Source organism: Pontibacter chitinilyticus (genome assembly GCF_039748935.1).
Classification (GTDB): domain Bacteria; phylum Bacteroidota; class Bacteroidia; order Cytophagales; family Hymenobacteraceae; genus Pontibacter; species Pontibacter chitinilyticus.
Map to the genome: position 1 here is coordinate 1 of NZ_JBDIZJ010000014.1, position 115,343 is coordinate 115,343.

Sequence of the window (115,343 nt, forward strand, 5' to 3'; positions counted from 1 at the left end):
GCTTACACTTTCTTGGAGCAGAACAGTAAATTCAAACCTGCCAGAATCAATGCCTAATTTCCGAGTTCACGTTAAAGCAAAACGCCAGTTAAGTAACGCCTGTCTTAGAAGTCACCCAACTGGCGCTGTGTTGCTTATTTTATACTTAGCAGTTGCCGTCGATGTCGCAGCTGTCGCCGCTTGCCTTTATTTCCTCTAAAGCCGGAGCCACTTGCGCAAACACCTGTCGGAAAGTTTCTGCGGGCTGTGCCCCGCTTACCAGGTACTGCTCGTTTATGATGAAGGCAGGAACGCCGGTGATGCCTGCTGCCTGCGCCCACTGCTCCAACGCACGCACCTCCTGTTTGCCCTCTTCTCCCTCGAAGAAGCCTTCCAGCCGCTCAGCCGGAATACCGTTGGCAATCCCTATCTCTTTCAGCACAGCGACATCGTTCATGTTTTTGCCTTCGGTAAAGTAGCTGTAGAATAGCGCGTGCGCCACCTCCTCCTGCACACCGCAGGTGCCGGCCAGCCAAATCAGCCGATGGCCGTTGAAGGTGTTGTTTACGGTTGTCAGTTTATCAAACTGAAAGTCGATGCCTTCGGGCGTTCCGGCGTCTGTCAGGCGTTGGTTCATGGTATCCAGCTGCGACAGGATGTTCGGCCCATAGCTACTTTTAAAGTAGTCCAGCCGGTCTACACCTGCTTGCGGAATGTTCGCGTTCAGTTCAAAAGGCTTAAAGGAGATATCAAACGCGTAGGCATCGTTTGCTTCTGCCATGGCTTTATGCAGGCGCTGTTCGCCAACATAGCACCAGGGGCAGTTTATATCCGACACAATGTCAATCTTTATCTTCTGTTTTGTCATTTTTCTTCTCTTTATACTTTCATTTATACGTCGCCTGTCCCCAGAGCTGTTGTAAGTAGCCGGAACATAAGCATGTAGGTACATGCAAAAACATTGCCGACTTGCGCTTTGTGACAATTTTTGTAAAGTATTGCAGTATCCTTTTTCTACCGGTCTGGTCCGGCACTTCTGCTCATGGCTACTTCTTTAGGCCGCCGCAATGGTCACCACGCTTACCTCTGCTGCTCCGGCTCTCAGCAGTTCCACAGCGCAGGCTTCCAGCGTCGCGCCGGTCGTCATCACATCATCTACCACAAGTATACGCTTGCCTTGCACCAACTCCGGCCGGGCTACCCGAAACACCTGTTCCACGTTTTGCCACCTGTCGAGGCGGTTCTTCTTAGTTTGGGTAGATGTAGCAACCAGTCGCTCCAGCACAGTGCTGCTCCAGGGCAGTTCCATAGCATCAGCCAACCCTTTAGCAAATAAATCTGACTGGTTGTAGCCGCGGCGACGCTGTTTAGAATGGTGCAGCGGCACGGGTACAACGACATCTAACTGCTGGTTATACTTGTAATCGGAGAGGAGGGAGCCGTAGCGTTGGCCCAGGTGCTCGCCCAACTCCTGCGCGCCTTTATACTTGAGTTTGTGTAATAGCCGCTGCACACGTCCTTTCGGGACAAAGTATAAGTAGGAAAACGCAAACTTCACGGGCACCTTGCCCCAGAACCGGCGCTGCAACGGGTTCAGTTCGGTAGCGCCATGCACATGAAAATCGGTGTAGGGCAGCTTCACGTTGCAGTTGGTGCAGATGTATTGCTCCCCTCGCGCCAAGGCGCTATCGCAGGCATAACAGCTTTGCGGAAACAACAAGGAGAGCAGATCGTGAAACATTGGCTGGCAGCTTCGGTTTAAGATATTCTGGTTAATTTCGCGTAACTTTATACTATAAATACATACAAATAAGCAATTAGCATACACAACAATGGCTTTAGTAGAAGAATTCAACGACTACCGCACGCGCATGAACGAGCGCATCATGTCATACGATAACAAGGTGATCAAGCGTTTCTTTAACCTCGACACGAACACCTACATGGAGGGGGCGCTGGACGTGAAAACAAAAGAGATGCTGGGCCTGGTGGCTTCGATGGTACTGCGCTGCGACGACTGCATTAAATACCATGTGGGCAAATGCTACGAAGAAGGCCTGACTGACGAGCAGATCATGGAGGTCTTTTCGATCGCCAACCTGGTGGGCGGCTCTATCGTGATCCCTCATTTCCGCCGCGCAGTGGAGTACTGGGAAGAACTGAAAGCACGCGGCAGCGCGGAGTAAATTATTGTTGATTGTTGATTGCTAATTGTTCATTTTAGTTCGGCAACCAACAATCAACACCTATTAATCAACAATCAAATGGATTTGGATTCAGAGAACTTAGAGCATAACTGGACGCAGTTGCGGGCAGCCTTGATGAAGCAGTTCGGTAAAAAACCGGACATGAACGCGATCCTGTTTCTTATCGGGATTCAGGAACTGGGGATAGGCATCCGCGAATTTACGAAAGAAGAAAAGCAGGACCTGATGCACATTGCCACCTGCAAAGTATTCAGCCTGTCGGGTTACTATGAGTTTACCGGCAAGGATGAGGAAGGCTGGCCGCACTATACAGCCGTCAAAGCGATTCCGTTTGCTAACCTGCGCGAACAGGAGAATATGCTGAAATGGCACGTCATTGAATATTTCAAAGAAGCAGAACTTTAACCTAGAACACATTCCCGTAGCACGTAGCACAATTTTTTAGAAGGCGCAGCCCATAGCTCCTCTTTTAAGAATTGGATCAGCTTTGTAGTGCTGCCTAGTATAAACCGCCTTCTCTTACTTTAATTTATAAGTATAGAGAAAGTCGTGCTACCTGATACAAGCAACAGATCTAACATGAAGATTATTACCTATAATGTCAACGGCATTCGTGCTGCGCTAACCAAAGGCTTTGGCCAGTGGCTGCAGGCCGCCAACCCCGATGTGCTCTGCCTGCAGGAAATCAAAGCCGACGAATCGAAATTTGACAAAGCTTTTTTTGAGGACATGGGCTACCATGTATACCTGCACCCGGCTCAGAAAAAAGGCTATAGCGGCGTGGCCATACTTAGCAAACAGCAACCGCAGCACGTACAGGTAGGCTGCGGCATAGACTGTTACGATGCGGAAGGCCGCGTACTGCGCGCCGATTATGGCGACGTGTCGGTGATGAGCGTGTACATGCCATCGGGCTCTAGTGGCGAAGAGCGGCAAGGCTTTAAGTTTAAGTGGATGGATGATTTCCACGGCTACATCGGCGACCTGAAACATACACTTCCCGGGTTGGTGATCAGCGGTGACTACAACATCTGCCACCAGCCCATCGACATTCACAACCCGAAGTCCAACGCGAACAGCTCAGGCTTTTTGCCGGAAGAGCGCAGCTGGATGAGCCAGTTTATTGGCAGCGGCTTTATCGACTCATTCCGTCACTTTAACACCGAGCCGCACAACTATACCTGGTGGAGCTACCGGGCCGGGGCACGCAACAAAAATCTGGGTTGGCGTATTGACTATAACATGGCAACCGAAAGCCTGCGCCACCGCCTGAAACGGGCCGCCATTTTAACAGAGGCAAAGCACTCCGACCATTGCCCTGTGCTGCTGGAACTGGAATAGGGACGATATACTAAAGTATGGTCAGAATTAGTTTATACTTTAGGGGCAACACGTTGATCTTTTCGTACTATATTACAAGTTGTTAACCGGATTTGGTTAACTTACCACTATAGCTGCCATGTCATAAAACAGAAAGAGCAAAGTCATGAAACATTCCGATGCACTCGATCAGTTGCTGCATCAGCTGCAGGAGTTCAAGCAGAAGTTCTACCTCAACATGTTGTTGCGGGGTAGCATTTTTGCAGTAGGGCTCCTGCTGTCTGTTTATATTATCTACAGCCTGCTGGAGTACATGTTTTACTTTCCGGAGTATGTAAGGGCTTTTCTGCTCTTCTCCTTTGTAGCAGTAGTGGTGTATGTGTTTTTCCGCTGGATCGTGTTGCCGGTATCGGCGCTGGCTAAACTCAAAAAAGTACTGACTGATGAGCAGGCAGCGCAGCGGGTAGGCTCTCATTACCCCGATATCCGCGACAAACTGCTCAATGCCATTCAGCTCCGGAACCTGGACCACACCAACGATCTTATCGCCGCAAGTATAGCCCAACGCACCGGGCAACTGGTAAACTTCCGTTTTACAGATGCGGTTACCTACCGCGACAATACCCCGCTGCTGAAGTATGTGGCCCTCCCGGCGCTCATTGCCATACTTATCGCGATCATCTATCCAACGATCTTTGTACAGGGCACAGAGCGCATCATTCATTATAAAACACATTATACCCCACAGGCGCCTTTTCAATTTGTGGTGCAGAGCAACCCTTTACAGGCATATCGCGGCGAGGACTTTGAGCTGAAAGTAGATGTGCAGGGGCAGACAGTACCCAGCGAAGTATACCTGAGCTACAACGGCCGCCGCCAGAAGCTCTCCCATACCAATGATGGTACCTATACTTATACTTTCAAGCAACTGCAGAACCCAGTAGATTTTCAATTGGAGGGCTCAGGCTTTCTGTCGGATACTTATACCTTGGCTTTGCTGTCGCGGCCTAACTTGAAAGACTTCAGGATGCTGGTGCAATACCCGGCATACCTGAAGCGCAAGCCGGACGAAGTACAGAACACCGGCAATGCAACTGTGCCCGAGGGCAGCACTATTACCTGGAATTTCTTCACCACTGCAACCGACAGCGCGAAGCTGGCCTTCGAAGCACCTGCTCAAACCATAGCCGCCGAAAAAGAGGACGACAGCTTTAATGCCAGCAAGCAATTTAGCCAGAGCCAGAACTACAGCATCAAGCTTCGCAACAAGTATAGCACTAACAAGGAGGAAATCACTTACCAGATCACCACAATACCTGACCGCAACCCGCAGATAAGTATAGAGCAGTACCAGGACACGGCACTGTATACGTACATGGTGCTCGGTGGCGATGTGTCGGATGATTATGGCCTGACCCGACTGGCGCTGTACTACCGCATCAGCAATGATAAAAACCCACAGGCAAACTATAAAAGCCAACCTCTTGCATTAAACCCGCAACAGCTCAGCCAAACATATTACTACCAATGGAACACCGCTGCCCTGAACATGCAACCTGGTGATAAGCTGGAGTACTTTGTGCAGGTATGGGACAACGACGGCATTCATGGTCCGAAGAGTGCCCGCACCCGCACTTTTGAGCTGAAAGTACCTGACAAGCGCGAACTGCAGAAGGAACTGGACAGCAATGCTGAGTCGGTGGCCAGCCAGATGAGCAACACCCTGAACCAGGCGACACAGCTGCAAAAAGAACTGGCGAAGTCTGAGGACAAGATGAAGACCAAGCGCGACCTGAACTGGCAGGACAAAAAGCAGCTGGAAAGCCTGGTAGAGAAAAAGAAGCAGTTGGAGCAGGACATGGCCTCTATGAAAGAGCTATATGATCAGCTCAATAAAAAGCAGAACATGCTCAGCGAACCTAACCAGCAGCTAGCCGAAAAGGCCCAGCAGTTGCAGAAGATGATGAACGACCTGCTGGACCCGGAAACCAAAAAGTTATACGAAGAACTGGAAAAGCTCCTGCAACAGCAGCAGCAACCTAATGATGCTGAACTGCAGAAGCTCCTGAGCAAACTCGATAACCGCGAAAAGAACATGGAGCGGGAGATAGAGCGGGCGCTGGAGCTGTTCAAGCAACTCCAGTTTGAGCAAAAGCTGGACAACATCACCAACAAGCTCGACGAGATGGCCAAAGACGAAAAGCAGCTCGCCGATAAAACAGCGCAAAAAGAAGAGAAGAACCCACAGCTGCAGCAGGAGCAAAAAGAACTGCAGCAGGACTTTGAAGATGTAAAAAAGCAGATGGACGAGCTGAAGGAGCTGAACCAGAAGATGGAGAACCCGAACAGCATGGACGAGCAACAGCAAAAGCAGGACCAGCAAAACGTGGAACAGCAAATGCAGCAGAGCCAGGAACAGCTGCAGAAAGAGCAGAATCAGAAAGCCAGCGAATCGCAGCAAAAAGCAGGGGAGAAGATGCAGCAGATGGCCCAGAAGATGCAGGAAATGAAGAGCAGCATGAGTATGGCCGGCATGCAGCAGAACCTCGACAACCTGCGTGATATTCTTGAAAACCTGATCACCCTTTCATTTGACCAGGAGGCGCTGATGAAACAGTTCCGGACAGTGAACCAGAGCGACCCGCGCTTTATCACGCTCTCGCAGCAGCAGCTCGCCCTTAAAGATAATGCCCAGGTAATTGAAGACAGCTTGTTCGCCCTTTCCAAAAAAGTGTTTCAGATCCAGTCGTTCGTAACGCGCGAAGTGGCCGGCATGAACCAAAGTATGGACAACAGCATGAAAGAACTCAGCGATCGCAACATACCCAGAGCTACTGCCCAACAGCAACTCGCCATGACCAGTATGAACAACCTCGCCCTGATGCTGAATGATGCCCTGAAGCAAATGCAACAGGCGATGCAACAAATGCAGGGAAGTATGGCCGGCAAACAAAAGGGTGGCAAGCCTAAGCCAGGTAGTTTAGGAGAAATGCAGCAACAATTGAACAATAAAATCGAAGAATTGAAAAAAGGTGGCAAGTCGGGTAAGGCACTTTCTGAAGAATTAGCTAAATTGGCTGCAGAGCAGGAAGCCTTGCGCAATGCCATGCAGGAAATGCAGAAGCAGGGGCAAAAACCCGGCGAGAACGGCCAGAATGGCAATGCTGGAAATATCAGTAAGATGATGGAACAAAGCGAGACTGATCTCGTTAATAAACGTTTGACTGAGCAAACCATCATGCGTCAGCGTGAAATACTGACCCGTTTGTTAGAAGCAGAGAAAGCCGCGAAGGAGCGGGAATTGGACAATAAACGAGAAGCTAAGACAGCCCAGGAGATTGCCCGTAAGACGCCGCCTTCCTTTGAAAAGTATTTAAAGGCAAAAGAAAAGCAAACTGAGTTACTTAAAACGATACCTCCTGCCTTGTCGCCGTACTATAAGCAGAAGGTAAATGAATACTTTCAGAATATTAGTAAATAAACGCACCTATTTTTACACTTAACGATTAATATGAATCAGGTTAAAATTCAGATTCCTTCCCTAATCGAAAACATCAGAGTAATTGAAAGCTTTATCGACAACTCAAAGGAAGAATTCGAGTTTGAGGACGACATTTATGGCAACATTATGGTTGCTGTTACGGAATCTGTAAATAACGCGATCCGCCACGGAAACAAGTTCGACAAAGACAAGAACGTATATCTTACCTTGCAGGTAGAGGATAACAAACTGCTGTTTGAAGTAGAGGATGAAGGCCCCGGCTTTGATTACGAACACCTGCCTGATCCTACTGCTCCTGAAAACCTCGAGAACCCAGGCGGCCGAGGCATTTTCCTGATGCGCAACCTTTGCGATGAAGTCAACTTTGCAGAGCACGGTAAAAAGGTACAGTTGGTATTTAACATTTCGGCCTTACAGAATGGATCATCCAATTGAGTTCTTTAGCGAAGACATAAACTTTTCACTAACTAACCAGGAGCAAGTTTCAGATTGGATAGCCACCGTAATTGAGCAGCATAAACAGAAACTAGGAAGCCTTACCTACGTTTTCTGTTCTGACAATTACCTGCATGAGATAAACCTGGAGTATCTCGATCACGATACCCTCACTGACATCATCACCTTCAATACTGCCGACGAGGAAGGCATTATTGAAGGTGATATTTTTATAAGCATAGACCGCGTGCAGGATAATGCTGCCGATCTCGGTACTGCTTTTGATGACGAACTGCACCGCGTCATCATCCATGGCGTCCTTCACCTCCTTGGTTTTAGAGATAAGTCGGAACAGGAAGAAAGACTTATGCGCAAAGAAGAGGATTCTTCGTTATCTTTGCGAAAGTTTTAACTGCTAAAGGAATTCCCAACCTTCCGCAGATGTTTCACGTGAAACATCTCTAAATCCAGAATACATGTTTCCAGAATACGATATTATAGTTGTAGGAGCTGGGCACGCAGGCTGTGAGGCCGCTGCGGCTGCTGCGAAAATGGGTTCAAAGGTGCTGCTGGCAACCATGAACATGAATACGATTGCTCAAATGTCGTGTAACCCGGCTATGGGCGGCGTTGCGAAAGGGCAGATCGTGCGCGAGATAGATGCCTTAGGTGGCATGAGCGGTATCATTACTGATCAAACCATGATCCAGTTCCGGATGCTGAACAAATCCAAAGGTCCTGCCATGTGGAGCCCGCGCGCTCAAAGCGATCGGATGCGTTTTGCTGAAGCCTGGCGCTTAAGCTTGGAGCAAACAGCTAGTGTCGACTTCTGGCAGGAGATGGTAACAAGTATACTTGTAGAAGATGGTAAAGCTGTTGGCGTACGCACCAGCCTGGGGATAAATATACATGGAAAGGCTGTTGTTTTAACAAATGGCACCTTTTTGAATGGTATTATCCACATTGGTGAGAAGCAGCTAGGAGGTGGCCGCGCCGCTGAAAAAGCAGCCAAAGGTATAACGGAGCAGTTAATAGAATTGGGCTTTGAAGCCGGCCGAATGAAGACCGGAACCCCACCACGGGTAGATGGCCGCAGCCTGGACTATAGCCGCATGGAAGAGCAGTTCGGCGACGAGCACCCTTCCAAATTTTCTTACACAGACACAGAGCCGCTGAAGCAACAGCGTAGTTGTTATATTACTTATACTAATCCAGAAGTACACGAGATCCTGAAAACTGGCTTTGAAAAATCGCCCATGTTTCAGGGCCGCATTCAGGGATTAGGCCCACGCTATTGCCCAAGTATAGAAGATAAGATCAACCGCTTCGCTGACCGTGACCGTCACCAGATCTTTGTGGAACCGGAAGGATGGAACACCGTGGAAGTATACGTGAATGGTTTCTCAAGCTCCCTACCAGAAGATGTGCAGCTAAAAGCACTTCGAAAAATAGAAGGCTTTGAAAACGCAAAAATGTTCCGCCCAGGGTACGCCATTGAGTACGACTTCTTCCCGCCTACACAACTGGACCTGACATTGGAAACAAAGCTGGTACAGAACCTATACTTCGCCGGCCAGATCAATGGCACGACCGGTTACGAAGAGGCCGCTTGCCAGGGTCTGATGGCAGGTATAAACGCGCACAACAAGATCAACGACAAGGCACCCTTTGTGCTGAAGCGCTCCGAAGCATACATTGGTGTATTGATAGACGATTTGGTAAACAAAGGGACGAACGAGCCTTACCGCATGTTTACTTCACGCGCAGAGCATCGCATTCTGCTGCGCCAGGATAATGCCGATATACGCCTGACGAAGCTTGGCTATCAACTTGGATTAGCGGATGAAGCCCGCCTGAAAGCTGTGGATAAGAAGATAGAAGAAACAGCCGAAATCATTGCCTATTTAAATAATAAGCCGATTGAGCCGGGAGATATCAACAGCATGCTGGAGGAATTGGGTTCTGCGCCAATAGTAGAAAAGCAACGGGCGGGTCAGCTCATCAAACGACCGAATATCGAAATAGAAAACATTGCGGCGGCAGTACCAAGTATAGGAGAGTACCTAAGCAAGTTTAAACTTGCCAGTGTAGAGCAAGCTGGTATCTCCGTAAAGTATGAGAGCTATATTGAGAAAGAATATCTCATGGCAAATAAGATGAGTGAGTTGGAGAACTACATCATCAAAGAGAAGATAGATTACCGGAACATTCCGGCTTTATCAGCGGAAGCTAAAGAAAAGTTGTTGAAGATAAACCCTGAAACAATCGGACAGGCTTCCAGGATCAGTGGTGTTACACCAGCTGACATTTCGGTACTAATGGTATATCTTGGAAAATAAATGAGCTACGAAAGATTAGAACAGTGCCCGGTCTGCGGTAAAAGCGAGTTCAAAAACTTTTTAGTAGTAACGGATAACGCTGTATCAAAAGAGAGTTTTGTAATAGTCGAATGTGAGAATTGCGGGTTTAAATTCACCAATCCGCGGCCAGATGCAGCCAGCATCGGCACCTATTATGAATCAGAAGAATACATCTCACACAGCAATACAAAAAGTGGAATTATCAACAGAGCCTACCATGTGGTACGCTCCATTACCACCAAGCAGAAAGTAGACCTTATCAACAGGTATGCAGCAAGCAAAGGCACTATACTAGATTATGGTTGCGGCACAGGCGTATTTCTGGCAGCCTGTAAAAAAGATGGCTGGGAAGTACGGGGAGTGGAGCCAAACGAAAAGGCACGGCAGATCGCCTCTACGGAAACAGGCGAGATCATTGCAACAAGCCTGCAGGATATCCAGGGCGAGAAGTATGATGTGATTACCCTCTGGCATGTACTGGAGCATGTGCACCAGCTGAATGAAACAATAGATGATCTGATCGATTGCCTGCAGGAAGATGGGACGCTTATTATAGCTGTTCCTAATGCGGACTCGCATGATGCACAACAGTACAAAGAAAATTGGGCAGCCTACGATGTGCCGCGCCACCTCTACCACTTTACACAGCAAACCATGAAACGCTTCCTGAAGAAGCACCGCATGAAGCTGGAGGAGGTACTGCCTATGAAGTTTGACGCCTATTATGTAAGCCTGCTGAGCGAAAAGCAAAAGGAAGGAAAGGCAAGTATGCTAACTAGCGTTGTTAACGGCTATAAATCAAACAGCCACGCCGAGAAGAATGGCAATGATTATTCAAGCCTTATTTTTGTGGCGAAGAAGAAATAAGCGTGCATAAAAACCAAGAGGAAAGAAGGCAAGCGCAAGTTTGCCTCTTTGCTTTTAAACACCTGATGAAATGAAGTTATATACCCTGATCTTAACCGTTGCCACAGCTATAAGCCTGAGTTCCTGCGCCAGCATTAGTGCGCCGGAAGGAGGGAGGAAAGACACAACTCCGCCTATCCTATTAAACAGTATTCCAGCAAACCAGCAATTAAATGTGACAGGCAAGAGTGTAAGTCTCACCTTTGATGAATGGGTACAGGTGAAAAATCTAAATCGCGAATTACTGATTACCCCTAATACTAAAAACCCTTACAAGGTAAAATCAGATAAGGAAACTATTACGCTGGAATTTGAAAAACCACTGCAGGAAAACACGACCTACACGTTGAACTTCAGAGAAGGCTTGATGGACATTACGGAGAGTAATAAGCCAAAGAATCTGAAGCTTTCATTCAGTACAGGTTCCTTTATAGATTCAAGTAAAGTAGCCGGCACAGTTGTGGACATGATGACACAGCAACCCGAGAAAGATGCTGTGGTTGCTTTATATCCTGCGGGCGACACACTCAATATCAGAGAAGATCCACCTTATTACCAGGCGCAAACTGATTCTGCTGGGAGGTATACATTCGAAAATATAAAGGAAGGGGAGTATAGAATGTATGCGTTGATAGACAAGAACAAAAATGCCTTTTATGATAATGAGAATGAGAAAATAGGCTACTTGTCCACAACAGTACATATCACACCAACTACAGAACCAGTGACCTTGCAAACAGTGCGAGTAGACACCAAAAGTCCGATATTGATGCAACGGCAGAGCTATACCGACAGGTTTGTAGCCAGCTATAGTGAGGGCATACAACGTTTTAGCGCACGCCCATTACAGCAGCAAACAGATAGCCTGTACTATAAACAAAGCAAAGATGGCAAGCTAATGCAGCTGTTTAAAACACCACAGTTTGCAGGTGGAAAAACAATATTAGCCGCTGTGGATTCCTCTGGCAATATGAAGGTAGATACGGTTCAAATCGACTTTCAGGGGAAACGAGCGCAGCTGATTAAGGGGGCACAGTTAAAAGTTACAAACACCGGAAATACGACCTACCGCGAAGGCCAAACAGTAACACTTGAATTGGAAACTCCGGTGAACATCAGCGGGAATACTCCGGTAAGCCTTATGGCAGATTCTGTACTATTACAAACGTTGACTCCAGATCAACTGCAACTGGATCCGTCCAGAACAGAATTAAGCTTCAAACTTCCTGCACTGAAAACACAGCAAAAGCAGATAAGTATCGCACTGGATTCTGCTGCTATAGTACCGATAGAGGGAGCAAAGCTGCGCTTCGGTGAGTTGCCGCTAACACTGGCAGAAACAAGTGGAACCGGAACAGTGAAAGGAAAAGTTGAAACAAATGCAAGCGCGTATACTATACAATTGTTGACGCCACAGTATGTTCCGATTGCAGAAGTAAAAGATAAGAAGGCATTCACTTTCGCTAAAATAGAACCTGGGAAGTACCTGATCCGGGTGCTAGTAGATACCAATAATAACGGCATTTTTGATAAGCCAGATCCGAAGCTGGAGAAGCCTTTAGATAAAGTGTATATCTATCCACAGCCAATTACAGTAAGAGCAAATTGGGATTTAGAAGATATCAAGCTGGAGTTCTAGCATAAGTAGAAAATCAAAGAAAAAGGAAGCTCAGATGGGCTTCCTTTTTTATTTCAGGACCACTGCTTCAACAGATTCTCTTCAAGCATAGCTATAGACATAGTAAATTCAAAAGGCAGCAGCTTGCATGAGCTTTCTCAATTATAGACGCATATACTTTATTGAGAATCCCTGATCAGCACTATGAACAACCTATCTGGCCAAGCCACAAGATAAAACATAATAGCTTGATGAACTTCGCTACTATACCTGCAGCAGTTGTGTTTAAGACGAAGGATGAAAGTTCACCAAGGCTTAGGGCTACAATTAACTACTTACAAGTATAACGGACTACCTGAGGCTGGCAGCTATACATTCAGATCAAACTGCAAACTACCTCTAAGCCAGACAACCCAGGTTATACTTCCACAAAGGACATGTTTATACCTCTGTCACTATTTCGTACTTCGTCTATTGTTTCTACCTGCTCATATTTGAAGCTAACAAGAAAAGTGTAACAGCTTGGGCGTAGTACACAAGTTGCAGGCAATGTCTCTTTTGGGTAGTGTCACCTTTTTCATCCCTCCTGTAACTGTCACCTTAGCTTTCTTTCACATTCCGAGACAAGTATAAAGTAAAAGTATTTTTACGCAGTACGTGTTCCTGGAAAAGAAATTCTGATTCTCACGTAAGATGAAAAATTACCTGCTACAGTTCCCAAAAGGAGGCAGGAAATTACCGTTTGAGATTCTCCCTGGTAATCCACAGCAAGGTGGGTAAAACTGTGGATAAGCGTGGGTAACTGTTGGTATAAATTACACACTAGCAAAAGTGCCCTCCCTACAAGAGCCGTGGAACATCTAAAAAGTGGAAAGCGGTGAACAAGTACTCATCAGAAAAAGCCTTTTCCACGCAGATGTGAACTGTGTAAAAAGAAATACACACGTAAAGCTAAAAAGTGGATAACAACCTTAAATAATTGACTAGCAAATAAAAGCAAAAAATAAACTTGTGGAAGAGCTGGTGAAAAAAGCGAGTAATGTAAACAAGTTGTGCGCTTTACACATAATTGTAAATAGTTATACACTTATGAACAGCCTTAACAGTGAAAGAAAGATTCTTTTAAAAAATTAAGTAAATAAATTTATTAGGAAGGTAAATGTGTGGAAAGTTGGGAAAAAAGGAAAAAGTGTGAAAGGAAAAGGTCCAGATTACACAAAGCAGATAAAAAAGAAAGAAGTATATTTATAGGGAAAGAATAGAGAAGAAAGCATGGAAGAAATAAAAAAGCTCACGTTGCCCTTCGAAGAGCCGGTGCTGATCTTCACCCTGGTTTTGCTAATCATACTCACGGCGCCAATCATTCTGAGCAGGATGAGGATACCGGGAATAGTAGGAATGATCATAGCGGGAGTGGTGGTAGGACCACATGGAGTGAACCTGCTGGAGCGAGATGCCAGTATCATTCTGTTCGGAACGGTAGGCCTGCTGTATATCATGTTTCTGGCAGGGCTGGAGATCGATATGGTGGATTTCAAGAAGTACCGAACACGAAGTCTTGTATTTGGTGCCATTACATTTCTGATACCCATAGTGGTCGGAACACTGGTATTTAACAATATCCTGAGCTACGACATGAAGCCAGCCATATTACTGGCCAGTATGTTTGCACCACATACTTTGCTGGCTTACCCGATAGTGAGCAGAATGGGATTGAGCAAGAACGAAGCAGTAACGATTACCATAGGAGGTACACTCATTACAGATACTGCGGTACTGCTCGTGCTGGCAGTAATAACAGGCACCACCAGAGGGAATATGAGTGTGGGCTTTTGGCTGGAGATGCTTATCCAAATGACGGTGTTTGTAGTGATCGTGATGTGGTTATTTCCGAAGTTGGCGCGCTGGATGTTTAAGCAGCTGGAAAGTGAAAAAGGAGCACAGTATATTTTTGTCCTGGCTATTGTATTTGCCTCAGCTTTTCTGGCAGAGCTGGCAGGTATGGAAGCCATTATAGGTGCGTTCTTGGCCGGACTTGCCTTGAACCCGCTGATTCCACATACATCGCCACTGATGAACCGGATAGAATTTGTAGGAAATAACATCTTTATCCCTTTTTTCCTGATAAATGTGGGGATGATGGTAGACCTAACAAAGCTGTTTACGAGCTCTTCAGCCCTGCTTATAGCCGCTACCATTGTTATACTTGCGCCGGTATGCAAGTATGCCGCAGCCTTTATAACGCAGAAGCTTTTTGGATATAGCAAGATCCAGCGGAACCTAATCTTTGGGCTAAGTAGTGCTCATGCGGCAGCAACACTGGCCGTGGTGCTGGCTGGGCATGAGTTGGGACTGCTGGGCGAAAGCGCCCTAAACGGAGCAGTAGCGCTAATACTGGTGTCGAGCCTCGTGAGCTCCTTTACAACAGAAAAAGTAGCCAAGATCCTGGCCATCATTGAACGTCGTAAAAAGCCGGATATAAGTGAAAAGCCAGACCGCATCCTGGTGCCGATCGCCAATCCGAATACCATAGAAAATCTGGTAGATCTGTCTGTAATGCTGAAAGACCCTGCCAATAAGGAACCCATTTATCCTTTGGCTGTGGTTATCGACAACGACAATGCGGAAGAGGAGATCTATAAAAAGAACAAAATGCTGGAAGAAGCCATTATGCATGCCTCGGCTACCGACAGCGATGTACAGCTGGTATCTAAAATAGATATTAACATAGCCAGTGGCATACTTCGGGCTATCAAAGAGCTCATGATAACGGAGGTGGTATTAGGCTGGAATGGTAAGATCACGACCCGGGACAGAATTTTTGGAACCGTACTCGATAATCTGCTTAGCAACACAGAGCAGATGATTTTGGTATGTAAGATCATACAGCCACTGAACACGACAGGTAAAATTGTTGTGATCGTGCCGACAAATGCTGAGCTGGAGCGGGGCTTTATGCGCTGGATTAAAACTGTACGGCTCCTGTCGCAGCAATTGGGAGCGCCTGTCGTGTTTCGGGCCCGAAAAAGAACACTTAATCAACTGCGGAGTGTCGTAAGTAAAGCAAAGCCGACTATTGAAGCAAAATACAAGTCATATGCCAGTCTAAACGAATTCTCAAATATGAAATCGGAATTGCTACCCGACGATATGGTGATCGTGATCTCGGCACGCAAACGCACTATTTCCTATAACAACAACCTGGACTATGTGCCGCGCCTTTTATCCAGAAACTATGAAAACAACAGCTTTATCGTGATCTATCCGGAGCAGTACCCCGTGTACCAAAGCGTACCAGTAAAGCCAGCAGCCCGAAATATGGCAACCGATGAAAGCGAGGCAGAGCAGGAAGCAGAAGACAATCGGATGCTATAAACGTATAAAGCAGGCACCAGGAAGTGGCTACAGTGCTACATCTCAGGTCTGACAACCTGAGCCTGCTTTCGAAGCACAAAGCTTACCAGCAGCTTCTATTACAGCTATAGCCATACTTAAGTAAGAGGGCGTAGGGAGAAGAACAGAAAGGAGCAGCAGGAAAAGTAAATCTGCTGCTGTTCCTTACCGGTAACTGCAGCAGATTTACATGGGCAAAGTAGAAGGACCAGGTAGCAGCAAGGTGGGTAAACAGCTGTGCAAACAGAGCGAAAGTATAGAAAAGTATAAATCAGTAAATTTAGAAATCACGTATCTTAGCAAAAATAAAAACCAACGTTTTAACATGATTAACAAGGACATCAGGTTAGGCAAGGGGCTTGGCAAGATCAAGTTTGGCCTGACAATGAAAGAAGTAGAAGAGCTAATAGGCGAGCCTGAAGAAATAGAGGAATCCGAAGAGGACGACGAGTTTGAGCACCAGGCCTGGAACTATTGGGAGGAGGGATACTCACTCTACTTCGACAAAGAGGATGATTACAGGTTGAGCTGCATTGAAACGGCAAACCGGGAAGTGCAGTTATGGGGAGAGCGTATTTTTGAAATGAGTCCGGACCAGATTCTGCAGCTCTTTGCCGATAATAACATGCATAATCCGGAAGAGGAAGAGATGGAAGGCGGCGAAACACGCATCTCGTTTGAGAAAGAAATGATTGACCTCTACTTTGATGAGGACCAGCTGATCGCAATTAATTTTGGGGTGTTCATCAATGATGACCTGGAAGTAGCCTGGCCTGAGAAGTAGAAATCAAAACATATAAAAAGTGAAAGCCGGTGCATCAAGTCTTACCGGCTTTCACTTTTTAAGCGTAATCGTTGTGGAAACCTGCCTGTGTAAAAGAGTATGGGGGCAGGTGAAATCTTTAGGAAAATCAGCGTATACTTACCAGAACAAAGTATAAGCCGGAACATATCCACCATAAAAAAGGCCTGGACATTGCCAGGCCTTTTGCATTAAATTGTTGCTGTGCTGCTTACTTAAACATAAAGTCCATAATAGATTGCTGGAACACTGGGTTGATTGATACCGCAAGTATAATGGAGATGATCAGGCCAATGGAGATAGAAACCACGTCTTTGCCAATTAGGCTGAATGTTTTGGCAAACTTAGTAGAGTTATCGTGCGCACGTAGGCGCATACCAAGTTCGCGGCCAGCCAGTAAACCTACAAATACCCAGGTAGTACTCATCGGAATATTGTTAACCTCTTTGAAGTAGTAAAGAATAAGGGCGTAAACCAGGTCGATAATCGTGGCACTGCGCACGTCGCGTACATCCGATTTCTCGTTGATAATGTTCTGAATCCGGTCACCCTTCATGTAGAACAGCACACCTAAACCGAGGAAGATAAAGCCAATGAAGGCCAGGAGTTGGTATACATTAAGCTGCCGTGGCAAGTATACCGCTACGTTGGCCAGGTCTTGCGCTAACCAGATGTGCCACAGAAAACCGCTAATACACCATTGTGCTGCTGTCCACAAAAAGTGTGCTTCTCCTTTTACAAAGCGCTTGATCACCTTGGTGAGCAGCAGGTAAATAAACAAAGCAATAACAAAAGCAGCTATATAGCCGGTAACGCTCTTGCTGATCATGCTGCCGATTGCTTCGGAATTAATCGTAAATACACTTAGCAGCATGAACGTAGTAGATACCGGGATGCGGAAGCGCGTAAGCAACAGCAGAATGATAGGCGCGGCGAGCTGCAGGTATACAAAGCTGGTAGGCGTGTGCTCAAAGCCTTTGGAGGCAAGGCGCTGATAAGTTACATCACCATCGTAGATATACCAGCTATAAGTAATGGTGGCCACAAAAATAAGGCCCATGAAGAGCCACTGCCAGTACCACTTCTTATCTTCGTTAGAGCCGATAAACGTACCAATGGTCTGAATACTGTCGTTGGCAATGGCTGAGTAGCCGGCAAAAGCAAAGCCTACCCACATGGCAATGCCGTGGAAGGGATACACGACCCCCGCCAGCAGGAGCGAAAAAGCGATAAAATACAGGAACCGCTTTTCCTTATGTATAAAAATGTCAACAAGGCTGTAGCGCCTCCTGAACTTGTAAGGCTGCGGAGATACAACGGCTTTTCTATTTTTCTTAACTTTAGCCATTTTAAATGTATAGGTGAGAAACAAAAACGATGCAAGTTACGGCAAAAAGAAAAGCGCCTTTTTATGCCAATGTTAAGAAATTGTTAACACAAGCAACATATGCCTTTAAATGCCGTTCCAGAGTGATTTAAAGCATTTCATCACGCCTAAAAAGTCCGAAACAAAAACAGTTGTAGCAGCAGCAGCATATTAAAGTACGAAAAACCTATCTTTGCCCCATGGCGACACAAGAAAAAACGACCTTAGAAAATACAGATCTAAAAGATATTATTTCGCATGCCAAGGAATACGGCTTCGTATTTCCGTCCAGCGAAGTATACGACGGCTTGCAAGCGGTATACGACTATGGCCAGATGGGCGTGGAATTGAAAAACAACATCAAGCAGCTCTGGTGGAAGTGCATGACGCAGCTGAACCAGAATGTAGTGGGGTTAGATGCGGCTATTTTCATGCATCCGCAGGTGTGGAAAGCTTCCGGCCACGTGGACAGCTTTAACGATCCGATGATCGACAACAAAGATTCCAAGAAGCGTTACCGGGCCGACGTGCTGCTGGAAGACAGGGCAGCCCAGTATGAGCATGAAGGTGATCCGGAAAGAGGAAAAGCTTTGACAGCTGAAATGGGCAAGCTGCTGGAAGCCGAAGATCTGGAAGGCGTACGCCAGCTGATCATCCGTGAAAACATTACCTGCCCTATCTCCGGCACGGCCAACTGGACCGAAGTGCGCCAGTTTAACCTGATGTTCTCTACACAGGTGGGTTCTGTTTCAGAGGAGTCGAGCACCATTTACCTGCGTCCCGAAACGGCACAGGGCATCTTTGTGAACTTCCTGAACGTGCAGAAGACGGGCCGCATGAAGGTGCCGTTCGGTATTGCACAGATTGGTAAAGCTTTCCGTAACGAGATTGTAGCGCGCCAGTTCATCTTCCGAATGCGCGAGTTTGAGCAGATGGAAATGCAGTTCTTTGTGCGCCCTGGTACCGAAATGGAATGGTATGCGCAATGGAAAGAAACGCGTAAAAAGTGGCACGAGGCCATTGGCATCCCTGCTGAAAATCTGCGTTATCACGACCACGACAAGCTGGCCCACTACGCCAACGCTGCCGTAGACATCGAGTATAAGTTTCCGTTTGGCTTCAAAGAAATAGAGGGTATTCACTCCCGCACCGACTTTGACCTGACGCAGCACCAGGAGTTGAGCCGTAAAAAGCTGCAGTATTTCGATAACGACCTGAACGAGGAAGGCAAGCCGTACGGCAACTATGTACCTTTCGTAATCGAAACATCGGCCGGTGCCGACCGCCTGTTCCTAATGACGCTGTGCAACGCCTATACCGAAGAAGAGATAACCGAAGGCGACGCCACTAAAACGCGTACCTTCCTGAAGCTACATCCGGCATTGGCTCCCGTTAAAGCGGCTATACTTCCGCTCACCAAAAAAGATGGATTGCCCGAGAAAGCAACCCAGATTTTTGATGAGCTGAAGTATGATTTCAACCTGATCTACGAAGAACGCGACAGCATTGGCAAGCGCTACACCCGACAGGACCTGATCGGCACGCCCTTTTGTATTGCTGTGGATCACCAGACGCTGGAAGACGACACGGTTACCGTACGTGACCGCGATAGCCGTGAGCAGATCCGTATCCCGAGCAGCGAATTGAGAAACTACATCGACAAAGCCGTTAACTTTAAAAGTATTTTTGAGAAGCTAGCGTAAAAGCAAGTATAAAGCAATAGTGAAAGGGTAGTTTGCACAGGCAGGCTACCCTTTTTTGTTTCTGCCACTGCTGTTGATAAACCGGTGTGATTTATTCTAAAATCAAGGGAACAGGTAAGTATAGGCGCTTTCCTCCTTTTTATACATTATGGACATGTAAGTTTGCGAAGTTTAGAAGTTTGCTTTCATGCGCAAGTATAACTGTGCTGCAAACGTGCTAAAAGCAGTGATTCAAGAACTGAGATCAAGCCTTAGAAATGTTGGGTTGTTCCGCAATCCCCTAGCGACGAGCTCTGTTATCTCATACAAGTACTTCCGGAGCTGTTATCTAATCAGTCCACTTAGTATAATAGTTTAGTAATTATGTTAAGTATAAAATCATATAAATGCGGGCTTCAAACAGTTTTAAGTGGGAGAAGCAGCGGAGTAGGGTGTGAAGAAAAGGGGCAAAAAGGATACATGTGTAGCCAGCAACCTGATTTATACGTAGTTTATCCACAACAATAATTGTGTAAATTTTCAGCTTGCAAAAATGTTCAAAAGTAAAGCATAAGCCAAAGCAAGCGTGTGCAAAATCGGGTTATATCCCAAGCCCCAGAAAAGTATAGGTTGTGAGTTGCTAATCCTGTTCGAAACATAAAGTAGATGAAAGGGTTATAATCAGGTATAACCAGTTAACAGAAGCTATGAGCAAATCTAAATCAGAAGACAAAAACAGCTTGACGGAAAACAACCCCTGCTGGAATGGCTACGAGCCTATTGGCATGAAGGAGAAGGACGGAAAAGAGGTGCCGAACTGCGTGCCGAAAGACAAAGAATCAACGTCCAAGTCTTCCAATTCAAAAAAATAAAATTTCTAAAACAAGTATAGCCCTGGTCTAAAGCTAGGGCTTTTTTGTGTTCAAGGCTAAGATCCTTTGCAAAAGTGTAGGAGATGCTATTACAGCACGTGCTTTAAGTACATAAAAAGGAGTAAATTTGCTACCTTTGCCGAATTATAGTATAAACAAGCGCTGCGGCTCAAAAGCACCGGTTAAGGTACCGATAATAAAGCAAGTATAAAGTATAAGCTGCCGAACAGGTCCTGTTAAAAACGGGAACTAAGGCGGGTACTTTATACCTTATAATAGATCATTTAAACCTGAAAATGGTAAAGTATAACGAGTATAAAAACCTGAACTACGCCCAGGTGGGCGAGGACATACTGGCGTTCTGGAAGAAGAACCACATCTTCGAAAAATCAATAGCTACCCGCGAGGGCAACGATAATTTCGTTTTTTACGAAGGGCCGCCCTCTGCTAATGGTACACCCGGTATTCACCACGTGATGGCCCGCGCCGTGAAAGACATCTTCTGCCGTTATAAAACACTGAAGGGCTTCCAGGTGCCGCGTAAAGGAGGCTGGGACACACATGGTTTGCCCGTAGAGCTGCAGGTAGAGAAGGAACTGGGCATCACCAAAGAAGATATCGGCAAAACGATATCGGTAGAGGAGTATAACCAGCGCTGCCGCGAAACAGTGATGCGTTTTAAGAACCAGTGGGATTCGCTTACTGAGCAGATGGGCTACTGGGTAGATCTGGACAACCCTTACATCACTTTCGAGAACGAATACATCGAATCTTGCTGGGCGCTGCTGAAGCGACTCTACGACAAAGGCTACCTGTACAAAGGCTATACCATCCAGCCTTATTCGCCAGGTGCGGGTACCGGCTTGAGCTCGCATGAGCTTAACCAGCCGGGCTGCTACAAAATGGTGAAGGATACCACCATCGTAGCGCAGTTTGAGGTGAAGAAGATCACGCGGAACATGTTCCTGTTTGAGAACGAGGAGGAGAACGTGTCCTTCATCGCCTGGACAACTACGCCCTGGACGTTACCTGCCAACACCGCCTTGGCTGTGGGCAAGGGCATCCGGTATGTGAAGGTGAAAACCTTTAACCCGTATACATACGATCCGATTTCAGTTATACTAGCGAAGGACCTGGTGAGCCGCTACTTCAATCCGAAAGCAGCCGGACTGGCGCTGGAGGAGTTTAAACCAGGCGACAAGCTAATCCCGTTCGAAATAAAGGAAGAGTTTGTAGGCAGCGACCTGGCAGGCGTAGAATACCACCAGCTGATGCCCTATGTGCAGCCTGAGAAGCCGGCTTTCCGCGTCATCGTTGGTGATTTTGTAACGACGGAGGACGGCACGGGTATCGTGCATATTTCCCCGACATTCGGAGCAGACGACTTTAGGGTAGCAGCACAAAATAACATCCCGGCGCTTCTGGTGACGGATGAGAATGGCAAGCCGATGCCGCTGGTAGATAAGCAGGGACGCTTTGTGCCGGAGGTTACCGACTTTGCCGGCATGTACGTGAAGAACTACACCGGCGAAGACGAGACCAGTGCTGACTACAAGCCAACCGATGTTAAGATCGCCATTAAACTGAAAGAAGAGGGCAAAGCCTTTAAAGTTGAGAAATACGAGCACACCTATCCGCACTGCTGGCGCACCGATAAACCGGTTTTATACTATCCGCTGGATAGTTGGTTTATCAAAACCACGGCTGTAAAGGATCGGCTGATCGAGCTGAATAAAACCATCAACTGGAAACCGGAGTCTACCGGCACCGGCCGCTTTGGTAACTGGCTGGAGAACCTGGTGGACTGGAACCTGTCGCGCTCCCGCTACTGGGGCACGCCGCTGCCGATCTGGCGCACCGAAGATGGCAAAGAAGAGCTTTGCATCGGCTCCATCGCGCAGCTGAAGGAAGAGATGGTGAAAGCAGTAGCCGCAGGGGTGATGAACACGGTTCCGGAGGTTAACGACCTGCACCGGCCGTATGTGGACAACATCGTACTGTTAAGCAAGTCTGGAGAGGCAATGTACAGAGAGACAGACCTGATCGATGTTTGGTTTGATTCCGGCGCTATGCCTTATGCACAGTGGCATTACCCGCTGGAGAACAAGGAGCAGTTTGAACGAAACTTCCCGGCCGACTATATCGCCGAAGGTGTAGACCAGACGCGTGGCTGGTTCTTTACATTGCATGCATTGGCGGTGATGCTGGAGGATAGCGTGGCGTATAAAAACGTGATCGCCAACGGCTTGGTGCTCGATAAGAACGGTAACAAGATGAGCAAGCGCCTCGGCAATGCCATCGATCCGTTTGACATGATCAACACCTATGGCCCTGATGCGGTGCGCTGGTATATGATCGCGAATGCGCCGCCGTGGGATAACCTGAAGTTTAACACCGAAGGTGTGGTTGAAACGCAGCGGCGCTTCTTTGGCACGCTGCAGAACACGTACTCTTTCTTTGCGCTTTACGCCAACCTCGATAACTTCACCTACCAGGAGGCGGATGTGCCGCTGGCGCAACGCACCGAGTCTGATCGCTGGATCATCTCCAAGCTGAACACGCTGGTGCAGGAGGTAGATGGCTACCTGGCCGATTACGACCCGACCCGTGCTGCCCGCGCCATCCAGGACTTTGTGGTGGATGACCTGAGCAACTGGTACGTGCGCCTCAACCGCAAGCGCTTCTGGAAAGGCGAGTACAACATGGATAAAGTGGCCGCTTACCAGACACTTTATACTTGCCTGGAGACGGTTGCCAAATTAGCTTCGCCGATCGCGCCGTTCTATACCGAGCAGCTGTATCGCGATCTGAACGGCGTAAGCGGTAAAAACACCGAAGAGTCGGTGCACCTGACCTTCTTCCCGGCGGTGGCTGAAAACGCCATCGACAAAGACCTGGAAGAGCGCATGCAACTGGCACAGACCATCTCGTCGCTAGTGCACTCGCTGCGCAAAAAGCACATGATCAAAGTACGTCAGCCTTTGCAGCGTATCCTGATACCGGTGCTGAACGAGCATACCAAGGAGCAGATTGAAGCGGTGGCCGACCTGATCATGAGCGAGGTGAACGTGAAGCACATCGAGTACATCGATGATACGTCCGGCATCCTGGTGAAGAAGATCAAGCCGAACTTTAAAAAGTTGGGCCAGGTGTTCGGGCCGAAGATGAAACTGGTTGCCGCTGCCGTGCAGCAGATGAATCAGCAGGACATCGCGCAGCTGGAGCGGGAGGGAGGCTTTACCGTTCCGCTCAACGACGAGGAAACCGCGGTGCTGACGCCGGAGGACGTGGAGATCTCTTCAGAGGATATCCCGGGCTGGCTGGTAGCCAGCGAAGGCAAACTAACCGTAGCGCTGGACGTGACGCTGACAGAGGAGCTGAAGCAGGAAGGCATTGCCCGTGATTTAGTAAATCGCATCCAGAACCTGCGCAAAGACAGTGACCTGGAGGTGCAGGACAAGATTCATATTATAATGCAGCTGGCGGCACCAGAAGTAAATGACGCTGTGCTGAACTATAAAGCTTACATCTGTGCCGAAACACAGGCCTTGACGCTAGACTTGGTAGAGGAAGAACTCTCAAGCCCCACTCAGCTGGAAATTGATGAATATCAGATTCTCATCAACATACAGGTAGAGGAGAGCACCACAGTATAACCCTTAGAGCACCGGAAAAGCTTTTGCTTTCCGGTGCTTTTATGCTTTAAAGAAGTATACTTGCAGCGCGTTTAAAAGAAAGTATAAAAAAGCACACAAGGCAGCTTGTAGTGCTGCCGTTTATACTACTAAGCGGAGAAGCGCTAAACAGAAAAACATGAAATACTGGAAATATTACCTGGCTGCAATCGGCATCATCCTGCTGGACCAGACCGTGAAGTTTATTGTGCACAACAACATGGAAATGGGCCTGCCAGGTGAGATACACCTGATCGGTGACTGGCTGAAGCTGCATTATACGCTCAATCCGGGCATGGCTTTTGGCGTGGAGCTGGGGTCCAGCTACGGCAAGCTCATCCTGACGCTATTCCGGCTGGTAGCCATGTTCGGCATCGGCTATTACCTATACTACCTGGCCGAGCACCGTGCTCCCAAAGGGCTGCTCTGGTGCATTGCCCTCATACTTGGGGGGGCTATCGGCAACCTGGTAGATAGTACCTTTTATGGTGTTTGGTTTGATAATGCCCCATATGGTGCTGCTACGCCCTGGTTTCATGGGCAGGTAATTGACATGTTTTACGTAGACCTGTGGGAAGGCATTGTACCGCAATGGGTGCCTATTTTAGGCGGGCAGCCTATGTCGTTGTGGCCGATCTTCAACGTAGCTGATTCGTCTATTTTTATAGGCGTAGTGCTGATCCTGCTGAACCAGCGGCGCTTTTTTGGGACGCCACAAACCACCCCCGTAGATAGCCCTGCAGCAGAGCAACAACAGCAACAACAAGGTATCTAAGCAAAGTATAAGATTATAAAAAGAGGCTGCTCCGTAAAGAGCAGCCTCTTTTCATAACAGCTGCATTCTAGCACATTCATGCAGCTGTAACTCAGTATAGCGGGAAGGTATTTGTGCGATCTTTTAAAGTATGTTTCTTTCCTGTAGATCCTCCTGCAACTGTTCCGGCGAAGTAAAATGAATGGACGGAATACCTAGTTTCTCAGCCGCCTGTATGTTTCGCAGGTTATCATCTATAAACAGCGCCTCTTCCGGATTTACCGAATAGCGCTCCAGCAGCACCTGATAAAACGAGTCAAAAGGCTTCCGGTTCTTTTCCTCTCCTGATACTACAATGCCATCAAACCAGTTCAGGAATTCATACCGCTCCTGCGCAACCGGAAAAGTCTCGGCTGACCAGTTTGTCAGGGCATAGATTTTATACTTGCCACTTTCCCGGAGCTGCCTGAAAATCTCTACGGTTCCTTCTATTGCGCCGCCCAGCATTTCTTCCCATCGGCCGTAGTAAGCTCTGATATTTTCCTCCTGCTCAGGGTATTCTTTTATAAGCAGTTCTGTTGCCTCCTGCAGCGGTCGTCCGCCGTCCTGCTCCTCATTCCAAGCAGACGTGCAGATGTTCTGAAGGAAATGGTGCATCTCGGCTTCGTCATCAAAAATTTTACGGTATAAGTAATGCGGATTCCAGTCAACGAGTACCGCGCCGAGGTCGAAGATGATCGTATTAGTCATAGTTTATAGGTCGTTTCGCTTCTAAAGGTAGCGGCTATACGTATGGCTGTCAAATTTAAATAGCATGTGCCATGCTGAAGACTGATAAAACTATACAGCATTGCCAAGCAATTTAGAGCCAAAAATCCTTATTTTTACCAAAGCACTAATCTGATTCCTCTTGGCCACACCTACGCCCATTCTAAAAGTAACAGACTTGGAAACTGTTTTCTCCACCCACCGCGGCATTACAAAAGCAGTGGATCAGGTTTCGTTTGAGATCTTCCGGGGCGAGACAGTGGCGATAGTGGGAGAGTCGGGTTCTGGCAAGTCGGTGACGGCACTCTCGGTGATGCGGCTGATCAATACGCCGCCCGGCCGCATAGCAGCAGGAAAGGCAATTTTTCAATCAGAGAAGTTTGGGGAAGTAGACCTGTTTCAATTACCCGAAAAGCAGATGCAGCAGTTACGCGGCAACGAAATCAGTATGATTTTCCAGGAGCCCATGTCATCGCTGAACCCCGTGTATACGTGTGGAAAACAGGTGGCGGAAGTGTTGCTGCTGCATACCAGTTTGTCAAAAAAAGAGGCTAGAATACGCACGATTCAGCTTTTTGAAATGGCAAGGCTGCCGCGGGCAGAGAAAATTTTTGATGCCTATCCACATGAGATCTCGGGGGGGCAGAAGCAGCGCGTGATGATTGCCATGGCCATGGCCTGCGAGCCCAGCATCCTGATTGCCGATGAGCCTACCACAGCCTTGGACGTAACGGTGCAAGCCCGTATGCTGCAGCTTATCGACGAATTGCGGGTAAAGGAAAACACCGCCGTGCTGTTCATCACCCATGATTTAGGTGTGGTAGCCGAAATTGCCGACCGTATTCTGGTCATGTATAAAGGCAAACTGGTGGAGCAGGGCAAGGTGCTGGATATCTTTACCAACCCGCAGCACCCTTATACCAAAGGTTTGCTGGCCTGCCACCCTAAACTGTCGGCCAGGCCGCAATCTATACTTCCAACTGTGTCTGATTTTATGGAGGAGGATGTGCAAGGGCACATTATCGAGAAGCAGAAGCAAGTACAGGAGGCAGTAGTTGGGGCGTTTACAAGTATAAAAGCGCAATACAGAGAGGCGCAGCAACCGTTGCTGCGAGTTGAAGCTCTCAAAGTACACTTCCCCATCAAAAAAGGCCTTTTTGCCCGCACCACTGATTTTGTAAAAGCCGTAGATGGCGTAAGCTTTGACGTGATGCCTGGCGAAACAATTGGGCTGGTGGGCGAGTCGGGCTGCGGCAAAACAACGCTTGGCCGTGCACTGCTGCGCCTGGTAGAGCCAACGGCAGGGAGCATCATTTTCAACGGCCGCGACATTGCCCGGCTCAGCGCAGAAGAGTTGCGTAAAGGCCGCCGCGATTTCCAGATGATCTTCCAGGACCCTTACGCTTCGCTGAACCCGATGCACACCGTGGGCGAAGCAATCATGGAACCGATGCGTGTGCATAAACTTTGTTCCAACGACAAAGAACGCAAAGGTAAAACGATGGAATTGCTTGATAAAGTTGGACTTATGTCGGAGCATTTCCAGCGTTATCCACATGAGTTTTCGGGTGGCCAGCGGCAACGTATCTGCATCGCCAGGGCTTTAGCGCTGCAGCCCAAGTGCATCATCTGCGACGAATCCGTATCAGCGCTGGACGTGTCGGTGCAGGCGCAGGTGCTGAATTTGCTTAACCAGCTGAAGCAGGAGTTTCAGATGACCTACATCTTCATTACCCACGACCTCTCCGTCGCCAAGTACATGTCAGACCGCATTCTGGTGATGAGCAAAGGACAGATCGTAGAAAGCGGCACCCCGGAGCAGCTCTACCGCAACCCGCAGCAGGCGTACACCCGCACCCTCATCAGCGCCATCCCCAAAGGCGAGCCCGAAGACATCATCAAAGCGCAGGAAAAGCGTGAGGCGATGAAAGCGGGGATTATTTAGATAAAGTATGCCAGAGGTATTCTTCAATTGCTTTAAAAGAGTATAAACTATTGTTGAACTTACCCGTCGTCCGTTCAAGGAGAATAATCTTGCTGCTGCTTTAGCTGAAGTATAAGCATTGTAGTTCCGGATTCAACCACCCCTGCCCCTCTGAACTATGCTCGCAAGCTTCGAACTCGCGTTCTCGCTTGTCTAAGGAGGGGAGCCTGTAACTGCTTTGGAGAAGTATAGGTTGTATAGCAGGAGCTTCGCTTTGTAGAACTGACTTGTCTCATCGGGCCAGTAAAGTCAGCGACTTCCTTTTCATCTCAAGTCACTGATCTGGATATTTGTGCCAGCATTCTTATCAGTACACTTATTTATACTTTAGCTCAAGTATAAGCAGCAGCTATGAGAAAGATTCCAGTCCTTGGGTTGAGCGCCTTGGTGGGTTGCGGTGCCCGTAAGGGCAGCCCGCAGCGGAGCGAGGAGCAGCTTCACGCCACCGCGCGATGCCCGAGGACGAGCCCCCGCGGGCTTAGAGCGCACCAAAGCCAGAGATGCAACAGGACAAGTATAAAACTGCGCATTAAACTACAGCTACTAAGTATAGCCTGCCTGATAAAGTATAAACAACAGCTACCAAGTATAAATGAGAGCCAGCAGCTAGCGTGATCAGCAGAAAAATTAAAGATTAGATAACAGCTATGAAGAACAGCAGGAAAGTATAGCCTCATCTACGGAAACAACTAATTCCTCAAACCCCGGTAATCTTGCCGTTCCGTTCTTCCCTATCCAATAGCAGTACCATAGCCGATATATAATAAATAATATATAAATTCACCTGAAAATAAACCCATACTTCGGCCAAAGCGCTGCATCCGGCGTATAGCAAATAAACTATTTAAGCGGAAGTTTGTAGAGTAATTGGCAGCCTATCGGACTGCCGCACGTTAACAAGATACATGAGAAGCAAAAAAAATAAAGGCGGCGACGAGAGCCGCGACAAGCGCAGCAGCTCCAGAGGACGGGGCGAATCAGCATCAAAAGATAAAAGCTCATCCAGAGGTAAGTCTTCCGCTCGGGGAGAATCCTCCTCCCGGCGCGGCGGCAGTTCCGACCGCAAAGGCTCCCCAAAATCATTTAAAGCGCTCGTGCTGGAGGTATTTTCCAACAGCCCCGATGCCGTTTTTACCGAACGCTCTTTGTGCCGTCGCATGGGAGTGGTAGATAAAAAAGGACGGGAGCAGGTAACAAGTAGCCTGCAGGCACTTAAAAGCGAGAACAAGCTACTGCAGGTAGACGACGACAAGTACATGATGAACCTGAAAGTGGACATCATTACCGGTCGGGTGGACCTGGCCAATAGCAAGTATGCCTACATTGTGTCAGAAGGGCGAGAGGAGGACGTGCGTGTGTTCCGCGAGCACCTGAAGTATGCCATGGATGGCGATATCGTAAAAGTAGAAGTGTCGCCTACTGTACGCGGCGGCCGCCAGGAGGGCGTGGTGATCGAGGTGCTGGAGCGCAGCCGCACCGAACTGGTAGGTATCATGCAGCTTTCTAAGAATTTTGGTTTTGTAGTGCCCGATTTCAAGAAGCTCTACTTTGATGTGTTTGTGGGTGAACAGGGCCTAAATGGCGCAAATGCCGGCGACAAAGTGTTGGTGAAGATCGTAGAGTGGCCTACAAAGCCCGACAAAAACCCGGCAGGCGAGGTGATCCGTGTGTTTGGCCCTGCCGGCGAGAACGAAGCCGAGATCCACTCCATTATGGCCGAGTTTGGCTTGCCGTTTGAGTTTCCGGAGACAGTGGAGGAGGAGGCTGAAACCATTTCCGAAAAGATTCCGAAAGGCGAAATTGCCAAGCGCCGCGACTTCCGCGAGGTGACGACCTTTACCATTGACCCCGCCGATGCCAAAGACTTTGACGATGCCCTCTCTATCCAAAAGCTGGAGAACGGCCATTATGAAATAGGGGTGCATATTGCCGACGTAACGCATTATGTAACGCCGCGCACGCTGCTGGAGAAAGAAGCCTATCACCGCGCTACATCAGTATACCTGGTAGATAGAACTATTCCGATGTTGCCCGAGCGCCTCTCCAATGGCCTTTGCTCCCTTCGACCGAACGAAGAGAAGCTGACCTTCTCGGTTGTATTTGAGCTGGACGAAACAGGCAAACTCTACGATACCTGGTATGGCCGCACCATCATATACTCCGATCGTCGCTTTGCATACGAAGAGGCGCAGGAGCGCATCGAAACTGGTGAGGGCGACTTTGCCGAAGAGATCAACATTCTGAATGGTATTGCCAAAAAGCTGCAGGCAAAGCGCTTTAAGAACGGCGCTATCAGCTTCGAAACGACCGAGGTGAAGTTCCGGCTCGATGAAAACGGCAAACCGCTGTCGGTGTATGTGAAGGAACGGAAAGATGCCCACAAACTGATTGAAGAGTTTATGTTGCTGGCCAACCGCAAGGTAGCGGAGTATGTCTACAACCTCGGCAAAGGCAAAAAGCATCCGACCATGGTATACCGCGTGCACGGCTCGCCAGACCCGGAAAAGCTGAGTACCTTCTCGCTGTTTGCCCGTAAGTTTGGCTACAAAGTAGACCCTGATGGCGATATCTCGAAAGAGCTGAATACACTGACCGCTGAAATTGAAGGCAAGCCGGAGCAAAGCGTCCTGCAAAACCTGGCGATCCGGACAATGGCCAAGGCCAAGTATAGCACCGACGAAGAAGGCCACTTCGGTCTGGCTTTTCAGCACTACTCGCACTTTACCTCGCCTATCCGTCGTTACCCGGATATGATGGCGCATCGCCTGCTGCAGCATTACCTCGATGGCGGCAAGTCGGTAGATGAGGCAGAGTACGAAGAACGTTGCCAGCACTCTTCTGCCATGGAAAAACGTGCCGCTGACGCCGAGCGCGCCTCCATCAAGTATAAGCAGGTCGAGTTTATGAAAGATACCATCGGCAACCAGTATAAAGGCATTGTGTCCGGTGTTACAGAATGGGGTATCTTTGTGGAGATCGAAGAAAACAAGTGTGAAGGCATGGTGCGCCTCTCGGACCTGAACGACGATTATTACGAGCTCGATTCAGCCAATTACCGCATCATCGGCCGCCAGACCAAACGCATCATTTCGTTTGGCGATGAGGTGCTGGTAGAGGTGAAGAGTGCCAACCTGAATGACCGGACAATTGATCTGGAACTAATAGAAACCCTGAAAAGACATTAAGAAGACCTGTGGATATCTCACATCTCTCTAAAAAGATCAATCAAACTTTATCCACGTTGCGCTACGGTGAAAACCCGCCGGAACTGTACGAGCCTATCCGCTATATTATGGCACTTGGCGGCAAGCGCATCAGGCCGCTGTTAGTGCTGTTGGCGGCTGAAATGTACGATGAGGACGTTGAAAAGGCGCTTTTTCCGGCGGCGGCAGTAGAGGTTTTCCACAACTTCACGCTCATGCACGATGACATAATGGACCGTGCGCCACTGCGCCGCGGCGAGCAAACTGTGCATGAAAAGTGGAACGCCAATATTGCTATACTTAGTGGTGATGTAATGCTGGTGCGGGCCTACCAGTTGCTGTTAGGCGTGGAGCCAGCCAAACTGCCGCAGGTGCTGGATCTGTTCAGTGAAACAGCGGCCCAGGTATGCGAGGGCCAGCAACTGGACATGAACTTTGAGCAGCGCGAGCAGGTCAGCATACAGGAGTATATCCGGATGATCACGCTGAAGACGGCCGTGCTGCTGGGCTTCAGCTTAGAGTTAGGAGCTATTCTGCAGCATGCGCCCTTAGCAGATGCGGAGCACCTGAAAGCCTTTGGCGACAACATCGGCATTGCCTTTCAGCTGCGCGACGATTTGCTGGACGTGTATGGCGACAAAGAAAAGTTTGGCAAGCAGGTTGGCGGCGATATCCTCTCCGATAAAAAAACCTTTCTGATGCTCACGGCACTGGAGCAGGCCAACGAGCAGCAGCTACACACCATTAAAAGCTGGCGCAACCGCACCGACGAAAGTATAGCCGAAGAGAAAGTAAGTGCCGTAACGGCCGTATACGATGTGCTGAATATTCGGCACCAGACCGAGCAGCAGATAGAACACTATTTTCAGAAGGCCCTGCAGCACTTGAATGCTGTGCAACTGCCGGAAATACGCAAAGCTACTATTCGGGGGCTGGCACTGCAACTCATGGAGCGGGATAGTTGATTTGTTGAATGGCTGTATTGTTTGATTATCGGTTCTCAGGTATAGCCTGTTAAGGCTTTTGTTTAACTAAATAGTAAGCGAAAACCTTTGAGTTGCCTGGTTGCAGAAGTATAACAATAGCTCCCGCAGGCCAGATGGCTTAAAAGGTAGGGTATCGTCTTCATTTCTTATCCTGTGGTCATCCAAGCTATAACAGCAGCACCGTAAACTAGTACCACATTAACTAATTAGCATTATTAATTAACGCATGGAGTTAAACCTCACTTTTATACTTATTGGTATTACCGTTTTAGTATCGTGGGCTGCCTGGCAAAAGCCGGAGATGATGCACCAGTTGATCTTTCAACCTTATGCGGTGCAGCGCGACAACTCCTGGTACCGTTTCCTGACATCAGGCTTCCTGCATGCCGATTTCAGCCACCTGTTCTTCAATATGTTCACGCTATACTTCTTCGGTACCAATGTAGAATATACCTTCACCGGTATATTTGGCCTGATTCCGGGGGAGCTCTGCTACCTGCTGGTATACCTGGGCGGCATTATTGTGTCTGATATCCCCACTTTTCTGAAGCACCGCAACGACCCGCCTTACCGCGCTTTAGGAGCCTCGGGCGGCGTAGCCTCGGTGCTGTTTGCTAGCATCCTGTTTTACCCCATTACGCCCGTATGTCTGTTTGCGGCCTTATGTGTGCCAGGCTTTATCTTTGGCGTGCTCTACATGATGTATTCCTACTTTTCGGGCAGGCGAATGGCCGGCAACATTAACCACGATGCACACTTTTATGGTGCCCTGTATGGTTTTGTACTAAGCCTGGCATTGGTGCCCCAAACACTGCCAAACTTTTTTGAGCAGATTAGTCAGTGGCGTTTATTTTAAGAAAGATTAGCTGTATGGTACTTGTTTAATAGCCTCCGCCAGATCAGTTTTTAACTGTTAAAAGTATAGCTGCGTATAAAAAGCTATAGATTAGCTTACTAAACAACTTATATTTTGGACAGGAACCAATTAGCAGGATGGATAGGAATGGTACTGTTGCTGGCTATAGCGCTGCAACTGCAGACGCAGCAGTATGCGCTGGCTGTGCCCCAGCAAACGAACCTGATGACCTATGTGCTGCAACAGCGCCCTGTTCTGGCAGAATTGATCACCAAAGCCGGTTTAACACCTACCTTGTCCGGCCATGAAGCGTATACGTTGTTGGCTCCTCCGGAAGCAGCGCTCCAACGTTGGAAAGAGAAGTCTACTCCGGAACTGCGGAAGCTGTTAATGTCCCACCTGCTTAAAGGTAATTACCAGGAAAAAGACCTGAAAGATGGGGCGACTCTCCGCACCTTGGCCGGCACCAAAATTACCATCTGCCGTAAAGAAGGCAGCACCATGGTAGACGGGGTACGCATTGTAGCCGCTGACCAGGCAGTGCAAAATGGTATGCTGCACGGTTTAGCCGCTCCTTTAAGTATGTAAGAAAGCTTAAGAAGCCCTGTCCTTTACTCTTGACGGATACCGAAAGTAGTACTATTTCGCAGAGATTGTAGGGCATTAATCTCAAAACACGAATTACTTTCCTTAATTATTATACTTTAACTTGACTTTGTATAAGTCTGGTTAAGGAGGTCTGCGTATTAGTTTAGTATTACCCATGCAACTAGTACGTACAAATACCGCCCAAAAGAGTTCTGTTACAGCCATAGCTGTTAACCGTTGCTACGACCTGACTTATAATTCAATTGAAAACAGGTTATATTTTACAGTGAAAGGGTATTGGAAGAACTGTGAGTCGGTAGCGCATTACCTGCAGGACTGGCAAGCGGCTTTGCAGGCGGTGAAACCAAATTTTACCTTGCTAGCCGATTTAAGTTGTATGATAACGCACCCCCAGGAGGTAAGTAACCTGCACGTAGCTGCGCAACAGTTACTGAAAAAATCCGGTCTTCTGGAGGCTGCCTGTGTTTCCCCATCCGATAAAATAGCATCGCTGCAAATTACCTCTATTCAAAACCGCAGTAACTTAGCCATGCGTACTTTTGCCACTTGGCAAGAGGCACATACATACCTGGACGGCGTTTCTGCCAGCTTCCAGCAAGTATAATTAACTCTTAGTAATTGTGCCTGGTTGCCCTATTATCGCTGATGCAACCATGTCCTGGTAAACTAAGTTACAGGAATAATTCTTATATTTTTCCTGTTAGTGCTTGTTTTATTGTAAGTTACAGTATGCCGGGCGACAAAGCTACGGCAGCATCTAAGTCCTGTATTCTTGATGACGACCGAAATAAGCGTTGTATTGGGCATCATTGCACTGGCCGTCGTGTTGTTTGTAAGCGAGCGCCTGCCCATCGATACGGTTGCTATTCTGATCATGTCGCTGTTCATGCTGACGGGTATCCTCACGCCCATGGAAGGGCTCAGCGGCTTCAGCAACCCGGCTACCATCACGGTCGCCTGCATGTTCATCATCAGTTCGGCTATTTTTAAGTCAGGTGTCCTTAATAATGTGGGGCAGCTGCTAACCCGTATTGGTCGCCAGAATTACCTGCTCTGCCTGCTCTCATTGATGCTGATTTCCGGCACCTTGTCAGCTTTTATCAACGATACAGCCGTTGTAGCCCTGCTCATGCCGGTTGTGATCCAGGTATGTCAGGACATAAAAGTGAGCCCCTCCAAGCTGCTGATACCGCTGTCGTTTGGGGCGCTGATGGGTGGTGTCTGCACGCTGCTCGGCACTTCTACGAACATTTTAGTGAGTGGCATAGCGCAGGCACAGGGCGAACCGGCCCTGCGCATGTTTGAGTTTACGCCGGCCGGCATCTGGTTTGTGCTAGCCGGCATCTTGTATATGTTCTTTATCGGCAGGTACCTGCTCCCTAACCGCAAGTATACCACCGATCTGACCGATGAGTTTAACATGGGCGATTACCTTACAGAGGTAGTGCTGTTGCCCAGTTCTCCATCTGTGGGGAAGTCTATCAGCCGCACAAGCCTGGCCCAGCACCTGGATGTGGAAGTGCTGCAGGTAACCCGCGGCAAGCAGCAAAAAATTAAAGCTTATCCGGCGCTGGTGCTGCATGCCAACGACATATTGAAAGTACGCTGCAACGTAGAAAAGCTTAAGAAACTAAAAGATGTAGAAGGGTTGGAATTAAAGTCGGAGCGCAAGGGCTTTCAGCTCGCTAATTCTAAATTCTACGAAGCCATTGTAACGCCAAACTCTTACCTGGAGGGTAAATCATTAAAAGAGCTTAACTTCCGCTCCTACAATTATGGGGCATCAGTATTGGCCATCCGCCACCGCGACGAAATATTGCATGAGAAGATCACGCACGTAAAGCTTTCTGCCGGCGATGTGCTACTGATAACCGCCGACCAGCAGCAGGCCGAAAAGCTGCGGCAAAACGAAGACCTGTTGGTCATCTCACAATCAGAGCGAAGCCCTTATAACTATAGTAAGATCATTCCGGTGATGCTGATAAGCGTAGGTGTGGTTTTGGCTGCTACCCTGAACCTGGTGCCTATTGTGCTGAGTGCATTGGTCGGATCGGTGGCACTTGTAATTTTCCGGTGCCTCCGGGTCGATGAAGTATACAAAGCCATTGACTGGAAAGTGATCTTTATGCTGGCGGGGGTGCTGTCGATGGGAGTGGCCCTGGAGAAAACGGGCGCAGCCAAGCTTCTGGCCGACCACCTCATCGACTTAGTGGGAGTTTATGGGCCACACGTACTCCTATCGGTGTTCTTCTTTATCACTTTTGTCACTACCAATTTTATGTCGAACAATGCGACGGCGGCGCTGCTGGCGCCCATTGCCATTGTTACTGCCCGGGAACTGAATGTGAGTGTAAGACCTTTTTTGATGGCCGTAACATACGCCGCGTCCCTCAGCTTTATGACGCCCATGGGCTACCAGACCAACACCATGATCTATGGCCCCGGCAACTACCGCTTTAAAGATTACTTGAAAGTAGGGACCCCGCTCAACCTGCTGCTGTGGCTTATCGCCTCGCTCATACTACCCTATTTCTTCCCGTTTTAAGTATAAAGTATACCTGGGCTGATGTTCCACGTGGAGGCTACGGCTGCCAATGATTAGCTTTAACTTCATAAGAAAAGCCCCTTAAGTATTTCTCAAGGGGCTCATTTAAAAGAGGTATGGTCGTGTTAGTGAGTAATCCGAACCAACTCTTCCCGTTCATTAGCGCCTTTTACGCTCTTAGCTAGCACAAAGCCTAAGCCAGCCACATAGTATTTGTTTTCCACCACTTCCGGCTCCAGCGCTGAGTACTCTTTGATTCGTAAGGTGTTGGAAAAGTTTCCGTAAGGCACTTCCACCCTGTTGCCAGCGTCGAGCACCACAGCTTGGTCCACAGCTACGTCAGGGTAGTACTCCTGGTAATAAGGCCTGCCTTTGTGAGCTAACGGGTCAGCATACATGACAATGCCGGGCGCTGCGCCGTCTACACCTGCTTCCCATGATCCTTCGGTGCTGACAGAGCCATTGTCATAAGCTTTGGTGTTCTCTCCGAAGTACCACACATTGCCATCTTTGTCCTGAGCGTACCAATCATACGTGTCTTCCTGCACGTTACCTTCTTCATCGGTTGCCACGTCATGTACCACGCGGCAGGTAACGCCCATGATTTCCTTTGTATCCTGGGTTACAGCAACCTCTACGTTTTCGATTGTCGTGTCGCCTTCTTCCACGCTTGTGTTCACATAGTATAAAGTGGTGCCGGGAGTTAACGGATAATAAGGGTTTGTGATATTGGTCGCATAGTCCTTCGGGTCAATGTCAGTGCCAGGAATAGTTGGAGTGAACGAATCATCTTCGTTACAGGCTGTGATTGTGGCAAGGGCACAGCAAATTAGCAGCAAGAATTTGGTTGTTTTCATGTTATACAAAGTTTAAATGAACGACAGAAATAGTATAAGTATAACATCGTCTCCAACTGTAGAGGTGTTGGCAACGCAATCAGGGCAGGAATCCGTGGGAGACAGTTTACCTTTAAACGGCCGTATTTTTGGCAGGTTTTAGATATAAAGACTTATTTAAATTTGAAGCTGTTTTATTATGGTTTTGCCAGCATCGTTCCATTCTTCTGTGATATACAGAGCTACAGATACCCCTTCGCCTGCAGCAAAAACAGCTCCGCATACTTGCCGTTCTGCGCGAGCAGCTCCTCGTGCGAGCCCAGTTCCTTTAGCTGGCCCTGCTCCAGGAACAGAATGCGGTCGGCCATGCGGACGGTGGAGAAGCGGTGGGAGATGAGCACAGCTGTTTTGCCTTCGATGAGCTCGGAGAAGCGCAGGAACACCTCGTTCTCGGCGCGGGCATCCAGGGCGGAGGTCGGTTCGTCGAGGATCAGCAGCTGGGCCTCGCGCATGTAGGCCCGCGCCAGCGCCACCTTCTGCCACTCGCCCCCTGACAACTCTACACCATTGTTGAAGCGCTTGCCCAACACCTGCTCATACTTGTCGGGTAGCCGCTGAATCACTTGGTCTGCTAAACTTTTGTGGGCGGAGGTCTGGATGCGATCTTTGTCGGTGATATTGCTGATCTGGCCAATGGCGATGTTGTCAGAAGCGCTCATCTGGAACTTCACGTAATCCTGGAAAATGATGCCCACCTGGTGGCGCAGGTCGTTAAGGTCATAGTCGCGCAGGTCCACACCATCTAAAAGTATACGGCCTTCCGTAGGTTCGTAGAGGCGGGCCAGCAGCTTGACCAGCGTGGTTTTGCCCGCGCCGTTCTCACCTACCAGCGCCAGCTTCTCGCCTGCCCGCAAATGAAACGAGAGGTGCCGCACGGCCCAGCGCTCGCTGTTGTGGTACTTAAAGCCAACGTTCTCGAAGGTAAAGCCCTGCCGGATGGGGCGGGGTACTGGCAATGGTTTCTCCGGCGGCGTGATCTGCGGCCTTAGCTCCAGGAAGTCAAATAGGTCCTGCAAGTATAAAGCGCTCTCGGCAATCTGCGAGAAGCGCGTCATAATGCCTTGCAGCAGGCCCCGCATACTGTTAAACGAGCCCGCCAGGAAGGTGAGCGTACCCACCGTGATCAGACCCGCTACCGTCTGGAACAGGATGAACACGTAGGCGCCATAGTAGGCCAGCGTGCCCAACGAGGAAAGAATACTGCCCCACACAGCACGTCGCACGATCAGGCTTTTGTTGAGCAGGTAATAGCGGTCGGAGAGCAGTTTGAAGCGGCCCGATAGAAAGCCGGAAAGGTTAAAGGTCTTGATTTCCTTGGCCGTTTCGTCGGAGGCGCCAATGTAGCGGAGGTAGTCCAGCTCGCGGCGCTCGGGCGTCCAGGAGCGGGAGAGGGAGTAGGTGCGCTCGTTGAAGTGCGTCTCGCCCAGAAAGGACGGGATCACCGCGATCAAAAGGATCAGGATAAGCCAGGGGTTGAAGGCAATCAGGCCCACCGCCAGAAAAGCGATCGAGACGATATCCTGCCCCTGCGCCAGCACCTGCGACATGAGCACTACCCGCGTCACCGTCTGCCGCCGCGCCCGCTCCAGCTTGTCGTAAAAGGTGGCATCCTCGAACTGGGCCAGGTCCAGCGTAGCGGCGTGCTCGATCAGGGCAATGGAAGTGCGGTTGGAGAACAAATCGCCCAGCAGGCTGTCGAGCAGCGTGATGGCGCGGTTGATGAGGTCAGAGAGCACAGCCAGGCCCAGCTCCGCGGCCACTAGCAACCACAGGTAAGAGAGATCGCGCTCACCCGTTATGGCGATCAGCCGGATCACCTCGTCAATGATCAGCTTGCCCACATACAGCAGCAGCAGCGGAATAGCCGCTTTCACCAGGCGCAGCAGCAGGTTGCCAATGGTCATGCTCTTGCTCGTGCTCCAGATCAGCCGGAAGAATTTGGGCAGGTTCCGCAGCGCGCCCATCTGCTCGCGCAGGCTCTTTTTCTCCTTGTCCTGCGTGGCATTACCTCTTGCTCCCTTTATATTTTGTTTACTCATACTATATTTAAACGTGCGGCTGGCAATAGCTATACCGCTTGCGGCGGATTATGTTTTGAAACAGCCGGAAGGTATAAGTTATGAAGTATAAGCGGGCATCAAAGTGAAGGAGCTAGTAATAAATGCTTTTTATACTATATTTAGCATTAAATTCAGGGAAATGAAACAACTACATATAGTCATACTTTGGAGCGTTGCTTTGTTATGCGGTTTTAAAACCGTGGCGCAGAAGCAAGACGTGCAGTACATCAATAAGAGCGGCTATAAACAAGCGGCACCAGCCGATGCTTACTTTTTTGAAATAGTGGATGAAAATGAGAAAGGTGGCGGCACGCGGACGCGCTTCCTGGCCGCAGACAGTTCTAAGGTAAGCCTGTACACCTACAGCGACCTTGATGGGGGCAAGTATAAAACAGGTATTCGTAACGGCGATAACTTCCGATGGCATCCCAACGGCCAGTTAGCCGACAAAGGGTACTACAGCGATAATAAACTGGAGGGAATGTATCAAAACTGGCATCAGAACGGGCAACTCCAATATGTGATGCAGTATAAAGGTGGCCTGTTGCAGGATACCCTGAAAGGCTATGATGAGCAGGGGCGGCTACGGCGCCTAGAAGTATACCAGGACGATAAAATGCTGGCAGGGGAGGTATACGGAGAAGATGGCGCCGCACAGGACTTTTTCCCGATGAGAGAGTTGCCAATCTTTCCGGGAGGCGAGGCCAACATGCTCCGGTTCCTTTCCCAAACCATCAAGTATCCTAAAAAAGCTATTAAAGCAAAGATAGCCGGCTTGGTGGTACTGTCGTTCATGGTGCAGGAGAACGGGCAGATCACGGACTTGGACGTGATCAAGACATTAAGCCCTGAGACGGACCAGGAGGCGGTGCGCGTCGTGCAAGCAATGCCTGCCTGGGAACCCGGAAAGGAAGAGGGAAAACCCGTGGCTATGCGCTTTGTTTTACCGGTACGGTATTCCATTAACTAACCAACTTATGAAAAAACACCTCCTCTCCCTGCTGCTTATACTTGGAATAAGCGCCGGGGCCTTTGCCCAGCAAGCCCAGGTTTCTCCTGCTGATGTTGCCTCTCCGGAAGCCATCACCGCGGCGGGGCTGCGCCTTATCTCCGGACCCAAAGGGCAGGAGCGGGACATGGAAGCCTTCAAAGCGCTGTTTCTGCCCAACGCGCAGCTGGGCGGCGTGTTCTATAAAGGCGACAGCAGCTTTGTGCGCATCACTACGGTAGAGAAATTTGCCGAGCGAAATGGGCCGGCTTACAAGGAACTGGGTTTTTACGAAAAACAGTTATCAATTCGCATCAATAAGAATGACCACATTGCCACGGCTTTCCAGACCTACGAGACCCGCATGGGCAGCCCGAACGGCAAAGTAGAGGACTGGGGCGTGAACACCTACCAATTGGTGTATGACCAGGGGCGCTGGTGGATTGCCAGCCTTCTCTTTACCCCTAGAACTGAAAAAGGCCCTCCCCCAATGGAGTATCCGAAATAACCAAAATACAGTATGAGAGGGCTATGACGCGCTACCTGCTGTACTTCCTGACGGGCGTGGCCATTGCCACCGTTATCCTTTTCTTCAGAGGCTATGCGGCCGCACCGCATAATGCATACTCCGATGTGGCGCTGGTGGCAGGAATGACGTTGTTCGGGCTGGCCTCCTGGGTCACGCTTTTCCGCATCAAGGTCGGCTCGATCGTGGCCCTGCTTTGCGTGCTGGCAGTAGTGCCCTGGCTGGCGCGGATCGGGCTGCGGGTGTGGTCGCCGGAGGTGGATATAGCCTTTACAACTGTTCTGCGCCTCATTCACCTGGCACTGGCGCTGCTGGTGCTCTCGTCGGGCATCGTGAGCGCGCGTTATACCTTTAGCCACGGCTCCTGGCGCTCCGGCACAGCCGCCCCGGGCTTTATCCTCAAGCTTATACTTGCCTTTATCCCGCTAGCGTTGGTGGCGGGGTGGCTGCTGGTAATGGGGCAGGTATAAAGAAAAACCCGGCTAAGCTAGCCGGGCCTTGTCTCACCTTAAACAAACATATCTTTTCGGCACAAACAGTGCCTTTTCTTCTCTAAAACTCGCACCAGCTAGTGGGCTTTTCGTCCCTCCGGGCAATTCCCCTCCTCGGAGGGCCAGGGGTGGGTTCATCCTTTGCACGATAAAACCTACCAGCAAACGATCTCTCTTTGATCTATCAGTTTGAGGCCTCCAGCCTCAGTGGAGTCAGAGACTCCACCTTCACCCCGCGTCACGAATCTGGAGATTCGCGCCAGGGAGATAAAGAAGGCGCTTATCCCGGAGCAACCCTCTACTTCGCCACACCTTCTACCACCGATACCGCTGAGGCGCCGAAAAAGCCGATGCCGCCGTTGCTGATGTTGGTGGGCGCGTTGGCCGGCGGCGTCTCGAAGGGGCTGCCCGCTTCGTTCTGCTGGTTGAGCAGGGCCAGCCAGAATTCATAGGCGGGTTTATCGATGGAGTACATTTCTACCCGCAGCTTGTCGTTTTCTTTCAGCGCAAACTCCATGTCGGCGTGGCCATAGTTGCCGTCGTAGATGTCGTCTTTCAGCACGGCCAACTCATCCGGCTCCGCCACACCGTTAATGATGACATTCCAGCGGTAATAGTTGCCTCGCCCTGCCGGATCTGCAAAATGAATGATCGGATGGATGCCCTCGTCGCTGGTTTCGCCCTTTTTCTTGTAAACAAACGTGAGCGAGTCGATGAGGGAGACGGTAAGCATGTAGCTTTGGGCGGTATACGCCTGCCCGTTCACCACCGCCCGGAAGTAGTAGGTGTTGCCCGGCTTTCCCTGCAGCTTGGTGGTCTGGTAAATACCTTCCGCCACCTGCTTTAGCGTATCTACCGTGCCCTGGTTATCCGACACCACCACCAGCACGCCGTTCACGCCGGGCGTGCGGCCTTCGTCCAGGTAGCCTTTGGTATGGGAGAGGCGCACGGTGTAGGGGCCGGGCTGGTTGGTGATGAGGCCCTCCACCACCAGCCTGGTGTCGGCGGTGCGGAGCTCATAATCAATCACTTCTTCGCAGCTGCTGAAGGCAAAGGCCAGCAGGCTCAGGCTGAATAAAATATACTTTTTCATAGTTGGAAAGACTGTCGCTTAGAAATTGAAGTTATAGGTAACAGAAGGAATGATGCCGAACAGGTAAGTTTTCACCGCCTCGGTTTTGGTGGCATCGTTCTCGCTCTCGCGGAAGTATACCGAGAAGGCGTTTTTGCGGGCGTAGGCGTTGTAGATGCTCAACGTCCAGGAGCTGCTATACTTCCGGAACTCGTTTTTCGGCTTCTCATACGTGGCCGACAAATCGAGGCGGTGGTAGTCGGGCAGGCGGTAGCCGTTGCGCTCGGAGTAGAGCGGGTAGGTTTTGCCGTTATACTCGTAGCGGCCCACAGGCATGGTCACTGCGCCGCCGGTAGCGTAGGTCCAGTTGGCGCCGAAGTTGATGCTGGGGCTAAACTGGTAGGTGAGCACCACGTTGCCGGCGTGGCGGCGGTCGTAGCGCAGCGGGTAGGCCTTGCCGTTGTTGATGCCCGGCACCGTGCGCTCCGTCTTCGACAAAGTATAGCTGACCCAGCCGGTGAGCAGGCCCTTCTGCTTGCGCAGGTAAAACTCCGCCCCATAGGCCTCGCCGTTGCCGCGGAGCAGCTCTGTCTCCAGCCGGTCGTTCAGGAAGATCTCGGCGTAGTCCTTGTAGTCGATCTGGTTGTCCATCCACTTGTAGTATACTTCCACCGAGCCCTCAAACATGTTGTCGTGGAAATTGCGGAAGTAGCCGGCGGCCACCTGGTCGGCCAGCTGGGGCTGCACGTAGGTGCTGCTCGGGATCCAGATATCAAAAGGCATCGCCGAGGTGGAGTTCGATACCAGATGCAAATACTGGCGCATGCGGTTGTAGGAGGCTTTGATCGAGCTGGCCCCGTTCAGCTCATACTTGGCCGAGAGGCGCGGCTCCAGCCCGCTGTAGGTCTTGATCTTCTCGAAGCGGCCGTACGTCACCGTGTCCACCGGCATGTCGAAGTCGGGGCCATACTGGTATACTTTGCCGGGGCCCATGTTGGTGAAGCTGGAGAAGCGCAAGCCGTAGTCCAGGGTCAGCCGGTCGGTGAGCTGCTGCTCATTGCTCAGGTACAGGGCGCCCTCAAAGGCGCTGGTGGCATTCAGCTTGATGTTGCTTACGTACGATTCCGGCCCCGGCACCACCTCAGCGGGCATAAAATGGTGGTAGGTGCCCTGCAGGCCAAAGCGCAGCTGGTTCTTCGGGTTCAGGAAATAGGTATAATCGTTTTTGAGGCTATAGTCTTTGATGCGCGACTTCCACGTAAACTCCGACTCCGTCACCCGGGAGCCCAGCGCGTAGTCGAAGTCTGAGAAGATGAGGGTGGTGTTGGAGAACAGGCGGTCGTTGAAGAGGTGGTTCCAGCGCAGGGTAGCCGTGGCGTTGCCCCAGTCCATCATAAACTGCTTGTTGCCCGCCACGTCGCGCCCGAAGTAACCCGACACGAACAGCCGGTTCTTCTCATTTAAAGTATAATTCAGCTTGGTGTTGAGGTCGTAGAAGTAGAGTTGGTTGTTCTTCACCTCCGGGTCGGAGCTGGCTTTGAAGAACATGTCGGCATAGGTGCGGCGGCCGGAAATGATAAAAGAGCTCTTGTCCTTCACGATCGGCGCCTCCACCGTCAGGCGGCTGGAGACGGTGCCGATGCCGCCCGACACGGCCAGTTTCTTGCTGTTGCCCTCTTTCATCCGGATGTCCAGCAGCGAGGACAAGCGGCCGCCGTGTTGCGCCGGAATGCCGCCTTTGTAGAGCTGCACGTCTTTGATGGCATCGGCGTTGAAGACCGAGAAAAAGCCCATCAGGTGCGAGGCGTTGTACACCGGGGCCTCGTCAAGCAAGATCAGGTTCTGGTCCACGCCGCCGCCGCGCACGTAAAAGCCCGAGGTACCCTCGCCCGCCGTCTGCACGCCCGGCATCAGCTGCACCGCCTTCACCACGTCCACCTCGCCCAGCAGCGCCGGCATGTTCTTGATCTCCGCCACCTGCATTTTCAGCGTGCTCATCTCCATCGAGCGCACGTTGTGGTCTTCCTTGCGCGTGGTGATCTCCACCTCTTTCAAGGCCGTGGCGTTCTGGCGCAGCTCCACGTCAAGCTTCTGATTGGCATTCAGCTGCACGGGCTTGGAGGTGGTCACGTAGCCAAGGTAGTTGTACAGCAGCGTGTAGGTGCCCTTGGGCAGCGTGAGCGAGTAAAAACCGTACGCGTTGGTGCCCACGCCCACGCCAGGCAGTTCCTGCACGCCCACCGAGGCGCCGATCAGCCCCTCGCCGGAGGCATGGTCTTTCACGTAACCGCTGAGGGTCACTTTCTCCTGCGCCAGCGCCGGGAAGGCCAGCAGCCACAGGAGCGTCAAGATGAATAATTGCTTTTTCATGGTTTTATTTTGTAGCTAATGGATAAATGCACGGTTGGTGATCAACGCTGCAAAAGTATAGCAGGCGCGAGGGTGGTGCTTTATAGAATTTCTGCTAGAGTTTATATAATTTACTATTTCCTTCTCCGGCTGCGACCATCGAGAGGCATGTTGGTGCCATAGCACAGGCAGCTTTCGGCAAAAGCCAAAGCATACAAGAGCAAGAGAGGAGTGAAACTCAAGGCAACGGGTAGTGCCGCAATCCAGGGGTGGGACAACAGTGCTGGTGTAGCAGCAACAACGCTAAGTGGGTGTGAAAGAATAATCTCATAGTTTTATAGGTTGGGTTGGTCGTAAGTGCATGGTATGGCAAGAGGAAGATTGCCTAGTGCGGCAGCATTGTCTCTATCCTGCTTTCGGCTGCAAAAGTAGAAGGAAGACCTTAGCAGGAAAAGCCTCTTTCTCTACTCCTGCGCTTCTTTTGGATGAAGACGGACATTCTGGAGATGAACCGCGAAAAACACTGGATAAAGCTTTGCTTTTCTGCCGCCTAGGTAAAAATTCAAGCTTTTTACCAGCAAAGACTGCCCGGCTTGATCACACGTTGATAGCTGCTGCATCGGAAGGTCTTCCTCTCACTAAATGAGAAAAGCCCCACCAAAATGGCTGGGGCTTTCTCTCACCTTAAAACAAACTAAACTAATCTAAACTTTAACTAACCTTATCTTTACCTGTCGATTTCTCTTTTTACTTGCCAGCTCCTGGCCGGCTTCGGAATCAGGAAGCCACGAAATTTTTTTCAAAAAGTCGCGAAGCCATTTGGATACCTTAAAACTAGTTTTTATATTAGCCTTCCCAAAATACGGCTCTCCTTAATTCGGGTGCAAAAGTATGCGATTGGTTTTGATTTAGAAAAGAAAACCAGCAAAATATTTTTGCATTATTTCTATTTCCCCTCTATTGATAATTAATTTCCTGGTTATCAAATATTTATAAATTAAAATATTTTGCATGCGTCTGGCATTCCTTTCATTGAAGGCGTGCTACAAGCAGGCAAATTTCGCTTTCGGTGTAAATCAGATCGTTGGCTAGTGGCTGCTTGCTCAGGGCGAGCGGACGTGTGCCAGGGCCTCCAGCACGGGTGGTACCGTGTGCGCAATGGCTTTCTGCAACTCCTGCACTTGGTCATTGAGCGGCTCGCCCGTCCATTCATCCATAAAAAACTTTTTCACGGAGATGCTGATCACGCAGGCGCTATCGCCAAACGTCTCGTGCACCCAGTGCATGAAATGGCCTCCCGTGTCCTGCACGTTCTGACGCACATCCAGGTGGCGGCCTTGGTAGTTGTAGGCATGCAGGCTGTGTTGAAAAGCTTCTACCACCGGTGCCCACCGCTCATGGTTCATGTTGCCGGTGGTAATGTTTACCTCCGGGTTCTCTTCCGGGTCGGCCACAGGGCCCGTGGGGCCTTGCAGCTTGTGGTTGTAAGTGTGCAGGTCGTAAATCACAAAGCAGCCGTGCAGCTGCTTTAGCTTTAGCAGCATCTGCCGCACATCGTGGTAAAAGCTGGTATAGCGCACCAGCGACTCCTTCTCCTGCGCTTCAGGTAAACCGTTCTTCCACACCTGCAGGCCGTTCACCGCCTCACCGCTTTTGTATACCGCTTCCTCCGGCGGGCGGTCCAGGTCCATTTCAAAACGGGAGTTGTGGCCAATGATCCGGCTGTCCGTCACGGTGGCCCAGTCGGCCGTAAAAGGTGCCTCCTCGCGCAGGCGCTCCTCGGGCGTCAGGCTAAAAAGATCTTTTAAGCTGTGGCGCACCTTATGCCCGTTGTGAAGGCAGGCAGCCACCAGTGGGCTCTCGCCGCGGGTGATGGTGTAGTACCGGGTATCTACTTTTATTTGTGGCATAGCGCTATGGTCAGGCCATAGTTCTACCCTTTGTAGCAGCCGAAGGTTTTAGCATAAAATGGGTTTTGAGGTTGAGGCGGGCTTGGGTACTTTTACAAAGTATAGAGCAGGACGATGGAAAATAAATATGCGGCTGTCGTGGCCGAGCGCACAAGTGAGGAACTGCTGCAGCTTTTGCAGGAGCGGGAGCAGTATGAGCCGGAAGTGGTGCTGGCGGTAGTAGATGAACTGGAGCGCCGGGGAGTGGCGGGGCCGGAACTAATGGAGATGCGCCAGGAAGCTGAACGCCTGCAGCAGGCCCAACGGGAGCTGGCCCAGCAGCCCGGAACAACAGCCGAGAAGCTGCAGGACTTTGGAAAGCTGTTCGTGCCGCAGCCCGGCTACTTCATCACGCCCATCCTGCTGGACCTCAACCTGCTGGCATTTGGCCTGATGCTCCTGCTGGGCATCAACTTTATGGACCCGGATGCGGCCTCGCTGATCGCCATCGGCGGCAACTTTGGCCCTTATACCTTGTCGGGGGAGTGGTGGCGGCTGCTGACCTGCGTGTTCCTTCATGCCGGCATCATCCACCTTGCCTTTAACATGCTGGCACTGGTAAGCGTGGGGCGGGTGTTGGAGCCACTAGTGGGCAAGTGGCCCTTCCTGATCGCTTACCTGCTGTGCGGGTTGGCGGGCAGCATTACCAGCTTGTGGTGGGATAGTATGCGGGCGGGCGTAGGCGCCTCGGGGGCTATCTTTGGTATGTTCGGCATGTTGCTGGTGATTATGCTGCTGGAGCAAAAGCTGCACTGGCAGCAGAAGAAAGGCATGCTCTTAAACCTTGGTTTTGTGCTGGTGCTGAACCTGGCCTTCGGCATGAAAAGCGGCATCGACAATGCGGCCCACTCCGGTGGCCTGGTTTGTGGATTACTGTTTGGTACGGTGTTGCTGCTGCGCTCTAACCGGCAGATCACCCAGCAGTATAGTGCTAAGGGCAATGCCGTGATGGCGGGAGTGGGGCTGTTGCTCCTGCTGGTATTTTATCAGTCGGTGCCGTTTACAGGGCAGGCCCGGCTGGCCTACACGCTGGACCAAGTGGGCAACAAGGAGGCGCAGGCCATGCATGTGCTGCAGGCTCTTGTTGAGGAAGGCGAGAAAGCCAAGGCAGCTGATTTTGTGCCCCTGCTGGAGCAAGGTGTTTCTCAGTTAAATGAAAGCATTATTTTGCTGCAAGGCATAGATGATGCTACCGGTGCCGATAAAGATAGAATAACAGTAATGCTTCAATACCTACTGCTGCGCAAACAATCTTTCGAATTGCTGCGTGACAACCTGCAGCAGCACCGGCCCTGGCAGAACCCGCGGCAAGAGCAGCTGCTCAGGACCATCAATCAGTATGTTAGCAACTTACAGAAAGGAGAGCCGCAAGAGAAGTAGGTACCATTTGAGGCTGGTAGCAACACAGAAGGCCTTGGTATGTAGTGGAGTTAAAGATTCAGTCTTCAGCAGCAGCGGTATAAAACACCGGCTGAGGTAAAACAGACAGAAGTGCTGTAAATCAGATGCTGCGTACATCCATCCATGGAGGAGCAGGGAAGCGTGTCGTGGTGCAGATCACCGCCTACCCAAAAGAGGGTTGCACCAACGCTTCTGCCCTAACCAGTCATTGAGCCTAATGCCGGTCCTTACGCCCGAATAGCGAATACAGTAGAAATAAATTTTCCGGTCTACTAAAATACAATATGATGAATAATAGTTATATTGAGCTATTCGTGCTCTAATTCGCTGCTACTGCTTACACCCTTAGTGCCCTTGTAACCAAACTTTTTAAAATTAAGTATAGCTATTTTATTATAGTGAGATTTTCTAAAGTAACGGAATGGCAAAACGCTACAAATCTATTATGCTGGCAACAACTGTGTTACTGCTGGCGTTATTAATGCAGTATTTCAGGACAGGCACGTGGCAATTTAACAACATGCTCATTGTGGTGCTACTCCATGCGGCAGGTATTTCGTTGGCCTTGCTGGCACCGGCAAGCCAAGAGCAGAAGCTGTAAAACTGCATCCTCCATTTACTCTCAACTAAAAGCTACAAGTATCGCTGATACTTATAGCAACTCTCTGCTGCGGCTTTTCAAAGCCTGATCTCCTTCATTCCTGCTTTTTGCAGCACTTGCTACAAGTATAGTATTCTGGCTTGGCACAACCTCTTTCTGCAAAATCAGTCCCGGTATGATCTTACTCCATCATCTGCTAAATAACGAGCTACTTCATATCTTCTTTGTTCTTTTATACTAGCGATGTTTTTAGTATAGGTGCTGTGTTGATTTTTTTCCTACTGCAGGCAACCTTCTGCAAATTTCCGCATCTATTGATCGAAGTTGCTTCTGGCGTAAGTCAGGAAGCGCTGCTAAATGGGAATACATCAACTAAAAACTAAAACTATGAAGATCATCAAATTTTACGTCACCAACGTTGCAGTTTTTATCCTGGCGCTGCTGCTGGCCCATGTGCCGGCAATGGCGCAGCAGTTGCGCGGCAACGGAGAAATGAAAACAGAGGATAGAAATGTATCCGGGTTTACAGGCATAGAAGTGAGCGGCGGCTTTGCCGTGGAGGTGACGCAGGGCAGCGACGAAGGCGTGCGGCTAGAGGCAGAAGGAAACCTGCTTCCTAACATTAAAACAGAAGTAAAGAACGGTGTGCTGCACATCTACAACGACAAAAGCCTGTCTACCAACAAAGGCATGAGGGCATATGTAACCGTGAAAGAGCTGCGAAAAATAGCTATCAGCGGAGGAGTAAAAGTAACTGGCAAGTCTACTTTTAAGGCTGATAAGTTTGACTTGGACATGAGCGGAGGCTCTGTAGTAATCCTGGCGCTGAATACGCAGCAATTAACTGCTGATATGAGTGGCGCCAGCAAGGTAGAACTGACAGGTACTGCCGATGTGATGCACATGGAAATGTCCGGTGCCTCGAAGGTAGAAGCTGCTGACCTGGTAGCTAAACGTGTAAAAGTAGGGGCTAGTGGCGCCAGCAAAGTGAAAGTATATGCCAAAGAAGCATTAGATATAAATGCTTCAGGCGCCTCTGTAGTATACTACAAAGGAAGCCCGACGGTGAGCAGCGACGTATCGGCAGCTGCCAGGGTCTCTAAAATTTAAAAGATACTACTTGATTATCTTAGAAAAGAGCAATCGCTATAGGTTGCTCTTTTTTTGTGCCTTGACCCAAGGCCTATCCTTTCGCCAAAGCAGCGCGTATAGGTAAAGCAATAGAATCAGAACTGTAAATTTTAAAACTATGAGTGAAGCGAAGAAAACAACCAATCATAAGGAAATACAAAAATGGGCGGAAGAACAGGGCGGTGTACCGGCCATTATCAAAGGCACTGAAGACGATGGCAAAGGCGAAGGCCTGCTGCGCATCCACTTCCCTAAGAAGAGCCCGGATAACGATAATTTTGAGGAGATCAGCTGGGATGAGTTCTTCCAAACATTTGATGAAAAGAAACTGGCGCTGCTCCACGAGCCGGACGGTGTATTCAATAAACTCATAAACAGAGATTAACAAAGGAGAGGTTTACGGCAGGTGGAGCAGATGCTATATCTCTTTGCCTGTAGTATAAAACAGAAAGCCGGTGCTATTGCAGCACCGGCTTTCTGTTTTATAAAAGGGTAGTTCTGATTGCTACTGTTGCTTACCTGCTAAAAGGCAGAAGAAAAGTAGATTATTCATCACTCAGTTAGCGTAATCTAACGTACCGGCACTGGTAATACCGGCAGGCTGGCATGGCCTTCTGCATCTACCGATTGTACGGCAAAAAAGTAATTGTCTTTGGAGTAAGGCAGTGTGGCTTTGGTGTCAGTTACGTAGAATTTCTTCTCCCAGGTGGGGCTGCTGGTGGCGCGCATCAGCACGTTATAACCGGCTGGTTTTGCTCCTTTTGCAGGTACTTCCCACTTCAGGTCTGTTTTGTTGGTGAGGTCAGAGGTGATGACGCCCACATTTTGAGGAGCGGCAGGAGCCAGTGCCAGGCTGGCCATGGTAGCCAGGTTTACGCCTGCATTTTTGCGCAGGTAGTCAAAGTCCATAAACTCGATCAGGTCGCCGTATTGGGTGCCGTTCTCGGTGCGCAGGTCCTGATGCTGGTGATCGAAATCTTCGTTCATCTCGCTCATGCGCACCGCTGTGTAACCCAACTTGTTAAAAGGCGTGTGGTCGCCACCCCGCAGAAAGCGGTCGGCGCGGTGTTCGAGCACCACATCAATCTGGTCGACATACTTTTCGCCGGCTACCTCCATGTAGCGGGCCAGGTTGCGGCTGGGGCTATCGTTCTCTGAGCCTAAGGTGCGGCGCATACGGGCCTGCTGCTCTGTTTCGTTACTAGGTGTACCTTCGCTGAACACGCGCACATGGGTGTTGTCGTGGAGGCCCATTTCGGAGGAGTAGGAGTTACCTACAATGTCGTTGTTAAGCATGGCCACCACATTCCAGTTTTCTTTCTTGGCACGCTCGGCCAGATGCGTGGAGCCATACAGCCCTTGCTCTTCGCCTTGCACTGCTACAAAAATGAGGGTAGCCGGAAACTTATGGGAAGCCATCACACGGGCCATCTCCATCACCAGTGCCACACCGGAAGCATCGTCGTTGGCCCCCGGAGCTTTGCTTTTGGCATCCATCACATCTGTTACGCGGGAGTCGAGGTGGCCGCTCACGATAAACACACGGTCATCATTCGGGTCTGTGCCCTTCAGCGTAGCCATCACATTGGCCATTTCCACGTCCTGCGGAATGCGCTGGCCGTCCGCTTTTACAGGGTAGCGGTCCATCTCCACACTCATACGGCCGCCAGAAGACTGGGCATACTTCTCAAATTCTGATTTTACCCACTCACGGGCAGCCCCGATGCCTTCTTTTTTGCTGGTGGTGGTGCTCAGCGAATGGCGGGTGCCGAAGCTGACCATTTTTTGCACATCGTTTTTCAAGTTCTGTGCCGAAATCTCGTTCACCATTTTCCTGATCTCATCATCCATTTTCACTGGCTCTTGTGCAAAGGTCTGGGTTGTGGCAGTAAAGTATAAACCTGCCAGCAGGGGAAGCGCCAGCAGTTTAGACAGGTTAGTTTTGTAGTGCATGTTTGTTAAGGTATGGGTAAGATGCTTAAAGATAAGCAGCAGTTTTCAGAAATCATTGTTTTGGGAAGATGGTAAGCAGGCATGAAGGTTTGCTGTTTTTGCATTTATACTTGGTGCAGGAAGTGTTGCTTTCGTGATACAACTTAACTGCTACGGCTTAGGTTGTCTTCCTGCTATACTTGTTTACTGCTGTTTGAAGTATAGTGCTATACTTGCTAGCTGCCGTTTGATGCGCAGTTTTATACTTGCCTTGTTTCATCTCATACTTTGGTGCGCTCCAGCCCGCGAGGGCTAGTCTTCCCGTATCGCGCTGTGTATCTTTCCTGCCCTCGTGCCTCGGGCTGCCTCGCTGGCGCTCGCCACCGGAAACCTACAAGGCGCTCAACGGAAAGACTAGGATCTGTTCGATAGCTGGAGCTTTTACTACGGAGCAAGTATGATTCCCCTCTCAGGAGGGGCTAGGGGATGTTCATCCTTGTAGGGACAGGTCGCGACCTGTCCGCGCAACAGCCCTAACTACAAAACTTACACCCCGGCCAAAGCAGCTACAGAATTCCCCTCCTTAGCCAAGGAGGGGCAGGGGTGGTTGTACCCGGTACAAAGATCAACTACAAACTCTAATCCTTGAAAGCAACCTGGCAGCGCTCTTGCTGCAGCAGATGCAGCTCTTCGTCTACCTGCAGAATGGTTTTGCTGTTGGCCAGTTCGGTTTGATAGCGGCCGGAGAGTTCGCGGCGCTTAATGGCTTCCAGAAAGCGGCGGCCGTCTTCGCGGGTTTCCAGCACCAGGCCCGGCACCTGCACGGGCTTGTCGTCCTCGCCTTTGGCCACCATGGTAAAGTAGGAGGTGTTGGTATGCTTTACCACGCCGGTTTTCACGTTCTCAGCAATCACTCGGATGCCCACCATCAGCGAGGTGTTGCCTACATAGTTCACGGAGGCCTTCAGCGACACCAGTTCGCCCACCTCCACTGGCTGCAGAAAGTTAACACCCTCTATAGACACCGTCACGCAGTAGTTCCCGGCGTGCTTGGCGGCGCAGGCGTAAGCCACTTTGTCCATGAGCGAGAGCAGGATGCCGCCGTGAATTTTGCCGCCGAAGTTGGCGTAGCTCGGGATCATCAGTTCGGTAAGGGTGGTGCGGGAGTAGGAGACAGGGCGGAAGGCGGGTGTAGTCATGGGCAAGGGTATAATGTATAAGTATAAACCTATACTTGGTTCCGGCGGCGGCAGTTACGGCTACAGGAAGACCACGTCCTTCACCACCTCCTCGCCGGCCTCGCGGTTGAGCAGCTCCAGCACCTTGCTCTTCGACATGTTGAGTTCGTGCTTGAGGGGTGCCGAGGTGAGGCGCACGAACAGCTTGTGGTCCTTAAAGTACAGCTCCTGCGTTTTCAGGGCGATGGGCTTGCCCATGATGCGCTCCCAGCTCTGCACGATGTTCACCTCGCTCAGCTTGCCCTGCAGCCGGTAGGCCTTCATCAGCGCCTTCAAACTCTCGCCAATCGGCTGTATGTCGGCCTTGCGGCGGTCAATCTCCTCTTTCTTCTTGTAGTAGCGCACGGGGATAATTTTGAATGAGTGGGTGATGAATGTGATATAACTTTATACTCAAGAACTAAACAAAAATCAGGGTAACTTATTTGATATATAATTCAATTATCTCTGGCTTGAGATTTTCAGGTTCTCCTAATTTGAAAGATAGACCTAAATGCTTCTCTATGTACCTTAGTCTGGCTTCCTCGCACTTGATTTCACCTTCAAACCAATTATCCCATCCCAAAATAATATCTTCATTATCTTTTCTAAGTAAAATTAGGTCAAAATCAATACCTGCATCTATTTCGTCATATTTATAGACTTTTTTCCATCCACTCTTTGTGAGTAGTTTAATCACTTTTATCCAAGAACTTGTCTTTAAGCCGACTGCTGTAACTATCATTTCAACAATCAACAATTAAGCAATCACCTTCACCGTCCCGTCCTTCACCTCAAATCTACGGATACTCTCCGATAGTCCCTCCAGAATTTTGTCGGTGCGCTCCAGGTGGGTGTCTGTCAGGAAAATTTGGCCGAAGGTATGGGCGGCCACCATCTGCATGAGCTGCGTGATGCGTTTCTCGTCTAAGCGGTCAAAGATGTCGTCGAGCAGGAGCAGGGGCTTGTGGCCGTGCTTGGCGGCCATTACCTCGAAGTGCGCCAGCTTCAGGGCGATGACGTAGCTCTTCTGCTGTCCCTGCGAGCCGAAGGTCTTCACGGGGTTGCCGTCCATCAGGAACACGAAGTCGTCTTTGTGCGGCCCTACGGTGGTGCGTTGCAGCGCCAGGTCTTTGCGCTCGGCCTGGTGCAGCAGTTGCGCAAAGTCGGCGCCGGGCAGCTGGCTTTTATAGGTCAGCGTCACCTCCTCATGGCTATCGGAGAGGTGGCGGTAATGCTTTTGGAAGATCGGCACGAACTCCGCCAGAAACTTTTCGCGGGCCTCTGCCAATTGCTCGCCGAACGGAATGAGCTGCTCGTTGAGGATGTGCAGGTAGTCGCGGTCGAAGTAGTGGCGCTCGGCAAACTGCTTGAGCAGGGAGTTACGCTGCTTCAGGATGTAGTTGTACTGGATGAGCTGCTCCAGGTACACGTGGTCGAGCTGCGAGATGAGGCTGTCGAAGTACTTGCGGCGCTCCTCGCTGCCCTCGCGGATCAGGTCGGTGTCGTAAGGCGAGATGAGCACCACCGGAAAGCGGCCGATGTGGTCGCTCATTTTTTCATACAGCGCCTTGTTGTGCGTCACAGTCTTTTTCTGCCCTTGCTTGAGGCTCACCTGCACCGTGTGCTTTTCGCCGGCCACCACAAAGCGGCCTTTCACCATAAAAAAGTCGGCGTCCTGCTTTATGCTTTGCGCATCGGTACCGGGGAAGGCGCTGCGCGTCATGGAGAGGTAGTGAATGGCGTCCAGCAGGTTGGTTTTGCCGCTGCCGTTGTCGCCGATAAAGCAGTTGATGTGCTCCGAAAAGCTAAGGGCAGCTTCTTCGTAGTTCTTGAAAAACAGCAAACTGAGATTTTCGAGGAGCATTCGTTTCTACTTTGATATCTTTTTCCTTAATTTCGCATGCTAAACTGCTGAGGCTGGGCCAACCACACGTATACATGTGTATACTTGCCCAGAGCGCCCGCAGGTAAACCTAACGAATAAGACATTTGACCATGGCTGATACGAAAGAAAAGACGAAAGCGAAGTCGGCGAAAGCAAAGGTACAGGCTGAACCAACGTTTTCAAAGGAAACATACATGCATTGGTATGAGATGATGAAGCTCATGCGCCGCTTTGAGGAGAAAGCCGGTCAGTTATACGGCCAGCAGAAGATTAAAGGCTTCTGCCACCTCTACATTGGTCAGGAGGCCTGCGTAGCGGGTGCTGCCACTGCGCTTACCAAAGGCGACAAATGGATCACTGCTTACCGTGACCATGCACACCCAATTGCTTTGGGCACAGACCCGGGAGCAATTATGGCGGAGCTGTTTGCCAAATCTACCGGTTGCTCTAAGGGCAAAGGTGGTTCTATGCACATCTTCGATAAGAATGTAAACTTTATGGGCGGCCACGGCATTGTGGGCGGCCAGATTCCGCTGGGAGCAGGCATTGCCTTTGCCGAGAAGTATAACAAAACCGGTAACCTGTGCATCTGCTATATGGGCGACGGAGCTGTGCGCCAGGGTGCATTTCACGAAACGCTGAACATGGCCATGACCTGGAAGCTGCCCGTGATCTTTGTGATCGAGAACAACGGCTACGCCATGGGTACTTCCGTGCAGCGTACCTCCAATGTGCAGCAGCTGTACACGCTGGGTGAGGGGTATGATATCCCTTCGTTCCAGGTAGATGCCATGGTGGTGGAGAACGTGCATGAAGCCGTAGCGCAAGCCGCAGAGCGCGCCCGTGCCGGCGAAGGCCCTACTTTGCTGGAGTTCAAGACGTACCGCTACAAAGGACACTCCATGTCGGACCCGGCCAAGTATAGAACCAAAGAAGAGCTGGAAGACTATAAGAATCGCGACACCATCGAAATGGTTGCCGCCAAGATTCTGGAGAACAAGTGGGCGACGGAAGAGGAGCTGGATCAGATAGATGAAAAGGTGAAGCAGCAGGTAGCTGAGGCGGTGGATTTCGCTGAGAATTCGCCTTACCCGGATCCGTCTGAGTTGTATACAGACGTGTATGCCGAGAGCGACTATCCATTTATCATGGACTAATTTGAGGTTTAATAAAAATTCAGGAATTAAAAATTATAAATTTGATGTTCAGGAGTAAAACATTGCTTCCAATCATTTTTAATTTCTAATTTTGAAATTCTATTTTATTCATCACTAATGGCTAAAGAAAAAGTTAAGAAACACAGCGAGTTTGAGGAGCTGGTAGAAAATCCGGATGCGCTGGCTGACCGTTTTGCAAACTCTGAAGATTTTGTGAAGCGGAACAAATCTGTGCTGCTCGGTGTGTTTGTCGCTATTGCCGCTGTTATCGTTGGGGGGTTCCTGTATTACAACTACCGCCGCACCCAAAACGAAGAGGCGCAACGGGCTATGTTCCAGGCAGTATATTATTTCGAAGCAGATTCGCTGAACAAAGCACTGAACGGCGACGGACAGTACGACGGCCTGCTGCGGATTGCGGACGAGTATAGCGGAACAGATGCCGGCAACTTAGCTGATTTCTATGCCGGAGTGGCCCTACTGAAAACCGGCAAGTATGCTGACGCCGTAGAGCACCTGCAGGACTTTAGTGCTGATGATTACCTGATGCAGGCGCGGGCTTACAGCCTGACAGGAGATGCGCTGCTGGAACAGGGAAAGAACAAGGAAGCAGCTGATATGTATATCAAAGCGGCGAATCAGAACGCTAACAAGTACTTCTCGCCGCAATACCTGATGAAAGCGGGCATTGCTTATGAGGCCGGTAACGATTACAAAGCCGCCGCAGAAACATACGATAAGATCATTCAGAACTACGAAGCTTCGGCCGAGGTGAACGATGCTAAGAAGTATAAAGCCCGTGCCGAAATGCTGGCCGGTGGCAACCAATAAAGTATAAAACGGCGTAAGCCTGAAGTATAAAACGCTTTTGCCCGAACAGGCAAAAGCGTTTTTTTATTAATGTCATTTCAATGTACAGAAGCAGCAATGCAAAGCTGCCAGCTGCGAAAATGATTAACAGATAACAAAAGACGAACCTACCATGGCAACATCCCTAAAAAACCTGAACGACTATAAAAAAGAGGCTTTGGCTGATATGGCTGACAAGACCTTCGGCATAGTGGTAGCCGAATGGCACAGCGAGATAACCGATGTGCTGTGTGCCGGTGCTGTTGAGACGCTGCTGCAGCATGGTGCTAAAAAGGAGAACATCTTCCGCAACACTGTGCCCGGCAGCTTTGAGCTAACATTGGGTGCCCAGTTCCTGGCGCAGCAGGAGGAGGTAGATGCCGTGATCTGCCTTGGTGTGGTGATCAAGGGCGATACCAAGCACGACGATTACATCAACCACGCTGTAGCCAACGGCCTCACTACAGTATCGCTCAAGTATAACAAGCCGGTGTCCTTCGGCCTTGTCACGACCAATAACCTGGAGCAGGCGTTAGACAGAGCAGGAGGCAAGCACGGCAACAAAGGTGTGGAAGCTGCCGCGGCCGCCATTCATATGCTGAGCTTTTAAAGTATAGTATGGATTTAAACAGAAAGAGGCAGCCCTGTATTGGGCTGCCTCTTTCTGTTTGTATAAGTATAAGTTCTGCTACTAAGCATGGAAGAACGCTAGAAGCTATAGCCAATGGCTAAACCGGGCCGAAGCCGCACGCCGCTGCCAAACAAGTTCAGAAAGCCTGTATCAAAATCATCCTCCGTGCCGGTATTTACTTTCAGGCTGCCCACGTTGTAGTTAGCTCCTATGAAAATATCGATTGCTAAGCCATTCCCAAAAATCCACTGGTTACCAGCCGCTACGCCTGCGCCTATAGGAGCGTAGGTGGCCTTATACTGCTTTTCCTTCACCTTATCATCTACGGTAAGTTTATAGCTGAGAATACGACCATAGCCGGCTACATAAAAGCCGTTAGGCGCCTGCGAGCTTTCAGAAAGATAGTAACGCACTTCGGGCGTAATGCCATAGCCGCTGAACTTTACGCCTTTTAGCGAAGCTCCCGTAATGTAGCCGCCTAACTGGCCGCTGATGCGCGGACTGAAAGCATGCTCAATAAAGCCGGAGCCTGTCAATGCAAAAATGCTGGGCACATTCACTTTCAGAACAGTTGTGCGGGAATCCTGCACTTGAGTATAGGGCCTGGGGCGCGACACCTGCCGTTGTGCCAGCAATGTAGAAAAGGGCATAGCAGCCAGCATAAGTATAATAATCGAAAATAGGATAATTCTTTTCATAAGGTCAGGTTCAGGTTTAAAAGTACAGGCAGGTGCCGCAGCACACTGCCAGATTGCATAGCAACTTCTGTTCCACATTTACAGGGGCTTACCAAATGGCAGCCGGGATAACAGCAGGAGATTACGCGCCGAAGAAAAAATTGTTAATTTAACGCCAGGCATAGCAAAGTATAGATTTAACTGTTATTTTTGCACGAAATTTAGCCGGAATGCTACTTTCAAAGTAATAAACCGGCGGTAGATACATCCAAACTAAACTAAAAAGCGTCTGCTGCTGTTATGCCGCAAAAGAACGAAGCGCCCGAAGTTGTTTTTGGCTGAACCGGAAAAGTATAGGTCAAAGCTTTAAAATAGTTCTTAAGAGAGTAGAATGAACACAAACGAAGAAAAACAGCGTTATTCCAGAGAGGAGCTAGCAGAGTTTGAGAACATCATCCTTGAAAAGCTGACAAATGCCCGCAAGGAAGTGACCTTTATCAAAGAAACGCTGAGCCGCCGGAATGATTCAGGGACAGACAACACGGCCTCTCCTACTAAAGTGCTGGAAGATGGGGCAGATACGGCTGAGAAGGAGAGTCTGAACCAGTTAGCTTCCCGGCAGATGAAGTTTATCCAGCAGTTGGAGAACGCCTTGATCCGTATTAAAAACGGTACTTATGGCGTGTGCATTGTTACGGGTAAGCTTATACCAAAAGAGCGGCTGCGCGCCGTGCCGCACACGCAGCACAGCATCGAAGCCAAACTTCAGCGTAACGACTAGTACATTTATACCTTGAATATTCTGCAGAACCATATCCAGGCACTTGTTTTTTGTGCCCAGTCGCCTATCAGCATCGAGGAAATTCAGCGCTGCCTGCAAGAGGCCCTGGGCCTGGAGGAGGTGCTGGTAAGTGATGTACTGGAGGCGATAGAAGGAATAAACGAGCAGTTACAGGAAGCAGGTTTTGCTTTTCAGATCTATGCGATTGGTGGGGGCTACCAGTTCCTCACCAAGCCGGAGTACCAGGACACGGTAAGCACTTATCTGAAGCAGAAATCAAAGAAGAAGTTATCAGCGTCTTCACTGGAGACGCTGGCCATTATTGCCTACAAGCAGCCGGTCACCAGAAGCCAGATCGAGCAGATCCGGGGCGTGGGCTGCGACTATGCCGTGCATAAATTACTGGAAAAGGAGCTCATCGAGCTGAGAGGAAAAGCCGATACGATCGGCAGGCCTGTGCTGTACGGTACTTCCCAGAAGTTTATGGATTACTTCGGCATCAACCACATCAAAGACCTCCCGCAACTAAAAGACTTTGCCACCGAAGAGAACATGATCGGTGAAGCAGCTGATTAAGCAGCTGCGCGCAAACACGCATATCATACATAGAACGCATTACAGTTTACATACTGCACATACAGGTACAGTAGCGATACTGCATCAATAATTACAACAACATGGCAAGAGATAACGAAAGACCTGAACGCGGTAACGCAGGCGAAGGCAGAAGAGGTGCTGAAAGAAATTCTTTCGGCAGACCGAACAACGACCGTGACGGTAAAAAAGTCTTTAACAGGAGAGATAAGCCGCAAAGAGGAGAAGGCGGGGAACGCCGCACGTTTAACCCGGAAAGAAGAGATGCTGACCGAAGAGAAGGCGGAGAACGTCGTTCTTTTGGTGGTGACCGGCGTGAAGGAGGCGAAAGAAGAACTTTTGGCGCAGACAGGCGCGACGACCGCCGCAGCAACGACCGGCGCGAAGGCGGTGAAAGACGCCCTTACGGTGATAGAAACGAGCGTTCTTCGGATAGACGTCCGGCTGGCAGCGATCGGCCAAGGCACGAAGAAGGCGATAGAAAACCATTTGGAGCAGGCAGAAGAGAAGATGGGGAACGCCGCAGCTACGGCAACCGGAACGAAGGTGGCGAACGCCGTTCATTCAGCACAGGCCGCGAGGCAGGAGGCGAGCGCCGCTCATTTGGAGACCGCCGCGAAGGAGGCGAAAAGCGCCCTTATACGAATAGAAACGACAGGAGAGAAGAAGGCGGACAACGCCGTACGTATAACAACAGGAGAGAAGATGACGAAAGCCGGACCTTTGGCGGTGAGCGTCGTTTTGCCGGCTCCGACAGGAGAGACGATAACCGCAGCAGCGACAGACGTGAAGACGGTGAAAGACGTTCTTTTGGCGGCGACCGTGATCGTAAGCCTTCTTTTGGAGAAAAGCGAAGCTTTGGCGATAAGAAGCCCTTTAAGGGAGATAACCGTGACAAACTTAGCCGCTCCGGTGAAGGTGACCGCAGCAGGAGCCGCACAGATGAGAACGGCAGTGCGCCGGAAACACCTACCTATAACCTGAGCCACTACAAGGATAATCCCCGCATTAAGAAAACGAACATCAAGGAAGAGACTGATGGCTCTATTCGCCTGAACCGCTTTATTGCGAACGCCGGCATTTGCTCGCGCCGTGAGGCTGATTTGCTGATTGAGTCCGGAGAAATAAAGGTGAACGGCGAAGTGGTGAAAGAAATGGGCTTTAAAGTGCAGCCAACCGACAACGTGCAGTATGGCAAAAAAATACTGAACCGCGAGAAGCTGGTATATGTGCTGCTGAATAAGCCAAAAGACTTTTTAACTACAACGGACGATCCCGAGGGCCGCAAAACGGTGATGGACCTGGTGGCGAATGCTTCCACGGAGCGCATCTTCCCAGTAGGTCGCCTGGACCGCAATACCACCGGTCTGCTGTTGTTTACCAACGATGGCGAGTTGGCGCAGAAACTGACGCACCCATCTAACGGGGTGAAGAAGATATACCAGGTAGAACTGGATAAGCCGATCACCAAAGCCGATTTTCAGAAAGTAGCCGAAGGAGTAGAACTGGAAGACGGCAAAGCCGAAGTAGACGATGTGGCCTTACTGGGAGAATCCAGCCAATTTCTGGGCCTGGAGATACACATTGGCCGCAACCGCATTGTACGCCGTATTTTTGAGCACCTGGGCTACGATGTGGTTAGCCTGGACCGCGTACAATATGCCGGCCTGACCAAAAAAGATTTGCCACGCAGCAACTGGCGCTACCTGACAGAGAAAGAGGTCATCCGCCTGAAATACTTTATGTAATATGCGCAGCGTCGTTATCGACATCGGGAACACGGGCACCAAGTATGGTCTTTTTGAAGAAGATAGCCTCCTAAAGCAAGGCTACTTTCAGCAAAAAGACCAGCTGCCGGAGGAGCTATACCAGCATTCCTTCGACCATGCCATTGTTGCCTCGGTGGCCGAAAACCCGCAAGCTATACTGCAAAGGCTGTCTGTAACCGGCAAGTTCCTGGAGCTAACGGGGCAGACAGCCTTGCCAATTGGTAACTTCTACAAAACGCCGCAAACACTGGGGGCCGACCGCAAAGCAGCTGCCGTAGGAGCCAATTCCCTGTTCCCGGGCCGTAACTGCCTGGCCATAGATGCAGGTACCTGCATCACCCACGACTTTGTAGATAGCGAAGGCAATTACCACGGCGGCGGCATTGCGCCCGGGCTAAACATGAAATTTAAAGCCCTGCATACTTTTACAGGTCGCCTGCCGTTAGTACAGCGTACCGATAACAGCTTTCCGCTTACCGGGCAAACTACGGAGGCGTCTATCCTGAGCGGCGTATTGGGCGGCACTGTGGCTGAACTTAATGGCCTGATAGCAGCTTACATGCAAATATTCCCCGACCTGGTGGTTATACTTTGCGGGGGCGATGCAGGATTTTTTGAAAGTACGCTAAAAGGACGCATCTTTGTAATTCCCGAACTGGTCTTAATCGGGCTTCACAGAATTTTAGTTTATAATGTATAAAACACTCCGAGTACTGATAGGGTTTGCCGTGCTGTGTATGGCGCATGCCGCACAGGCGCAATACATTGGCAACACTCCGTACTCCCGCTATGGTTTAGGGGAGATAAACAACAACATGGGTAATACCCGCAATGCCGGTATGGCCGGGGCAGGTATTAGTGCTGCAAACAGTTACCAGGCCAATCTCTCCAACCCCGCTTTGCTTTACTATAACAGCATTACCGTATTTGATATGGGTATTCGCGGGCAGGTGAAAACGGTGCAGGACAGCAATAACTCGCAACGCGACGGGAATGCGAACCTGGCGAACCTGGCACTGGTGGTGCCCATCTCCAAGCACTGGACCTCGGCAGTATCCTTGCGCCCTTACAGCGAAGTGTCCTATGAAGTGAACTCAACCAAGCAAACTTTAGAAGGAAATCCCCGGGCCTACTCCATACAAGGGTATAGCGGCCAGGGAGGCTTGTCTGAGCTGAGCTTTTCGAATGGCGTTAAAATAGCGAAAGGATTGACCATCGGAGCAAGCGCCTCATACCTGTTCGGCACTATCACCAAAGAAGCTTCCTCACTCATTCAGGACGACTCACTCTCTGATCTGTCATCGGAGCAGGTGGTTTACAGCGAGCGTACCCGCTACAACGATTTCCTGTTTAAGGCAGGCGTTAACTATAGAAAGCAACTGCAGGATAAACTTTTCCTGAGCATGGGCGGAACATACAGCTTTGAAAGCAACCTGAATGCGGACCTGAACAATGCTTATGAGCGAAGAACCATCTATGGCGGCACGCTTGACGAGGACATACTGGCAGACAGCTCAAAAAGCAAAGTACTGCTGCCGCAGGGCTGGCAGGCTGGCATCTCCCTGGACAATGGCTCTAACATGACGCTGGTCGCTGACTTTGCTACGCAGCAGTGGTCTAAGTTCCGTAACCTGGAAGGGCAGCAGGAACTGGCCGACAGCTACCGGGCTGCTATTGGCGGAGAGTATACGCCTGATGCCGGCTCCGTAGCCAGCTATTTTAAGCGCATAACCTACCGTGGCGGTTTATACTATGGCAAAACGCCATATAAGGTAAACAACACTCAGATCACGGACAAAGGAGTAACAGTAGGCTTTAGCATGCCAATCGGCAGGTCTACCATTTACGACCTGTACCAGCTAAATACGTCTCTTGGCTACGGGCAGCGTGGCAAAACATCCAATGGCCTGATTGCCGAGAAGTACTTCCAGTTTAGTGCCGGCATCACCATCAACAGCCGCTGGTTTATCAAACGCCGAATCGAATAACAAGTATAGCAAGTCAATAAACTCTAAAAGGCCGTTCTTGGAGCGGCCTTTTTTATCATATCTATCGCATGTATGGAACAGCGCAGGTGGGGTAATACGTTTAATTTTTGCTAATTTCACAACAGGAGCAATCATACCCTATGCGCAACGCGTGGATTTATACGATACTATTACTGCTGAGCTGCCTGGTTGCCTGTAAGGACGACCTGAAAGATCCGGACAAGGAGATTGTATACAAAGGGCCGCTGATCGAGAACCACGATGTGGTAACGCTGTACAGCGACTCGGCGCGGCTACAGATAAAATTGCAGGCGCCCGTACAGCAGGAGTTTGATAACGGCGACGGCATATTTCCCAAGGGCTTGTATGTGGAGTTCTATGGCGAACCCGGCCAGATCACCTCCACTTTAAAATCGAACTATGGCAAGCAGGACAAAAGAAAGGACCTGTACATTGCCCGCGGAAATGTGGTAGTGAAAAACCTGCAGAAGAAGGAGCAGCTGGAGACAGAGGAGCTTTTCTGGGATAAGAACAAAGGCACGATCTACACCGATAAGTTTGTACGGATTACGACCGCAGAAGAGATACTGACCGGCAACGGGCTGCGCGCCAACCAGGGTTTTTCGAACTGGCGTATTCTGAAGCCAACCGGCAGCTTTAGTCTGAAACAGGAATGAACCAAAAACTCCTAAATACCATTTTACTTTCGCTGGCTTTTGTAGCCGCAGTTATTGGCGCCCACCGCAGCATACAGGATGGCGACATAGTAGGAAACTACTGGATCTATATGATCTCGCTGGCCCTGTTTATCTTGTGGTGGTACCGCCGGAAGAGGTATGATACCTAGTTTGATGTAGTACATGATAGATCCCGATCAGATCATATTGTTGCTGGTAGCGCTGCTGTTCTCGGCCTTCTTTTCAGGCATTGAGCTAGCCTTTGTGGCTGCTAACCGAATACAGATCGAGCTGAGCGAGAAAAACGGCATGCTGGCCGGCCGTATTCTGGGCCACCTGCTGCAGCGCCCGTCGCGCTTGATGGGCACCACCCTGATCGGCAATACGCTGGCGCTGGTGCTGTATGGCTTCGCGATAGCCAGTGTGCTGCACAAACTGCTCTTTATGTACCTGCCCGGGCTGCTGCAGCACAATGCGCTGGTGCTGGTGCTGCAGGTGATCATCGCCTCCGTAGTAGTTCTGCTCACGGCCGAGTTTTTGCCACGCAGCCTCTTCGCCATCAACCCCAACCGGCTGCTGCAGGTGCTTGCCATCCCGATCCTTGTTTGCTATTACCTGCTGTACCCGGTGGTATACCTCATTGTAGGCCTGAGCAAATGGGTCGCTGAGAAGGTTTTCCAGATCGAATTTTCAGAGGAGAAGCCAGTCTTTGGCTTTACGGATTTGAATGCTTTTATCAAAAACCGCCTGTACCACCCCGAGCATGAAGATGCACCGGAAGTAGACCCTACCATTTTTCATAATGCGCTTGAATTTAAAACAGTGCGGGTACGGGAGTGTATGGTGCCCCGCACCGAAATAGAAGCGGTAGAAGTAAACGACTCTGTAGAGGTGCTGCGCAAGACCTTTGTGGAAACCGGCCACTCCAAGGTGCTGGTATACCAAGACACCATTGATAACATCACCGGCTATTGCCACCAGTTGGATATGTTTAAGCAACCGGTAAGTATAAGCGATATCTTGTCGCCAGTGAGCCTGGTGCCGGAAAGTATGCTGGCCAGCGAACTGTTTGTACGGTTTGTATCGGAGCACCGCAGCGTAGCCGTGGTGGTCGATGAGTTTGGGGGCACTTCCGGCATTGTGACGGTAGAAGATGTCATCGAGGAGATCTTTGGCGAGATAGAAGACGAGTATGATATAGACGAGGCGCTGCTGGAGCAAGTATGGCCTGAAAAAGGCATTTACCTGTTCTCTGCCCGCATCGAGATAGACTACCTGAACGAGAAGTATGACCTGGAACTGCCAGAGGGCGATTACGAGACCTTGGGCGGCCTGATTCTCTCTGTTTATGGCGAAATACCGCTGGCAGGCGATGAAATTACGGTGCCGCCTTATACCATTACAATTCTTTCGATGGACGAGAACCGCATCAACGCTGTCAAGCTAGTTAAAAATACAGATTCTCAGGCAGATGAGGAGGCATAAACCTGCGGATAAAAATTTTGAATTTTAGCACGATTAACCTTATTTTGCACAATCCTTTTATAAGTAAACATACGAATGGCATTAATTAACAAGATTAGAGAGAAGTCTGGCTGGGCTATCGGCGCCATTGCCCTGGGGCTTGGTATATTTGTGGTTGGTGGCGACCTGTTAGGGCCCAACTCCAGAATCCTGGGCAACAACGCGAATGAGATCGGCGAAATTGCCGGAGAAAAGATAGACTACAAAGAGTTTGATGATGTCTTTCAGCAGGCAAAATCAAACTATGAGAACCAGATAGGCCGTGCAGCCAACGAGGGAGAGTTAGCCATGATCCGGGAGCAGGCATGGAACCAGCTAATCTTTAAAATAGCCTTAAAGAAGGAGTATGATCGCCTTGGCCTGGAGGTAACAGATGATGAACTGGCCGACATGGTGCAGGGTAACAACATTCACCCGGCTGTAAAGCAGGCATTCACCAATCCACAGACAGGAGAGTTTGACCGCACCAAAGTGGTAGAATACCTCAAGAACCTGGACCAGATGGGCCCCAATGCCCGTCCGCAGTGGGCAAACTTCGAGCAAGGTATTCTGGCGGACCGTTACCAGTCCAAGTATGCCAACCTGCTGACTAAAACGGTGTATGTAACCACAGCAGAAGCCAAGAACTACTACTACGCACAAAATTCTACAGCCAACATAAAGGCCTTGTTTGTGCCTTTTTATACCATCGCCGACTCTACGGTAAAAGTAACGGACGCGCAGCTGCAGGACTACTACGACAAGCATAAAGAGCTATACAAAGTAGAAGAAGGCCGCTCGCTGGAGTTTGTGACCATTCCGGTGAGTGCGTCTAAAGAAGACAGCACCTACTATAACCAGGAGATTGCACAGCTGACGCAGCAGTTCGCTGCTGCCACCAATGACTCGGCTTTTGTGAACACCAACTCTGACCAGCCGTACGAAGGCGCTTACCAGACGCCGGCTGAGCTGCCGGAGCAGCTGCGCAAGCAACTGCCACTGCAGGAAGGCAAAGTATACGGCCCTTATTCAGATAAAGGCACGATGGCCCTTTATAAGGTAATAGATGCCAAAACAGGAACAGCCAACACTGTAAGAGCAAGCCACATCCTTATCAAGCCGGAGAACGATACGCCTGAAGCCAAAGCCGCTGCCAAAGCCAAGGCGCAGGATGTGTTGAACCAGATCAAGAATGGGGCTGATTTTGCGCAGATGGCGACACAGTATGGCACAGACGGAACAGCCTCTGTAGGCGGTGATCTGGGTTATTTTACCGAAGGCCGCATGGTGCCTGGTTTCGAGAAGCCGGTATTTGCTTTTTCCGGAACAGGCTTGCTGCCTGAGCTGGTAGAGACTGAATATGGTTACCACATCGTAAAAGTAACGGCTCCGAAAACAAACGAGACCTATAAAATTGCAACTGTGCAGCGCGCCATTGAGCCAAGCGAAAGTACCCGTGATGCAGCCTATGCGATCGCCGACAAGCTTTCCGGCACCAGCGGAAGCACAGAGGAGTTCAGAAGCAACGTGGCAGCCAACAAGTCGCTGACAAAAGAAGAGGCGCAGAACATTGGCAAAAACAACGTGCTGGTAAATAACCTGAGCAATGCACGCGAACTGGTACGCTGGGCGTACAGCAAAGATACCGAAGTAGGAGATGTGTCGCCGGTATTTGAGATCAACGACCAGTTTGTGGTAGCTACCCTCACCGGCAGCCGCGATAAAGGATATGCCGACATGAAAGATGTGAAAGATGAAGTAACTGCTGCTGTGCGCAACGACTTAAAAGCAACGCAGATCATCGATAAGCTGAACGGCAGCAAAGGAACATTGGACCAGATTGCTAGCAGCTACGGCGCTGATGCGACCGTAAAAACGGCCGATAACGTGACGTTTGCCTCTGGCGCGATACCAGGTATCGGCATGGAGCCCGTGGCGGTAGGCAAAGCTTTTGGGCTGAAGCCTGGCGCGCATACAGCTCCTTTCCAGGGACAGGGTGGCGTGCTGATGGTAGAATTAGCAAATCTGAACAAAGCACCGGAACCTACGGATCTGGCCAGCGTGAAAGAGCAACTGGTAAGCCAGCAGGCACAGAAAGCCTCTAATGATGCGTTTGAAGCCATCAAAGAAAAGTCCAACATCAAAGATAATCGCGTAAAGTTCTTTTAAGGGCCCGCAAAGTATACATTAAGCAAAGAGCCACTCTACCTAGAGTGGCTCTTTGCTTTTAGGGATGTCTCCACTGGTGTTCTCGGGCGCATTCTGTATCTTTAGCTAAATGCAGCTGCTTCAGGCGCAGCAGGGGAGTTGCCCAACTGGTTATCTGGGGAGTACGATCATCTAAATTAACAGCGCTGGTTTGTTTTGGCAGATATGCATTAATTTGAGCAGAAGCGTACATCGTCTTTCGTCTTTCAGTCGTTTTAAGAATACTATGCTGAAACCATACTATACGTTATTATTGGCCCTGCTGCTGCTGGTAGCACCGGTGGTGGTGCGGGCACAGACACAGGACCTGCAGCTGGCCCGGGAGTACTTCAGCCAAGGTGATTATGGCAAGGCGGAAGCGATCTATAGCAAGCTGCTGGATGATCCCCGCTACTTTAATGTGGTGTACCCGGATTACCTGCATACCCTGCTGGCCCAGCGCAACTATAAAGACGCGGAGAAGCTGGTGAAGAAAACCATAAAGCGCTACCCCGGCATGCCCAACTATTCCGTAGACCTCGGGCTGGTTTACCGCGCATCCGGCGACAAAGCTGGTGCCACCAAATACTTCGATAAGTTACTGGAGCAGATGAAGCCGGAAGAAGTAATAGCGGTGGCAGGGGCTTTTATGCAGAATGAGCTCTATGACTATGCCGAAAAAGCTTACCTGCAGGGGCGCCAGCTCAGCAGAGATCCGCAGCAGTACACCCATCCGCTGGTGGCCCTGTATACTTACCAGCACGAGAACGACCGGCTGATACCGGAAGTGCTCAACATGGTGGAGCAGGACGAGCAGGAGCTTACCTATGTGCAGCACATGCTGCAGAATACGCTCTCCGAAGACAAAGATTATGATGCGCTGGAAAAAGAACTGCTGATGCGGGTGCAGCAGAACCCCGATAAGCTGGCTTTGAATGAGCTGCTCGTATGGCTATACATCCAGCGGCGCGATTTCTATGGGGCCATGCTGCAGGCCAGGGCCGTAGATAAACGCACGCATAGCGGCGGTTCGCGGGTGATGGAACTGGGCGCCATCAGTGCCAAGAATGAAGATTACCCGGGCGCCATTGAAGCGTATGACTACATTATCAAAGAATACCCTGATGGGCCATACTACCTGATTGCCCGGCAGCGCCTGATCAATGCACGCGAAGAACAGGTACAGCATACGTTTCCGGTAGATATAGAGAAGGTGCGCAACCTGATCGCTGATTATGAAGCACTGCTGACCGAAGCAGGCCGGAGCGAACAGACCGTAGAAGTGTTGCAGCACATGGCCAATCTCTATGCCTTTTACCTCGACGACAAAGACAAAGCCATTGCGCTGCTGCAGGAGGCCATCAACATGCCCCGCGCCAATCCGGCGCTGGTAGCAGACAGCAAGCTTACCTTGGGTGATATTTACCTGCTGAAGGGAGAGCCGTGGGAAAGTACACTGCTCTACTCGCAGGTGGAGAAAGCGAACAAAGACACGCCTGTTGGCCATGAAGCCAAGCTGCGCAACGCCCGCCTAAATTATTACAAAGGCGATTTTGAACTGGCGCAGGCACACCTCGATATCCTAAAGCTGGCAACCAGTCGCGAGATTGCAAACGATGCCATGGACCTGAGCCTGCTGATCACCGATAACACCGGCCTGGACTCTTCCACGGCTGCCATGCAGGACTATGCGGCTATCGACCTGCTCATCTTTCAGAACAAGCTGCCGGAGGCACTCACCGCCCTGGATAAAATGCTGCAGCAGTATCCCGGCCACAGCCTTACCGACGAGATATACTTTCAGAAAGCGAAAATCTATGAACGGGAAGGGAACTTTGAACAGGCTATAGCTAACCTGCAGAAGATCGTAAGCATGCCTCAAAGTGACATTCTGAGTGATGATGCCCTGTACCGAATGGCCTACATCTACGAGAACAACCTGAAGGATCTGGAAAAGGCCAAGGAGCTTTACAACGAGTTTCTTGTAAAGTATAGAGGCAGCGTGTATGCCGCCGAAGCCCGTAAGCGTTTCCGTAAGCTGCGGGGCGATAAAGTGGAGTAGCTAGAATGGTGCCCGGCTCTTCGTCTGAATTAGGAGCCGCAGGAGGAGTGGATTAATAGAATTACATTAGTCTTTTCTGATGCAGGAGTTCTGCAAAGCATCACTCGCGGCTTTATATGAAAAGCAGTCTTCAGGCCTGCTAAGGGATAAGTATAAGTATGGCTTCCGCAAGTTTAAAAGCGGGCTACAGAGAAAAGCATGGCTAAAGTAGAAACCTGTAAGTTCTGATGCGGGCAGCTTATTTAGCTGAAGAAGATGAAAAGGATAAGTATAAAAAGCAGGAAGAACCCATACATGATGAGGTCCAGGGAATAGTTTTTATACTTATTAAAAAATTCTCTGAATCGTTTCACTGTCACGCCTGTTGTACTGCTGCAAAGGTATGAAATTCGGGCGATGGTACACAGCAGCGGCAGCAGGCTTGTCTCAAATTCCTGTGAATTTGACTACCTTTGCACCAACGTTAAGCATGTAGCAGAAGAGCATATGGACAAAAGGTGGGTATATCAGCAGGAGGCGCCGCAGGAGGCCGTAGAACAGCTAGCACAAAGCCTTAAGATAAGTCCCACGCTTGCTGGTATCATGTGCCAGCGCGGCATCTGCACCTTTGAGGAAGCCCGCCACTTTTTCCGCCCAACCTTAACCGATCTGCACGACCCTTTCCTGATGAAAGACATGGACCGGGCGGTAAACCGCCTGAACGAGGCCCTGCACGCGAACGAGAAAATACTGGTATACGGCGATTATGATGTAGACGGCACCACCTCGGTGGCCCTCATGTATAGCTTTCTGCAACAGCATACCGACCAGGTAGAGCTATACATTCCGGACAGGTATAAAGAAGGCTATGGCGTGTCGCAGCAGGGTGTGGATTGGGCAGCCGAGCAGGGGTATACGCTGATCGTTAGCCTCGACTGCGGCATCAAATCAGCGGATAAGGTGGCATATGCCGCAACCAAAGGCATCGACTTTATCATCTGTGACCACCACCTGCCGGATGACGATGTGCCCCAGGCAGTAGCAGTGCTCGACCCTAAGCGGATTGATTGCCCTTATCCTTATAAAGAGCTTTCCGGTTGTGGTGTGGGCTTTAAGCTGATACAGGCGTTTTGCCAGCAGAATGGTCTTGCGCTTGATAGTGTCTACCGTTTGCTGGACCTGCTGGTAGTAAGTATAGCCGCCGATATTGTGCCGATTACCGGAGAGAACCGTGTGCTGGCATACTACGGGCTGCAACTGCTGAATGGCCCCGGGCCGCTGCGGCCCGGCTTGGATGCGCTGAAAGAGCTGGCCGGCATCAGTAGCGAAATGGACATTACCAGCATTGTGTTCGGCTTTGCCCCCCGCATCAACGCGGCCGGGCGTATGGGCGATGCCAAAAATTCGGTGCGGATGCTGCTGGCCCAGACGAAGGAAGAAGCGATTCGCACGGCTGATATTATCAACGAATCAAACAAAGCGCGCCGCGATAAAGATACCAACATCACCAAAGAGGCGCTGCAGATGATTGAAGACGACGAGTTCCTGCGCTCGGCCAACTCGACGGTGCTGTATAAAGAAACATGGCATAAAGGTGTGATTGGCATTGTGGCCTCCCGCTGCATCGAAAAGTATTACCGTCCTACCATCATCCTGACGCATTCCAATGGCAAGGCATCCGGCTCGGCCCGTTCCGTGCACGGCTTTAACGTTCACAGCGCTATTGAGAGCTGCTCGGACCTGCTGGAGCAGTTTGGCGGCCACATGTATGCTGCCGGCCTGACGCTGCCTATCGAGAACGTTCCTGCCTTTCGGGAGCGCTTTGAGCAGGTAGTTGCCGGCACAATAACCGAAGAACAGAAGATTCCGCAGATAGAGGTGGATGCCGTCATTGAACTGAACCAGGTGACCCGCAACTTCTATAACATTATCCGGCAAATGGAGCCGTTTGGTCCTGGCAATATGCGGCCTGTTTTCGTGTCGGAGTGCGTGTATGATACCGGCAGCGTGCGCGTAGTTGGCGATTCGCACCTGAAGTTGCGCCTGACGCAGGACGGTTTTTATAGTATCGATGCGATTGGTTTTGGCTTAAGTGATTACTACCCGCTCATCTCCAAAGGCATTCCGTTTGATGTTTGCTATACCGTAGAGGAGAATGTGTACAGAGGGGTAAGCTCGCTGCAATTGCGCATCAAAGATATCCGGGTAAAGTAAGTATAGCACGAGCTATATGCCATAGAAAAGCCTCCGCTGTACCTGTAAAGTATGGCGGAGGCTTTTCTGATCATGCCCTACATGAAGTAATTAGAACAAAGTATACTTGTACTGCTGATCAGGTATACTGCTGTAAGTATAACGTTGGTCGCTTTGAGCTTTAGTTCTCTCTTCTAAGCTTCTTAACCGCTTCTGCAGTATTTGGGCTCGCCAGTTTACAGTAGTTTTACCTACGGCTGCGGTTGGATATACTTCATCTGCTTCAGCGGGCTTTCCTGCGCTATAACCAGTTCCGGCATGCACAGCTGAGAGAGCGTTTCAAGGTCGCCGGCAAAAAAGTTAATATCTACGGCTGAGTTGATGCCTGAAATAGAGCCGCTGTCAGTATACTGCCAGAACATCCACGAATCAGTGTGGTGAATCTCCGGCTTCACCTCGCTGTAGCGGGCAATCCAGAAATGATACTCCGGGAAATAGCCTTGCAGGTAGCGGCGGTAATAATTCTGGCTGGTATAAATGATCGGTTTTACGCCGTAGTATTGCGTTATGGCCTCCAGCCAGGTGCGGATGTTCTGCCGTAGTTGGGTCGAGGTCATTTTAGGCTCTGATACTTCCACATCCAGCACCGGCGGCAGATCGCCTGGCTCCAGCGTAACAGTGCTTTTAAAAAGCTCGATCTGGCCTTCTACGGGTGCTTCGGGTTTAAAGAAATGGTAAGCGCCACGCTTGATGCCCATACGTTTGGTTTCTTCCCAGTTGCGGGTAAAGTATGGGTCCAGCCGGAAGTCACCCTGGGTGGCTTTCACAAAAGCAAACGTCACATCAGCGCCCTTAACCTGCTCCCAGTCTATTTCCTTCTGCCAACGCGATACATCTACGCCTTTTATACTTACCGCACTGCTTTTGGCCGCTGTACTCTTGGCAGTGGCATCGTCATCACCCTCGCCTTTGCCTGCCGGGTTGCCAGCCAGTGTGGCATACAGCAGCAGGCCCATAGATAAAAATTTTTGGGAAGCTGAGAAAAGTACAGTTAATGTCATGTGCGCAGTGTAAAAGCATTGGAATTACAAACTATGCATTTATCCTTTTTGATGCAAGTGCATAACGTTACATTCATATAGATTATCAGTTAAGTTAAAAATTGCAGGAGGAGGGCCTAAATAACTGTGCTTGAGCGACTGATAGCATGTTTGGCGGGCGTTGCAAGCGGGAGCTTTAATGTGTAATTTAGCAGCGATGATACTACGAGCAGACAACTTGATCAAGAAGTATAAATCGCGTACGGTGGTAAACGACGTGAGTGTGGAGGTAAACCAGGGAGAGATCGTGGGCTTGCTGGGTCCTAACGGGGCAGGCAAAACAACGTCCTTCTACATGATTGTGGGTCTGGTGAAGCCAAACAGCGGGTCCATTTACCTGGATTCGGAAGATATTACCAGCTTGCCCATGTATAAGCGGGCAAAGCGTGGGGTAGGATACCTGGCACAAGAGGCTTCGGTGTTCAGACAGCTGACAGTAGAGGAAAATATTCTGTCGGTGCTGGAGATGACGAACATGCCCAAAAAAGAGCAACATGAAAAGGTAGAAAGCCTGTTAGAGGAATTCTCGCTGACACATGTGCGCAAGAACAAAGGCATTGTGCTGTCTGGTGGTGAACGGCGGCGCACGGAAATTGCCCGAGCGCTGGCAGTAGACCCAAAGTTCGTACTGCTGGATGAGCCGTTCGCGGGCGTAGACCCTATCGCGGTGGAAGAGATCCAGAGCATCGTAGCCAAACTTAAGAGCAAAAACATTGGCATACTTATTACCGACCACAACGTAAACGAAACGCTATCTATTACCGACCGCGCTTACCTGTTGTTTGAAGGCCGCATTCTGAAGGCAGGCACAGCCGAAGAACTGGCTTCTGATGAGCAGGTACGGCGGGTATACCTGGGTAAGCACTTCGAGCTGAAGCGGAAGATATAGATGTATAGCTATATGGCTAAATTGCCTCGGCTGTTCACCCATAAGCAATAGTAATCCGTATTTGAGTAGCTAAAAGTGCCTGAAGCTGGCAACAGCTTCGTAAAGTATTCAACAAACAAGCAGCAATCACCCCTTGGAGCTATTCAATTCAATCGTAACGTGGGTAATGAAGAAGCGGATTCACCAGATAGATCTGTTTCGGAAGTACCCGAATGAAGTACAGGAAGAGCTATTCCAGAATCTGATCACCACGGCCAAAGGCACGGAATGGGGCAAGCAGTATGGCTACAGCGACGACCTGAGCGTGCGGGAGTTCAAGGAAAGAGTCCCTGTGAGCACCTACGAAGACATGTACCCGCTTATTGAACGTGTGATCTTGGGAGAGCAAAACCTGCTGTGGCCAAGCAAGGTGGAGTGGTTTGCCAAGTCATCGGGCACCACCAATGCCCGCAGCAAGTATATCCCCGTCAGCCCTGAGTCGCTGGAAGACTGCCACTACAAAGGCGGCAAAGACATGCTCTCTATCTATGTTAATCTATATCCTGAAACAAAGCTTTTCTCGGGCAAAGGGCTTTCCATTGGGGGCAGTCATCATCCCAGCGAACTGAATGCAAAAATGTCCTGCGGCGATGTGTCGGCGGTGATTATGCAGAACCTGCCTATCTGGGCAGAGGCTATGCGTACGCCGCCGCTAAAAGTAGCGCTGATGGACAAATGGGAGGAGAAGATAGAGAAAATGGTAGAGGTTACAGTACCGGAAAATGTGACTAGCCTGAGCGGAGTACCCACCTGGACCTACGTGCTGCTGAAGCGCATCCTGGAGGTAACCGGCAAAAGCAACATCCTGGAAGTATGGCCGAACCTGGAGCTGTTTACGCACGGAGCCGTGGCATTTGGGCCATATCGGGCGCTGTTCCAGGACCTTATTCCTTCCGACAAGATGAAATACCTGGAAGTATACAATGCCTCGGAAGGCTTCTTTGGCATACAAGACCAAGTTGGTACCGAAGACGAGATGCTGCTGATGCTGGACTATGGCGTATACTATGAGTTTATCCCCATAGACCAATTTGATGAAGAGGAGCCTACCACGCTAACGCTGGACGAGGTGGAGCTGGGTAAAAACTATGCGCTTGTTATCTCAACCAATGCCGGGCTATGGCGCTATAAAATTGGGGATACGGTACGCTTTACCAGCCTTAGCCCGTACCGCATTAAAATATCCGGCCGCACCAAACATTTTATTAATGCTTTTGGCGAGGAAGTAATCGTGGAGAATGCCGAAGAGGCCGTTACGCAGGCATGCCGGGCCACGAATGCAGTCATTTCTAACTTTACGGCCGCACCGATTTACATAGAAAGCGGCCGGCGCGGCGGCCATGAGTGGCTAATCGAGTTTGAAAAGAAGCCGGACAGTCTGCAGCGCTTCACACAGGTGCTCGACAATTCGCTGCGTGAGATCAACTCCGATTATGATGCCAAGCGCCAGAACGATATTGCCCTGCAGGAGCCCAAAGTGCATGCGGCGCCCAAAGGCACGTTTATGAACTGGCTGCGGCACAAAGGCAAGCTCGGTGGCCAGCACAAAGTGCCGCGCCTCAGCAACTCGCGCGAGTACCTGGAGGAGATCATGGAAGTAAACAGGCTGTAGCATTGCAGTGAAGGAGCATATCAGAATCTACTTCAAATCATACTTCCGCTAAACAGGAGTTGCTGTTCCTACTCCAGAAAGCTGCTCATAAAGCCGCCTTCTTTGTTTGCATTCTCGCCGCGCGGTACCAGTGCCTCAATCAGTTTCTTTACCGGCATCGACTGCAGCCATACGCGGCCAGTGCCACGCAGTGTTGCCAGGAAAATGCCCTCACCACCGAAAATCATCGACTTCAGACCACCCGCCTGCTGAATACTGAAATCGATGCCTTCTTCAAAAGCCACGACGCAGCCGGTGTCTACACGCAGGGTCTGGTTTTGAAGCTGCTTCTCTACAATGGTGCCGCCGGCATGCACAAACGCCATTCCATCGCCTTGCATGCGTTGTAGTATAAAACCCTCACCGCCAAAGAAGCCGGCGCCCAGCCGCTGGTTAAAATGAATGCTGAGCTTGGTGCCTAAAGCGGCAGCCAGAAATGCGTCTTTCTGTGCAATCAGGCTGTTGTTGCGGGTGGTACTCAGGTCGATGGGCAGAATGGTGCCGGGATAGGGTGCAGAGAATGCTACCCTGCTTTTGCCGTGCCCGCGGTGCGTAAAGTGCGTCATAAACAACGACTCGCCCGTAATCATGCGTGATCCTGCAGCGACCAGCTTTCCGAAAAAGCCCTGACTGGGATTGGAGCCATCGCCCATTTTGGCCTGAAACTCGATGCCCTCTTCCATGTAGACCATGGCGCCTGCTTCGGCAATCACTGTTTCGTTCGGGTCCAGTTCTATCTCCAGTACCTGAATGTCGTTGCCGAAGATCTTGTAATCTATCTCGTGGGAGTTTCTCATAGTAAAAAGGAGTGGTTTGTACGTGCAGAAAGATCGTTAATCAGGCAGGGAAATGCAAAAGCAGGAGAAATTAACTGTTACTTTGTGCTTCCGGTGCTCCTGCTGGCTGCTAAGTATAATGTTGTGCCGGGCTATTCTTCCTCGTCTGTCTCTCCTTTTTTGCCGCGCCGGGCCTTAGGCAGCTCTGCTTCGCTTTCCTCGTCTGATGCTCCTTTGGTATTGCGCACGAAGTCTTCGTCTGTTTCTTCCTCTTCCTCGCCCTCCTCAATGTGGTATTCCTCCTCTTCGCGCTTTGCTTTTTCGGCAGCATCGCGTTTCATCAGCTTTTTATCATCCACATTCTGGTTCAGAAAGTCGTTGATCTTGTCGATGCTATAGTTGGAAATGATCTCGCCGTGCTCGTTCACTTTAATTTCGAAGCCTTCCAGATCCTTATGCACCCGTGATTTCTTCTTACTGTTCTTGTTTTCATTCTTGTTCTTAGCCATGGTTTCCGTCGTTATACTTCTGATGTATAAGTTAAGCGGCCGTAATTTGTTGCAGTGCCGGTGCAAAGTAGGGCACAAAAAAAGGCCAGCCGCAGTGGCTGACCTTTCGTTTGAAAGTGGTTTTATACTTAAGCAGCTGTATAAGCGCTTAATTTTTGAATGGCTGTTTCGATGCGTTGCGCGGTTTCTTCACGGCCGATCACCTCAATGATGTGCATCAGGTCGGGGCCTGCTTCGGCACCTGTTACAGCCAGGCGCAAGGCCTGCATCACCTGGCCCAGCTTCATGCCATGGCGCTCCAGTATACTTGTGAGCAGCTCTTTTATACTATCGGCATGAAAGTCCTGCAGCGATGGCAGCTCATTTTTAAAGTCCTCGAAAGCAGCGACCGACTGGCTGTTCCATTTCTTGGAGGCTACCTTCTCGCTATACTCGGTTGGCGCCACAAAGAAATACTTGGCCTCCTGCCAGAAATCCTGCGGGAAGCTCACACGCTCTTTCATCAGGCCGGCAATTTTTTCAGCTTTCTCCTGCGAGGTGGTAATGTTGTGCTCGGCCAGGGCTTGAAGCAGGTAGCCGGCCAGTTCGTTATCGGGTTTGGCGCGCAGGTATTGCTCGTTAAACCAGCGGGCCTTCTGTATATCGAAGCGCGTACCAGATTTGCCGATGCGCTCTACCGTAAACTCGTCGATCAGCTCCGGCATGGAAAATATCTCCTGCTGCGTACCAGGGTTCCAGCCCAGGAAAGCCAGGAAGTTTACAAAAGCTTCCGGCAGGTAACCGCTCTCGCGGTAGCCTGATGATACTTCGCCCGTATTTGGATCTTCCCAGCGCAGCGGGAATACCGGGAAACCCAGCTTGTCGCCATCGCGCTTGCTCAGCTTGCCATTGCCATCAGGCTTCAGCAGCAGGGGCAGGTGTGCAAACTCCGGCATGGTATCTTCCCAACCCAGGTAGCGGTACAGCAGCACGTGCAGCGGGGCACTTGGCAGCCACTCTTCGCCGCGAATTACATGAGTGATCTTCATCAGGTGGTCGTCCACGATGTTGGCCAGGTGGTAGGTCGGCATGCCATCCGACTTCATCAAAACTTTATCATCGATGGAAGAAGAATGGACCATTACCCAACCCCGGATCAGGTCTTTCAGGCGTACCTCCTCTTTGCGCGGCACCTTCAGGCGAATTACATAAGGCTCCCCTGACTCCAGGCGGCGCTTCACCTCGTCCTCTGGTAAGGTGAGGGAATTCTTCATGGTGGCACGCGTAATAGCGTTATACTGCGGTGTAGCCACTTTGGCGGCTTTCAGCCGTTCCCGCATCTCCTCTAGTTCTTCGGCTGTATCGAAGGCGTAGTAGGCATGGCCGCTCTCGATGAGTTGCAGCGCATACTGCATGTACATCGGCTTACGCTCTGACTGGCGGTAAGGGGCATAGGGGCCACCGTTCCAGGGGCTCTCGTCCAGCTCGATGCCGCACCAGGCCAGCGACTCGCGGATGTAATCTTCGGCACCCGGCACAAAGCGGTTCTGATCGGTGTCCTCGATGCGCAGGATCATTTTGCCGCCTGTTTTGCGAGCCAGCAGGTAATTGTAAAGGGCAGTGCGCACACCACCGATATGGAGAGGCCCGGTTGGGCTGGGGGCAAAGCGTACTCTAACTTCTCTTTCCATGTATGGTTATCTGAACAAAAATCATGTATAAAGCTGGTGCAAAGGTACAAAATAAAGTATGGTTTTGCAGCGCTAACTGCTGCAATGTGCTGCCGCAGCAAATCAGGTAATCGCGGGATAGCAAAAACATAATCCCTTATTTCCGTATTTGCTATATATAGATACCAAAGCGGCTAAGCATGGTGCGTAAGCGATTGCAGATGGCCTGGTGCCTGCTCAAGGAAACCTGGCTGGAGTTCATGGACAATAATTCGTTCCAGAAAGGTGCGGCGCTGGCTTACTATACTATTTTTTCGCTGCCTCCTATGCTGATCATTATTATCAGCGCAGCCGGATACTTTTTTGGCAGGCAGGCTGTTTCCGGCGAAATCTACTACCGTATCAAAGAGCTAATCGGCTCAGAGGGCGCCTACGAAGTGCAGAAAATGGTGGAAAGCGTCAACCGCTTTTCCGGGCTAAGCCTCGCTACCATTGTGGGAGTAGGAACACTTTTCGTCGCTTCCACCGGTGTTTTTATCTCGCTCCAAAACTCCCTGAATGAGATCTGGTATGTAAAACCCGTGCCGAAGCACGGCTACATTAAGCTGGTCGTCGACCGGTTTCTCTCTTTCGGCATGATCCTGACTATTGCGATCATTCTGCTGGCCTCGTTGCTGGCTAATACGGTGCTGGTGGCCATCAGCGGCTTTCTGACAACCCGCTTTCCGGGCTGGATCGTGTACGTGCTGCATGCCATCAACCTGGTATCGGGGCTCGTGATCTTATCGGTTATGTTTGCCGGCGTTTATAAGTTTCTGCCTGATGCCAAGATCAGGTGGAAAGACGTGTGGGTAGGCGCTATTGTCACGGCTATCCTCTTTTCCATCGGCCGGATCCTGATTGGCCTTTACCTGGGCACTACCGATGTCGGTTCAGTTTACGGGGCAGCGGGTTCTGTGATCGTTATTCTCTCGTGGGTGTTCTTTACCTCCCAGATCATCTTTTTTGGTGCCGTGTTCACCTTCGTCTATTCCCGCAAGTATGGGTTTAATATTTATCCAGCCGAGTATGCCGTGCGCATTATCAAGAAAGAGGTGGAAGCAGGGAATTCTGCCGTAAACGCAGAGCCGGGCAAATTCGAGAAGGACGTGTACGGTGAACTGGAACTGGAAAGCCCTACGCCAGAAGGCCTGGACGAAGAGGCAGCCGCGCAGGGCGCTAATATTTGAAGCTTACTTATTTGATTAAAAGCGGCAGCACAACACCAGCAGCAATGCTTAAAGAAAGCAATGCCGCTGGCACAGCTGGTAACTTTTATTTTGCTGCGATGCAGGAGATCTCCACGTTCACATCTTTCGGCAGGCGGCTTACCTCCACTGTTTCGCGGGCGGGCGGGTTGCTGGTAAAGTAGCTGCCATACGTTTCGTTGATGCGGCCAAAGTTGTTCAGGTCCTTCACAAAGATGGTACACTTCAGCACATTGCTAAAGTCCAGACCTGCCTCGGCAAGTATGGCCTGCAGGTTTTTCATCACCTGGTGTGTTTCGGCCTCGATGCTATCGCTAATTAGGTTGCCGCTCTGCGCATCCAGCGCTATTTGCCCAGAAACATATAAAATGCCGTTGGCCATAGTTGCCTGGCTGTACGGCCCAATAGGAGCGGGCGCCTGAGGAGAGTTAATAATGGTATGTGCCATATAAATTCGTTTTGATGATATACTACCTCAAAAGTACTTAATTAAAGGGATACTTGTTTTACCCTGACGGGCAGCGCCTGGTAAAACAGCTTTTGCCTTTCAACATGCCTGCTCCATCTACATTTTGCTATACTTCTACCACATGACGGCGCGTATTTGTCGGGGAAAGCGGGGCATTTGCTCTCCTTTTATCGTGTATACCTGAAGCGAAGTACACAAGTAAGTATAAAGCAAGAAAGGGAGCCTTCTGGCTCCCTTTCTTGCTTTATACTTAAAAGATTAAGGCTATTATTCTACTGTTACAGACTTTGCCAGGTTACGGGGCTGATCTACGTTGCAACCGCGCATCACCGCAATATGATACGATAGCAACTGCAGCGGGATAACAGACAATAACGGCACGAGCTGCTCGCTTGTCTCCGGAATTTCTACTACGTAGTCTGCCATGGCCGGAATAACCGAATCACCTTCTGTTACGATCGCGATCACCTTGCCTTTACGGGCACGCACCTCCTGCACGTTAGATACAATTTTCTCGTAAGAGCTATCTTTGGTGGCAATCACCACAACCGGCATCTGCGCATCTATCAGTGCGATTGGGCCATGCTTCATTTCTGCTGCCGGGTAGCCTTCCGCATGTATGTAAGAGATCTCTTTCAGCTTCAGTGCTCCTTCCAGTGCTACCGGAAAGTTGTAACCACGGCCCAGGTATAGGAAGTTGGTCGCATCTTTAAACGTTTCAGAAATCTCGATGATCTGATCATTAAGTTGCAGGGCCTGCTCTACTTTACTCGGAATGTTCTCCAACTCCACCATCAGCTCGTGCAGCTTGGTTGTCTCTAGGGTGCCACGTTTGTTGCCGATGATCATGGCAATCAGCGTCAGCACAGTTACCTGCGCTGTAAAAGCCTTGGTGCTGGCTACCCCGATCTCCGGACCTGCGTGCGTATATGCACCGGCATCTGTAGCCCGGGCAATAGAGGAGCCTACTACGTTGCAGATACCGAAAATAGTGGCACCCTTCGATTTAGCAAGCTCCAGGGCTGCCAGCGTATCAGCTGTTTCCCCGGACTGCGAGATGGCGATCACGATGTCACGCTCATTTACGATCGGATTGCGGTAGCGGAACTCCGATGCATATTCTACCTCAACCGGTATGCGGGCCAGGTCCTCGATCAGGTACTCCGCTACCAGGCCGGCATGCCACGACGTGCCACAGGCTACAATAATGATACGTTCAGCATTCACGAATTTATTTTCGAACTCCCGGATGCCGCCCATCATCAGGTGGTTGCTTTCGGCAATCAGGCGGCCGCGCATGCTGTCCATAATGGAGCGGGGCTGCTCGTAGATCTCCTTAAGCATAAAGTCCCGGTAGCCGCCTTTTTCGATCGATTCCAGCGCCATCTCCAGGTGATGCACATAAGGCGTTTGCTTTACGTCTTCTTTGGTTCGGATATCCAGCTGGCCATCTTTGATCAGAGCAAGCTCATAGTCATTCAGGTATACTACTTCTTTGGTGTACTCCACAATAGGAGTCGCGTCAGAAGCCAGGAAGAACTCGCCATCGCCAATACCCACCACTAAAGGGCTTCCTTTTCTGGCGGCAACCAGCTGGTTCGGGCTGTCTTTTGCAAGCACCACAATAGCATATGCACCTACTACTTCATGCAGCGCCAGACGAACGGCTTCTTCTAAAGAGCAATGGTTGTTGGTGCGTATATCTTCGATCAGGTTGATAAATACTTCCGAGTCTGTTTCTGACTGAAACGTATGCCCTTTCTCGATCAGGAGCTTCTTCAGCGAGGCATAGTTCTCAATGATGCCGTTGTGGATGATGGCGATGTTACCGGAAGATGAGTAATGCGGGTGTGCATTCACATCATTCGGCTCTCCGTGTGTGGCCCAGCGTGTATGGCCCATCCCGATGTTGCCATGTGTATCCTTGTTCTCGATATAAGCCTCCAGATCGGCTACTTTCCCCTTCTTTTTGAAAACACTCAGAGAACCATTCATCAGGGCAATGCCTGCACTGTCGTATCCTCTGTATTCCAGGCGCTTAAGGCCCTTGATAATAATAGGGCAGGCGTCGCGGTGCCCAACGTATGCTACAATTCCGCACATAATATTTTTGCTATAAAGTATAATAGGTACCAGAAGAGGTACCTATTTTTAATAAGACAAAGTTACTTACTTCAGCTTGCTTATTTTAGTTTCGAAAAATATAGTAATAATTTAATTTTTTGCTCCCCGGTATTGCTGAGGATGGCCCGGTAAGGCGATGTTTCGGCTGAAACAGTAGAATAGCCATTCTGATTGCTGATCGTAATCTTTGTTGGAGCCAGCAAAAAGCCAGTGTTAGCTTTCTGCCCCTGTAAAATGGCCTGTACATACGACGTGATATTTACGCTGTACTGGCCTTTACTGGCATCATAAGGGATGGCAGCCGGGAACTCTGTTCGGTTAAGTGCGCCTGCCTGTTCCTGCTGCACTGTAATCGTAGCGCCTGCAGCATTCTTCAGAATGTGGTTGTTGTTGTTGGTCGGATAAAGCACCAGTACCGGCGGAGGTGCCAGCGTGGCGACCGACGCTGCTTTTACCGGAATGATCAGTTCTGCCCGGTTTAGCACGATGTTGCCCTGCTGCTCTTTCAACTGCTGCAGGCCCGGTATCTCTATCTTGGTAAACAGCTGCGTGTTGGTCTGCAGGTACGTTTCGCCTCCTGTCTCATTAGCAGGTACATACTGTCCTTTCTGGGTTAGCCCTTCGAGAGCCGTGCCGGTACGATCGGTTTGTATGTTCGTAAAAAAGCGCTGGCTGCTGCCAATGGTAAAGTCTTTTGTTTTCTGTTCGCTGCCAGCCTTGTAGTATAGCGTTAACTTCGTGCGGGCTGAGGTTGGCTTGATGCTGACGATATTATTCGGATCGCCGCTAGGTACAAGTGCCAGTCCGTTTAGGAAGTTGTTAAAGCTTGCCTGGTCGGCAAAGGTGCTCTGGCCTGACTGCGCCACCAGCTCAGCAGCAAATGCCGGATCTAGTTTTACGCGGGCTACTACGGCAGAGTCAACCTGTGTATTGCCACTCTTTACCGGTATCAGGTGCGGCTGAAACGTAACTGTACCCAGCGGCTCGTTTTCATACGGAAGCGAAGAGTTCGCAAAATAAGATACTTTCTCCTGGAAGCCTGTTGTCAGGCGGTGTACCTCCAGCGTAAGCGGCGCATTTTTGTTGCCGTAAATAGAGGCATAGTCCAGCGTCAGCACGGCTGAATCCGCTGTCAGGTTATCACCCAGGTTTACTTTGGTGCCACCCAGCCCCAGTTCGGTATAAGTAGTTGCCTGCACCAGGCCAAGTACCGGGTCAGCATACGTGCCCACCTGTACCGGTGCTATCTGGAACGACAGAACCGAGTCTGGCTGGAGCACTGTACCTGAATGTATAGTTAAAGTATCAGTAAAACCGGTTCCTAGTTGGTTTTTGTCTTGCAGGTTCAGTCCAATATCGCTGGGGTCTTCGCAGGAGGCAAGCAGGGTAGTGGCAAAAAAGAAGAAAAGGAATCCTCTAACGGCTGAGTTCATTATACAGGTTGTAGTAAGAGTCTAACAGGGTGTCGTCGGCGCTAACAGTGCTGATATTTTTGGTCTGCATGTAGTCGCTGAACATGGCATTGATGTTATCGCTGAAGTCTTCGTTTGTTTTGATCACAGAATCGGCATACTCCATACCAATTTTAATAAAGCTGTCCAGGTCGGCTGACTGCAGGTTAGTAAGCATGTCGTCGTCGATGTCCAGCATTTTTACTTTCTCCAGCAGGTTACCGTCAAACTGATGCTTATAGTTGTGGTTGTACACGGTAAACATCGATTTGGCATCTTTAAAGATCGGGTCTTTCTTATAGGTCGATTTCAAATACATCGGAATCAGGCCTGTCATCCAGTCGTTGCAATGCACCACGTCTGGCGCCCAGCCCAGTTTCTTTACTGTTTCCAGCACACCTTTGCAGAAAAAGATCGCGCGCTCATCATTATCCTGGTGAAACTTGTTGTTCTTGTCCACGAAAACGGACTTTCGGTGAAAATAGTCTTCGTTATCAATAAAATAAACCTGAAGTTTGGCATTCGGAATAGAAGCCACCTTGATAACCAGCGGTTTTTCATCGTCACCTACGGCAATGTTGATGCCGGAAAGGCGTACCACCTCATGTAAACGGTTTTTGCGTTCGTTAATCAGGCCGAACCGTGGAACAAAAATACGAATTTCCATTCCGCGTTCCTGCATCCCCTGTGGCAGGGTTTCCAGAAACTCTGCTACTTTTGTGGTCTGCAAGAAAGGATTGATTTCGGTGGCGGCGTATAAGATGCGCAATTTAGACATGGTATGATATTAAAATTTATAAAGCAACAGTAATGGGACGTGCAAAATTAGTATTTTTTGTTCTAATTTTCAATTTTATGAGCTATAACTTACTTTTGCCGGCTTTAACTGTCCCATTTAACTAAACTCCTTCTCATGCAAGTTATAAAGCAGGCAAGCGACATGCATACTCTGGTGCAGGCGCTCCGCTGCAGTGGCAAAACAATAGGTTTTGTGCCGACCATGGGCGCCCTGCACCAGGGCCACCTGGCGTTGCTGCGCGCTTCTGCCCAGGACAACGATGTTACTGTTTGCAGCATCTTCGTAAATCCTACCCAGTTTAACAACCCAGATGATTACGACTTATACCCCCGCACGCTGGAGCAGGACATTGAGCTGCTGCACTCCGTGGCATGCGATTACCTGTTTGCCCCCAACAAAGAAGAAGTATACCCACAACAGTCGCTGCTGCAGTTTAGTTTCGGGCCGCTGGAGGCCGTTATGGAAGGAGAACACCGCCCGGGGCACTTCCATGGCGTGGCAACGATAGTGAGCAAGTTGTTCCACCTGGTGCAGCCGCACCGTGCTTACTTCGGGCAGAAGGACCTGCAGCAGTACGCCATTATTAACCAACTCGTGCAGGGACTTAGCTTTAACCTGGAACTGGTGCGCTACCCAATTGTGCGCGAACCGGACGGGCTGGCCATGTCGTCGCGCAACAAGCGCCTGGATGCGGTGCAGCGGCAGCAGGCCACCAGCCTTTACAAAGCCCTGCAACTGGCAAAAGAACAACTGGGTAAAAAGCCGCTCTATACTATAAAAGCAACCGTAGAAGCTTACCTGGCAAGTATAGCGCAGGTACAACTGGAATACTTTGAGGTAGCTAACCCCGATACACTGCAGCCGCTGGCGCAGACAGAAAACGCCGGAGAGGTAGCGCTGTGCATTGCTGCTTTTGTAGGCCCTGTTCGCCTGATTGATAACCTCCTCGTGAATTTAAACGAAGCATAGATTGTTTCTAAGCGGAAGGAAAGCAGGTGCTGCCAGTTTGGTAGTTAATATCCTGCTTATTCTCTAACTTTGCGCTTTATTACAACACGTCATCATGTATATCGAGGTATTAAAGTCTAAAATTCACCGTTGTAAAGTAACACAGGCCGAGCTGCACTATGTGGGCAGCATTACCATTGACGAGGACCTGATGGATGCCGCCAACCTGGTGGAGAATGAGAAAGTACAGATCGTGAACATCAACAATGGCGAGCGTTTTGAGACCTATGTCATCAAAGGCGAGCGCGCTACCGGCACGGTTTGCCTGAATGGCCCGGCCGCCCGCAAAGTGCAGGTAGGCGATATCGTAATCGTGATCTCCTATTGCAGCATTAAATTTGAAGGCGCCAAAACCCACCAGCCGACACTTGTTTTCCCGGACCAGCACAACCGCCTGGTATAATTACCGTGCATGAAGAAACTGCTCTCTTTCCTGAAGTATAGTCTGCTTTTAGGTGTATCCGCTTTTCTGATGTGGTACGCGCTAAAAGAGCTGGACTTTGCGCGGATGTGGGCAGAACTGAAAAATGCGAACTATGGCTGGGTGCTCTTGTCGGTGGTGATGGGAGCCTTTGCCTATGTAAGCCGTGCCATCCGCTGGAAGATGCAGATCAGGCCCACCGGCTACAACCCTTCGTTTGCCAACACCTATAACGCCATGATGGTGGGCTACCTGGCCAACCTGGTGCTGCCCCGCATGGGCGAAGTGGCCCGTTGCACCATTCTGAAGCGCACCGATAACCTGCCTGTTAATACCGGCTTTGGCACCGTCATAGCTGAGCGCTTTATCGATATGCTGATGCTGTTGCTGGTGGTGGCCCTTACCTTCCTGATCGAGTTTGGCCGCATCCGCGAGTTCTTTGTCGAACTCTTCACAGACAAGTATAGCCACCTGGAGCAAAGTATAAACTCGTTCTATTGGGTGATATGGGCACTGCTGGCTTTGAGCATATTTATACTTGGTATAGGGCTGCGCTACCTGAGCCGCCTGCGCCAGCATGCTTTCTTTAAAAAGGCTGTAGGATTTGTGCGGGGCATGTTGCAGGGGGTGTTCAGCATTACCAAAGTAGATAACCAATTGGCCTTTTGGGGACATACTGTTTTTGTGTGGGCCATGTACTACGGCATGAGTGTGGTCGTATTCTTTGCTTTGCCGGGCACCAGCAGTCTGGGTTGGGGTGCCGGCCTGTCTGTTTTGCTGGTGGGCAGCCTGGGTATGGCGGCGCCGGTGCAGGGTGGCGTGGGCGTATACCACCTGCTGGTGCAGGCCACCTTGCTGCTGTATGGCGTTAACCGCGAGGCTGGCATGGCCTACGCCTTGCTGGCGCATACTTCGCAAACACTTTTGGTCGTTGTAATGGGAGTGCTTAGTTTTATAGCCAGCATGCTAAAGCGCAGAGGTTCTGCCGTGCAGCCGGCCGAAACGAACATACCCCTTCATGAACTCAACCGATAAAATTCTATCTCTTCCGCAGTTGCAGCAGCAGGTGCAGCAATGGCGTGCACAAGGCCAGCAGATCGTATTCACCAACGGCTGCTTCGACATCCTGCACCTGGGCCACGTAGACTATCTTGAAAAAGCCAGACAACTTGGCGATAAACTCGTGCTGGGGCTTAATACCGATGCCTCCATTAGCCGTATAAAAGGCCCGAGCCGTCCGCTACAGGACGAAATGTCGCGCGCGCGCATTATGGCATCCCTTTTGTTTATAGATGCAGTAGTGCTCTTTGATGAAGATACGCCCCTGGAACTGATCAAAGCCGTGCAGCCGGATATACTGGTGAAAGGCGATGATTATGCAGTGGAGCAGATCGTAGGGCACGAAGTGGTAAGCGCCCGTGGCGGCGAAGTGAAGACAGTGCCGCTGGTAAAAGGCTATTCGACCACTAACATCGTGAAGAAAATAGAACAACAAGTACATTCAAAACAAGAATAAAGTATAGCCATGTTAGGAATATATTTCATAGGTATCATTTTTATGCTGGTTAGCCTGGGTGTGAGTGCCCGGCTGAAAAGTAAGTTCAAGGAATACTCGCAGGTACCGCTGAGCTCGGGCTTGAGCGGCCGGGAAGTTGCGGAGAAGATGCTGCATGACAATGGCATTACGGATGTAAAAGTAATGTCGGTTGCCGGCCGTTTAACAGACCATTATAACCCCTCCGACAAAACGGTAAACCTGAGCGAGTATGTGTATGAGGCGCGCAGCGCCGCTGCCGCTGCCGTAGCTGCCCACGAGTGCGGGCATGCCGTGCAGCATGCCAAAGCGTATGCTTTTCTCAAGTTCCGTTCGGCCATGGTGCCGGCGCTGAGCATCACATCGCGCTATATGCAGTGGATCATTCTGATCGGGATCTTTATGCTGCAGACAACGCCAGTGCCGCTGGCCATTGGTGTCGCGCTGTTTGGCCTCACCACGCTCTTTAGCTTTATTACCTTACCTGTAGAGTTTGATGCCAGCAAGCGTGCGCTGGCCTGGATCAGCCAGAGCGGTGTGGTTAGCAGGCAGGAGTATGGCATGGCGAAAGATTCGCTTAAATGGGCCGCACTGACCTATGTGGTAGCTGCGCTGGGCTCTTTGGCTACCCTGTTGTATTACGTTTCGTTGCTGATGGGTGGCCGTCGGAATTAAGGCGTCCCGTATAAATTGTAACACGACAAATAAGCAACACCGCCTTTCAACTGAAAGGCGGTGTTGCTTATTTGTATTATTTTATATGAAATATGTTTGGGCGGTCTGTCGTTCATGTATAAGTATAAAGGCTGCCAGAACAATTATTGTTCTGTCCGGTTTAAATTATACCACGTATTTCATAGCTTTGTGCCCTTAATTACCGTATCACTTCATTCTTTCATACATACATAAGCATGAATTTTCAATTTACAGAAGAACAGTTAGCAGTACAGGCCGCTGCCCGCGAATTTGCCCAGACCGAACTGTTGCCCGGCGTTATTGAGCGCGACGAGCACCAGAAATTTCCGGCTGAACAAATTAAGAAGATGGGTGAGCTTGGCTTTTTAGGCATGATGGTGGATCCGAAGTATAACGGCGGCGGCATGGATACGGTATCGTATGTGCTGGCAATGGAGGAGATCTCCAAAATAGATGCTTCTGCTTCTGTTGTAATGTCTGTAAATAACTCCCTTGTTTGCTGGGGCCTGGAGAAGTATGGCACCGAAGAGCAAAAGCAGAAGTATCTAACCAAGTTAGCTACCGGCGAGATTATCGGCGCTTTTTGCCTGTCAGAGCCGGAAGCCGGTTCTGATGCGACCTCGCAGCATACTACAGCCGAAGACAAAGGTGATTACTACCTGCTGAACGGTACCAAGAACTGGATCACCAATGGCAGCACGGCCTCAGTATACCTGGTGATTGCACAAACAAACCCGGAGAAAGGCCATCGCGGCATCAACGCCCTGATCGTAGAGCGTGGCGCCGAAGGCTTTGTAGTGGGTAAGAAAGAAAACAAATTGGGGATTCGCGGCTCCGACACGCACTCGCTGATGTTTACGGATGTGAAGGTGCCGAAAGAAAACCGCATTGGCGAAGATGGCTTCGGCTTCAAATTCGCGATGTCGACGCTGGCCGGTGGCCGTATTGGAATTGCAGCGCAGGCACTCGGGATTGCTTCCGGCGCATACGAACTGGCTGTAAAGTATGCCAAAGAACGGAAAGCCTTCGGGGTAGAGATTGCGCAGCACCAGGCCATTCAGTTCAAGTTGGCCGATATGGCCACTAACATCGAAGCTGCCCGGCTGCTATGCCTGCAGGCCGCTGACGATAAAGACAGCAACCGGGACTATGGAAAATCAGGCGCAATGGCGAAGGTTTTTGCCTCGAAAGTAGCCATGGATACCACTGTGGAAGCAGTGCAGGTGCATGGCGGTTATGGCTTCGTAAAAGAATACCATGTAGAACGTTTGATGCGTGATGCTAAAATTACACAAATTTATGAAGGCACTTCGGAGATACAGAAAATAGTAATTTCAAGAGAATTACTAAAGTAGAATTGGCATTAAAATGCTGTCTATGTGTCGTTTAATCTATGAATAGGCTTTAGCTAATTAAAATTTAATTTTTAGAATTATTTTGAATTTTATAAAGATTAGTCTTAGCTTTAGGCCAAATTAAAGGGTTTATAGTATAAAAGTTAGTTGGTAACATACATGGAAGATTACAATAAAATTATTGAATCGCTTGGGGTGCGGTTCATTAAAGCTAAAAATCTGGTGTTGCAGCAGCCTTTTACGGTACGCAATGCCTATGATGTGGGGAACAACCTGATCCTGTTACACAAAGGAAGCGTCTTTTTTGGGGAAGAGGAGCAACTGGTGGAAGAAGGAGAATTGTTGTTTATACCAGGCGGTCGCAGTACAAAAGTGACCTACGGCCCGCAAGGGGAAGGAAGGACCATCACCAATGACGATCTGATCTCTAATAGAGAGAAGTTCTTTAGGAGTAATAACGATCTGGACCTGATCGGCGATGCAGAAGAAAGCCACAGCTATGTGAGTTTCGAGGCAAAAGTTTTTGACTCGGTTAACTTTTTCGCCTCGCTGGACCTGCCGGCTTTCCTGATCTCTAACAACAACAAGTTGGCCAACCTGGTCATCAAAGTGGTGGAAGAGAGCATGCAGGACCTGCCAGGGAAGGAGCGCCTGATTAACATCTACACTGAGAACATTGTAGTAGAGATTGTACGCCACATCCTGCGCAACCGCATGTTTGTGGAGCAGTTGGCTACCAACAGCACGTACTTCAAAGATCCGCGCCTGATTGACCTGTTCAATTACATCAAAGAGAACTTAGGTGGCGATCTGTCGAATAAGGTACTTTCGAATGTAGCAAACGTGTCGGAAGATTATGTAGGCCAGTACTTCAAAATGCTAACCGGCATTAACCCGCAGGACTACATCGAATACCAGCGCATGGAGCGTGCCGTGTTCCTGCTACGGACTACCAAAAAGAGCATTCGCGAGATTGGCAAAGAAGTAGGGTATAAAGATACTGCTTACTTCTGCCGCCGTTTTAAAATGATGTTTGGTATACCAGCCGGTAAGATGCGTCGCCGCGAATCAGCGACTAACATTTAACGCGACGTTGTAAGAAGCGACAAGATTGGAAACCTCGGCCAGAAAGCCGGGGTTTTTTTCTATATGGTTGCCTACCACAATCAGGTCTGCGCCTGCTTCCAAAGCATCTTTTGCTTTTTTGATAGTGTTAATACCGCCGCCAACAAGAAGGGGCAGGTCTACAGCCGCCCGTACGGCAGCAATCATGGGGGAAGGTACCGGCTGCAGTGCCCCGCTGCCGCCATCCAGGTAGATGTATTGCAGACCCAGCAGCTCGCCGGCCATAGCTGTGCAGGCGGCAATAGCTGGTTTATCGTGTGGCAGGGGAGTAGTGCCGCTCATGTAAGAAGCTGTAGTCTGGCGGCCGCTATCTACCAACATATAGCCTGTTGGGTATACCTGCAACAGGCTAGCCTTCAGCATAGGGGCCGAAAGAACGTGCTGCCCGATCAGGAAATCAGGATTACGGCCAGAGATAAGGGAGAGCAGCAGAATACCATCTGCCTGCTGGTCGATGTGCAGGCTGCTGCTTGGGAAAAGTATAACTGGAATAGTGGTGTGCGCCTTAATCAGCCGGATAATGGCTGCCTGGTTATCTGTTGTAATCAGGCTTCCTCCAACAAAAAAAAAGTCGATGTGGCAGGATTTACTTTGGGCCAGTAAGCTCAGGCAGGAATTCTCCGTCAGGTTGTCGGGATCGAGCAGCACAGCGAAGTGCTTCCTGCCTGATAGTAGATAAGGTTTTTTTAATCGGTTTTCGCTAAAGGGCATTCTCTTCCGGAACGATATACTCAGTGGTCTCTATCTCAGTCACCACCAGTGGTGCAGCCGCAATATCGTTATTTTCAGAGACACTGTTTAAGTATTCTTCCACCTTTTTCGAGATGTAGATCATCAGCAAAGCTACTACCTGCTGCGAAATGGCCTGTGCCAGATCGGACTTCATAAAGCCTTTTGCCACTGCCGTAGAGGTATGGTTGGTTGTGCCATAAGCCGGGTGGCTTTCCTCTACTTTATAAACACGCGGGTCAAAAGAGGCCGGTTCTTTGGCTGTACTACTTTTACCAGAAGCCTTGAGCCGTTTCTTTGCCTTTTTTACTTTCCTACTTTTTTTTTTATCCCCTCCTCTGCTAAAGAGGCGTTTCAGCAGGTAGCCGGCCAGCAGCACACCACCAGCCATGGCCACTTTCTTGCCAATCTCCTCTCCCTGTGCTTTGAGGTGGTCTACATCGCCCATCAGAGCATGCTTATACTCGTCTTTCTGGCGCTCTAAAAACTCCCGCTGGTCCTCAAAAAGAGGGTTGTTTAACTCGCTCATACGTTTGGTTCTCGTTTATCTGCTTTATAAATAGTATTGTCAAATGCTTTATCGGCTACACCCTGGAAAATCTTTTTATCTACTCCCACGATCAGCACTACTAGTAGTATTACGTAAATAAGTGCAATTATACCGAAGCCCCAGAAGTAACTGTCGAGCAGGTCGTTGAGCAGTAAGCCCAGAAAAATGTTGAAAAAGATAAAAAACATTAAAGCCGTAAAACCCAGCAACACCACATGCAGCAATGTTACAAATGAGGATTTGAGCTTCTCCTGTATTTCCAGCCGGATGATATCAATGCGGGTATCAATATACCCCATCAGGTTTTCAATCAGGTTTGGATTCTTTTCCCGTGCGCCGTTGTCTTGAATTGCCATAATTTCTTTTAGCTTTTTTGATGCTTTCTCTGTATACGGAGGTAGATTAAAAAATTTACGCTAAGTATATTCAGTTAAGAGTGTAGTACGGATTTTGCGGTATATTGTACGAAATTAGCTAATTTAAACCCACAACTTTTTAATTTACAGCCTGCTTGGAGCCTAACTTTTACACTGTTCTAGAGATAAGTGCGACAGCCTCTACACAGGAAGTAAAGCGTGCTTACAAGCGGCTCGCGTTGAAGTATCATCCCGATAAAAACCCGGGCAATGTGCTGGCAGAGGAGCAGTTTAAGTTAGTGAATACAGCCTATCAAACTCTCTCCGATACCAGCAAGCGCGCCCGCTACGACCTGCGGCTGCTGTACCAGTATGAGCACCGATCGCTCCGGCAGCACGCGCGGCAGTATAGCACGCCCTATTACCGTACCCGGCCGCCAGCCCCGGTGTCAGAGCGCCATTACCACACCATCCGGCAGGACGAAGGCCGCCGTTTCTCCCGCAAAGACTGGGTGATCACGTTAACATTTGTAGGAGGTATTCTGCTGATGAGCCTGCTGCTGAAAGTAGTGATGGATTACATTACCGGGGAGGACAAGTATAAAACCGCACTCATGTATATGGAGCATGGTAAGTATAGCAGTGCGCACCGGCTGCTGTCGGATGCCATTTCTTTTCAGCCGGACCATGCAGCAGCCTACCAGGCCAGGGCAGGCATAGAGCTGAACGTGTTTGAAGATTATGACGCCGCCCTCAATGACCTGAACCAGGTAATTGCCCTGCAGCAGCGGCCCTCAGCAGAAGCATACTACATGCGCGGGCGCAGCTACCAGCATTTAGCAAAGTATAAACAAGCCGAGGCAGACCAGAGCCGGGCTCTGCAACTCAACAGCAAATTGTGGAAAGCATACCTGAAGCGCGGCGAAGTACGCCTGTTTTACCTGCACAAGTATAAAGATGCTATTGCCGACCTGACCCTCTTTCTGCAGCACACCAGCGGCAAGGCACGGCAGGTAGATGCACTTACTTACCGCGGCTTTGGCTATTATAAAACCGGGAGCAACCAGGCCGCAACCCTGGATTACCGGCAGGCGCTGTACCTGGATAAGGAGAATGGCCGGGTATACTACCTGTTGGGCCGCGCAGAACGGGCGCAGCAGCCCGATTCAGCCTGTGTGCACTTCGGCAAAGCCTATCAGTTGGGCTACTCGGCAGCCTTGCTGGAATTGCGGAAGGGCTGCCGGTAAGGCGCCACGAACAAAGTATGGCTGTTAGGGTTTTATACAGGTAAGCGCATAAAAACAAAAAACCCTTGCCATTGCTGACAAGGGTTTTGGTGGTGATGATTGGAATCGAACCAACGACACAAGGATTTTCAGTCCTTTGCTCTACCAACTGAGCTACATCACCAGCTCTTGTTGTGCCACCCTATTCCGTAAGGGTATGCAAAAGTAGTAACCAATTTTTAAGTAGCAAACATTCTTCCTAAAATTATTTTAAAAACAGCCGCTGCGTACCTTTATTGGCATTATTTAGTATCTTTATCTATCAATTAGTATGTATAACGAATAATTTATGGCGATAGGAATTGAGAATATCATCTTCCTGATAGTGGCGGTGATGGGTATCGGTCTGTTTGCGTGGCAGATCAGCCGGATACGTCGCAATGTACTAATGGGCCGCAACATGGTGCTGGCCGATAACCCGTCGGAGCGCCTTAACAACGTGCTGCTGGTGGCGTTTGGGCAGCAGAAAATGTTTAAGCGCCTTGTGCCTGCTGTGCTGCACCTGTTTGTGTATGTCGGCTTTCTGGTGATCAATGTGGAGGTGATCGAGATACTGATCGATGGTATTTTTGGCACGCACCGCATCCTGGGTTTTGCCGGGGTGCTGTATAGTGGCCTGATGGCGGTAAATGAGGTGCTGGCGGCGCTGGTGATTATAGCCTGTGCTATTTTCCTGTGGCGCCGTAATGTGAAAAAGCTGCCGCGCCTGGCCTCTGGCGTAGAGATGCGTGCCTGGCCTGAGCTGGATGCCAATATCATACTTGTTACTGAAATCGTGCTGATGCTGGCACTGTTTGCCTTTAACATTGCCGACCAGAAACTGGCACAGCTGAGCGGTGAGCCGATGGCGGGCAGCTTTCCGGTGAGTGGCGCCTTCGTAAACCTCTTCGGCGCAGATGCTGGTACTTTGCACGTGATTGAGCGTGTGGGCTGGTGGATTCATATCCTGGGCATTCTGGCGTTTATGAATTACCTGCCTAGTTCCAAACACTTTCACATTATCATGGCTTTCCCGAACGTATACTTCTCCAAGCTGCTGCCCAAAGGTAAGTTTACCACTAATCCGGCTATTACGCACGAGATAAAAGCCATGCTGGACCCCAGCTACCAGCCACCTGCCCCGGAAATGGACGCTGATGGCAACCCGATTCTGCAGCGCTTTGGCGCTAAAGACGTGGAAGACCTGACCTGGAAACAGCTCATGGACTCCTATACTTGCACGGAGTGCGGCCGCTGCACAGCTGTTTGCCCGGCTAACATTACCGGCAAGTTGCTCTCGCCACGCAAAATTGTGATGGATACCCGCGACAGGATGGAAGAGAAAGGAGAACATCCGGCTATCTTCCACCCTAACCATTACCAAGAAATGGGCGTGGAGCGTGTGGAGGTAACCGAAGAAAAAACATTGCTGCGCGGCTATGTAACCCCGGAAGAACTCTGGGCCTGCACCACCTGCAATGCCTGCGTAGAAGCCTGTCCGGTGAACATAGACCAACTGTCAACCATCATGGACCTGCGCCGCTTCCTGGTGCTGGAAGAGTCCGCCGCGCCAGCCTCGCTGAATGCCATGTTTACCAACATAGAGAACAACGGAGCGCCCTGGGCCTTCTCCCCAGCCGACCGCTTTAACTGGGCTGACGACCTGTACGTGCCTTCAAAAAACTAACAAAGCAATTTTCAGGCGAAGCATAAAAGCAAAGGACCTGTACAAGCAATCCTTTGTGTTTTGTTCAAGCGTCTTTTCAAGTATAAAACCAAATGGAAGAGAATAAAAGATTAGTGAAAGTGCCGACCATGGCTGAAATGGCTGCTAGCGGCGAGGAGCCCGAAATTTTGTTTTGGGTGGGCTGTGCCGGTGCTTTTGATGACCGCTATAAACGTGTGACCCGTGCTTTTGTGCAGATACTGGAACACGTCGGCATTAAGTATGCCGTGCTGGGTACAGAAGAGAGTTGCACCGGCGATCCGGCCAAGCGGGCTGGCAATGAGTTCCTGTTCCAGATGCAGGCGCTTACCAATATTGAGGTGCTGAACGGATACAACATCAAGAAGATCGTAACGGCCTGTCCGCATTGCTTCAACACCATCAAAAATGAATACCCTGATCTGGGCGGCACCTATGAGGTGATCCACCACTCTACCTTTCTGCAGCAGCTTATAAACGAGGGCAAAGTGCACGTGCAGGGCGGCGAAGCGTTCAAGGGCAAGCGCATCACTTACCATGATTCCTGCTACCTGGGCCGTGCCAATGGCATTTACGAAGCGCCACGCGAGGTAATTGCAGCCCTGGATGCCGACCTGGTGGAGATGAAGCGTGTGCGGGCCAATGGCTTGTGCTGCGGTGCCGGTGGTGCCCAGATGTGGAAAGAGCCGGAGCTAGGCAAAAAGGACATCAACATTGAGCGCACCGAGGAAGCACTGGCTACGTTAGGTGGCGGCAACAGCGTAATTGCAACGGCTTGCCCGTTCTGTATGGTGATGATGAGCGATGGCGTGAAGAACAAGGAGCAGGAAGAAAACGTAAAAGTCTTCGATATTGCCGAATTGATCGCGCAAGCCGAAGGGTTGAGCAGGTAAGGGAAAGGTTACATGTGTAAGGGTGCTGTATTCCTTTACATCAACCATTTAGCACTAAACCTGCTACCTCGAAGCCATCCAACAACAAACAATCAACTATAACATGTATATTCCGTTTGACGAATTGCCGCAGCATGCGCGCCTCTGGATCTACCAGGCTGACCGGCCACTGACAGCGGCGGAACAGGCTGAAATAAATCCCCAACTGCAGCGTTTTGCAGAAGAGTGGAGTAGCCACGGGAAAGGCTTGCAGGCTTCGGCACGGCTGCTCCACAACCAGTTTTTAGTTTTAGCGAATAACGAAAGCGCCACATCGGCCAGTGGTTGCTCGATTGATAAATCAGTGCACTTTGTTCGGGAATTGGAGCAGCAGCTTAACGTCTCGTTTTTCGACCGTACCCGCTTAGCTTTCCTGCGCGAAGGGCAGGTAGAGGTAGTACCCATGCAGGAGCTGAAAGGCAAAGTGGCTGCCGGCGACATTGATAAAAATACACTTTATTTTGATACATTAGTACATGATTACGGAGAGTTGCGGGAGGCATGGCCACGGCCGGCCGGTAACAGCTGGCTCTCCAAGTATTTTTAACTGCCAAAAACGAATTTATACTTGCTCATGCATCAATTGCTAAAAAAGCCTATCGCCCTGAAACTGAAGCTTGTTAGTTTATTTGCGCTGCTTGTGGTGCTTGGGAGCTGTGGCACCGGCAAGTACCTCAGCAAAGGCGACAAACGCTTTGAGCAGGAGCAGTACGAACGGGCCATCGCATACTACAAGCAGGCACTCACTAAGGAACCTAACGCCGGCGAGATCAACTACCGGATCGCGGAGGCTTACCGCCGCTCTAACCGCATTGCGCTGGCCGCTCCATACTATAAAGCGGCTTTAGAGGGTGGCTTTAAGCGGGAAGATGCTTACTTCTACTATGGCTTGGCGCTGAAAGCTAATGGCGAGTACGAAGAAGCCCTCAATCAATTGCAGGATTACCTGCGCGTGGGCACCAACACCCAACTGAAAGCACAGGCCGCCAAAGAGGTGGAGAACTTCAGCACGATTAGTAATATTCTGCGCAGCAACCAGAAGTATGAGGTCCACAACTTGGGCGCGCTCAACTCGGAAGCATCAGAGTTCGCGCCCTATGTGCTGGCCAACGAGCTGGTGTTTTCCTCTACGCGTGGCCCCGGCAAAGAGTACCTGGGCAACGGCGAAGGCTTTTTGGATACTTACGCTACCACGCTCGCTGACTCTGCCAGCATGGGCAGCGCCGTGCATAAGTTTGAAACCGTGAATGTGGAGGGCCTGCACGATGCACTGGCCACCTTTTCTAACGACGGCGGCACAATGGTATTTGCCCGCGGCAACGAGGGAACGAAAAAAGGGCGCCAGAACGTGGATTTATACATCACTTTTCATCGCGCCGGGGGCTGGACAGAGCCCAAGCTGCTCAACATCAACGACCCGCAGGCCTGGGATTCGTCTCCCGCTTTCTCCCCCGACGGCAAAACGTTATACTTCTCCTCCAGCCGCAAAGGTGGCCTGGGCGGCAATGATATCTACAAAGCTACCGTGAATGAAAATGGCCGCTTCTCAGCACCGGAAAACCTGGGGCCAGATATCAACACGACAGGTAATGAGAGCTTTGTATCAGTTGGGCCGGATGGTACTTTATACATTGCTTCCGATGGCTTGCCGGGTTTAGGTAACCTGGACCTGTTCCGCGTGGAAAACGGGAAGCCAGTGAATATGGGGAAGCCCGTTAACTCGCCTGGTGATGACTTCGGCATCTTTTTCAAGGACAACAACACCGGCTATTTTTCTTCTAACCGCGAAGGCGGCAAAGGCAGCGACGACATCTATGTGATTGTAAAGTCGAAGCGCAAGCAAGTGAACTTCTTTGTAGATGGTACACTGTACCAACTGCGTGAAGGTGCACGCCAGCGCACCGCGGTGCCTAACAGCAAAGTGACACTGCAGGATGAGCGGGGGCAGGCCCTGCGCACCACTACCACCGATGCCAGCGGTAAGTTTACCTTTGCCTTGGATAGTGCTTCCACCTACTCGCTGGTGGCGGAGAAGCCGGGCTTCTTTACTGCCCGCCAAAGTGTAACTACCGTAGGCAAAATGCCGCCGCAGGACCAGTTGACAGAAGAAGAGAACGAAGTGCGCCTGACAGCGACGCTGGTGCTGAACGAGATCGTGAAAGAGAAAGCAATTGTGCTGGAGAATATCTTCTATGACTACGACAAGGCCAATATTCGGCCTGATGCCGCTGTGGAGCTGGATAAGCTAGTGCAGGTGCTGAAAGATAATCCTAGCATTTCCATTGAGCTGAGTTCCCATACTGATGCCCGTGGTTCCGATGCCTATAACCAGGACCTGTCGCAGCGCCGTGCCGAATCTGCCGTAGAGTACATCATCTCGAAGGGCATTGACCGCTCACGTATTACCGCCAAAGGTTATGGCGAGAGCCGCCTGGTTGTGAAAAATGCCAAAACAGAAGAAGAACACCAGCGTAACCGCCGCACCGAATTCAAGGTGGTACGTATACAGGAATAATATCAGTGTAGCGCTAAATTTAAAACGCAGCATAAGGTTATACTTATGCTGCGTTTTTGTTTAGGTATGCTATCGGATAATATACTTAAAACCTACCCCGATACTGGTTAATGTGTTAAGGCTGGCACCGCGCATGTAATCTATTTTGTAGCCGGCAAAAGTACGGTGGTAGTCCAGCGACAAAGCAATTGGAGCTCTGGGGAAAGTATACTCGATGCCAATGGTATAGCTGCCGACCAGGTTCGTTTCCATGGGCTGTCGTTCGCCTAGCCGGCTCTGGTTGGTGCCCACAATGCCCAGGCCTAAACCGGCGTAAGGCCGGAAACGGCTGGAGTGCAGCAGTTGCGGCTGCCAAAGGTAACTGACAGAAGCCAGGTAAGTGCCGCGGGCAGGTAAGCTAAATTGTGCCTCTATCGCCGATTCTTTCCAGAAAAAGTGCTTCACGCTAACGTCCAGACCGGTACCTGTGGGGCCGCCGTAGGTTGCGCGCAGGCCAATGGCCGTTTTGTAAGGCGCCGCGGCTTGCGGTATAGCGGCAGGTAAATCCTGCGCGAGCAGAGAAGAAGTAGCCAGTGCCATCGCTGCCACCAGAGGAAGCATAAGTTTGTTTTTCATAAAAGGTAAGTTATATAGCTTGTTCTATATAGGGGGAGTAATATTTGGAGCAAAGGGTTGCATGCGGGCGTGTTGAATAGAACAAGTTACTATTGATTTTATACTTCAGGCTGCCGCTAATTCCGCGGGCTTTCTTAAATTTGTAGGAAACCACCATAGCTATGGAAAACAGATACCTTCGCCGCGGCGTCTCTGCTTCTAAAGAAGATGTGCACAACGCCATCAAGAACATTGACAAAGGCCTTTTCCCGAAAGCATTCTGTAAGATCATCCCTGATATTCTCACCGGCAATCCTGATTACTGTGCCCTGATGCATGCCGATGGCGCCGGTACCAAATCGGCGCTGGCTTACATGTACTGGAAAGAAACCGGCGACCTGAACGTGTGGAAAGGCATTGCCCAGGATGCGGTGGTGATGAATACCGATGACCTGCTCTGCGTAGGCGCTACCGACAATATCCTACTTTCTTCCACCATCGGGCGCAACAAAAACCTGGTTCCCGGCGAAGTGATTGCGGCCATCATCAACGGCACCGAGGAAGTGCTACAAATGCTGCGCGACAACGGTGTAGGCATTTACAGCACCGGCGGCGAAACAGCGGATGTAGGCGACCTGGTGCGCACCATTATTGTAGATAGCACCGTAACAGCCCGTATGCGCCGCGAGGAGGTGATCTCAAATGATACTATTCAAGCAGGAGACGTAATTATAGGCTTTGCCTCTTATGGGCATGCCACCTATGAGGCGGAGTATAACGGCGGCATGGGCAGCAACGGCCTCACTTCAGCACGCCATGATGTGTTCCACAAGTATCTCTCTGCCTCTTATCCCGAAAGCTACGACCCCGAGTTACCGGTAGATCTGGTATACTCAGGCAACTATAAGCTAACCGATATAGAGCCGGAAACCGGGCTGGAGATGGGCAAACTGGTGCTCTCACCTACGCGCACCTATGCGCCGATTGTAATGGAGATACTGAAAGCACACCGCCCGCACATACATGGCATGGTGCACTGCAGTGGCGGTGCCCAAACCAAAGTGCTGCACTTTACCGACAAGGTGCACATTGTTAAAGATAACCTGTTCCCGGTGCCGCCGCTGTTCCGGATCATTCAGGAGCAGAGCCACACCGACTGGAAAGAGATGTACAAGGTCTTTAACATGGGCCACCGCCTGGAAATCTACCTGCCGGAGCAGTATGCGCAGGAGCTCATCGACATCTCCAAAGCCTTTGGCGTAGAGGCGCAGGTGATTGGCCATGTAAAGCAGAGCAAAACCAACGAGCTTACCATCCGCAGCCCTTATGGGGAGTTTTACTACGAAGGATAATCATACTTACCCTATACTTGCAAGCGCCACAGGCAACCCGCCTGTGGCGCTTCTTATTTGATACTTGATGTTACATAACAAGTTCAGAAAACCGGTGCTTATATAGTTATACCTATAACAGGGGCCATACAGACTGGTGCAGCAGTTGAAAAACTACCAGCATGTGGTGTTACAAAGAGGAGTTAAATAGCCTTTTTGGTATAGTTATAGGTTTACATATTGCTATACATTTAAACCTTATTACAACATAAGAAAGCAAACATTTACCCCCCCCTCATCCGGCGCCCTGCTCCGGCTGCTGATGTTTTTATTCCTGTCTGTTAGTATAACTTTCTGGGGCTGCGACAAAGCCAAAGAAGTAGTGCAGCCTATAGTGAAAGCTATTACTGCTGCGCAAAAGCAAACCATAAAAGCTGGCGATGCGAAGGAAGACAAAGACGACAAGTATAAAGCCGATAAAACCGGCCAATACGTGAGCAAAGATGTGCAGGTGCCGGACAATGGCGGCAAGGAGCGTCCGACAAGGCCAAAGTATGATGTGGCTGAAGAAGGAGTTAGCACAAAGGATATCGCTCCTTGTGATCCATGCGGCGGAACAACTACATCGACAGTGACCTCTACATTTGTAAGTTCTGTAGGCTTGGGTTTTGTAAGTAGTAACCCTGCTGGCTATATATATTCTTTACGAATTATTAGCGGAGATAATTCTGCAATTCAACCAAGTGTGGGACATATTAAAATTAATGCTGATTTAAATAGAGGTTCTGGTGGTAAATATATTTATTTAACCTTTACTCGAGACACAACTTATACCTATGAAAACGATGGGGCACATCCAGCGCAAACGTTTGATATCCCATTAACTTACATAAGAGTTGCCAGCTACACTCAATTTGACTACAACAATCCTTATAGCAATATTGCTCCAGGGGATGACCTTAGACATATGTTCAAGTTTGAAGGAGGGAAAAGTTATCCGGTAGACTTAAATGACGGCGCAGGAGGAAAGTATGTTTTTGGGCATGTAAGCCGACTTGCAAAGTACGGTGACGCTGTAAAAGAAGTCGGTGTCATATATGGCAATAGTAGTTCTATTAATCCTCCTACAGGATGGATTAAAGTAGCAGGTGACTTGAACGAAAATGCAGGAGGTGACTACATCTATTTTTGCTATAAAAGGTAATCATTGCACATTACAAATAAAAGCAAGCTTGTAATGAAAACATTACTTTTCTCCCTCTTACTGCTTTTCTCATCCTTAGCGGCTAACGCGCAACAAACAGAGCCAACAACTACTGCGGGCGAGCGGCTGTATGTGGGAGTCGGCCTGACAAGTATATCCTATCACATTTACTACAAGGGGCCTCAACTGTCTGGATTTTTGCCTACCGGCTATTTTGCCCCCGTTGCAGTTAACCTTGGCTACTGGCTGAACGAAAGAGCAAGTATACAGATAGGAGCGGCCTACGGTGGCAGTAAAGATAAAGGCTCCTGGTCCGACGTTAGTGCTTCCGGGGAGGTGATAACGCATGATGAGACTTCTAAAACTCGTGCAGTAGCAGTGCCTGTTACAGGCAGGTTTGTTTTCTTCAAGGTTTACAAACGCTTTCCGCTTTATGGCACGGCCACGCTGCTATCCGCCTGGGGCTTTACGCAATCCAGTACTGCGGAAGCAAAGAATGGTGGCACACCCACCATCATCACGGAGCATTACAAGGGCATAAATGTCTTTGCAACGGCAGGGGTAGGATTTAATTACAAAATCAGCAACCGCTTTACGGGATACGTGGAAGTGCTGCCTTTTAAGTATAACCTGAACGGGCATAATTCCTTTTATCACGATTGGGAACGGTATGCCACTAAGGACAGAAGGTTCTACAAATCTTTTAGCGTTGGGGTAAACTATAGCTTATAAGAAAGAAGCGGAAAATAAAAGCAGACACATTCTCTATGTACTGGCACAAGCCTTTTTAGTGGATGTGCACGGCAGATCAGTAATTATGCATCTTTCCGCTACTCTCCAAAGAGAATTCTGCTACTATTTTGGTTTGAGTATAAGCTTTGTAGTTGTAGCCATTGCTTTAATACCTCCCTACCCTCCTCAAGGAGGGAATCCTGCTGTAGGAGGAAGAGAAGTAGAAGTGGTATAGCAGAAGCTTCGCTCCTGGTGCTGCTTTGTCCCTTCGGGCCAGTGAAGTCAGAGACTTCACATTTATCCAAAGTCACGAATCTGGAGATTCGCGCCAGAAAAGAGTTAGGTAATTACTTTGGTCAAAGTAGAAACCTCATAGCAGAAGGTATCGCGCGGACAGGTCGCGACCTGTCCCTACAGATAAACGAGCAAGCCATTAGCTATCGAATGGATTCCAGTCCTTGGGTTGAGCGCCTTGGCGGGTTCCGGTGCCTGCAAGGCAGCGCGCAAGCGCAGGTTCACGCCGCTGCGCGATGCCCGAGGACGAGCCCTCGCGGGCTTAGAGCGAGCCAAAGCCATAGATGCAACAAGACAAGTATAGAACTGAGCATCAACAGCTGCTAGCAAGTATAGCTTGCCTGCTAAAGTATATAACAACTGCTACCAAGTATAACCGAAAAAGAACTATCAATCTACGGTAGGTAAAACCAACAACAAAACAGGCTTCCCTGTATCTGGAGAAGCCTGTTTTTATGATCTAAACGATCGATAGCTTTATCTTAACCTATCCACCGACCGCACTAAATCTTCATCACGTTTAATAAAGCGGTTGGCCAGCGCATTGAGCAGCAAAGCTAGCATAGGCAGGTAAAAGCCGGCTTCATAAGCACCGTTATCACTAGCCATAACCATGTCAGCGCCCACATAAGCAGCGTAGTAGAACGAGGTGCCCAGCAGTGCCGCAATAATCAACGTGTTAAAAAGGCCCAATTTCATTTGATTCAGGCGGTTTTTGTATTGGAATATCTCATACAAGGCCACAACAGCCGCGGCAATGGCTAACATCGCAATAGCAAAAGTGCCTTTGTTCGGGAGGTTGCCAACCGAAGCAATATCACCTTGCTCATTCAGAAAGTGCGATTTCAGGTTCCAGGCGGTTAACACAACTGTTTCGTGGGTGGTAGCATCGGTTTTAGACCAAAGGGGCAGAAACAGCATAGCAACCATAGCCAGCGCCAACAGCAACAGAAACACAGATTGAATTCTTTGTATCATAAAATAATAGGTTTAACAGGAAAAGCATGCAAAGTTAGACAAAGGCCTGTAAAACAAAAACGCATGCAGCAGCCAAAGTATAAACAGCGTTTTGCAGGACCACTTTTTACAGAAAAGAACTGCGTGTGCTCCGGCATCAACATTTCACGTGAAACACAGGATGCTTTTGAGGAATAAGCTAGCCGCAGGTAACTGAACCAGACAGCGCTTAGCGCCTTAACCGCAGAAACCCTACCTTTGTGCTATGCGCTACTTTTTAGAAATAGCTTATGACGGTGGCCGCTTCCATGGCTGGCAGGTGCAGCCAAATGCCTTATCAGTGCAAGAGGTGCTCGACGACAGCCTAAGCAAGGTGCTGCGCGAGCCAATTGCCACCGTAGGTAGCGGCCGCACAGATACTGGCGTGCATGCAAGCCAACAGTTTGTGCATTTCGATGTAGCGCAGGAACTGGCGCCGCAACAAACTGTATTCCGCCTCAACCGCCTGCTGCCAGCCGACATTGCTGCTAAGAACTTATACTTAGTGCCCGACGAGGCACACGCCCGCTTCGATGCGATGGCGCGTACGTACCATTACTACCTCACGCTTAACAAAGATCCTTTTCAGCGCCACCACACTTACTACTACAGCCGACCACTGAATGTGGCAAAGATGAACGAGGCAGCGGCCATACTTTTGAAGTATGAGGATTTTACGACATTCAGCAAAGTGAAAGGCGACACAAAGCATTACCGTTGCACTATGTATGAAGCCAAGTGGCAGCAGGAAGGGGAGACATTGATCTTTACCATCCGGGCCAACCGTTTTCTGCGGGGCATGGTACGGCTGGTGGTGGGCACGCTGCTGGATGTGGGGAAAGGAAAGCTAACTGTAGCACAATTTGAGCAGATCATTGCCAGCCAGGACCGAAGCAAGTCCAGTGCAGCCGCCCCGGCAGAAGGTTTGTTTCTGGCAAAAGTAGCGTATCCGGAAGGCCTTCTTTCAGGGGAGTAGCAGGATAGTTGCTTTAGCTGAAGTATAAGCGTTGCTGTGCCGAATCCAACCACCTCTGCCCCTCAGAGCTACGCCCGCAAGTTTCGAACTCGCGTTCGCACTTGTCTAAGGAGGGGAGCCTGTAGTCGCTTTGGCTGAAGTATAATTGGAGAAGTATAAGTTGTATAGCAGGAGCTTTGCTACGTGTTGCTGAATTTGCCCCTTCGGGCCAGTGAAGTCAAAGACTTCACCTCCACCTCAAGTCACTAATCTGGAGATTCGCGCCAACTCATTAACTTAAACTTCAATTTATACTTGAGCCCAAGTATAAGCAGGAGCTATGAGAATGGATTCCAGTCCTTGGGTTGAGCGCCTTGGTATGTTGCGGTGCCCGTAAGGGCAGCCCGCAGCGGAGCGAGGAGCAGCTTCACGCCACCGCGCGATGCCCTTGTCGGGGGCCCCTGCACCCCCAGGACGTGCCCGCGCGGGCTTAGAGCGCACCAAAGCCAGAGATGCAACAGGACAAGTATAAAACTGAGGAGGAACGGCAACTAACAAGGATAGCCTGCCTGATAAAGTATAAACAACAGCTATCAAGTATAACCGGAAGTGCAAAAGAATAAAAAGTTTGATTAACAAGTATAGCTAAAAAAGCAACCATACTTCTGCAAAAGCTTCAAACTACAACTCAACAGGCTAAAACATTTACAAATGTACAAACCTGAATCCCTAAGTATAAAACCATTAACTTTACAATCGGTTAAGAAAAGACACACGTACAGTCAAAGCGCCTGTTTGTACTTGAGCCCATTTAAAGCAGAACAATTTCCTTGGAAGATAAACCTAAAAACACTGGTAAAGTATTTGATTCCGATGTACTGAAACGGCTTTTTACGTTCGTAAAGCCCTATATCAAAACTTTCTACTTTATCATTTTCCTGACCTTTGCCTCGGCTATTCTAGCCGCTGTGCGCCCGTTCCTTATTCAGTATACCGTAGACCACGACATTCTGAATAATGACTGGGAGGGTCTGAACCGCATGTTCGTCATTCTGGGCGTGCTGCTGGTGGTGCATGCCCTGGTACAATACCTGCATACCTATTTTGCCGGTTGGCTGGGGCAGAGTGTGGTGCGTGATATCCGCATCAAACTGTTTCGCCACATCCTGGACCTGCGCCTGAAGTTTTTCGACCGCACGCCCATCGGCACCCTTGTAACGCGCAATGTGTCGGATGTGGAGACGCTCTCGGATGTGTTCAGCGAGGGGCTGGCTGCAATGATTGGCGACATTCTGCAACTGGTGTTCATCCTGGGCTTCATGTTTTACATCGACTGGCGGCTGACGTTGGTGAGCCTTTCCACGTTCCCGCTCATGCTCATCAGCACCTATATCTTCAAAGAAAAGATCAAGGAAACCTTTCAGGAGGTACGCACGGCTGTCGCGCGGCTCAACTCGTTTGTGCAGGAGCACATCACCGGCATGAGCATCGTGCAGATCTTCAACAACGAGCAGCGCGAGATGGAGAAGTTTGAGGAGATCAACAAAGAGCATACGCGCGCTAACATCCGCTCTGTGTTATACTATAGCATTTACTTTCCGGTAGCCGAGATCATCGGGGCGGCAGGACTGGGCCTGCTGGTGTGGTATGGCGCTTATGGCGTTATCAACGACCGCACCTCTTTGGGCTCCCTAATGGCTTTTATCCTATACATCCAGATGTTCTTTCGGCCGATACGCATGATTGCTGACCGTTTTAACACCTTGCAGTTGGGCGTGGTGAGCACCGAACGTTTGATGCGCCTGCTGGACAGCCAGGAACTGATTGCCGATAACGGTACCTATGCGCCGGAGCGGTTGCGCGGCAATGTGAGCTTCCAGAACGTTTGGTTTGCTTACAACGACGAAGAGTGGGTGCTGCGGGATGTTTCGTTTGACGTGAAAGCCGGCGAAACGGTAGCTTTTGTTGGAGCAACAGGCGCCGGTAAAACCTCGGTAATCAACCTGCTCAACCGCTTCTACGAGATCAACAAAGGGAATATTGTGGTGGATGGGCACGACCTGAAGGAGTATGACTTGGGTGTGCTGCGCCACCATATTGGCGTGGTACTGCAGGATGTGTTCCTGTTTTCCGGAAGTATAGCCGACAACATCAGCCTGGGCAACAAAAGCATCACCGAAGAGCAGATGTGGGAAGCCGCAGATTTGGTGGGCGCGCGGAAGTTCATCGAGCGATTGCCGGGTGGGTTGCACTACCAGGTGATGGAGCGGGGCGCCACCTTGTCGGTGGGGCAGCGGCAGCTGATCTCCTTTGTGCGGGCTATGGTGTACAACCCGGAGATCATCATCCTGGATGAGGCGACCTCCAGCGTAGACTCTGAAACTGAAGAGCTCATTCAGTACGCCATCGACCAGCTGATGCATGGCCGGACCTCCATCGTTATTGCCCACCGCCTCTCTACCATTCAAAAAGCGGATAACATTATTGTGCTGGACAAGGGCGAAGTAAAGGAAATGGGCAACCACGACCAGCTGCTGCAGCATAACGGCTACTATGCGCAGCTTTACCAGATGCAATACAAGAACATGATCGACCTATGAAAAAACTCTTCTATGTGCTGGCAGGTTTTGCCATTATCCTGCTGGTAATATATACTTTTATTGGCGGCTTTACGGCTCCCGATGTGAAGCTGACAACCTCTAAGGCAATGTATGTGGCCGGGCAACCTTTCGAAGGCTCCATAAAAGATCCCGCACTTAGCAACGCGTTTAAAAAAGCGGCAGAAGTGGTGCAAAGCAATACGCTGCAGGGCATCTTGGGTAACATTTACTACAACGACCCGGACCACAGCGGCGACAGCATAAAAGCCTTTATTGGCGTAATTGTACCGGACTCCGGGGTTGCGCTGCCGCAGGGATATGAGTTGCGCCGCGTACCGGGCGGCCGGAAAGTGGTGCAGGCCGAGGCTACAGCTAATGTCGCCATTCTGCCTAAAAAGCTCTATGCGGCCGTTTTTGACTATGCCAAAAAACAAAAATTGACGTTGGAAGACTTTTACGTGGAGTGGTTTCCGGCTGAAGACAAGGGTGTGGTGCAGGTACCAGTAAAGCAATAATTTATCGACTGTTTTATAGTATAGATTTATATTTATATTTGGAAGAGGACAGCGTCTCTGCTGCCTCTCCAGACGAACAGCTCCGTGGGCACAAAAGCAGAAGCAAAAAAAGAACAGATACTGGAAGCTGCCAAAGTAGTATTTGGTAAACTAGGCTACAGCAAGGCCACCTTAGATGATATTGCCGCTGCTATAGGCCTTAAAAAGCCGACGCTCTACTACTACTACAAAAACAAAGAGCTCTTGTTTATAGAGGCTTTTTCGCAGGAATGGCGGGAAAGTCTTTCCCGTATCAAACGTATTGCCGAGCAGGAGCCCGACCCGCACCGGCGCCTGCAACGCTACATCCAGTCTTCGTTGCGCTATTACCAGGAGATCGTGACGCAGCATACCATTTCCATTCGGGTGCTGATCGAGACGCGTGTTACCTTCCAGGAACTCTTCCGCGAGTCTAGGGCCAAAGAATCAAACTACTATGCCGCTGTGATAAAAGAGGGGATCGCCAGCGGCGTGTTCGTGCCCTGCGAGGCCGAGCGCGTGGGCTACTCCATTATGGTGGTAAAAGATCTGATACAGTTCGAAGAATTCCAGCGGGCCGACTTCCACAAGCTGCCCACCATTGACTTCGAGAAGATAGAGCGCGATGTGCAGTTCACCGTTAACCTCATCCTCAACGGTATCAGCAGGAGCTAATAGCTGAACAGCTGTGCGGCCCTCTTTTCCAAAAGATTAGAAATCGACCTGAATTGAAAAAGCAGGAGATAAAGTTTACCTAGGTAAACTTTATCTCCTGCTTTTTCAATATAAATTCTTCCGTCGCATTCGCTCTGAAGGCACTATCGCTGAGCGAAATAAAAAATTAAGCCATTAACAATTTAGCCCTTCAAAATAAGTTTACTCTGCGGCTTTGATCTGCTCCAGCTTGGCCTTTAGGGCTTCCAGGTCGGGGTGATGGTCTTTGGCTACTTCGGCGGCATCCAGCTCTTGTAGCATGTCCTGCATTTGCTTCAGGTAAGCGGCTTTGTCTTTCTTGAGGCAGCCTTTCTGGTGGTCGTGGCAGTTGCCGTCCTGGTCCATCGGTTTGAACATGCTGCCCTCACCATAGATGAGCCACTGCGAGTTCAGGTCGTGGAAGTGCTTTAAAATGGCAACCAGGTCATCTAGCATGTAATTCTGACCGGAAATAATGCAGGAGAGGGTTTGCTCATCGCTACCGGTCATGGTTTTGAGTTGCTCCATATCCAGTTCTTTCAGATTTGTATAAAACCTGAACCGTTTACCAATTTGCTGTAGGTCGATTGCCATATACCGAAAAGTTAATTTTAAGATTGATTTAGCTTGCTATACGTAGCTATAACACAATCTATTCTAAAAAATTCCGACAAGGGCGCTATAGCATGCCAGCACTTGTGTATATCAGGCTAACAACGCAGCGGGCATGGTCAACTATTCCGTATCTTCAGACTGCAGCTGCCGCTCATACAGCACCTTATACAAGCCATCGTCGCCAATCAGCTCCTCGTGCGTGCCATGCTGCACAATTTCTCCGTCGTCCAGCACCAGGATGCGGTCTGCCAGTTTAACTGACGATACCCGGTGCGAAATAATGATAGACGTACGGTTGTGCATGATGCGGCGGAGGCTGTTAAGTATGGCGTTCTCAGTTTTGGTGTCTACCGCCGAGAGCGAATCGTCCAGTATAAGTATACTTGGTTCGCGCACCAGTGCCCGCGCAATGGATACCCGCTGCTTCTGCCCGCCCGAGAGCGTAATGCCGCGCTCGCCAAGCTTGGTGGCAAACTGCTCCGGAAAATGAATGATATTTTCGTACACGTCTGCATCTTTGGCGGCCTGCACCATCTGCTCTTCGGTAATGTCGGGCAAGCCAAAGCCGATGTTGTTGCGAATTGAATCGGAGAAGAGGAATACGTCCTGCGGCACATAGCCGATCTGGCTGCGCAGGCTTCTGATGTTATAATCCCGCACGTCGATGCCGTCGACTAGCACACGACCGCCGGTTACATCATACATGCGCGGCAGCAGGGTAGCAATGCTGCTCTTGCCGGAGCCGGTATTGCCGATCACCGCCAGTGTTTCGCCGTGGCGGATGCTGAAGGATACCTGCTTCAGCGCATGAATATTCGTATCGGGGTACACAAAGTCCACGTTCTCAAACACGATATCACCTTTGATCGGCTTGCTGATGTTCTGCTGCGAAATAATTTCAGTTTTGGTGTTTAGGAACTCGTTAATGCGCTCCTGCGAGGCCGCTGCCCGCTGCACCAAGCTGGCCGTCCAGCCCAGCGAAGTTACCGGCCAGGTAAGCATGTTCACGTAGATGATAAACTCGGCAATATTACCCGTGGTAATGCTGCCGTTGATCACCTCCTGCCCCCCAATGTAAATGGTAATGATGGTACTCAGCCCCACCATAAACAGTACCAGCGGAAAGAACAGCGAGTTTACAAAGTTCAGCTCAAGCGATTTGTCTTTATAGGTGTTGCTGGCGGTGGTAAAGTTGTTGTGCGAGTCGTCTTCGCGCACAAACGATTTGAGCACTCTTATACCTGAAAAAGCCTCCTGCACAAAGGTCGTAATGCCTGAAAGGCTGCGCTGTATCTCATCAGATTTGCGCTGGATGATGGTATTAACATAGTAGATGCTCACGGCCAAAATAGGCAGTGGAATGAGCGTATACATGGTCAGCTTCACGTTAACGGCCAGCATGTAGGGGATCACCATCACGAACAGGATTACGAGGTTGATGCCATACATGATGGCTGGGCCCAGGTACATGCGTACGCGGCTCACGTCCTCGGAAATGCGTGCCATCAGGTCGCCGGTGTTATTTTTGCGGTAAAAGCTGAGGGGCAGGCTCTGGTAATGCGCATAGATCTCGTTTTTGAGGTCGTTTTCGATCAGGCGGCTCATTACGATGAGCGTCTGGCGCACAAAGAACAGGAAAACACCGCGCAACAGCGCCATCAGCAGAATCACCACGCCATACACCAGAATGCTTTTCCCGAAAATGCCATACACCAGTTCCTGCTGCTGCAGTCCCTCATACAGGTTGTGCAGGCCAATGCCCTCTTTGATCAGGTTGAAGGAGTGGCGCACGATCTGGGCCGGCAGTATCTGGAAGATGTTGGAGATAATTGTAAACACAATGCCCCACAGCAGCCTGTATTTATACTTGAGCAGGTATTTATTTAAGTAGCGTAGTGATTTCACAGCAGGATAGTTAAAGCCCTTAGGCTTTTACGTTGGTTGCAACGCACAAATTGAATTAATAAAAAAAAGAATTAATTTCGCAGCGCGAAACAGGAGGGGGTACTTTACTCCCCCTGCAAAGATAGAAGAACACGTAATCAATTCATAAATGGTCGAGATTAAAGAGATAGAAGTGAAGAAAGACAAATCGGTCTTTGATCAGATAGCAGAACACGAACACGAGAAAGTTGTTTTCTGCCACGACAAAGATACCGGTCTCAAGGCCATTATCGGCATCCACAGCACGGTGCTGGGGCCTGCCTTGGGCGGCACGCGTATGTGGCCCTACGCTTCAGAAGCAGAAGCGCTGGACGATGTGTTGCGCTTATCCAGAGGCATGACCTATAAAGCAGCTATCTCTGGCCTAAACCTGGGCGGCGGGAAGGCCGTGATCATCGGGGATGCCAAAAAAGACAAGAATGAAGCCCTGCTGCGCAAGTATGGCCGCTTCATTAAAAATCTGAACGGGTCGTATATTACTGCCGAAGATGTGGGCACCACAACCAAAGACATGGAGTTCATCCGTATGGAAACAGAACACGTGTCGGGCTTGCCGGAAGCCATGGGCGGCAGCGGTGATCCTTCACCCGTAACCGCTTACGGCACTTATATGGGCATGAAAGCGGCTGCGAAAAAAGCCTTCGGATCAGACTCTCTGGAAGGTAAGAAAGTAGCCGTGCAGGGCGTAGGCCATGTGGGCGGCTACCTGGTGGAGCTGCTGTCTAAAGAAAACGCGGAGATCTACATCACTGACATCTACGAAGACCGCCTGAAGGAGGTATCTACTAAGTATAATGCACGTGTGGTGGGCATGGATGAGATCTATGACCTGGATGTAGATATCTACGCCCCCTGCGCACTAGGTGGCACGCTCAACGATGACACCATCAGCCGCCTGAAGTGCCAGGTAATTGCAGGTAGCGCCAACAACCAGCTGCGCAACGAGGTGGTACATGGCCCGGCATTGGTAGCACGCGGCATTTACTATGCCCCGGACTTTCTGATTAATGCCGGTGGCCTGATCAATGTATACTCGGAACTGGTAGGCTACAGCCGCGAGAGCGCCTATGCCCAGACTGAGCGCATTTACGGCTATACATTGGATATTTTTGATCTGGCTGAGAAAGAAGGCATTCATACACAGCTGGCAGCTACCAAGATGGCCGAGCAGCGCATTGCCAGCATCGGCAAAGTACGCTCTACCTTCTAAGCACAACCTGGGCAACAGTTAAGTACGTTAAAGCAGAAGTGCTGCATGGCCGGAAGCATTTTCCGGCCATGCAGCACTTAGTTTACAGTTTCGGAACTATAAGCAGCCAGGCTGGCATTCTGACTTATAGCAACCAAAAGTTTGCGGTGCCGTCAGGTACCATTGTTACGATTACAACAACACGCTCTTTAAAATAAGAATATGCTCAACCGCAGAACACTACGAATCAAGGCAATGCAAGCCATTTATGCGTATATGCAGGCCGAAGGTTCAGATTATCTGCTGGCGTTAGACCAGATAAGCGACGATTTTGCGCCCGACCTTAACTCCATGGAGGTGCAGGACAAACGGTTGCTGGAAGGCAGGAGGCAAATTGCTACCCTGCTCTTTAAAGAATGGTATGCTACGCGCCAGTTTGAAGCCGAGGAGAATGATAAGGAAATAATCAATGCGGTAAACAGAGCCATCGTATACTACCAGAACCTCCTCAAGAAAGATTATCAGACTTACTTTAACCAGATGATGAATGCCGTAGAGCGCATCTACGACCATTACCTGGGCACGCTGCAGATACTGCAGGTGTTAGTAAGCTTAATAGAAGAAGAGGAGGAGAAAAAAGAAAAGCGGTTTACTGTTTCCAAAGGGCCGGATGTGAAGCGCTTCCTCCGCAACAGTGTGGTGCAGCGCTTGTTGCACAATAAATCGTACCAGCAGCACATCATTCGCCGTAATATTAGCTGGGGCTCCGATATCAGCGAAATCCGCTCTGTTTACAAGAACATTCTGAAGCAGGATGAGACTTTTCTGCATTACCTGGCGCTGCCTGAACCAAGCCCGGAAGAGGACCTGGAGGTAGTGCAACATATATTTAAAAACATTATCTTTAAAGAAAAAAACTTACAATCTTTGTTTGAAGAGCAGGATCTGAACTGGGTGGAAAACAAATCCATCGTGAAGAGCCTGGTTAACAAGACAATAAAAATCTTCGGAGAAGAAGTGGCAGAAGATCAGCCATTGCTGGAGCTGTCGGCTAACTGGGAGGATGACAAGGCCTTTTTTGAGGAGTTGTATCACCAGACAATCAAAGAAGACGAAAAGTACGAGGCCCTGGTGGCTGCCAGCGTAAAAAACTGGGATGTGGAGCGCGTGGCCCTGCTCGACAAGATCATACTTAAGATGGCACTTTGCGAGATGCACATCTTCCGCAGCATACCTGTAAAAGTTACCATCAACGAGTATCTTGAAATCTCAAAGCTGTATAGTACGCCTAAAAGCAAGCAGTTTGTAAATGGTGTGCTGGATAAAATGGCGCAGGAGCTTACAACCAAAGGAGATATCCGCAAATCAGGCCGCGGCTTGATTGATAACAAGTAAGCATACGCTACAGTTGGCTGCCAGCAGGAGGGTACCGTAAAAGGAAGAAATAAGAACCCTACATATTCGTTTAAGAACTATGAGTAAGAAAATAAACAACGCACTATTCTTTATATCCGGCACAGCTGTAGGCGCTGCAGCCGGCATTCTGTTTGCACCCGAAAAAGGAAGAGAAACGCGCAGCTGGCTGAGCTATCGCCTGGAGAAATACCGCGATACGCTCACCGACCTGGTAGAGCAGCTGATGGCTGACCGTGACAGTTCGCTGTCGTTGGCAAAGTCAGAGGGACAGCGCGTAATCCAGGATGCAAAAGACAAAGCAGAGAAACTACTTGGCGATGTAGACTCGCTTATTAATGAAATTAATAGCCGGAAAGAACTATAACGCATGAAACAAATTACACTTATTCCCGGCGACGGGATAGGTCCTGAAATTACAGAAGCGGTTAAAGCAGTTTTTAGTGCGGCTAACATCCCCGTAACCTGGGAAGAGGAAAACGCCGGCCAAACCACATTTGATACGGTTGGCGAACTGATACCGGCCACGCTGATTGCTTCGCTTGAAAAAAACAAAGTTGCTTTGAAAGGGCCGATCACCACGCCGGTGGGAAAAGGCTTTAAAAGTATAAATGTGCAGCTGCGCCAGATGTTTGACCTGTATGCGAATGTGCGGCCGGTTAAAACCACCAAAGGCATCAACACACGCTTCGACAACGTGGATCTGGTGCTGTTCCGGGAGAATACAGAAGGGCTTTACTCCGGATTAGAGATCTTTGATGAGCGTCTCCAGATCGCAGACTCCATTTCGCGTGTCACCCGGGTAGGCTGCGAAAAAATTGTGCGGGCAGCGTTTGAGTATACCCGCAAGCACAACCGCAAAAAAGTAACGGCGGTGCACAAAGCCAACATTCTGAAGAAAGCCGGAGCGCTGTTCTTGGACGTGACCAAAGCAACTGCCCAGGAATACACCGACATCACCTGCGACGACAAGATCATCGACAACATGTGCATGCAACTGGTGGTAAAGCCGGAGCAGTTTGATGTAGTGGTCACCACCAACTTGTTCGGTGATATCCTGTCTGATTTATGTGCCGGTCTGGTAGGGGGCTTAGGTGTAGTTGCCGGCGCTAATATTGGCGATGAGATGGCTATTTTTGAGGCTGTTCATGGTTCTGCGCCTGATATTGCAGGCAAAGGTATTGCCAACCCGACGGCTCTGCTGCGCTCGGCTATTATGATGCTGCACCACATCGACCTGCACGAGCAGGCCAACCGCATAGATGCAGCGCTGGATGCCACGCTGGGTAACAAAGAAGAGTGTACCGGCGACTTGGGTGGCCCGGCTAATACCCGCGCGTTTACTCAGCATATAATTGATAAATTGTAATCATTATTTTAAAAGGAGTTTTAAGATGAAAAAGCACCTGATATTGGCCGTAAGCTTTGCAGTAACACTCGGGCTGGCCAGTTGCGACAACAAAGCAGGCAACAGCGATACCGTGGCCGCGGATGGTACGACAGCAACAGAGCAGGCCCAGCAGCCTGTTGATAACCCCAATGTAGTGTCTGCATCTGAAGCTACAGCAGCACCTGCTGCAAATGCGCCTGTTATCGCATTTGATGAGCAGGTGTATGACTTTGGCACCATCAAACAAGGGCAGGTGGTAGAGCATACTTTTTCGTTTACCAACACGGGTAAGTCGCCGCTGATCATCGAGAATGCCTCTGCATCCTGTGGCTGTACTGTGCCAGAGCCGCCTACAGAACCAATTGCTCCCGGCGAGAAAAGCGCTATTAAGGTGAAGTTTAACAGCACCGGTAAAATGGGGCAGCAAATGCCGACTGTAACTGTTCGGGCCAACACTGAGCCGAATCTGACAAAAATATCCATGCAAGGCACTGTAGAGTCCAGCGGTGTGCCCACTGCGGGTCCAGAAGGTCCTGTAAGACAATAATTCGCTTTAACAGCGTTAAAGCACAACCTATACATATGCAAACTATATTT

The 115,343-nt window shown here is 50.0% G+C and carries 102 protein-coding genes and 1 tRNA gene (1 of these 103 running past the window's edge); 72 read left to right on the forward strand and 31 right to left on the reverse strand.

Annotated elements, in window-relative coordinates:
* Positions 1-145 precede the first annotated feature (145 nt).
* The gene (locus ABDW72_RS17415; protein ID WP_347159880.1) at positions 146-847 is read right to left on the reverse strand and encodes a DsbA family oxidoreductase; all 702 of its coding nucleotides are present in this window, start codon (positions 845-847) and stop codon (positions 146-148) included.
* Positions 848-1,033: 186 nt separating this feature from the next.
* Positions 1,034-1,720 carry a ComF family protein gene (locus ABDW72_RS17420; protein WP_347159881.1) on the reverse strand — a complete coding sequence of 229 codons (687 nt, stop codon included), beginning with the start codon at positions 1,718-1,720 and terminating at the stop codon, positions 1,034-1,036.
* Positions 1,721-1,811: 91 nt separating this feature from the next.
* Here ABDW72_RS17420 and ABDW72_RS17425 point away from each other — a divergent pair, with 91 nt between their 5' ends.
* The 11 genes from ABDW72_RS17425 to ABDW72_RS17475 all read left to right on the forward strand — a co-directional run bounded on the left by ABDW72_RS17425 (position 1,812) and on the right by ABDW72_RS17475 (position 16,504).
* A complete protein-coding gene (locus tag ABDW72_RS17425) occupies positions 1,812-2,165 on the forward strand; it encodes a carboxymuconolactone decarboxylase family protein (protein ID WP_347159882.1) in 354 nt (117 codons plus the stop codon).
* Between the two features lie 78 nt (positions 2,166-2,243).
* The gene (locus ABDW72_RS17430; protein ID WP_347159883.1) at positions 2,244-2,591 is read left to right on the forward strand and encodes a hypothetical protein; all 348 of its coding nucleotides are present in this window, start codon (positions 2,244-2,246) and stop codon (positions 2,589-2,591) included.
* Between the two features lie 174 nt (positions 2,592-2,765).
* Entirely contained in the window at positions 2,766-3,527 is a 762-nt protein-coding gene (locus tag ABDW72_RS17435) for an exodeoxyribonuclease III (RefSeq protein WP_347159884.1), read from the forward strand.
* Between the two features lie 145 nt (positions 3,528-3,672).
* Entirely contained in the window at positions 3,673-6,987 is a 3,315-nt protein-coding gene (locus ABDW72_RS17440) for a DUF4175 family protein (RefSeq protein ID WP_347159885.1), read from the forward strand.
* A gap of 30 nt (positions 6,988-7,017) precedes the next feature.
* A complete protein-coding gene (locus ABDW72_RS17445) occupies positions 7,018-7,443 on the forward strand; it encodes an ATP-binding protein (protein ID WP_347159886.1) in 426 nt (141 codons plus the stop codon).
* On the forward strand, positions 7,427-7,855 hold the full coding sequence (ybeY, locus tag ABDW72_RS17450) for an rRNA maturation RNase YbeY (protein WP_347159887.1): 429 nt from the start codon (positions 7,427-7,429) through the stop codon (positions 7,853-7,855). Before ABDW72_RS17445 ends, ybeY begins: the two co-directional genes overlap by 17 nt.
* A 64-nt stretch (positions 7,856-7,919) precedes the next feature.
* Positions 7,920-9,782, forward strand: coding sequence for a tRNA uridine-5-carboxymethylaminomethyl(34) synthesis enzyme MnmG (gene mnmG, locus ABDW72_RS17455; RefSeq protein WP_347159888.1), 1,863 nt, complete (start codon positions 7,920-7,922; stop codon positions 9,780-9,782).
* Positions 9,783-10,670, forward strand: a complete 888-nt coding sequence (locus ABDW72_RS17460) for a class I SAM-dependent methyltransferase (RefSeq protein WP_347159889.1) — start codon at positions 9,783-9,785, stop codon at positions 10,668-10,670. It abuts the gene before it with no gap.
* A 70-nt stretch (positions 10,671-10,740) separates the two neighbouring features.
* Positions 10,741-12,348, forward strand: a complete 1,608-nt coding sequence (locus ABDW72_RS17465; RefSeq protein ID WP_347159890.1) for an Ig-like domain-containing protein — start codon at positions 10,741-10,743, stop codon at positions 12,346-12,348.
* 1,251 nt (positions 12,349-13,599) lie between these two features.
* A complete protein-coding gene (locus tag ABDW72_RS17470) occupies positions 13,600-15,702 on the forward strand; it encodes a cation:proton antiporter (RefSeq protein ID WP_347159891.1) in 2,103 nt (700 codons plus the stop codon).
* Between the two features lie 208 nt (positions 15,703-15,910).
* Positions 15,911-16,504 carry a hypothetical protein gene (locus ABDW72_RS17475; RefSeq protein WP_347159892.1) on the forward strand — a complete coding sequence of 198 codons (594 nt, stop codon included), beginning with the start codon at positions 15,911-15,913 and terminating at the stop codon, positions 16,502-16,504.
* A 229-nt stretch (positions 16,505-16,733) separates the two neighbouring features.
* Here the strand turns inward: ABDW72_RS17475 and ABDW72_RS17480 are convergent, their stop codons facing one another.
* A complete protein-coding gene (locus tag ABDW72_RS17480) occupies positions 16,734-17,870 on the reverse strand; it encodes a hypothetical protein (protein WP_347159893.1) in 1,137 nt (378 codons plus the stop codon).
* Positions 17,871-18,088: 218 nt separating this feature from the next.
* Here ABDW72_RS17480 and ABDW72_RS17485 point away from each other — a divergent pair, with 218 nt between their 5' ends.
* The 4 genes from ABDW72_RS17485 (at position 18,089) to ABDW72_RS17500 (ending at position 24,891) form a co-directional block, all read left to right on the forward strand.
* The gene (locus tag ABDW72_RS17485) at positions 18,089-19,591 is read left to right on the forward strand and encodes a glycine--tRNA ligase (RefSeq protein WP_347159894.1); all 1,503 of its coding nucleotides are present in this window, start codon (positions 18,089-18,091) and stop codon (positions 19,589-19,591) included.
* A gap of 686 nt (positions 19,592-20,277) precedes the next feature.
* Positions 20,278-20,442 carry a hypothetical protein gene (locus ABDW72_RS17490; protein ID WP_347159895.1) on the forward strand — a complete coding sequence of 55 codons (165 nt, stop codon included), beginning with the start codon at positions 20,278-20,280 and terminating at the stop codon, positions 20,440-20,442.
* 296 nt (positions 20,443-20,738) lie between these two features.
* Positions 20,739-24,098 (forward strand): isoleucine--tRNA ligase, encoded by a 3,360-nt coding sequence (gene ileS / locus ABDW72_RS17495; RefSeq protein WP_347159896.1) that lies wholly within the window; start codon positions 20,739-20,741, stop codon positions 24,096-24,098.
* A 157-nt stretch (positions 24,099-24,255) separates the two neighbouring features.
* Entirely contained in the window at positions 24,256-24,891 is a 636-nt protein-coding gene (locus ABDW72_RS17500; protein ID WP_347159897.1) for a lipoprotein signal peptidase, read from the forward strand.
* Positions 24,892-25,014: 123 nt separating this feature from the next.
* On the opposite strand, the gene ABDW72_RS17505 is transcribed toward ABDW72_RS17500, so the two are convergent.
* On the reverse strand, positions 25,015-25,620 hold the full coding sequence (locus ABDW72_RS17505; RefSeq protein ID WP_347159898.1) for an HAD family hydrolase: 606 nt from the start codon (positions 25,618-25,620) through the stop codon (positions 25,015-25,017).
* A 160-nt stretch (positions 25,621-25,780) separates the two neighbouring features.
* Between ABDW72_RS17505 and ABDW72_RS17510 the strand changes: the two genes are divergently transcribed.
* From ABDW72_RS17510 to ABDW72_RS17545, 8 genes are all read left to right on the forward strand, one after another.
* Entirely contained in the window at positions 25,781-27,583 is a 1,803-nt protein-coding gene (locus tag ABDW72_RS17510) for an ABC transporter ATP-binding protein (protein ID WP_347159899.1), read from the forward strand.
* A gap of 390 nt (positions 27,584-27,973) precedes the next feature.
* Positions 27,974-28,237 (forward strand): hypothetical protein, encoded by a 264-nt coding sequence (locus tag ABDW72_RS17515; RefSeq protein ID WP_347159900.1) that lies wholly within the window; start codon positions 27,974-27,976, stop codon positions 28,235-28,237.
* Between the two features lie 290 nt (positions 28,238-28,527).
* Positions 28,528-30,807, forward strand: a complete 2,280-nt coding sequence (gene rnr / locus ABDW72_RS17520; protein ID WP_347159901.1) for a ribonuclease R — start codon at positions 28,528-28,530, stop codon at positions 30,805-30,807.
* Between the two features lie 8 nt (positions 30,808-30,815).
* Positions 30,816-31,790 (forward strand): polyprenyl synthetase family protein, encoded by a 975-nt coding sequence (locus ABDW72_RS17525; RefSeq protein WP_347159902.1) that lies wholly within the window; start codon positions 30,816-30,818, stop codon positions 31,788-31,790.
* 247 nt (positions 31,791-32,037) lie between these two features.
* Positions 32,038-32,667 (forward strand): rhomboid family intramembrane serine protease, encoded by a 630-nt coding sequence (locus ABDW72_RS17530; RefSeq protein WP_347159903.1) that lies wholly within the window; start codon positions 32,038-32,040, stop codon positions 32,665-32,667.
* Positions 32,668-32,781: 114 nt separating this feature from the next.
* On the forward strand, positions 32,782-33,255 hold the full coding sequence (locus tag ABDW72_RS17535; protein ID WP_347159904.1) for a fasciclin domain-containing protein: 474 nt from the start codon (positions 32,782-32,784) through the stop codon (positions 33,253-33,255).
* A 175-nt stretch (positions 33,256-33,430) separates the two neighbouring features.
* Positions 33,431-33,880: a hypothetical protein gene (locus ABDW72_RS17540; RefSeq protein ID WP_347159905.1), complete on the forward strand. Its 450-nt coding sequence runs from the start codon at positions 33,431-33,433 to the stop codon at positions 33,878-33,880.
* 171 nt (positions 33,881-34,051) lie between these two features.
* Positions 34,052-35,821 carry an SLC13 family permease gene (locus ABDW72_RS17545; protein ID WP_347159906.1) on the forward strand — a complete coding sequence of 590 codons (1,770 nt, stop codon included), beginning with the start codon at positions 34,052-34,054 and terminating at the stop codon, positions 35,819-35,821.
* A gap of 125 nt (positions 35,822-35,946) precedes the next feature.
* On the opposite strand, the gene ABDW72_RS17550 is transcribed toward ABDW72_RS17545, so the two are convergent.
* Complete coding sequence (locus ABDW72_RS17550; protein ID WP_347159907.1) at positions 35,947-36,678, reverse strand: hypothetical protein; 732 nt, start codon at positions 36,676-36,678, stop codon at positions 35,947-35,949.
* A gap of 221 nt (positions 36,679-36,899) precedes the next feature.
* Positions 36,900-38,756, reverse strand: a complete 1,857-nt coding sequence (locus tag ABDW72_RS17555) for an ABC transporter ATP-binding protein (protein WP_347159908.1) — start codon at positions 38,754-38,756, stop codon at positions 36,900-36,902.
* 160 nt (positions 38,757-38,916) lie between these two features.
* Here ABDW72_RS17555 and ABDW72_RS17560 point away from each other — a divergent pair, with 160 nt between their 5' ends.
* Genes ABDW72_RS17560 through ABDW72_RS17570 form a run of 3 tightly spaced genes read left to right on the forward strand, consistent with a single transcriptional unit; the run spans position 38,917 to position 40,761 of the window.
* Positions 38,917-39,747: a TonB family protein gene (locus ABDW72_RS17560; protein ID WP_347159909.1), complete on the forward strand. Its 831-nt coding sequence runs from the start codon at positions 38,917-38,919 to the stop codon at positions 39,745-39,747.
* A 7-nt stretch (positions 39,748-39,754) separates the two neighbouring features.
* Entirely contained in the window at positions 39,755-40,273 is a 519-nt protein-coding gene (locus tag ABDW72_RS17565) for a hypothetical protein (RefSeq protein ID WP_347159910.1), read from the forward strand.
* A gap of 23 nt (positions 40,274-40,296) precedes the next feature.
* The gene (locus ABDW72_RS17570) at positions 40,297-40,761 is read left to right on the forward strand and encodes a hypothetical protein (protein WP_347159911.1); all 465 of its coding nucleotides are present in this window, start codon (positions 40,297-40,299) and stop codon (positions 40,759-40,761) included.
* 319 nt (positions 40,762-41,080) lie between these two features.
* Here ABDW72_RS17570 and ABDW72_RS17575 read toward each other — a convergent pair whose 3' ends face one another.
* The 3 genes from ABDW72_RS17575 to ABDW72_RS17585 form a co-directional block, all read right to left on the reverse strand.
* Entirely contained in the window at positions 41,081-41,875 is a 795-nt protein-coding gene (locus ABDW72_RS17575) for a DUF4249 domain-containing protein (RefSeq protein ID WP_347159912.1), read from the reverse strand.
* A gap of 18 nt (positions 41,876-41,893) precedes the next feature.
* Complete coding sequence (locus tag ABDW72_RS17580) at positions 41,894-44,224, reverse strand: TonB-dependent receptor (RefSeq protein WP_347159913.1); 2,331 nt, start codon at positions 44,222-44,224, stop codon at positions 41,894-41,896.
* A gap of 1,082 nt (positions 44,225-45,306) precedes the next feature.
* Positions 45,307-46,113, reverse strand: coding sequence for an N-formylglutamate amidohydrolase (locus ABDW72_RS17585; RefSeq protein ID WP_347159914.1), 807 nt, complete (start codon positions 46,111-46,113; stop codon positions 45,307-45,309).
* Between the two features lie 114 nt (positions 46,114-46,227).
* Between ABDW72_RS17585 and ABDW72_RS17590 the strand changes: the two genes are divergently transcribed.
* From ABDW72_RS17590 to ABDW72_RS17605, 4 genes are all read left to right on the forward strand, one after another.
* On the forward strand, positions 46,228-47,532 hold the full coding sequence (locus ABDW72_RS17590) for a rhomboid family intramembrane serine protease (protein ID WP_347159915.1): 1,305 nt from the start codon (positions 46,228-46,230) through the stop codon (positions 47,530-47,532).
* A 442-nt stretch (positions 47,533-47,974) separates the two neighbouring features.
* On the forward strand, positions 47,975-48,154 hold the full coding sequence (locus ABDW72_RS17595) for a hypothetical protein (protein ID WP_347159916.1): 180 nt from the start codon (positions 47,975-47,977) through the stop codon (positions 48,152-48,154).
* 387 nt (positions 48,155-48,541) lie between these two features.
* A complete protein-coding gene (locus ABDW72_RS17600; RefSeq protein ID WP_347159917.1) occupies positions 48,542-49,264 on the forward strand; it encodes a head GIN domain-containing protein in 723 nt (240 codons plus the stop codon).
* A gap of 139 nt (positions 49,265-49,403) precedes the next feature.
* Positions 49,404-49,670: a hypothetical protein gene (locus tag ABDW72_RS17605; RefSeq protein ID WP_347159918.1), complete on the forward strand. Its 267-nt coding sequence runs from the start codon at positions 49,404-49,406 to the stop codon at positions 49,668-49,670.
* A 185-nt stretch (positions 49,671-49,855) separates the two neighbouring features.
* Here the strand turns inward: ABDW72_RS17605 and ABDW72_RS17610 are convergent, their stop codons facing one another.
* The 5 genes from ABDW72_RS17610 to recF form a co-directional block, all read right to left on the reverse strand.
* Positions 49,856-51,238 carry a M28 family metallopeptidase gene (locus ABDW72_RS17610; RefSeq protein ID WP_347159919.1) on the reverse strand — a complete coding sequence of 461 codons (1,383 nt, stop codon included), beginning with the start codon at positions 51,236-51,238 and terminating at the stop codon, positions 49,856-49,858.
* A 617-nt stretch (positions 51,239-51,855) separates the two neighbouring features.
* Positions 51,856-52,416 carry an acyl-CoA thioesterase gene (locus tag ABDW72_RS17615; RefSeq protein WP_347159920.1) on the reverse strand — a complete coding sequence of 187 codons (561 nt, stop codon included), beginning with the start codon at positions 52,414-52,416 and terminating at the stop codon, positions 51,856-51,858.
* Positions 52,417-52,476: 60 nt separating this feature from the next.
* On the reverse strand, positions 52,477-52,800 hold the full coding sequence (locus ABDW72_RS17620) for a DciA family protein (RefSeq protein ID WP_347159921.1): 324 nt from the start codon (positions 52,798-52,800) through the stop codon (positions 52,477-52,479).
* 76 nt (positions 52,801-52,876) lie between these two features.
* Positions 52,877-53,179 (reverse strand): hypothetical protein, encoded by a 303-nt coding sequence (locus ABDW72_RS17625; protein WP_347159922.1) that lies wholly within the window; start codon positions 53,177-53,179, stop codon positions 52,877-52,879.
* Positions 53,180-53,194: 15 nt separating this feature from the next.
* Positions 53,195-54,301 carry a DNA replication/repair protein RecF gene (gene recF, locus ABDW72_RS17630; RefSeq protein ID WP_347159923.1) on the reverse strand — a complete coding sequence of 369 codons (1,107 nt, stop codon included), beginning with the start codon at positions 54,299-54,301 and terminating at the stop codon, positions 53,195-53,197.
* A 131-nt stretch (positions 54,302-54,432) separates the two neighbouring features.
* Between recF and pdhA the strand changes: the two genes are divergently transcribed.
* From pdhA to ribH, 3 genes are all read left to right on the forward strand, one after another.
* On the forward strand, positions 54,433-55,479 hold the full coding sequence (gene pdhA / locus ABDW72_RS17635) for a pyruvate dehydrogenase (acetyl-transferring) E1 component subunit alpha (protein WP_347159924.1): 1,047 nt from the start codon (positions 54,433-54,435) through the stop codon (positions 55,477-55,479).
* Positions 55,480-55,596: 117 nt separating this feature from the next.
* A complete protein-coding gene (locus ABDW72_RS17640) occupies positions 55,597-56,310 on the forward strand; it encodes a tetratricopeptide repeat protein (protein WP_347159925.1) in 714 nt (237 codons plus the stop codon).
* A 151-nt stretch (positions 56,311-56,461) separates the two neighbouring features.
* The gene (gene ribH / locus ABDW72_RS17645; RefSeq protein ID WP_347159926.1) at positions 56,462-56,938 is read left to right on the forward strand and encodes a 6,7-dimethyl-8-ribityllumazine synthase; all 477 of its coding nucleotides are present in this window, start codon (positions 56,462-56,464) and stop codon (positions 56,936-56,938) included.
* 98 nt (positions 56,939-57,036) lie between these two features.
* Here ribH and ABDW72_RS17650 read toward each other — a convergent pair whose 3' ends face one another.
* Positions 57,037-57,657, reverse strand: coding sequence for a DUF3575 domain-containing protein (locus tag ABDW72_RS17650; protein ID WP_347159927.1), 621 nt, complete (start codon positions 57,655-57,657; stop codon positions 57,037-57,039).
* Between the two features lie 370 nt (positions 57,658-58,027).
* On the opposite strand from ABDW72_RS17650, the gene ABDW72_RS17655 reads away from it, so the two are divergent.
* From ABDW72_RS17655 to recJ, 11 genes are all read left to right on the forward strand, one after another.
* Positions 58,028-58,417 carry a TraR/DksA family transcriptional regulator gene (locus ABDW72_RS17655; RefSeq protein WP_347159928.1) on the forward strand — a complete coding sequence of 130 codons (390 nt, stop codon included), beginning with the start codon at positions 58,028-58,030 and terminating at the stop codon, positions 58,415-58,417.
* A gap of 12 nt (positions 58,418-58,429) precedes the next feature.
* Positions 58,430-58,993: an SMC-Scp complex subunit ScpB gene (scpB, locus tag ABDW72_RS17660; RefSeq protein WP_347159929.1), complete on the forward strand. Its 564-nt coding sequence runs from the start codon at positions 58,430-58,432 to the stop codon at positions 58,991-58,993.
* 101 nt (positions 58,994-59,094) lie between these two features.
* Positions 59,095-60,759 (forward strand): pseudouridine synthase, encoded by a 1,665-nt coding sequence (locus ABDW72_RS17665; protein ID WP_347159930.1) that lies wholly within the window; start codon positions 59,095-59,097, stop codon positions 60,757-60,759.
* A gap of 1 nt (position 60,760) precedes the next feature.
* Entirely contained in the window at positions 60,761-61,480 is a 720-nt protein-coding gene (locus tag ABDW72_RS17670; protein ID WP_347159931.1) for a type III pantothenate kinase, read from the forward strand.
* Positions 61,473-62,768, forward strand: a complete 1,296-nt coding sequence (gene bamG / locus ABDW72_RS17675) for a BamG family beta-barrel-assembly machinery protein (RefSeq protein WP_347159932.1) — start codon at positions 61,473-61,475, stop codon at positions 62,766-62,768. The genes ABDW72_RS17670 and bamG overlap by 8 nt, the downstream gene beginning before the upstream one ends.
* Positions 62,769-62,908: 140 nt before the next feature.
* On the forward strand, positions 62,909-63,445 hold the full coding sequence (lptC, locus tag ABDW72_RS17680; protein ID WP_347159933.1) for an LPS export ABC transporter periplasmic protein LptC: 537 nt from the start codon (positions 62,909-62,911) through the stop codon (positions 63,443-63,445).
* On the forward strand, positions 63,442-63,615 hold the full coding sequence (locus ABDW72_RS17685) for a hypothetical protein (RefSeq protein ID WP_347159934.1): 174 nt from the start codon (positions 63,442-63,444) through the stop codon (positions 63,613-63,615). Before lptC ends, ABDW72_RS17685 begins: the two co-directional genes overlap by 4 nt.
* Positions 63,616-63,628: 13 nt before the next feature.
* Entirely contained in the window at positions 63,629-64,930 is a 1,302-nt protein-coding gene (locus tag ABDW72_RS17690) for a hemolysin family protein (RefSeq protein WP_347159935.1), read from the forward strand.
* A 75-nt stretch (positions 64,931-65,005) separates the two neighbouring features.
* Positions 65,006-67,117 carry a SurA N-terminal domain-containing protein gene (locus ABDW72_RS17695; RefSeq protein ID WP_347159936.1) on the forward strand — a complete coding sequence of 704 codons (2,112 nt, stop codon included), beginning with the start codon at positions 65,006-65,008 and terminating at the stop codon, positions 67,115-67,117.
* A 265-nt stretch (positions 67,118-67,382) separates the two neighbouring features.
* On the forward strand, positions 67,383-69,197 hold the full coding sequence (locus ABDW72_RS17700; protein WP_347159937.1) for a tetratricopeptide repeat protein: 1,815 nt from the start codon (positions 67,383-67,385) through the stop codon (positions 69,195-69,197).
* Positions 69,198-69,683: 486 nt separating this feature from the next.
* Positions 69,684-71,390, forward strand: a complete 1,707-nt coding sequence (recJ, locus tag ABDW72_RS17705) for a single-stranded-DNA-specific exonuclease RecJ (protein WP_347159938.1) — start codon at positions 69,684-69,686, stop codon at positions 71,388-71,390.
* 230 nt (positions 71,391-71,620) lie between these two features.
* Here recJ and ABDW72_RS17710 read toward each other — a convergent pair whose 3' ends face one another.
* On the reverse strand, positions 71,621-72,430 hold the full coding sequence (locus tag ABDW72_RS17710; protein WP_347159939.1) for a glycoside hydrolase family 25 protein: 810 nt from the start codon (positions 72,428-72,430) through the stop codon (positions 71,621-71,623).
* A gap of 196 nt (positions 72,431-72,626) precedes the next feature.
* On the opposite strand from ABDW72_RS17710, the gene lptB reads away from it, so the two are divergent.
* Complete coding sequence (gene lptB / locus ABDW72_RS17715) at positions 72,627-73,358, forward strand: LPS export ABC transporter ATP-binding protein (RefSeq protein WP_347159940.1); 732 nt, start codon at positions 72,627-72,629, stop codon at positions 73,356-73,358.
* A gap of 133 nt (positions 73,359-73,491) precedes the next feature.
* Positions 73,492-75,009 (forward strand): GH3 auxin-responsive promoter family protein, encoded by a 1,518-nt coding sequence (locus ABDW72_RS17720; protein WP_488168641.1) that lies wholly within the window; start codon positions 73,492-73,494, stop codon positions 75,007-75,009.
* Positions 75,010-75,077: 68 nt separating this feature from the next.
* Here the strand turns inward: ABDW72_RS17720 and ABDW72_RS17725 are convergent, their stop codons facing one another.
* The 3 genes from ABDW72_RS17725 to gltX all read right to left on the reverse strand — a co-directional run bounded on the left by ABDW72_RS17725 (position 75,078) and on the right by gltX (position 78,003).
* Positions 75,078-75,845 (reverse strand): TIGR00266 family protein, encoded by a 768-nt coding sequence (locus ABDW72_RS17725; protein ID WP_347159942.1) that lies wholly within the window; start codon positions 75,843-75,845, stop codon positions 75,078-75,080.
* 131 nt (positions 75,846-75,976) lie between these two features.
* A complete protein-coding gene (locus ABDW72_RS17730; protein WP_347159943.1) occupies positions 75,977-76,333 on the reverse strand; it encodes a hypothetical protein in 357 nt (118 codons plus the stop codon).
* Positions 76,334-76,461: 128 nt separating this feature from the next.
* Entirely contained in the window at positions 76,462-78,003 is a 1,542-nt protein-coding gene (gltX, locus tag ABDW72_RS17735; protein ID WP_347159944.1) for a glutamate--tRNA ligase, read from the reverse strand.
* Positions 78,004-78,182: 179 nt separating this feature from the next.
* Between gltX and ABDW72_RS17740 the strand changes: the two genes are divergently transcribed.
* Positions 78,183-79,211, forward strand: a complete 1,029-nt coding sequence (locus ABDW72_RS17740) for a YihY/virulence factor BrkB family protein (protein ID WP_347159945.1) — start codon at positions 78,183-78,185, stop codon at positions 79,209-79,211.
* 85 nt (positions 79,212-79,296) lie between these two features.
* Here the strand turns inward: ABDW72_RS17740 and ABDW72_RS17745 are convergent, their stop codons facing one another.
* The 4 genes from ABDW72_RS17745 to ABDW72_RS17760 all read right to left on the reverse strand — a co-directional run bounded on the left by ABDW72_RS17745 (position 79,297) and on the right by ABDW72_RS17760 (position 84,051).
* Positions 79,297-79,677 carry a RidA family protein gene (locus tag ABDW72_RS17745; RefSeq protein WP_347159946.1) on the reverse strand — a complete coding sequence of 127 codons (381 nt, stop codon included), beginning with the start codon at positions 79,675-79,677 and terminating at the stop codon, positions 79,297-79,299.
* A gap of 288 nt (positions 79,678-79,965) precedes the next feature.
* On the reverse strand, positions 79,966-81,801 hold the full coding sequence (gene glmS / locus ABDW72_RS17750) for a glutamine--fructose-6-phosphate transaminase (isomerizing) (protein WP_347159947.1): 1,836 nt from the start codon (positions 81,799-81,801) through the stop codon (positions 79,966-79,968).
* Positions 81,802-81,881: 80 nt separating this feature from the next.
* Positions 81,882-83,255: a DUF4270 family protein gene (locus ABDW72_RS17755; protein ID WP_347159948.1), complete on the reverse strand. Its 1,374-nt coding sequence runs from the start codon at positions 83,253-83,255 to the stop codon at positions 81,882-81,884.
* Positions 83,239-84,051 (reverse strand): glycogen/starch synthase, encoded by an 813-nt coding sequence (locus ABDW72_RS17760; RefSeq protein ID WP_347159949.1) that lies wholly within the window; start codon positions 84,049-84,051, stop codon positions 83,239-83,241. Before ABDW72_RS17760 ends, ABDW72_RS17755 begins: the two co-directional genes overlap by 17 nt.
* A 135-nt stretch (positions 84,052-84,186) precedes the next feature.
* Here ABDW72_RS17760 and panC point away from each other — a divergent pair, with 135 nt between their 5' ends.
* The 7 genes from panC to ABDW72_RS17795 all read left to right on the forward strand — a co-directional run bounded on the left by panC (position 84,187) and on the right by ABDW72_RS17795 (position 90,172).
* Entirely contained in the window at positions 84,187-85,041 is an 855-nt protein-coding gene (panC, locus tag ABDW72_RS17765) for a pantoate--beta-alanine ligase (protein WP_347159950.1), read from the forward strand.
* A 94-nt stretch (positions 85,042-85,135) separates the two neighbouring features.
* Positions 85,136-85,483, forward strand: a complete 348-nt coding sequence (panD, locus tag ABDW72_RS17770; RefSeq protein ID WP_347159951.1) for an aspartate 1-decarboxylase — start codon at positions 85,136-85,138, stop codon at positions 85,481-85,483.
* A gap of 9 nt (positions 85,484-85,492) precedes the next feature.
* Positions 85,493-86,536, forward strand: a complete 1,044-nt coding sequence (locus tag ABDW72_RS17775; RefSeq protein ID WP_347159952.1) for a lysylphosphatidylglycerol synthase transmembrane domain-containing protein — start codon at positions 85,493-85,495, stop codon at positions 86,534-86,536.
* On the forward strand, positions 86,520-87,017 hold the full coding sequence (rfaE2, locus tag ABDW72_RS17780) for a D-glycero-beta-D-manno-heptose 1-phosphate adenylyltransferase (RefSeq protein ID WP_347159953.1): 498 nt from the start codon (positions 86,520-86,522) through the stop codon (positions 87,015-87,017). The genes ABDW72_RS17775 and rfaE2 overlap by 17 nt, the downstream gene beginning before the upstream one ends.
* 9 nt (positions 87,018-87,026) lie before the next feature.
* Complete coding sequence (locus ABDW72_RS17785) at positions 87,027-87,710, forward strand: zinc metallopeptidase (protein WP_347159954.1); 684 nt, start codon at positions 87,027-87,029, stop codon at positions 87,708-87,710.
* 236 nt (positions 87,711-87,946) lie between these two features.
* Positions 87,947-89,086, forward strand: coding sequence for an acyl-CoA dehydrogenase (locus ABDW72_RS17790; RefSeq protein WP_347159955.1), 1,140 nt, complete (start codon positions 87,947-87,949; stop codon positions 89,084-89,086).
* Between the two features lie 159 nt (positions 89,087-89,245).
* The gene (locus tag ABDW72_RS17795) at positions 89,246-90,172 is read left to right on the forward strand and encodes an AraC family transcriptional regulator (protein ID WP_347159956.1); all 927 of its coding nucleotides are present in this window, start codon (positions 89,246-89,248) and stop codon (positions 90,170-90,172) included.
* On the opposite strand, the gene ABDW72_RS17800 is transcribed toward ABDW72_RS17795, so the two are convergent.
* From ABDW72_RS17800 to ABDW72_RS17810, 3 genes are read right to left on the reverse strand one after another with little or no spacing between them, the layout of a single operon-like run.
* Positions 90,155-90,922, reverse strand: coding sequence for a geranylgeranylglyceryl/heptaprenylglyceryl phosphate synthase (locus tag ABDW72_RS17800; RefSeq protein WP_347159957.1), 768 nt, complete (start codon positions 90,920-90,922; stop codon positions 90,155-90,157). The genes ABDW72_RS17795 and ABDW72_RS17800 overlap by 18 nt on opposite strands.
* A complete protein-coding gene (locus ABDW72_RS17805) occupies positions 90,912-91,469 on the reverse strand; it encodes a hypothetical protein (protein WP_347159958.1) in 558 nt (185 codons plus the stop codon). Before ABDW72_RS17805 ends, ABDW72_RS17800 begins: the two co-directional genes overlap by 11 nt.
* Positions 91,466-91,846 carry a phage holin family protein gene (locus tag ABDW72_RS17810; protein WP_347159959.1) on the reverse strand — a complete coding sequence of 127 codons (381 nt, stop codon included), beginning with the start codon at positions 91,844-91,846 and terminating at the stop codon, positions 91,466-91,468. Before ABDW72_RS17810 ends, ABDW72_RS17805 begins: the two co-directional genes overlap by 4 nt.
* A gap of 155 nt (positions 91,847-92,001) precedes the next feature.
* On the opposite strand from ABDW72_RS17810, the gene ABDW72_RS17815 reads away from it, so the two are divergent.
* On the forward strand, positions 92,002-93,093 hold the full coding sequence (locus tag ABDW72_RS17815) for a tetratricopeptide repeat protein (RefSeq protein WP_347159960.1): 1,092 nt from the start codon (positions 92,002-92,004) through the stop codon (positions 93,091-93,093).
* Positions 93,094-93,180: 87 nt separating this feature from the next.
* On the opposite strand, the gene ABDW72_RS17820 is transcribed toward ABDW72_RS17815, so the two are convergent.
* Positions 93,181-93,256, reverse strand: a tRNA-Phe gene (locus tag ABDW72_RS17820).
* A gap of 165 nt (positions 93,257-93,421) precedes the next feature.
* On the opposite strand from ABDW72_RS17820, the gene ABDW72_RS17825 reads away from it, so the two are divergent.
* The 4 genes from ABDW72_RS17825 (at position 93,422) to ABDW72_RS17840 (ending at position 98,263) form a co-directional block, all read left to right on the forward strand.
* The gene (locus ABDW72_RS17825) at positions 93,422-94,798 is read left to right on the forward strand and encodes a 4Fe-4S dicluster domain-containing protein (RefSeq protein ID WP_347159961.1); all 1,377 of its coding nucleotides are present in this window, start codon (positions 93,422-93,424) and stop codon (positions 94,796-94,798) included.
* A 128-nt stretch (positions 94,799-94,926) separates the two neighbouring features.
* Complete coding sequence (locus ABDW72_RS17830) at positions 94,927-95,709, forward strand: (Fe-S)-binding protein (RefSeq protein ID WP_347160000.1); 783 nt, start codon at positions 94,927-94,929, stop codon at positions 95,707-95,709.
* Positions 95,710-95,812: 103 nt separating this feature from the next.
* Positions 95,813-96,295, forward strand: coding sequence for a hypothetical protein (locus ABDW72_RS17835; protein ID WP_347159962.1), 483 nt, complete (start codon positions 95,813-95,815; stop codon positions 96,293-96,295).
* Between the two features lie 27 nt (positions 96,296-96,322).
* Complete coding sequence (locus ABDW72_RS17840; RefSeq protein ID WP_347159963.1) at positions 96,323-98,263, forward strand: CHU_0125 family OmpA-like outer membrane integrity protein; 1,941 nt, start codon at positions 96,323-96,325, stop codon at positions 98,261-98,263.
* A gap of 69 nt (positions 98,264-98,332) precedes the next feature.
* On the opposite strand, the gene ABDW72_RS17845 is transcribed toward ABDW72_RS17840, so the two are convergent.
* A complete protein-coding gene (locus ABDW72_RS17845) occupies positions 98,333-98,878 on the reverse strand; it encodes a hypothetical protein (protein ID WP_347159964.1) in 546 nt (181 codons plus the stop codon).
* A gap of 161 nt (positions 98,879-99,039) precedes the next feature.
* On the opposite strand from ABDW72_RS17845, the gene ABDW72_RS17850 reads away from it, so the two are divergent.
* The 3 genes from ABDW72_RS17850 (at position 99,040) to ABDW72_RS17860 (ending at position 102,124) form a co-directional block, all read left to right on the forward strand.
* A complete protein-coding gene (locus tag ABDW72_RS17850) occupies positions 99,040-100,209 on the forward strand; it encodes an AIR synthase related protein (RefSeq protein WP_347159965.1) in 1,170 nt (389 codons plus the stop codon).
* Between the two features lie 301 nt (positions 100,210-100,510).
* On the forward strand, positions 100,511-101,392 hold the full coding sequence (locus tag ABDW72_RS17855; protein WP_347159966.1) for a hypothetical protein: 882 nt from the start codon (positions 100,511-100,513) through the stop codon (positions 101,390-101,392).
* A 33-nt stretch (positions 101,393-101,425) separates the two neighbouring features.
* Positions 101,426-102,124: a hypothetical protein gene (locus ABDW72_RS17860; RefSeq protein ID WP_347159967.1), complete on the forward strand. Its 699-nt coding sequence runs from the start codon at positions 101,426-101,428 to the stop codon at positions 102,122-102,124.
* A 771-nt stretch (positions 102,125-102,895) separates the two neighbouring features.
* Here the strand turns inward: ABDW72_RS17860 and ABDW72_RS17865 are convergent.
* A complete protein-coding gene (locus ABDW72_RS17865) occupies positions 102,896-103,396 on the reverse strand; it encodes a DUF4293 domain-containing protein (RefSeq protein ID WP_347159968.1) in 501 nt (166 codons plus the stop codon).
* A 244-nt stretch (positions 103,397-103,640) separates the two neighbouring features.
* Between ABDW72_RS17865 and truA the strand changes: the two genes are divergently transcribed.
* From truA to ABDW72_RS17885, 4 genes are all read left to right on the forward strand, one after another.
* The gene (gene truA, locus ABDW72_RS17870) at positions 103,641-104,390 is read left to right on the forward strand and encodes a tRNA pseudouridine(38-40) synthase TruA (RefSeq protein WP_347159969.1); all 750 of its coding nucleotides are present in this window, start codon (positions 103,641-103,643) and stop codon (positions 104,388-104,390) included.
* 809 nt (positions 104,391-105,199) lie between these two features.
* A complete protein-coding gene (locus ABDW72_RS17875; protein ID WP_347159970.1) occupies positions 105,200-106,969 on the forward strand; it encodes an ABC transporter ATP-binding protein in 1,770 nt (589 codons plus the stop codon).
* Positions 106,966-107,484, forward strand: a complete 519-nt coding sequence (locus tag ABDW72_RS17880; protein WP_347159971.1) for a GyrI-like domain-containing protein — start codon at positions 106,966-106,968, stop codon at positions 107,482-107,484. Before ABDW72_RS17875 ends, ABDW72_RS17880 begins: the two co-directional genes overlap by 4 nt.
* Positions 107,485-107,568: 84 nt before the next feature.
* Positions 107,569-108,177 carry a TetR/AcrR family transcriptional regulator gene (locus ABDW72_RS17885; RefSeq protein WP_347159972.1) on the forward strand — a complete coding sequence of 203 codons (609 nt, stop codon included), beginning with the start codon at positions 107,569-107,571 and terminating at the stop codon, positions 108,175-108,177.
* Between the two features lie 201 nt (positions 108,178-108,378).
* On the opposite strand, the gene ABDW72_RS17890 is transcribed toward ABDW72_RS17885, so the two are convergent.
* Together ABDW72_RS17890 and ABDW72_RS17895 are read right to left on the reverse strand one after the other, a co-directional pair.
* Positions 108,379-108,789, reverse strand: a complete 411-nt coding sequence (locus ABDW72_RS17890) for a hypothetical protein (protein WP_347159973.1) — start codon at positions 108,787-108,789, stop codon at positions 108,379-108,381.
* 141 nt (positions 108,790-108,930) lie between these two features.
* Positions 108,931-110,715 (reverse strand): ABC transporter ATP-binding protein, encoded by a 1,785-nt coding sequence (locus tag ABDW72_RS17895; RefSeq protein WP_347159974.1) that lies wholly within the window; start codon positions 110,713-110,715, stop codon positions 108,931-108,933.
* Between the two features lie 148 nt (positions 110,716-110,863).
* On the opposite strand from ABDW72_RS17895, the gene ABDW72_RS17900 reads away from it, so the two are divergent.
* From ABDW72_RS17900 to yajC, 6 genes are all read left to right on the forward strand, one after another.
* Positions 110,864-111,964 (forward strand): Glu/Leu/Phe/Val dehydrogenase dimerization domain-containing protein, encoded by a 1,101-nt coding sequence (locus ABDW72_RS17900; RefSeq protein WP_347159975.1) that lies wholly within the window; start codon positions 110,864-110,866, stop codon positions 111,962-111,964.
* 201 nt (positions 111,965-112,165) lie between these two features.
* Positions 112,166-113,338: a transcription antitermination factor NusB gene (gene nusB / locus ABDW72_RS17905; RefSeq protein WP_347159976.1), complete on the forward strand. Its 1,173-nt coding sequence runs from the start codon at positions 112,166-112,168 to the stop codon at positions 113,336-113,338.
* A gap of 79 nt (positions 113,339-113,417) precedes the next feature.
* The gene (locus ABDW72_RS17910) at positions 113,418-113,723 is read left to right on the forward strand and encodes a YtxH domain-containing protein (RefSeq protein ID WP_347159977.1); all 306 of its coding nucleotides are present in this window, start codon (positions 113,418-113,420) and stop codon (positions 113,721-113,723) included.
* A gap of 3 nt (positions 113,724-113,726) precedes the next feature.
* Entirely contained in the window at positions 113,727-114,725 is a 999-nt protein-coding gene (locus tag ABDW72_RS17915; RefSeq protein WP_347159978.1) for an isocitrate/isopropylmalate dehydrogenase family protein, read from the forward strand.
* 25 nt (positions 114,726-114,750) lie between these two features.
* The gene (locus ABDW72_RS17920; protein ID WP_347159979.1) at positions 114,751-115,293 is read left to right on the forward strand and encodes a DUF1573 domain-containing protein; all 543 of its coding nucleotides are present in this window, start codon (positions 114,751-114,753) and stop codon (positions 115,291-115,293) included.
* A 35-nt stretch (positions 115,294-115,328) separates the two neighbouring features.
* On the forward strand, positions 115,329-115,343 hold the start of the coding sequence (gene yajC, locus ABDW72_RS17925) for a preprotein translocase subunit YajC (protein ID WP_347159980.1). Its footprint extends 288 nt past the window's final position; only the first 15 of its 303 coding nucleotides appear in the window; it begins with the start codon at positions 115,329-115,331; its stop codon lies beyond the right edge, outside the window.

What these genes read in the sequence shown, in the direction of transcription:
- ABDW72_RS17775 (WP_347159952.1), top strand. Translation starts at nt 85,493, where the DNA reads ATGAAGAAACTGCTCTCTTTCCTGAAGTATAGTCTGCTTTTAGGTGTA.
- ABDW72_RS17600 (WP_347159917.1), top strand. Translation starts at nt 48,542, where the DNA reads ATGAAGATCATCAAATTTTACGTCACCAACGTTGCAGTTTTTATCCTG.
- ABDW72_RS17505 (WP_347159898.1), bottom strand. Translation starts at nt 25,620, where the DNA reads ATGACTAATACGATCATCTTCGACCTCGGCGCGGTACTCGTTGACTGG.
- panC (WP_347159950.1), top strand. Translation starts at nt 84,187, where the DNA reads ATGCAAGTTATAAAGCAGGCAAGCGACATGCATACTCTGGTGCAGGCG.
- ribH (WP_347159926.1), top strand. Translation starts at nt 56,462, where the DNA reads ATGGCAACATCCCTAAAAAACCTGAACGACTATAAAAAAGAGGCTTTG.
- ABDW72_RS17685 (WP_347159934.1), top strand. Translation starts at nt 63,442, where the DNA reads ATGAACCAAAAACTCCTAAATACCATTTTACTTTCGCTGGCTTTTGTA.
- ABDW72_RS17825 (WP_347159961.1), top strand. Translation starts at nt 93,422, where the DNA reads ATGGCGATAGGAATTGAGAATATCATCTTCCTGATAGTGGCGGTGATG.
- ABDW72_RS17465 (WP_347159890.1), top strand. Translation starts at nt 10,741, where the DNA reads ATGAAGTTATATACCCTGATCTTAACCGTTGCCACAGCTATAAGCCTG.
- ABDW72_RS17530 (WP_347159903.1), top strand. Translation starts at nt 32,038, where the DNA reads ATGGAGTTAAACCTCACTTTTATACTTATTGGTATTACCGTTTTAGTA.
- ABDW72_RS17725 (WP_347159942.1), bottom strand. Translation starts at nt 75,845, where the DNA reads ATGAGAAACTCCCACGAGATAGATTACAAGATCTTCGGCAACGACATT.
- nusB (WP_347159976.1), top strand. Translation starts at nt 112,166, where the DNA reads ATGCTCAACCGCAGAACACTACGAATCAAGGCAATGCAAGCCATTTAT.
- ABDW72_RS17865 (WP_347159968.1), bottom strand. Translation starts at nt 103,396, where the DNA reads ATGATACAAAGAATTCAATCTGTGTTTCTGTTGCTGTTGGCGCTGGCT.
- ABDW72_RS17655 (WP_347159928.1), top strand. Translation starts at nt 58,028, where the DNA reads ATGAACACAAACGAAGAAAAACAGCGTTATTCCAGAGAGGAGCTAGCA.
- ABDW72_RS17460 (WP_347159889.1), top strand. Translation starts at nt 9,783, where the DNA reads ATGAGCTACGAAAGATTAGAACAGTGCCCGGTCTGCGGTAAAAGCGAG.
- ABDW72_RS17580 (WP_347159913.1), bottom strand. Translation starts at nt 44,224, where the DNA reads ATGAAAAAGCAATTATTCATCTTGACGCTCCTGTGGCTGCTGGCCTTC.
- ABDW72_RS17640 (WP_347159925.1), top strand. Translation starts at nt 55,597, where the DNA reads ATGGCTAAAGAAAAAGTTAAGAAACACAGCGAGTTTGAGGAGCTGGTA.
- ABDW72_RS17700 (WP_347159937.1), top strand. Translation starts at nt 67,383, where the DNA reads ATGCTGAAACCATACTATACGTTATTATTGGCCCTGCTGCTGCTGGTA.
- ABDW72_RS17430 (WP_347159883.1), top strand. Translation starts at nt 2,244, where the DNA reads ATGGATTTGGATTCAGAGAACTTAGAGCATAACTGGACGCAGTTGCGG.
- ABDW72_RS17740 (WP_347159945.1), top strand. Translation starts at nt 78,183, where the DNA reads ATGGTGCGTAAGCGATTGCAGATGGCCTGGTGCCTGCTCAAGGAAACC.
- ABDW72_RS17605 (WP_347159918.1), top strand. Translation starts at nt 49,404, where the DNA reads ATGAGTGAAGCGAAGAAAACAACCAATCATAAGGAAATACAAAAATGG.
- ABDW72_RS17805 (WP_347159958.1), bottom strand. Translation starts at nt 91,469, where the DNA reads ATGAGCGAGTTAAACAACCCTCTTTTTGAGGACCAGCGGGAGTTTTTA.
- ABDW72_RS17650 (WP_347159927.1), bottom strand. Translation starts at nt 57,657, where the DNA reads ATGAAAAGAATTATCCTATTTTCGATTATTATACTTATGCTGGCTGCT.
- ABDW72_RS17785 (WP_347159954.1), top strand. Translation starts at nt 87,027, where the DNA reads ATGTTAGGAATATATTTCATAGGTATCATTTTTATGCTGGTTAGCCTG.
- glmS (WP_347159947.1), bottom strand. Translation starts at nt 81,801, where the DNA reads ATGTGCGGAATTGTAGCATACGTTGGGCACCGCGACGCCTGCCCTATT.
- ABDW72_RS17555 (WP_347159908.1), bottom strand. Translation starts at nt 38,756, where the DNA reads ATGAGTAAACAAAATATAAAGGGAGCAAGAGGTAATGCCACGCAGGAC.
- ABDW72_RS17475 (WP_347159892.1), top strand. Translation starts at nt 15,911, where the DNA reads ATGGGCAAAGTAGAAGGACCAGGTAGCAGCAAGGTGGGTAAACAGCTG.
- ABDW72_RS17470 (WP_347159891.1), top strand. Translation starts at nt 13,600, where the DNA reads ATGGAAGAAATAAAAAAGCTCACGTTGCCCTTCGAAGAGCCGGTGCTG.
- ABDW72_RS17890 (WP_347159973.1), bottom strand. Translation starts at nt 108,789, where the DNA reads ATGGCAATCGACCTACAGCAAATTGGTAAACGGTTCAGGTTTTATACA.
- ABDW72_RS17760 (WP_347159949.1), bottom strand. Translation starts at nt 84,051, where the DNA reads ATGTCTAAATTGCGCATCTTATACGCCGCCACCGAAATCAATCCTTTC.
- ABDW72_RS17440 (WP_347159885.1), top strand. Translation starts at nt 3,673, where the DNA reads ATGAAACATTCCGATGCACTCGATCAGTTGCTGCATCAGCTGCAGGAG.
- ABDW72_RS17545 (WP_347159906.1), top strand. Translation starts at nt 34,052, where the DNA reads ATGACGACCGAAATAAGCGTTGTATTGGGCATCATTGCACTGGCCGTC.
- ABDW72_RS17850 (WP_347159965.1), top strand. Translation starts at nt 99,040, where the DNA reads ATGGAAAACAGATACCTTCGCCGCGGCGTCTCTGCTTCTAAAGAAGAT.
- ABDW72_RS17900 (WP_347159975.1), top strand. Translation starts at nt 110,864, where the DNA reads ATGGTCGAGATTAAAGAGATAGAAGTGAAGAAAGACAAATCGGTCTTT.
- ABDW72_RS17920 (WP_347159979.1), top strand. Translation starts at nt 114,751, where the DNA reads ATGAAAAAGCACCTGATATTGGCCGTAAGCTTTGCAGTAACACTCGGG.
- lptC (WP_347159933.1), top strand. Translation starts at nt 62,909, where the DNA reads ATGCGCAACGCGTGGATTTATACGATACTATTACTGCTGAGCTGCCTG.
- ABDW72_RS17800 (WP_347159957.1), bottom strand. Translation starts at nt 90,922, where the DNA reads ATGCCCTTTAGCGAAAACCGATTAAAAAAACCTTATCTACTATCAGGC.
- ABDW72_RS17515 (WP_347159900.1), top strand. Translation starts at nt 27,974, where the DNA reads ATGAGAAAGATTCCAGTCCTTGGGTTGAGCGCCTTGGTGGGTTGCGGT.
- pdhA (WP_347159924.1), top strand. Translation starts at nt 54,433, where the DNA reads ATGGCTGATACGAAAGAAAAGACGAAAGCGAAGTCGGCGAAAGCAAAG.
- ABDW72_RS17910 (WP_347159977.1), top strand. Translation starts at nt 113,418, where the DNA reads ATGAGTAAGAAAATAAACAACGCACTATTCTTTATATCCGGCACAGCT.
- ABDW72_RS17830 (WP_347160000.1), top strand. Translation starts at nt 94,927, where the DNA reads ATGGCTGAAATGGCTGCTAGCGGCGAGGAGCCCGAAATTTTGTTTTGG.
- ABDW72_RS17590 (WP_347159915.1), top strand. Translation starts at nt 46,228, where the DNA reads ATGGAAAATAAATATGCGGCTGTCGTGGCCGAGCGCACAAGTGAGGAA.
- ABDW72_RS17840 (WP_347159963.1), top strand. Translation starts at nt 96,323, where the DNA reads ATGCATCAATTGCTAAAAAAGCCTATCGCCCTGAAACTGAAGCTTGTT.
- ABDW72_RS17540 (WP_347159905.1), top strand. Translation starts at nt 33,431, where the DNA reads ATGCAACTAGTACGTACAAATACCGCCCAAAAGAGTTCTGTTACAGCC.
- ABDW72_RS17810 (WP_347159959.1), bottom strand. Translation starts at nt 91,846, where the DNA reads ATGGCAATTCAAGACAACGGCGCACGGGAAAAGAATCCAAACCTGATT.
- ABDW72_RS17710 (WP_347159939.1), bottom strand. Translation starts at nt 72,430, where the DNA reads ATGACATTAACTGTACTTTTCTCAGCTTCCCAAAAATTTTTATCTATG.
- ABDW72_RS17445 (WP_347159886.1), top strand. Translation starts at nt 7,018, where the DNA reads ATGAATCAGGTTAAAATTCAGATTCCTTCCCTAATCGAAAACATCAGA.
- ABDW72_RS17665 (WP_347159930.1), top strand. Translation starts at nt 59,095, where the DNA reads ATGGCAAGAGATAACGAAAGACCTGAACGCGGTAACGCAGGCGAAGGC.
- ABDW72_RS17490 (WP_347159895.1), top strand. Translation starts at nt 20,278, where the DNA reads ATGAGCAAATCTAAATCAGAAGACAAAAACAGCTTGACGGAAAACAAC.
- ABDW72_RS17485 (WP_347159894.1), top strand. Translation starts at nt 18,089, where the DNA reads ATGGCGACACAAGAAAAAACGACCTTAGAAAATACAGATCTAAAAGAT.
- ABDW72_RS17745 (WP_347159946.1), bottom strand. Translation starts at nt 79,677, where the DNA reads ATGGCACATACCATTATTAACTCTCCTCAGGCGCCCGCTCCTATTGGG.
- ABDW72_RS17615 (WP_347159920.1), bottom strand. Translation starts at nt 52,416, where the DNA reads ATGACTACACCCGCCTTCCGCCCTGTCTCCTACTCCCGCACCACCCTT.
- ABDW72_RS17790 (WP_347159955.1), top strand. Translation starts at nt 87,947, where the DNA reads ATGAATTTTCAATTTACAGAAGAACAGTTAGCAGTACAGGCCGCTGCC.
- ABDW72_RS17690 (WP_347159935.1), top strand. Translation starts at nt 63,629, where the DNA reads ATGATAGATCCCGATCAGATCATATTGTTGCTGGTAGCGCTGCTGTTC.
- ileS (WP_347159896.1), top strand. Translation starts at nt 20,739, where the DNA reads ATGGTAAAGTATAACGAGTATAAAAACCTGAACTACGCCCAGGTGGGC.
- ABDW72_RS17480 (WP_347159893.1), bottom strand. Translation starts at nt 17,870, where the DNA reads ATGGCTAAAGTTAAGAAAAATAGAAAAGCCGTTGTATCTCCGCAGCCT.
- ABDW72_RS17625 (WP_347159922.1), bottom strand. Translation starts at nt 53,179, where the DNA reads ATGATAGTTACAGCAGTCGGCTTAAAGACAAGTTCTTGGATAAAAGTG.
- ABDW72_RS17695 (WP_347159936.1), top strand. Translation starts at nt 65,006, where the DNA reads ATGGCATTAATTAACAAGATTAGAGAGAAGTCTGGCTGGGCTATCGGC.
- ABDW72_RS17435 (WP_347159884.1), top strand. Translation starts at nt 2,766, where the DNA reads ATGAAGATTATTACCTATAATGTCAACGGCATTCGTGCTGCGCTAACC.
- truA (WP_347159969.1), top strand. Translation starts at nt 103,641, where the DNA reads ATGCGCTACTTTTTAGAAATAGCTTATGACGGTGGCCGCTTCCATGGC.
- ABDW72_RS17415 (WP_347159880.1), bottom strand. Translation starts at nt 847, where the DNA reads ATGACAAAACAGAAGATAAAGATTGACATTGTGTCGGATATAAACTGC.
- ABDW72_RS17835 (WP_347159962.1), top strand. Translation starts at nt 95,813, where the DNA reads ATGTATATTCCGTTTGACGAATTGCCGCAGCATGCGCGCCTCTGGATC.
- rfaE2 (WP_347159953.1), top strand. Translation starts at nt 86,520, where the DNA reads ATGAACTCAACCGATAAAATTCTATCTCTTCCGCAGTTGCAGCAGCAG.
- ybeY (WP_347159887.1), top strand. Translation starts at nt 7,427, where the DNA reads ATGGATCATCCAATTGAGTTCTTTAGCGAAGACATAAACTTTTCACTA.
- recF (WP_347159923.1), bottom strand. Translation starts at nt 54,301, where the DNA reads ATGCTCCTCGAAAATCTCAGTTTGCTGTTTTTCAAGAACTACGAAGAA.
- recJ (WP_347159938.1), top strand. Translation starts at nt 69,684, where the DNA reads ATGGACAAAAGGTGGGTATATCAGCAGGAGGCGCCGCAGGAGGCCGTA.
- ABDW72_RS17880 (WP_347159971.1), top strand. Translation starts at nt 106,966, where the DNA reads ATGAAAAAACTCTTCTATGTGCTGGCAGGTTTTGCCATTATCCTGCTG.
- ABDW72_RS17420 (WP_347159881.1), bottom strand. Translation starts at nt 1,720, where the DNA reads ATGTTTCACGATCTGCTCTCCTTGTTGTTTCCGCAAAGCTGTTATGCC.
- ABDW72_RS17730 (WP_347159943.1), bottom strand. Translation starts at nt 76,333, where the DNA reads ATGGCTAAGAACAAGAATGAAAACAAGAACAGTAAGAAGAAATCACGG.
- ABDW72_RS17595 (WP_347159916.1), top strand. Translation starts at nt 47,975, where the DNA reads ATGGCAAAACGCTACAAATCTATTATGCTGGCAACAACTGTGTTACTG.
- ABDW72_RS17755 (WP_347159948.1), bottom strand. Translation starts at nt 83,255, where the DNA reads ATGAACTCAGCCGTTAGAGGATTCCTTTTCTTCTTTTTTGCCACTACC.
- ABDW72_RS17860 (WP_347159967.1), top strand. Translation starts at nt 101,426, where the DNA reads ATGAAAACATTACTTTTCTCCCTCTTACTGCTTTTCTCATCCTTAGCG.
- lptB (WP_347159940.1), top strand. Translation starts at nt 72,627, where the DNA reads ATGATACTACGAGCAGACAACTTGATCAAGAAGTATAAATCGCGTACG.
- ABDW72_RS17855 (WP_347159966.1), top strand. Translation starts at nt 100,511, where the DNA reads ATGTTTTTATTCCTGTCTGTTAGTATAACTTTCTGGGGCTGCGACAAA.
- ABDW72_RS17585 (WP_347159914.1), bottom strand. Translation starts at nt 46,113, where the DNA reads ATGCCACAAATAAAAGTAGATACCCGGTACTACACCATCACCCGCGGC.
- ABDW72_RS17915 (WP_347159978.1), top strand. Translation starts at nt 113,727, where the DNA reads ATGAAACAAATTACACTTATTCCCGGCGACGGGATAGGTCCTGAAATT.
- ABDW72_RS17670 (WP_347159931.1), top strand. Translation starts at nt 60,761, where the DNA reads ATGCGCAGCGTCGTTATCGACATCGGGAACACGGGCACCAAGTATGGT.
- ABDW72_RS17560 (WP_347159909.1), top strand. Translation starts at nt 38,917, where the DNA reads ATGAAACAACTACATATAGTCATACTTTGGAGCGTTGCTTTGTTATGC.
- ABDW72_RS17425 (WP_347159882.1), top strand. Translation starts at nt 1,812, where the DNA reads ATGGCTTTAGTAGAAGAATTCAACGACTACCGCACGCGCATGAACGAG.
- mnmG (WP_347159888.1), top strand. Translation starts at nt 7,920, where the DNA reads ATGTTTCCAGAATACGATATTATAGTTGTAGGAGCTGGGCACGCAGGC.
- ABDW72_RS17845 (WP_347159964.1), bottom strand. Translation starts at nt 98,878, where the DNA reads ATGAAAAACAAACTTATGCTTCCTCTGGTGGCAGCGATGGCACTGGCT.
- rnr (WP_347159901.1), top strand. Translation starts at nt 28,528, where the DNA reads ATGAGAAGCAAAAAAAATAAAGGCGGCGACGAGAGCCGCGACAAGCGC.
- panD (WP_347159951.1), top strand. Translation starts at nt 85,136, where the DNA reads ATGTATATCGAGGTATTAAAGTCTAAAATTCACCGTTGTAAAGTAACA.
- ABDW72_RS17500 (WP_347159897.1), top strand. Translation starts at nt 24,256, where the DNA reads ATGAAATACTGGAAATATTACCTGGCTGCAATCGGCATCATCCTGCTG.
- ABDW72_RS17575 (WP_347159912.1), bottom strand. Translation starts at nt 41,875, where the DNA reads ATGAAAAAGTATATTTTATTCAGCCTGAGCCTGCTGGCCTTTGCCTTC.
- gltX (WP_347159944.1), bottom strand. Translation starts at nt 78,003, where the DNA reads ATGGAAAGAGAAGTTAGAGTACGCTTTGCCCCCAGCCCAACCGGGCCT.
- ABDW72_RS17565 (WP_347159910.1), top strand. Translation starts at nt 39,755, where the DNA reads ATGAAAAAACACCTCCTCTCCCTGCTGCTTATACTTGGAATAAGCGCC.
- bamG (WP_347159932.1), top strand. Translation starts at nt 61,473, where the DNA reads ATGTATAAAACACTCCGAGTACTGATAGGGTTTGCCGTGCTGTGTATG.
- ABDW72_RS17570 (WP_347159911.1), top strand. Translation starts at nt 40,297, where the DNA reads ATGACGCGCTACCTGCTGTACTTCCTGACGGGCGTGGCCATTGCCACC.
- ABDW72_RS17795 (WP_347159956.1), top strand. Translation starts at nt 89,246, where the DNA reads ATGGAAGATTACAATAAAATTATTGAATCGCTTGGGGTGCGGTTCATT.
- ABDW72_RS17610 (WP_347159919.1), bottom strand. Translation starts at nt 51,238, where the DNA reads ATGCACTACAAAACTAACCTGTCTAAACTGCTGGCGCTTCCCCTGCTG.
- ABDW72_RS17550 (WP_347159907.1), bottom strand. Translation starts at nt 36,678, where the DNA reads ATGAAAACAACCAAATTCTTGCTGCTAATTTGCTGTGCCCTTGCCACA.